The 111300-nt window shown below is 72.4% G+C and carries 116 protein-coding genes (2 of these 116 only partly in view); 50 read left to right on the plus strand and 66 right to left on the minus strand.

Annotated features, from left to right (window positions below; all coding sequences use genetic code 11):
* The 3 genes in view from OG472_RS23450 to OG472_RS23460 are tightly spaced (at most 7 nt apart) and all read left to right on the plus strand, a layout consistent with a single transcriptional unit that may run on beyond the window.
* Nucleotides 1–28, plus strand: the end of a protein-coding gene (locus OG472_RS23450; protein WP_405941993.1) for a 3-hydroxyacyl-CoA dehydrogenase. It extends 1484 nt beyond the left edge of the window; only the last 28 of its 1512 coding nucleotides appear in the window; its start codon lies off the left edge, out of view; its stop codon occupies nt 26–28.
* Complete coding sequence (locus tag OG472_RS23455) at nt 25–612, plus strand: TetR/AcrR family transcriptional regulator (RefSeq protein WP_383565180.1); 588 nt, start codon at nt 25–27, stop codon at nt 610–612. Before OG472_RS23450 ends, OG472_RS23455 begins: the two co-directional genes overlap by 4 nt.
* Before the next feature lie 7 nt (nt 613–619).
* Entirely contained in the window at nt 620–781 is a 162-nt protein-coding gene (locus tag OG472_RS23460; protein ID WP_401609934.1) for a hypothetical protein, read from the plus strand.
* Between the two features lie 89 nt (nt 782–870).
* Here OG472_RS23460 and OG472_RS23465 read toward each other — a convergent pair whose 3' ends face one another.
* Nucleotides 871–1452: an Lrp/AsnC family transcriptional regulator gene (locus OG472_RS23465; RefSeq protein WP_405941994.1), complete on the minus strand. Its 582-nt coding sequence runs from the start codon at nt 1450–1452 to the stop codon at nt 871–873.
* Nucleotides 1453–1657: 205 nt separating this feature from the next.
* Between OG472_RS23465 and pdhA (OG472_RS23470) the strand changes: the two genes are divergently transcribed.
* Genes pdhA (OG472_RS23470) through OG472_RS23480 form a run of 3 tightly spaced genes read left to right on the plus strand, consistent with a single transcriptional unit; the run spans nt 1658 to nt 5138 of the window.
* Nucleotides 1658–2794, plus strand: coding sequence for a pyruvate dehydrogenase (acetyl-transferring) E1 component subunit alpha (pdhA, locus tag OG472_RS23470; RefSeq protein ID WP_383565186.1), 1137 nt, complete (start codon nt 1658–1660; stop codon nt 2792–2794).
* A 50-nt stretch (nt 2795–2844) separates the two neighbouring features.
* Entirely contained in the window at nt 2845–3813 is a 969-nt protein-coding gene (locus OG472_RS23475) for an alpha-ketoacid dehydrogenase subunit beta (RefSeq protein WP_327419339.1), read from the plus strand.
* The gene (locus OG472_RS23480; RefSeq protein WP_405831096.1) at nt 3813–5138 is read left to right on the plus strand and encodes a dihydrolipoamide acetyltransferase family protein; all 1326 of its coding nucleotides are present in this window, start codon (nt 3813–3815) and stop codon (nt 5136–5138) included. The genes OG472_RS23475 and OG472_RS23480 overlap by 1 nt, the downstream gene beginning before the upstream one ends.
* 61 nt (nt 5139–5199) lie before the next feature.
* Here the strand turns inward: OG472_RS23480 and OG472_RS23485 are convergent, their stop codons facing one another.
* The 10 genes from OG472_RS23485 to OG472_RS23530 all read right to left on the minus strand — a co-directional run bounded on the left by OG472_RS23485 (nt 5200) and on the right by OG472_RS23530 (nt 16997).
* Nucleotides 5200–6177 (minus strand): NAD(P)H-quinone oxidoreductase, encoded by a 978-nt coding sequence (locus tag OG472_RS23485; protein ID WP_383565190.1) that lies wholly within the window; start codon nt 6175–6177, stop codon nt 5200–5202.
* 27 nt (nt 6178–6204) lie between these two features.
* A complete protein-coding gene (locus OG472_RS23490) occupies nt 6205–7305 on the minus strand; it encodes a potassium channel family protein (protein WP_405941995.1) in 1101 nt (366 codons plus the stop codon).
* Entirely contained in the window at nt 7293–8588 is a 1296-nt protein-coding gene (locus OG472_RS23495; RefSeq protein WP_401609921.1) for a molybdopterin molybdotransferase MoeA, read from the minus strand. The genes OG472_RS23490 and OG472_RS23495 overlap by 13 nt, the downstream gene beginning before the upstream one ends.
* Nucleotides 8585–9475: an NTP transferase domain-containing protein gene (locus OG472_RS23500; protein ID WP_405941996.1), complete on the minus strand. Its 891-nt coding sequence runs from the start codon at nt 9473–9475 to the stop codon at nt 8585–8587. Before OG472_RS23500 ends, OG472_RS23495 begins: the two co-directional genes overlap by 4 nt.
* A 167-nt stretch (nt 9476–9642) precedes the next feature.
* Nucleotides 9643–10182: a bacterial proteasome activator family protein gene (locus tag OG472_RS23505; protein WP_319731183.1), complete on the minus strand. Its 540-nt coding sequence runs from the start codon at nt 10180–10182 to the stop codon at nt 9643–9645.
* An 82-nt stretch (nt 10183–10264) separates the two neighbouring features.
* Nucleotides 10265–13117: an FtsX-like permease family protein gene (locus tag OG472_RS23510; protein ID WP_405834913.1), complete on the minus strand. Its 2853-nt coding sequence runs from the start codon at nt 13115–13117 to the stop codon at nt 10265–10267.
* Between the two features lie 8 nt (nt 13118–13125).
* Entirely contained in the window at nt 13126–13872 is a 747-nt protein-coding gene (locus tag OG472_RS23515) for an ABC transporter ATP-binding protein (RefSeq protein WP_401609917.1), read from the minus strand.
* A 25-nt stretch (nt 13873–13897) separates the two neighbouring features.
* Nucleotides 13898–14545 (minus strand): PadR family transcriptional regulator, encoded by a 648-nt coding sequence (locus OG472_RS23520; RefSeq protein ID WP_401609914.1) that lies wholly within the window; start codon nt 14543–14545, stop codon nt 13898–13900.
* 84 nt (nt 14546–14629) lie between these two features.
* The gene (locus OG472_RS23525) at nt 14630–15124 is read right to left on the minus strand and encodes a hypothetical protein (protein ID WP_405941997.1); all 495 of its coding nucleotides are present in this window, start codon (nt 15122–15124) and stop codon (nt 14630–14632) included.
* Nucleotides 15125–15332: 208 nt separating this feature from the next.
* Nucleotides 15333–16997 (minus strand): protein kinase domain-containing protein, encoded by a 1665-nt coding sequence (locus OG472_RS23530; RefSeq protein WP_401609909.1) that lies wholly within the window; start codon nt 16995–16997, stop codon nt 15333–15335.
* 230 nt (nt 16998–17227) lie between these two features.
* Here OG472_RS23530 and OG472_RS23535 point away from each other — a divergent pair, with 230 nt between their 5' ends.
* On the plus strand, nt 17228–18817 hold the full coding sequence (locus tag OG472_RS23535; RefSeq protein ID WP_405941998.1) for a protein kinase domain-containing protein: 1590 nt from the start codon (nt 17228–17230) through the stop codon (nt 18815–18817).
* Between the two features lie 98 nt (nt 18818–18915).
* Here the strand turns inward: OG472_RS23535 and OG472_RS23540 are convergent, their stop codons facing one another.
* Nucleotides 18916–19332 (minus strand): pyridoxamine 5'-phosphate oxidase family protein, encoded by a 417-nt coding sequence (locus tag OG472_RS23540; protein WP_405941999.1) that lies wholly within the window; start codon nt 19330–19332, stop codon nt 18916–18918.
* 173 nt (nt 19333–19505) lie between these two features.
* The gene (locus OG472_RS23545) at nt 19506–20165 is read right to left on the minus strand and encodes a response regulator (protein WP_401609901.1); all 660 of its coding nucleotides are present in this window, start codon (nt 20163–20165) and stop codon (nt 19506–19508) included.
* 326 nt (nt 20166–20491) lie between these two features.
* On the opposite strand from OG472_RS23545, the gene pdhA (OG472_RS23550) reads away from it, so the two are divergent.
* The 8 genes from pdhA (OG472_RS23550) (at nt 20492) to OG472_RS23585 (ending at nt 28192) form a co-directional block, all read left to right on the plus strand.
* A complete protein-coding gene (pdhA, locus tag OG472_RS23550) occupies nt 20492–21703 on the plus strand; it encodes a pyruvate dehydrogenase (acetyl-transferring) E1 component subunit alpha (RefSeq protein ID WP_405942000.1) in 1212 nt (403 codons plus the stop codon).
* A complete protein-coding gene (locus OG472_RS23555) occupies nt 21703–22683 on the plus strand; it encodes an alpha-ketoacid dehydrogenase subunit beta (RefSeq protein WP_383567387.1) in 981 nt (326 codons plus the stop codon). Before pdhA (OG472_RS23550) ends, OG472_RS23555 begins: the two co-directional genes overlap by 1 nt.
* A gap of 12 nt (nt 22684–22695) precedes the next feature.
* Nucleotides 22696–24105, plus strand: a complete 1410-nt coding sequence (locus OG472_RS23560; RefSeq protein ID WP_405942001.1) for a dihydrolipoamide acetyltransferase family protein — start codon at nt 22696–22698, stop codon at nt 24103–24105.
* A gap of 108 nt (nt 24106–24213) precedes the next feature.
* A complete protein-coding gene (locus OG472_RS23565) occupies nt 24214–24843 on the plus strand; it encodes a hypothetical protein (protein ID WP_405942002.1) in 630 nt (209 codons plus the stop codon).
* A 56-nt stretch (nt 24844–24899) separates the two neighbouring features.
* Complete coding sequence (locus OG472_RS23570; protein ID WP_405942003.1) at nt 24900–25838, plus strand: GNAT family N-acetyltransferase; 939 nt, start codon at nt 24900–24902, stop codon at nt 25836–25838.
* A gap of 108 nt (nt 25839–25946) precedes the next feature.
* A complete protein-coding gene (locus tag OG472_RS23575) occupies nt 25947–26708 on the plus strand; it encodes a hypothetical protein (protein ID WP_405942004.1) in 762 nt (253 codons plus the stop codon).
* A 93-nt stretch (nt 26709–26801) separates the two neighbouring features.
* Nucleotides 26802–27566: a hypothetical protein gene (locus OG472_RS23580; protein ID WP_401609886.1), complete on the plus strand. Its 765-nt coding sequence runs from the start codon at nt 26802–26804 to the stop codon at nt 27564–27566.
* Nucleotides 27567–27625: 59 nt separating this feature from the next.
* Nucleotides 27626–28192: a hypothetical protein gene (locus tag OG472_RS23585; RefSeq protein WP_405942005.1), complete on the plus strand. Its 567-nt coding sequence runs from the start codon at nt 27626–27628 to the stop codon at nt 28190–28192.
* Nucleotides 28193–28204: 12 nt separating this feature from the next.
* On the opposite strand, the gene OG472_RS23590 is transcribed toward OG472_RS23585, so the two are convergent.
* Both OG472_RS23590 and OG472_RS23595 read right to left on the minus strand, forming a co-directional pair.
* The gene (locus OG472_RS23590; protein ID WP_401609881.1) at nt 28205–28624 is read right to left on the minus strand and encodes a PPOX class F420-dependent oxidoreductase; all 420 of its coding nucleotides are present in this window, start codon (nt 28622–28624) and stop codon (nt 28205–28207) included.
* 75 nt (nt 28625–28699) lie between these two features.
* Nucleotides 28700–29905 carry a DUF1266 domain-containing protein gene (locus OG472_RS23595; protein ID WP_405942006.1) on the minus strand — a complete coding sequence of 402 codons (1206 nt, stop codon included), beginning with the start codon at nt 29903–29905 and terminating at the stop codon, nt 28700–28702.
* Nucleotides 29906–30008: 103 nt separating this feature from the next.
* Here OG472_RS23595 and OG472_RS23600 point away from each other — a divergent pair, with 103 nt between their 5' ends.
* Nucleotides 30009–30323, plus strand: a complete 315-nt coding sequence (locus OG472_RS23600) for a glutaredoxin domain-containing protein (RefSeq protein ID WP_405831116.1) — start codon at nt 30009–30011, stop codon at nt 30321–30323.
* A 32-nt stretch (nt 30324–30355) separates the two neighbouring features.
* Here OG472_RS23600 and OG472_RS23605 read toward each other — a convergent pair whose 3' ends face one another.
* Nucleotides 30356–30607, minus strand: a complete 252-nt coding sequence (locus OG472_RS23605; protein WP_401609874.1) for a hypothetical protein — start codon at nt 30605–30607, stop codon at nt 30356–30358.
* 218 nt (nt 30608–30825) lie between these two features.
* Between OG472_RS23605 and OG472_RS23610 the strand changes: the two genes are divergently transcribed.
* Nucleotides 30826–32748 (plus strand): C1 family peptidase, encoded by a 1923-nt coding sequence (locus OG472_RS23610; protein ID WP_405942007.1) that lies wholly within the window; start codon nt 30826–30828, stop codon nt 32746–32748.
* 29 nt (nt 32749–32777) lie between these two features.
* A complete protein-coding gene (locus OG472_RS23615) occupies nt 32778–33119 on the plus strand; it encodes a protease inhibitor I42 family protein (RefSeq protein ID WP_405831120.1) in 342 nt (113 codons plus the stop codon).
* Here OG472_RS23615 and OG472_RS23620 read toward each other — a convergent pair.
* A complete protein-coding gene (locus OG472_RS23620; protein WP_405942008.1) occupies nt 33091–34281 on the minus strand; it encodes a DUF418 domain-containing protein in 1191 nt (396 codons plus the stop codon). The two genes, OG472_RS23615 and OG472_RS23620, sit on opposite strands and share 29 nt — an antisense overlap.
* Nucleotides 34282–34442: 161 nt before the next feature.
* Here OG472_RS23620 and OG472_RS23625 point away from each other — a divergent pair, with 161 nt between their 5' ends.
* Genes OG472_RS23625 through OG472_RS23635 form a run of 3 tightly spaced genes read left to right on the plus strand, consistent with a single transcriptional unit; the run spans nt 34443 to nt 37657 of the window.
* Nucleotides 34443–35114 (plus strand): GntR family transcriptional regulator, encoded by a 672-nt coding sequence (locus OG472_RS23625; RefSeq protein WP_405942009.1) that lies wholly within the window; start codon nt 34443–34445, stop codon nt 35112–35114.
* Complete coding sequence (locus tag OG472_RS23630; RefSeq protein WP_405942010.1) at nt 35111–36586, plus strand: nitrate/nitrite transporter; 1476 nt, start codon at nt 35111–35113, stop codon at nt 36584–36586. The genes OG472_RS23625 and OG472_RS23630 overlap by 4 nt, the downstream gene beginning before the upstream one ends.
* A gap of 48 nt (nt 36587–36634) precedes the next feature.
* On the plus strand, nt 36635–37657 hold the full coding sequence (locus OG472_RS23635; RefSeq protein WP_401609863.1) for a helix-turn-helix domain-containing protein: 1023 nt from the start codon (nt 36635–36637) through the stop codon (nt 37655–37657).
* Here OG472_RS23635 and OG472_RS23640 read toward each other — a convergent pair.
* Nucleotides 37654–38478: a maleylpyruvate isomerase family mycothiol-dependent enzyme gene (locus tag OG472_RS23640; protein ID WP_401609860.1), complete on the minus strand. Its 825-nt coding sequence runs from the start codon at nt 38476–38478 to the stop codon at nt 37654–37656. The genes OG472_RS23635 and OG472_RS23640 overlap by 4 nt on opposite strands.
* A 150-nt stretch (nt 38479–38628) precedes the next feature.
* On the opposite strand from OG472_RS23640, the gene OG472_RS23645 reads away from it, so the two are divergent.
* A complete protein-coding gene (locus OG472_RS23645; protein ID WP_401609857.1) occupies nt 38629–39408 on the plus strand; it encodes a carbon-nitrogen family hydrolase in 780 nt (259 codons plus the stop codon).
* A 5-nt stretch (nt 39409–39413) separates the two neighbouring features.
* Here OG472_RS23645 and OG472_RS23650 read toward each other — a convergent pair whose 3' ends face one another.
* The gene (locus tag OG472_RS23650; RefSeq protein ID WP_405942011.1) at nt 39414–39779 is read right to left on the minus strand and encodes a hypothetical protein; all 366 of its coding nucleotides are present in this window, start codon (nt 39777–39779) and stop codon (nt 39414–39416) included.
* Nucleotides 39780–39922: 143 nt separating this feature from the next.
* Nucleotides 39923–40420, minus strand: coding sequence for an LURP-one-related/scramblase family protein (locus OG472_RS23655; protein WP_405831128.1), 498 nt, complete (start codon nt 40418–40420; stop codon nt 39923–39925).
* 32 nt (nt 40421–40452) lie between these two features.
* Between OG472_RS23655 and OG472_RS23660 the strand changes: the two genes are divergently transcribed.
* A complete protein-coding gene (locus OG472_RS23660) occupies nt 40453–41256 on the plus strand; it encodes a hypothetical protein (protein WP_401609849.1) in 804 nt (267 codons plus the stop codon).
* Nucleotides 41257–41284: 28 nt separating this feature from the next.
* Nucleotides 41285–41812 carry a DUF4240 domain-containing protein gene (locus tag OG472_RS23665; protein ID WP_383567317.1) on the plus strand — a complete coding sequence of 176 codons (528 nt, stop codon included), beginning with the start codon at nt 41285–41287 and terminating at the stop codon, nt 41810–41812.
* Here OG472_RS23665 and OG472_RS23670 read toward each other — a convergent pair.
* On the minus strand, nt 41803–42444 hold the full coding sequence (locus OG472_RS23670) for an MSMEG_1061 family FMN-dependent PPOX-type flavoprotein (RefSeq protein WP_401609847.1): 642 nt from the start codon (nt 42442–42444) through the stop codon (nt 41803–41805). The genes OG472_RS23665 and OG472_RS23670 overlap by 10 nt on opposite strands.
* A gap of 142 nt (nt 42445–42586) precedes the next feature.
* On the opposite strand from OG472_RS23670, the gene OG472_RS23675 reads away from it, so the two are divergent.
* Nucleotides 42587–44428: an NHL domain-containing thioredoxin family protein gene (locus OG472_RS23675; protein ID WP_401609844.1), complete on the plus strand. Its 1842-nt coding sequence runs from the start codon at nt 42587–42589 to the stop codon at nt 44426–44428.
* A gap of 25 nt (nt 44429–44453) precedes the next feature.
* Here OG472_RS23675 and OG472_RS23680 read toward each other — a convergent pair whose 3' ends face one another.
* The 3 genes from OG472_RS23680 to OG472_RS23690 form a co-directional block, all read right to left on the minus strand.
* On the minus strand, nt 44454–45746 hold the full coding sequence (locus tag OG472_RS23680; RefSeq protein ID WP_405942012.1) for a M18 family aminopeptidase: 1293 nt from the start codon (nt 45744–45746) through the stop codon (nt 44454–44456).
* Between the two features lie 101 nt (nt 45747–45847).
* Nucleotides 45848–46576 (minus strand): hypothetical protein, encoded by a 729-nt coding sequence (locus tag OG472_RS23685; RefSeq protein ID WP_362799031.1) that lies wholly within the window; start codon nt 46574–46576, stop codon nt 45848–45850.
* Nucleotides 46577–46745: 169 nt separating this feature from the next.
* Nucleotides 46746–48572 carry an acyl-CoA dehydrogenase gene (locus tag OG472_RS23690; RefSeq protein ID WP_401610413.1) on the minus strand — a complete coding sequence of 609 codons (1827 nt, stop codon included), beginning with the start codon at nt 48570–48572 and terminating at the stop codon, nt 46746–46748.
* A 172-nt stretch (nt 48573–48744) separates the two neighbouring features.
* Between OG472_RS23690 and OG472_RS23695 the strand changes: the two genes are divergently transcribed.
* From OG472_RS23695 to OG472_RS23710, 4 genes are all read left to right on the plus strand, one after another.
* On the plus strand, nt 48745–49203 hold the full coding sequence (locus OG472_RS23695) for an SseB family protein (protein WP_030302361.1): 459 nt from the start codon (nt 48745–48747) through the stop codon (nt 49201–49203).
* Between the two features lie 76 nt (nt 49204–49279).
* Complete coding sequence (locus OG472_RS23700) at nt 49280–50248, plus strand: DUF5937 family protein (RefSeq protein ID WP_401609840.1); 969 nt, start codon at nt 49280–49282, stop codon at nt 50246–50248.
* Between the two features lie 100 nt (nt 50249–50348).
* Nucleotides 50349–50732, plus strand: a complete 384-nt coding sequence (locus tag OG472_RS23705; RefSeq protein ID WP_401609837.1) for a hypothetical protein — start codon at nt 50349–50351, stop codon at nt 50730–50732.
* A gap of 117 nt (nt 50733–50849) precedes the next feature.
* Entirely contained in the window at nt 50850–51842 is a 993-nt protein-coding gene (locus tag OG472_RS23710) for a pirin family protein (RefSeq protein ID WP_383567300.1), read from the plus strand.
* Nucleotides 51843–51853: 11 nt separating this feature from the next.
* Here OG472_RS23710 and OG472_RS23715 read toward each other — a convergent pair whose 3' ends face one another.
* Together OG472_RS23715 and OG472_RS23720 are read right to left on the minus strand one after the other, a co-directional pair.
* On the minus strand, nt 51854–52936 hold the full coding sequence (locus tag OG472_RS23715) for an AI-2E family transporter (protein ID WP_405831132.1): 1083 nt from the start codon (nt 52934–52936) through the stop codon (nt 51854–51856).
* 38 nt (nt 52937–52974) lie between these two features.
* A complete protein-coding gene (locus OG472_RS23720; protein WP_401609832.1) occupies nt 52975–55221 on the minus strand; it encodes a SpoIIE family protein phosphatase in 2247 nt (748 codons plus the stop codon).
* Nucleotides 55222–55379: 158 nt separating this feature from the next.
* Here OG472_RS23720 and aspS point away from each other — a divergent pair, with 158 nt between their 5' ends.
* Nucleotides 55380–57203: an aspartate--tRNA ligase gene (aspS, locus tag OG472_RS23725; RefSeq protein ID WP_405942013.1), complete on the plus strand. Its 1824-nt coding sequence runs from the start codon at nt 55380–55382 to the stop codon at nt 57201–57203.
* Between the two features lie 90 nt (nt 57204–57293).
* On the opposite strand, the gene OG472_RS23730 is transcribed toward aspS, so the two are convergent.
* On the minus strand, nt 57294–59024 hold the full coding sequence (locus OG472_RS23730) for a VWA domain-containing protein (protein ID WP_405942014.1): 1731 nt from the start codon (nt 59022–59024) through the stop codon (nt 57294–57296).
* A gap of 411 nt (nt 59025–59435) precedes the next feature.
* Between OG472_RS23730 and OG472_RS23735 the strand changes: the two genes are divergently transcribed.
* Nucleotides 59436–61523 carry a PhoX family protein gene (locus OG472_RS23735; protein ID WP_401609824.1) on the plus strand — a complete coding sequence of 696 codons (2088 nt, stop codon included), beginning with the start codon at nt 59436–59438 and terminating at the stop codon, nt 61521–61523.
* Nucleotides 61524–61597: 74 nt separating this feature from the next.
* Here OG472_RS23735 and OG472_RS23740 read toward each other — a convergent pair whose 3' ends face one another.
* The 4 genes from OG472_RS23740 to OG472_RS23755 all read right to left on the minus strand — a co-directional run bounded on the left by OG472_RS23740 (nt 61598) and on the right by OG472_RS23755 (nt 66562).
* The gene (locus OG472_RS23740) at nt 61598–62866 is read right to left on the minus strand and encodes a sensor histidine kinase (protein WP_401609821.1); all 1269 of its coding nucleotides are present in this window, start codon (nt 62864–62866) and stop codon (nt 61598–61600) included.
* On the minus strand, nt 62854–63555 hold the full coding sequence (locus tag OG472_RS23745; protein WP_401609818.1) for a hypothetical protein: 702 nt from the start codon (nt 63553–63555) through the stop codon (nt 62854–62856). The genes OG472_RS23740 and OG472_RS23745 overlap by 13 nt, the downstream gene beginning before the upstream one ends.
* 104 nt (nt 63556–63659) lie before the next feature.
* On the minus strand, nt 63660–65654 hold the full coding sequence (locus OG472_RS23750) for an FUSC family protein (RefSeq protein WP_405831139.1): 1995 nt from the start codon (nt 65652–65654) through the stop codon (nt 63660–63662).
* 80 nt (nt 65655–65734) lie between these two features.
* On the minus strand, nt 65735–66562 hold the full coding sequence (locus tag OG472_RS23755; protein WP_401609812.1) for a hypothetical protein: 828 nt from the start codon (nt 66560–66562) through the stop codon (nt 65735–65737).
* A gap of 125 nt (nt 66563–66687) precedes the next feature.
* Between OG472_RS23755 and OG472_RS23760 the strand changes: the two genes are divergently transcribed.
* The 3 genes from OG472_RS23760 (at nt 66688) to OG472_RS23770 (ending at nt 68117) form a co-directional block, all read left to right on the plus strand.
* Nucleotides 66688–67161: an RrF2 family transcriptional regulator gene (locus OG472_RS23760; RefSeq protein WP_405943203.1), complete on the plus strand. Its 474-nt coding sequence runs from the start codon at nt 66688–66690 to the stop codon at nt 67159–67161.
* Nucleotides 67162–67244: 83 nt separating this feature from the next.
* The gene (locus tag OG472_RS23765; RefSeq protein ID WP_405831141.1) at nt 67245–67643 is read left to right on the plus strand and encodes a RidA family protein; all 399 of its coding nucleotides are present in this window, start codon (nt 67245–67247) and stop codon (nt 67641–67643) included.
* 66 nt (nt 67644–67709) lie between these two features.
* Complete coding sequence (locus tag OG472_RS23770; protein ID WP_401609807.1) at nt 67710–68117, plus strand: hypothetical protein; 408 nt, start codon at nt 67710–67712, stop codon at nt 68115–68117.
* 73 nt (nt 68118–68190) lie between these two features.
* Here the strand turns inward: OG472_RS23770 and OG472_RS23775 are convergent, their stop codons facing one another.
* The 6 genes from OG472_RS23775 to OG472_RS23800 form a co-directional block, all read right to left on the minus strand.
* On the minus strand, nt 68191–68364 hold the full coding sequence (locus OG472_RS23775; protein ID WP_405942015.1) for a hypothetical protein: 174 nt from the start codon (nt 68362–68364) through the stop codon (nt 68191–68193).
* A gap of 100 nt (nt 68365–68464) precedes the next feature.
* On the minus strand, nt 68465–68824 hold the full coding sequence (locus OG472_RS23780; protein WP_405942016.1) for a hypothetical protein: 360 nt from the start codon (nt 68822–68824) through the stop codon (nt 68465–68467).
* Between the two features lie 158 nt (nt 68825–68982).
* The gene (locus OG472_RS23785; RefSeq protein ID WP_405831146.1) at nt 68983–69582 is read right to left on the minus strand and encodes a hypothetical protein; all 600 of its coding nucleotides are present in this window, start codon (nt 69580–69582) and stop codon (nt 68983–68985) included.
* Nucleotides 69583–69824: 242 nt separating this feature from the next.
* On the minus strand, nt 69825–70067 hold the full coding sequence (locus OG472_RS23790; protein ID WP_319721555.1) for a hypothetical protein: 243 nt from the start codon (nt 70065–70067) through the stop codon (nt 69825–69827).
* 21 nt (nt 70068–70088) lie between these two features.
* Nucleotides 70089–70838 (minus strand): CbtA family protein, encoded by a 750-nt coding sequence (locus OG472_RS23795; protein ID WP_405942017.1) that lies wholly within the window; start codon nt 70836–70838, stop codon nt 70089–70091.
* Nucleotides 70839–70880: 42 nt separating this feature from the next.
* A complete protein-coding gene (locus OG472_RS23800) occupies nt 70881–71096 on the minus strand; it encodes a CbtB-domain containing protein (protein WP_401609793.1) in 216 nt (71 codons plus the stop codon).
* Nucleotides 71097–71284: 188 nt separating this feature from the next.
* On the opposite strand from OG472_RS23800, the gene OG472_RS23805 reads away from it, so the two are divergent.
* Nucleotides 71285–71803, plus strand: a complete 519-nt coding sequence (locus OG472_RS23805) for a histidine phosphatase family protein (protein ID WP_401609790.1) — start codon at nt 71285–71287, stop codon at nt 71801–71803.
* Between the two features lie 6 nt (nt 71804–71809).
* Here OG472_RS23805 and pucL read toward each other — a convergent pair whose 3' ends face one another.
* The 5 genes from pucL to OG472_RS23830 form a co-directional block, all read right to left on the minus strand.
* A complete protein-coding gene (gene pucL / locus OG472_RS23810; protein WP_319721559.1) occupies nt 71810–72727 on the minus strand; it encodes a factor-independent urate hydroxylase in 918 nt (305 codons plus the stop codon).
* 231 nt (nt 72728–72958) lie between these two features.
* Nucleotides 72959–74308: an aspartate aminotransferase family protein gene (locus OG472_RS23815; protein ID WP_401609788.1), complete on the minus strand. Its 1350-nt coding sequence runs from the start codon at nt 74306–74308 to the stop codon at nt 72959–72961.
* Between the two features lie 86 nt (nt 74309–74394).
* On the minus strand, nt 74395–74952 hold the full coding sequence (locus tag OG472_RS23820) for a PaaX family transcriptional regulator C-terminal domain-containing protein (RefSeq protein ID WP_405943204.1): 558 nt from the start codon (nt 74950–74952) through the stop codon (nt 74395–74397).
* Nucleotides 74862–75221, minus strand: coding sequence for a hypothetical protein (locus tag OG472_RS23825; protein ID WP_405943262.1), 360 nt, complete (start codon nt 75219–75221; stop codon nt 74862–74864). The genes OG472_RS23820 and OG472_RS23825 overlap by 91 nt, the downstream gene beginning before the upstream one ends.
* A gap of 328 nt (nt 75222–75549) precedes the next feature.
* Complete coding sequence (locus tag OG472_RS23830) at nt 75550–78849, minus strand: AfsR/SARP family transcriptional regulator (protein ID WP_405942018.1); 3300 nt, start codon at nt 78847–78849, stop codon at nt 75550–75552.
* A 245-nt stretch (nt 78850–79094) separates the two neighbouring features.
* Here OG472_RS23830 and OG472_RS23835 point away from each other — a divergent pair, with 245 nt between their 5' ends.
* Nucleotides 79095–79604 (plus strand): hypothetical protein, encoded by a 510-nt coding sequence (locus OG472_RS23835; protein WP_401609783.1) that lies wholly within the window; start codon nt 79095–79097, stop codon nt 79602–79604.
* Between the two features lie 88 nt (nt 79605–79692).
* Here the strand turns inward: OG472_RS23835 and OG472_RS23840 are convergent, their stop codons facing one another.
* From OG472_RS23840 to OG472_RS23855, 4 genes are all read right to left on the minus strand, one after another.
* Nucleotides 79693–80064, minus strand: a complete 372-nt coding sequence (locus OG472_RS23840) for a hypothetical protein (RefSeq protein ID WP_383567241.1) — start codon at nt 80062–80064, stop codon at nt 79693–79695.
* A gap of 24 nt (nt 80065–80088) precedes the next feature.
* Nucleotides 80089–80397 (minus strand): SCO5918 family protein, encoded by a 309-nt coding sequence (locus OG472_RS23845; protein WP_362798940.1) that lies wholly within the window; start codon nt 80395–80397, stop codon nt 80089–80091.
* 63 nt (nt 80398–80460) lie between these two features.
* Nucleotides 80461–81978: a DEAD/DEAH box helicase gene (locus OG472_RS23850; RefSeq protein WP_405942019.1), complete on the minus strand. Its 1518-nt coding sequence runs from the start codon at nt 81976–81978 to the stop codon at nt 80461–80463.
* A 366-nt stretch (nt 81979–82344) separates the two neighbouring features.
* The gene (locus tag OG472_RS23855) at nt 82345–82548 is read right to left on the minus strand and encodes a cold-shock protein (protein WP_030011983.1); all 204 of its coding nucleotides are present in this window, start codon (nt 82546–82548) and stop codon (nt 82345–82347) included.
* Between the two features lie 407 nt (nt 82549–82955).
* On the opposite strand from OG472_RS23855, the gene OG472_RS23860 reads away from it, so the two are divergent.
* Nucleotides 82956–83477 (plus strand): RNA polymerase sigma factor, encoded by a 522-nt coding sequence (locus OG472_RS23860; RefSeq protein ID WP_405831154.1) that lies wholly within the window; start codon nt 82956–82958, stop codon nt 83475–83477.
* The gene (locus OG472_RS23865) at nt 83465–83953 is read left to right on the plus strand and encodes a hypothetical protein (RefSeq protein ID WP_401609773.1); all 489 of its coding nucleotides are present in this window, start codon (nt 83465–83467) and stop codon (nt 83951–83953) included. Before OG472_RS23860 ends, OG472_RS23865 begins: the two co-directional genes overlap by 13 nt.
* 30 nt (nt 83954–83983) lie before the next feature.
* On the opposite strand, the gene OG472_RS23870 is transcribed toward OG472_RS23865, so the two are convergent.
* On the minus strand, nt 83984–84724 hold the full coding sequence (locus tag OG472_RS23870) for a PP2C family protein-serine/threonine phosphatase (protein ID WP_405942020.1): 741 nt from the start codon (nt 84722–84724) through the stop codon (nt 83984–83986).
* Nucleotides 84725–84932: 208 nt separating this feature from the next.
* Between OG472_RS23870 and OG472_RS23875 the strand changes: the two genes are divergently transcribed.
* From OG472_RS23875 to OG472_RS23885, 3 genes are all read left to right on the plus strand, one after another.
* Complete coding sequence (locus tag OG472_RS23875; RefSeq protein ID WP_383567223.1) at nt 84933–85178, plus strand: hypothetical protein; 246 nt, start codon at nt 84933–84935, stop codon at nt 85176–85178.
* 68 nt (nt 85179–85246) lie between these two features.
* Entirely contained in the window at nt 85247–86617 is a 1371-nt protein-coding gene (locus tag OG472_RS23880; RefSeq protein ID WP_405831158.1) for an FAD-binding oxidoreductase, read from the plus strand.
* A 112-nt stretch (nt 86618–86729) separates the two neighbouring features.
* Nucleotides 86730–87155, plus strand: a complete 426-nt coding sequence (locus OG472_RS23885; RefSeq protein WP_401609765.1) for a hypothetical protein — start codon at nt 86730–86732, stop codon at nt 87153–87155.
* Nucleotides 87156–87256: 101 nt separating this feature from the next.
* On the opposite strand, the gene OG472_RS23890 is transcribed toward OG472_RS23885, so the two are convergent.
* A complete protein-coding gene (locus OG472_RS23890; RefSeq protein WP_405942021.1) occupies nt 87257–87862 on the minus strand; it encodes a potassium channel family protein in 606 nt (201 codons plus the stop codon).
* Complete coding sequence (locus tag OG472_RS23895) at nt 87859–89058, minus strand: DUF2254 family protein (protein ID WP_405942022.1); 1200 nt, start codon at nt 89056–89058, stop codon at nt 87859–87861. Before OG472_RS23895 ends, OG472_RS23890 begins: the two co-directional genes overlap by 4 nt.
* A gap of 164 nt (nt 89059–89222) precedes the next feature.
* Between OG472_RS23895 and OG472_RS23900 the strand changes: the two genes are divergently transcribed.
* Nucleotides 89223–90110, plus strand: coding sequence for a YhjD/YihY/BrkB family envelope integrity protein (locus tag OG472_RS23900; protein WP_405942023.1), 888 nt, complete (start codon nt 89223–89225; stop codon nt 90108–90110).
* Here the strand turns inward: OG472_RS23900 and OG472_RS23905 are convergent.
* Nucleotides 90094–90924 (minus strand): alpha/beta fold hydrolase, encoded by an 831-nt coding sequence (locus OG472_RS23905; RefSeq protein WP_405942024.1) that lies wholly within the window; start codon nt 90922–90924, stop codon nt 90094–90096. The two genes, OG472_RS23900 and OG472_RS23905, sit on opposite strands and share 17 nt — an antisense overlap.
* A 174-nt stretch (nt 90925–91098) precedes the next feature.
* On the opposite strand from OG472_RS23905, the gene OG472_RS23910 reads away from it, so the two are divergent.
* On the plus strand, nt 91099–91959 hold the full coding sequence (locus tag OG472_RS23910; protein WP_405942025.1) for a helix-turn-helix transcriptional regulator: 861 nt from the start codon (nt 91099–91101) through the stop codon (nt 91957–91959).
* A gap of 50 nt (nt 91960–92009) precedes the next feature.
* Here the strand turns inward: OG472_RS23910 and OG472_RS23915 are convergent, their stop codons facing one another.
* Nucleotides 92010–92768, minus strand: a complete 759-nt coding sequence (locus OG472_RS23915) for a VOC family protein (protein ID WP_405943205.1) — start codon at nt 92766–92768, stop codon at nt 92010–92012.
* A 265-nt stretch (nt 92769–93033) separates the two neighbouring features.
* On the minus strand, nt 93034–93972 hold the full coding sequence (locus OG472_RS23920) for an alpha/beta fold hydrolase (protein ID WP_405942026.1): 939 nt from the start codon (nt 93970–93972) through the stop codon (nt 93034–93036).
* 126 nt (nt 93973–94098) lie between these two features.
* Between OG472_RS23920 and OG472_RS23925 the strand changes: the two genes are divergently transcribed.
* Nucleotides 94099–94722 (plus strand): TetR/AcrR family transcriptional regulator, encoded by a 624-nt coding sequence (locus tag OG472_RS23925; protein ID WP_401609746.1) that lies wholly within the window; start codon nt 94099–94101, stop codon nt 94720–94722.
* 150 nt (nt 94723–94872) lie between these two features.
* Nucleotides 94873–96081 carry an NAD(P)/FAD-dependent oxidoreductase gene (locus OG472_RS23930; protein ID WP_401609743.1) on the plus strand — a complete coding sequence of 403 codons (1209 nt, stop codon included), beginning with the start codon at nt 94873–94875 and terminating at the stop codon, nt 96079–96081.
* 60 nt (nt 96082–96141) lie between these two features.
* Here the strand turns inward: OG472_RS23930 and OG472_RS23935 are convergent, their stop codons facing one another.
* From OG472_RS23935 to OG472_RS23950, 4 genes are all read right to left on the minus strand, one after another.
* On the minus strand, nt 96142–96408 hold the full coding sequence (locus tag OG472_RS23935; protein ID WP_401609740.1) for a hypothetical protein: 267 nt from the start codon (nt 96406–96408) through the stop codon (nt 96142–96144).
* Nucleotides 96405–96776 carry a DUF5994 family protein gene (locus OG472_RS23940; protein ID WP_405942027.1) on the minus strand — a complete coding sequence of 124 codons (372 nt, stop codon included), beginning with the start codon at nt 96774–96776 and terminating at the stop codon, nt 96405–96407. Before OG472_RS23940 ends, OG472_RS23935 begins: the two co-directional genes overlap by 4 nt.
* 233 nt (nt 96777–97009) lie before the next feature.
* The gene (locus OG472_RS23945; protein WP_401609738.1) at nt 97010–97210 is read right to left on the minus strand and encodes a hypothetical protein; all 201 of its coding nucleotides are present in this window, start codon (nt 97208–97210) and stop codon (nt 97010–97012) included.
* Nucleotides 97211–97349: 139 nt separating this feature from the next.
* Entirely contained in the window at nt 97350–98003 is a 654-nt protein-coding gene (locus OG472_RS23950) for a maleylpyruvate isomerase family mycothiol-dependent enzyme (protein WP_405942028.1), read from the minus strand.
* Between the two features lie 71 nt (nt 98004–98074).
* On the opposite strand from OG472_RS23950, the gene OG472_RS23955 reads away from it, so the two are divergent.
* The 3 genes from OG472_RS23955 (at nt 98075) to OG472_RS23965 (ending at nt 101097) form a co-directional block, all read left to right on the plus strand.
* The gene (locus OG472_RS23955; RefSeq protein ID WP_405942029.1) at nt 98075–99001 is read left to right on the plus strand and encodes a LysR family transcriptional regulator; all 927 of its coding nucleotides are present in this window, start codon (nt 98075–98077) and stop codon (nt 98999–99001) included.
* A 203-nt stretch (nt 99002–99204) separates the two neighbouring features.
* The gene (locus tag OG472_RS23960; RefSeq protein WP_401609729.1) at nt 99205–99699 is read left to right on the plus strand and encodes a hypothetical protein; all 495 of its coding nucleotides are present in this window, start codon (nt 99205–99207) and stop codon (nt 99697–99699) included.
* 129 nt (nt 99700–99828) lie between these two features.
* The gene (locus tag OG472_RS23965) at nt 99829–101097 is read left to right on the plus strand and encodes an ATP-binding protein (RefSeq protein ID WP_401609726.1); all 1269 of its coding nucleotides are present in this window, start codon (nt 99829–99831) and stop codon (nt 101095–101097) included.
* Between the two features lie 27 nt (nt 101098–101124).
* On the opposite strand, the gene OG472_RS23970 is transcribed toward OG472_RS23965, so the two are convergent.
* From OG472_RS23970 to sigJ, 6 genes are all read right to left on the minus strand, one after another.
* Nucleotides 101125–101412, minus strand: a complete 288-nt coding sequence (locus OG472_RS23970; RefSeq protein ID WP_401609723.1) for a hypothetical protein — start codon at nt 101410–101412, stop codon at nt 101125–101127.
* A gap of 54 nt (nt 101413–101466) precedes the next feature.
* Nucleotides 101467–101733, minus strand: coding sequence for a hypothetical protein (locus tag OG472_RS23975; protein WP_401609720.1), 267 nt, complete (start codon nt 101731–101733; stop codon nt 101467–101469).
* A 94-nt stretch (nt 101734–101827) separates the two neighbouring features.
* Nucleotides 101828–102016, minus strand: a complete 189-nt coding sequence (locus OG472_RS23980) for a hypothetical protein (protein ID WP_401609717.1) — start codon at nt 102014–102016, stop codon at nt 101828–101830.
* Between the two features lie 5 nt (nt 102017–102021).
* The gene (locus tag OG472_RS23985) at nt 102022–102597 is read right to left on the minus strand and encodes a DUF5994 family protein (protein WP_405942030.1); all 576 of its coding nucleotides are present in this window, start codon (nt 102595–102597) and stop codon (nt 102022–102024) included.
* Between the two features lie 249 nt (nt 102598–102846).
* On the minus strand, nt 102847–103338 hold the full coding sequence (locus OG472_RS23990) for an anthrone oxygenase family protein (RefSeq protein WP_401609711.1): 492 nt from the start codon (nt 103336–103338) through the stop codon (nt 102847–102849).
* 55 nt (nt 103339–103393) lie between these two features.
* Nucleotides 103394–104359 (minus strand): RNA polymerase sigma factor SigJ, encoded by a 966-nt coding sequence (gene sigJ, locus OG472_RS23995; RefSeq protein WP_405831178.1) that lies wholly within the window; start codon nt 104357–104359, stop codon nt 103394–103396.
* 171 nt (nt 104360–104530) lie between these two features.
* Between sigJ and OG472_RS24000 the strand changes: the two genes are divergently transcribed.
* Together OG472_RS24000 and OG472_RS24005 are read left to right on the plus strand one after the other, a co-directional pair.
* Nucleotides 104531–104935, plus strand: coding sequence for a hypothetical protein (locus OG472_RS24000; protein WP_401611147.1), 405 nt, complete (start codon nt 104531–104533; stop codon nt 104933–104935).
* Between the two features lie 178 nt (nt 104936–105113).
* A complete protein-coding gene (locus tag OG472_RS24005; RefSeq protein WP_405942031.1) occupies nt 105114–105557 on the plus strand; it encodes a hypothetical protein in 444 nt (147 codons plus the stop codon).
* Between the two features lie 77 nt (nt 105558–105634).
* Here OG472_RS24005 and OG472_RS24010 read toward each other — a convergent pair whose 3' ends face one another.
* The 4 genes from OG472_RS24010 to OG472_RS24025 all read right to left on the minus strand — a co-directional run.
* Nucleotides 105635–107386: a prolyl oligopeptidase family serine peptidase gene (locus OG472_RS24010; RefSeq protein ID WP_405942032.1), complete on the minus strand. Its 1752-nt coding sequence runs from the start codon at nt 107384–107386 to the stop codon at nt 105635–105637.
* Nucleotides 107373–108593: an MFS transporter gene (locus tag OG472_RS24015; RefSeq protein ID WP_405942033.1), complete on the minus strand. Its 1221-nt coding sequence runs from the start codon at nt 108591–108593 to the stop codon at nt 107373–107375. The genes OG472_RS24010 and OG472_RS24015 overlap by 14 nt, the downstream gene beginning before the upstream one ends.
* Nucleotides 108594–108647: 54 nt before the next feature.
* The gene (locus OG472_RS24020; RefSeq protein ID WP_405942034.1) at nt 108648–110138 is read right to left on the minus strand and encodes a tetratricopeptide repeat protein; all 1491 of its coding nucleotides are present in this window, start codon (nt 110136–110138) and stop codon (nt 108648–108650) included.
* A 474-nt stretch (nt 110139–110612) separates the two neighbouring features.
* Nucleotides 110613–111300, minus strand: the 3' portion of a protein-coding gene (locus OG472_RS24025) for an ABC transporter permease subunit (RefSeq protein WP_405942035.1). It continues 167 nt past the right edge of the window; only the last 688 of its 855 coding nucleotides appear in the window; its start codon lies beyond the right edge, outside the window; its stop codon occupies nt 110613–110615.

Raw genomic sequence — 111300 nt, forward strand, 5'->3', positions numbered from 1 at the left:
GGCGGGCGACGAGGAGGAGGCCGAATGACCACGGCCAAGCGGGACACGTACACCCCCGAGACGCTGCTGTCCGTGGCCGTCCAGGTCTTCAACGAGCGCGGCTACGACGGCACCTCGATGGAGCACCTCTCCAAGGCCGCGGGCATCTCGAAGTCCTCGATCTACCACCACGTCACGGGCAAGGAGGAGCTGCTGCGGCGCGCCGTCAGCCGGGCCCTCGACGGGCTCTTCGCGGTGCTGGAGGAGCCGGGCGCGGTCCGCGGCCGGGCGGTCGAGCGCGTCGAGTACGTCACGCGCCGCACGGTCGAGGTGCTGGTCTCCGAGCTGCCGTACGTGACGCTGCTGCTGCGGGTGCGCGGCAACACCCGGACCGAGCGCTGGGCGCTGGAACGCCGCCGCGAGTTCGACCACCAGGTGGCCGACCTGCTCAAGGCCGCCGCGGCGGACGGAGACCTCCGGGCGGACGTGGACATCCGGCTGGCCACCCGCCTGCTCTTCGGCATGGTGAACTCCCTCGTCGAGTGGTACCGCCCGCATCCGGGAACCGGCCAGGACCAACTCGCCGACGCAGTGGTCAGCATGGCCCTGGACGGCCTGCGCACCACCCGCTGACCCGCGGGTGCCACCCCCTGGGCGAACGCTGAACTGGACGAAGGGCGAGACCGTCGCGAACCTGGTCCGGGCCGACACGGGCAGGCACGGCGTCGTCGACTTCTGGAACCAGGGCTGGGAGGGCACCGACCTCGTGGTCGACCTGTCCGGCTTCTACGACACCCGGTGATCCACCGGTAGGCGTCCGGCAGACACCGCGCACAGCGCCCCGGGAACGGCCCTCACGGCCCATTCCCGGGGCGCTGTCGCGCGTACGGCCTACTCCTCGGAGATCGCCTGGGCCCCGGCGCCCGGTCCCCGCCCCGAGTCCAGGAGATCCGTTTCCTCGAAGACCAGCAGGGTGCGCGTGGAGAGGACCTCGGGAATGGCCTGGAGGCGGGTCAGGACCAGCTCGCGCAGCGTCCGGTTGTCCGGCGTGTGCACCAGCAGCAGGACGTCGAAGTCACCGCTGACCAGGGCGATGTGGGCAGCCCCCGGAAGCTCGCGCAGCTGCTCGCGGACCGTCCGCCAGGAGTTCTGGACGATCTTCAGGGTGATGTAGGCGGATGCGCCCTGGCCCGCGCGTTCGTGGTTGACGCGGGCCGTGAAACCGCGGATCACTCCGTCGTCGATGAGCCGGTTGATGCGGGCGTAGGCGTTCGCGCGCGAGACGTGCACCTGCTCCGCCACCGACCGTATCGACGCGCGGCCGTCCGCCTGCAGCAGCCGCATGATCGACCGGTCGATCGGGTCCAGGGGACGGGGTGCGACCGGAGGGACCCCCGGGGCACCGGGTGCGCCCGGGGCGCCCCCCGGTGGAACCGGTGCGGAACCAGCTCCGGCCATTTGTTCATCCGGCATTGCCCGATGCCTCCCTCTCCTGGACGTCCTGCATCCATCCCAGGGCCCCGGCGCCCGTTTGTCCACAGCCTGGAGCCGCCTGTAGCCAAATTGCGCGGACAACCGAACAATCGGTAGGTGAGGCGCCTCACACCCGAGCCGTCGCTTCCCCCAGCCACCGCTGGGGGTGCCCCAGCCCGCTTCCCACGAGGAGGTGTACGCCGCCATGACGGTCCAAGAGCTGCCCGGTGCCGGTGCGTCCCACCGTCCCACCCCGCCGCCCGCCTGGAGGCCCCGTACGGACGCCGCTCCGCTGCTCCCGGACCCCGAGCCCTACCGGGTCCTGGGCACCGAGGCGGCCGACCGGCTGGACCCCGCGCTGATGCGGCGCTGCTACGCCGAGCTGGTGCGCGGCCGCCGCTACAACGCCCAGGCCACGGCGCTCACCAAGCAGGGCCGGCTCGCCGTCTACCCCTCCACCGTCGGCCAGGAGGCTTGCGAGATCGCGGCCGCGATGGTCCTGGAGGACCAGGACTGGCTGTTCCCGAGCTACCGCGACACCCTGGCGGCCGTGGCGCGCGGGCTGGACCCCGTACAGGCGCTGACCCTGCTGCGCGGCGACTGGCACACCGGCTACGACCCGCGCGAGCACCGCATAGCCCCGCTGTCCACCCCGCTCGCCACCCAGCTGCCGCACGCGGTGGGCCTGGCGCACGCGGCCCGGCTGCGCGGGGACGACGTCGTCGCCCTCGCCATGGTCGGCGACGGCGGCACCAGCGAGGGCGACTTCCACGAGGCGCTGAACTTCGCCGCCGTCTGGCAGGCCCCCGTGGTCTTCCTCGTGCAGAACAACGGCTTCGCGATCTCCGTGCCGCTCGCCAAGCAGACCGCCGCCCCGACGCTGGCCCACAAGGCCGTGGGGTACGGGATGCCCGGCCGGCTGGTCGACGGCAACGACATCGCGGCGATGCACGAGGTGCTGACCGAGGCGGTCCGCAGGGCCCGGGCCGGCGGTGGTCCGACGCTGATCGAGGCGGTCACGTACCGGATGGAGGCCCACACGAACGCCGACGACGCGACCCGCTACCGCGGTGACGCCGAGGTCGAGGCCTGGAAGGCGCACGACCCGATCGTGCTCCTGGAGCGCGAGCTGACCGCGCGCGGGATCATCGACGAGGCGGGCATCCAGGCGGCGCGCGACGAGGCCGAGGTGATGGCCGCGGCGCTCCGCGACGGGATGAACGCGGACCCGGTGGTGGACCCGATGGACCTGTTCGCGCACGTGTACGCGGAGCAGACGGACCGGCTGCGCGAGCAGGCGGCCATGCTCCGTGCAGAGCTGGAAGCCGAGGACCAGGCGTGACGACGGTGGCGGCGGCAAAGTCCGCGAAGCCGGGGGCCAAGCCCTCGACGATGGCGCAGGCCCTGACCCGGGCCATGCGCGACGCGATGGCCGAGGACCCGACGGTCCACGTCATGGGCGAGGACGTCGGCACCCTCGGCGGGGTCTTCCGGATCACGGACGGGCTCGCCAAGGAGTTCGGCGAGGACCGCTGCACGGACACCCCGCTCGCGGAGGCCGGGATCCTGGGTGCGGCGGTCGGCATGGCCATGTACGGGCTGCGGCCGGTGGTGGAGATGCAGTTCGACGCCTTCGCGTACCCGGCGTTCGAGCAGCTGATCTCGCACGTGGCGAAGATGCGCAACCGGACGCGCGGCGCGATGCCGCTGCCGATCACCATCCGCGTGCCGTACGGCGGCGGGATCGGCGGCGTGGAGCACCACTGCGACTCCTCCGAGGCGTACTACGTGGCGACGCCCGGCCTGCACGTGGTGACCCCGGCGACGGTCGAGGACGCGTACGGGCTGCTGCGCGCCTCGATCGCGAGCGACGACCCGGTGGTCTTCCTGGAGCCGAAGCGGCTCTACTGGTCGAAGGCCGACTGGTCCCCCGAGGCGCCGGCGGCCGTGCCGGGCATCGGCAAGGCCCTGGTCCGCCGGACGGGTACGAGCGCGACGCTGATCACCTACGGGCCCTCGCTGCCGCTCTGCCTGGAGGCCGCCGAGGCGGCCCGCGAGGAGGGCTGGGACCTGGAGGTCGTGGACCTGCGCTCGCTGGTCCCCTTCGACGAGGAGACGGTCGTGCAGTCCGTGCGCCGCACCGGGCGCGCGGTGGTCGTCCACGAGGCGAACGGCTTCGGCGGACCGGGCGCGGAGATCGCCGCCCGCGTCACGGAGCGCTGCTTCCACCACCTGGAGGCGCCGGTGCTGCGGGTGACGGGCTTCGACATCCCGTATCCGCCGCCGATGCTGGAGAAGCACCACCTGCCCGGAGTCGACCGGATCCTGGACACCGTGGCACGCCTGCAGTGGGAGAACTGATGCCGCAGGTCATGGAATTCAAGCTGCCGGACCTCGGTGAGGGCCTCACCGAGGCCGAGATCGTGCGCTGGCTGGTGGCGGTGGGCGACGTCGTCGCCATCGACCAGCCGGTCGTCGAGGTCGAGACGGCGAAGGCGATGGTGGAGGTGCCCTGCCCGTACGGCGGAGTGGTCACCGCCCGTTTCGGCGAGGAGGGGCAGGAACTGCCGGTCGGGGCTCCGCTGATCACCGTTGCGGTGGGTGCGCAGACGCTCCCGGAGGTCCCGGCGGCCGAAGCGGAAGGCTCCGGCAGCGCGCCGCGGCCCCTGATCGGTTACGGCTCGGACCACTCGCGCCCGGCGCGTCGGCGACGGGTGCGACCCGTCACCGCCGAGGTCACGGCGCCTGCCGTCCCTGCCGTCCCTGCCGTACCCGCCGCGACCGCCGTCACGGCTGCGACCGCCGTCGCCGCCGTGGCCGCCGGGCCCGTCGCGGTGATCTCGCCGCTGGTGCGGAAGCTGGCCAAGGACAACGGCGTCGACCTGCGTGCACTGCGCGGGTCGGGCCCGGAGGGGCTGATCCTGCGGGCGGACGTCGAGGCGGCGCTGGCCGCGCTGCGGGCGCCGGCTCCGGCCCCCGTCGCGGCCGTGGCGGTGCAGGGCGAGCGGATCCCGCTCAAGGGCGTGCGCGGTGCGGTCGCCGAGAAGCTGTCGCGCAGCCGCCGGGAGATCCCGGACGCCACCTGCTGGGTCGACGCGGACGCCACCGAGCTGATGGCGGCCCGCGCCGCGATGAACGCGGTGGGCGGCCCCAAGATCTCGGTGCTGGCGCTGCTGGCCCGGATCTGCACGGCGGCGCTGGCCCGCTATCCGGAGCTCAACTCCATGGTGGACCTCGAGGCGAAGGAGATCGTCCGCCTCCCGGCCGTGCACCTGGGCTTCGCCGCACAGACCGAGCGGGGCCTGATGGTCCCGGTGGTCCGGGACGCGCAGAACCGGAACCCGGAGTCCCTGTCGGCGGAGTTCGCCCGTCTGACGGAGCTGGCACGGGCCGGGAAGCTGGCCCCTGCCGACCTGACGGGCGGGACCTTCACCCTGAACAACTACGGGGTGTTCGGGGTCGACGGCTCCACGCCGATCATCAACCACCCGGAGGCGGCGATGCTCGGGGTGGGCCGGATCATGCCGAAGCCGTGGGTGCACAAGGGTGAGCTGGCGGTCCGCCAGGTCGTCCAGCTGTCCCTGACGTTCGACCACCGGGTCTGCGACGGTGGCACGGCGGGCGGCTTCCTCCGCTACGTCGCCGACTGCGTGGAATCCCCGGCGGTCCTGCTGCGCAGCCTGTAGCAGCACCCGGTCCGGGAAGAGCGAAAGGGCGGGGCTCCGCGCAGCGGAACCCCGCCCGGCCTCAGACCGTGAGCAGGAGTTTGCCCACGTGGCTGCTCGACTCCAGGACCCGGTGGGCCTCGGCCGCATCCTGCATCGGGTAGGCCGCGTGGACCACCGGGCGGATCCGGCCGGCCGAGACCAGGGGCCACACGTGCTCCCGTACGGCCGCGACGATGGCCGCCTTCTCCTCCAGCGGGCGGGCCCGCAGCGTGGTGGCGGTGATCGCCGCACGCTTGGAGAGCAGCGCTCCGAGGTTCAGTTCGGCCTTCACGCCGCCCTGCAGCCCGATCACCGCGAGGCGGCCGTTCACGGCCAGGGCGTCCACGTTCCGGGAGAGGTACTTCGCGCCCATGATGTCCAGGATCACGTCCGCGCCGGCCCCGCCCGTCGCCGCCTTGAGCTCCGCCACGAAGTCCTGCTCGCGGTAGTCGATCAGGATGTCCGCGCCCAGCTCCTTGCAGCGCGCCAGCTTCTCCGGGCCGCCCGCCGTCACGGCGACCGTCGCGCCCACCGCCTTCGCCAGCTGGATCGCCATCGTCCCGATCCCGCTGGACCCGCCGTGCACGAGCAGGGTCTCGCCGGGGCGCAGTCCGGCCACCATGAACACGTTGGACCACACCGTCGTGACGGCCTCGGGCAGCGCGGCCGCCGTCACCAGGTCCACGCCCGCCGGGACCGGCAGCAGCTGGCCCGCCGGAACGGCCACCCGCTGCGCGTACCCGCCGCCCGCCAGCAGGGCGCACACTTCGTCGCCCACCGACCAGCCGGACACCCCCGGCCCGATCGAGGCGATCCGCCCGGAGCACTCCAGTCCCGGATAGGGCGAGGTGCCGGGCGGCGGGTCGTAGTACCCCTGCCGCTGGAGGAGGTCGGCGCGGTTCACGGCGCTCGCCGTGACCTCGACGAGGACCTCGCCCTCGCCTGCCACCGGATCGGGTACGTCGGTCCAGACGAGGGCCTCGGGGCCGCCGGGCTGCTCGATGGTGATCGCATGCATGGCCCGGAGGCTACGCCACAGTCGCCCCTACTCGGCAGAGCCCCGTGTGATGGGCGGCGAGGACGGCGGTGTCGCCCGGACGATGGTGATGAGACGGTCCGTCAGCTGGATCGGGCTCGCGTGCGGATCGTCGTACGCGAGCAGCCGGTGCCCGCGCAGGACGTTCACCACCAGGTCGTCGGTGTCCCGTACCGACTTGCCGACCTCGGACTTGCGGGCGGGCCGTTCGATGAGGTCGAGGCCGCTGCCCTGCTGGATCAGGTCCTCCATCACGGCACCCGCGCTCGGGCTGAGCACCGAGAGGCCCAGCAGCCGGCCGGCCGCGCTCGCGCTCGTGATGACGGCGTCGGCGCCGGACTGGCGCAGCAGCGGGGCGTTCTCCTCCTCGCGCACCGCCGCGACGATCTTCGCCCCGCGGTTGAGCTGCCGGGCCGTCAGCGTGACCAGGACCGCCGTGTCGTCCCGCTGGGTGGCGATGACGATCTGACGGGCCTTCTGCAACTCGGCGCGCAGCAGCACCTCGGAGCGGGTGGCATCGCCGACCACACCGGTGAAGCCCTCCGCGTTGGCCGTGTCGATCACCTTGGCGCTCGGGTCGACGATGACGACCTGCTCCCTGGAAAGGCCGGTGGCCAGCAGCGTCAGCAGGGCCGAGCGGCCCTTGGTGCCGAAGCCGACAACGACCGTGTGCTCACGCAAGTTCTTCCTCCAGCGCTTCAGCCGCCACTCTTCCCGCGTCCGTTCCGTCAGGACTTCCAGGGTGGTACCGACCAGGATGATCAGGAACAGCACGCGCAGCGGCGTGATCAGCAGGATGTTGATCAGCCGCGCGCTGTCGCTGTACGGGACGATGTCGCCGTAGCCGGTCGTCGACAGCGTCACGGTGGCGTAGTAGAAGCAGTCGAGGAGGTCGACCTGCTCGTTGGCGTTGTCGTGGTAGCCGTCGCGGTCCAGCCACACGATGAAGACCGTCAGGAAGAGCACGAACAGGGCCATCAGCAGGCGCTTGGTGACCTGCCTCAGCGGCTGTTCGACGATGCGATTGGGCAGTTTGATGCGCCGGGAGACGAGCTTCTCGTCGGCTTCGCGGGCCATCGCGTCCTGACCGTGAAGTTTCACGTGAAACATCCTCCGGAAGCCCACGGCAGATCGAGGATCTCCAGGTCCTGCCCGGAGCGGGCGCCCTTCGGCGGTACGACGGCCAGCGCGTCGGCGGCGGCCACCCCGCGCAGCATCGCGGGGCCGTGGTAGCGCAGCGGCACCGCGTGCTCCTCGCTCAGCAGGACCGGGACCAGCCGTGTGTCGTACGGGTGGCCAGGTACGTCGCCCTGGACCGGCGCCGTGTAGCGGGGGCGGTTGCGGCGGCCGGCGAGGGCGCGCAGCAGGGGCTCGGCGAGGGTCAGCAGCCCGGAGACGGCTGCCAGGGGGTTCCCGGGCAGCCCGACCAGGTGCCGCCCGTCGGCCCGGTCGCCGATGCGGGCCAGCAGCATCGGGTGCCCGGGGCGTACCGCCACCCCGTCGACCAGCAGCTCGGCGCCCGCCTTCCGCAGGACGGGGTGGACGTGGTCGACGGGCCCGGAAGCGGTGCCGCCGGTGGTCACCAGCACGTCGGCGGTGGAGGTGGTGACGGCTTCCAGCAGGGCTGCGGCCCCCGCGGGATCGTCGCCGAGCCTTCGGGTGCCGATGACCTCGGCGCCCAGCCGCGCGAGCCAGGGGCCGAGCATCGGGCTGAGGGCGTCGCGGATCAGCCCGTCGTGCGGGCGGCCCTCGGTGAGCAGCTCGTCGCCGAGGACCAGGACCTCCACACGGGGCCGGGGCCGGGTGGTCAGCTCGTCGTACCCGGCGGCCGCGGCGAGCCCGAGCACGGCCGGGGTGACCAGGGAGCCGGCGGGCAGCAGCAGGTCTCCGGATCGGCACTCCTGGCCGCGCGGGCGGATGTCCTGGCCGGTGAGGACGGGCCGGTCGGCGAAGAGCTGGGTGCCGGCCTCGCGGCAGTGCTCGCTGCGGATGACGGCGGTGGTGTCGGTGGGGATCCGGGCGCCCGTGGCGATCCGTACGGCCTCGCCGTCCGCGAGGGGCTCGGGCCGGTCGGCACCGGCCAGGACCCCGGCGCCGGTACGGACGCTCCAGGGGCCGGGACCGGCGACGGCCCAGCCGTCCATGGCGGAGGTGTCGAAGGACGGCAGGTCGGTCAGCGCGTCCAGGGGCGCGTCCAGGACCTCGCCGAGGGCGTCGGCGAGCGGAACCCGGTGCGTACGGGCCCGCACCCCGGCCCCGGCGCGGACGGCGGCCTCCCGGGCGCGCGGCCAGGAGACCGCCCGGTGGCCGCCCGCCCCGCCGCCCCCGGGGGCGCGGCTGACCAGGGCCAGGGCCTGGTCGAGGGCCTCCTCGGCGGAGTTCGCGGGGGTCATCCGGAGCCGTTCTGTTCGGCGGCGGCGTCGCCCTCTGCGCCGGTACCCGCGTCGGCCTCGGCCTCGGCCGCCCAGCGCAGCGCCAGGTCGGCGGCCTTGCGGGAGGCTTCGGCGACGGCCTGGGCGGGGTCGGCGCCGGTGGCGGCGGCTTGGGCGGCCGCGTAACCGACCAGGAAGGTGGTCAGCGGGGCGGCGGGCCGGGCGACGCCGTGGGCGGCGTCCCGGGCGAGATCGAGCAGGGTCTTGACGTCGACGTCGAGGTCGAGGCCCAGCTCGTTCTTGGCGGCGGTGATCCATTGGTCCAGCACGGTTCCATGCTCCCTGATCCGGGCGCGGGCGGCGGCGAGATCGTCCCAGGTGTCGCAGTCGAAGGAGGCGAGTGGCTGTGCCGTGACGCGCGCGAGGTCCAGTTCGGAGGTGAGCGCGCGCAGCGGGAGCCCGGTCAGGTTGCCGTGCTCGGCGGCCAGCAGGGCGATCTCGCGGCGCAGGGGCTCGGCGCGGTAGGCGGCGACCAGCGGCTGGTCCCGGCCGTCGGGGTCGCGCAGCATCGCGCCGTCCGGGCCGGGCGCGTCGAGCAGGGCCCGTACGGTCTCGCGGTCCAGGAACGGCAGGTCCGCGGAGAGTACGAGGACCAGCTCGGCGGTGGTCCCGCGCAGCCCTGCGTCCAGCGCGGCCACGGGGCCGCCGCCGGGCGGGTCCTCCCGGGTCCAGTGCACCGGGCGCGCGGTGGGGCGGCGGCCGCCGACCACGACCGTGGTCCGGGCATCGGGGCAGGCGTCGAGGACGCGGTCGAGGAGGGCGCGGCCGCCGACGCTCAGCGCGGGCTTGTCCGCCCCGCCGAGTCGCTGCGCGGCGCCGCCGGCCAGCACGATCGCGTCGTAGCTCATGCCCCAGAGTATGCGTCGGCCATGTCCCCTGCGGGGAGCCGCACTTATCGGAGCCTCGGGCGGGGGCCGGTGCGGCTCAGGGGTCGGGGCTCCAGGATCGGGGATCCGCCCGCCCCCGCGCCTCAAAACGCCGGCGGGGCTGGAAGATCCAGCCCCGCCGGGTCGCGCTACAGGTACGGGCCCGAGCGGATCGCGCCGTGGCCGCCGTCATCGTCGTCGTCGTGGGGGCCGCCCGGCGGGAGGGCGCGCCGCATCTGTTCCAGCTGGGCCCGCGCGGCCATCTGCTGCGCGAACAGGGCCGTCTGGATGCCGTGGAAGAGGCCCTCCAGCCAGCCCACCAACTGGGCCTGCGCGATGCGCAGTTCGGCCTCGGAGGGAATGGCCTCCTCGGTGAACGGGAGGGACAGGCGCTCCAGTTCCTCCACGAGCTCCGGGGCCAGACCGTCCTCCAGCTCCTTCACCGAGGCGGCATGGATGTCCTTGAGCCGGACCCGGCTCGCCTCGTCGAGAGGCGCGGCACGTACCTCTTCCAGGAGTTGCTTGATCATGCTGCCGATCCGCATGACCTTGGCGGGCTGTTCGACCATCTCCGTCACCGGGACCTCGCGCGACTCGTCATCGGCGTCGCCGACCGCCGTCCCGTCCTGTCCCACGATCAGGACGTGCGGGGGGCTGTCCTGCGACCGTTCACTCCTCGGCATCTCCATGCCGTCATTCTCTCGCACACCTTCGTTCTCACACGGTGTGCCCCCGTACAGTCGTGATCCACCCTGTACGGGGGCACCAGGATTACCCCGCGGTCCGGCGGGCCAGGGCGCCGGTGGAGCGGGTGACCAGCGCCGCGAGCAGGGCCGCGCCCAGCGGGACGACGACGATCAGCTGGGCGAGGGTCTCCCACGGCACGGAGATCGGTACGTAGGGCACGGCCTCCTGCGCCGAAACGTAGCCGTTGTTGAGTTGGTGCTCGTAGAGCGCGTCCAGTTCCCGCCGCTGCACCATGCGCAGACCGACCGCGGGCAGGATCCCGGCCGCCGAGCCCAGGACGACGCCCATCAGGGCGACCACCCCGCACTGGAAGCCGCTCAGCGTCCGCCGCACCCGCGGCGCCGCGCCCACGGCCGCCAGGGTCTTCAGATCGGCCTCGGCGTCGGCCTGGGCGAGCCCGGTGGCGATGCCGGCCGCGCCGATGGTGACCAGGCCCGCGAAGACGGTCAGGGCGAGCAGCCCCAGGCTGTCGTTGCCCTGGTAGCCCGCTTCGATGCGCATGGTGGCCTCCACGCCCATCCGGTCGATCTCCCCGGCCATCCGCTGCCGCTGTTCGCTGCTCGCCGTCCCGTCGAGGGTGAAGTACGAACCGGACGCCGCCGTGGTCAGCCCGGCGGCCTTGGCCGCAGCGGGGGGCAGGACCAGTTCGATGCCCCAGCCGTCGGCGGTCTCGGGCGCCAGGTGGACGGGGAGGATCTTGTCCTCACCGGCCGGATCCTCGCCGATGGGGGCATGGGAGCTGACGCCCTCCTTGGCGATGACCAGCCGCAGGTTGATCTTGCCGTCCTTGACCTGGCGCTTGTCGAAGGAGACGGCGCGGCCCTCCTTGAGAGCCGCCACGGAACCCGGGTCGGTGACCGCCAGCACGCTCAGCAGTTTCTCGTCGGCGACGACCACCGAGTTCTGGATGCCGAACCTGCCCTCCACGCAGCGCCAGTCCTGGCGCAGTTCCCGGGCTTGCGCCTCAGGGAAGGCGGAGGGTCCCCCGGGGGTGTCGTAGAGCGGGCAGCGCTGCTCCTTGGGCTTGATGATCTCGACGCGGCCGCAGCCGGGTTCCCGGGAGTACGGCTCGCAGCTCGGCATGCCGACGACCAGCCGGTCGAAGTCCGCCCGCACCGCCACCGGGAGCTCCTTGGAGAGGGCCTGGCGCAGGGCCGGCACCTCCTTGTGGGCGCTGTTCTCCCTTGCTGCCAGCAGCCCGGTGCCGTGCGGCAGGTCGGCGACGTACTCGTGCCGCATCTGCAGGTCCCGGCTGTGCTCGTACGTGGCCACCGCGACGGTGCCGGCGACGGCGGCCAGGACCGCGGCCACGGCGGGCGCCGTACGCCCCCGGTTGCGCACGGCGTCGCGCAGCGCGAGCCGCGGCGACAGCGGCAGCCAGCGTCCGAGCCGGCCGAACAGGCCGACCAGGACCGGGGTGAGGGCGACGATGCCGAGTTCGGCGATGGCGCTGCCGCCCGCGACGACGGTGGCGCCCATCTTCGACGCGGTGCCGTACAGGGCGATCACGGCGCCGCCGGCGACGGCGAGCAGGCCGAGGACCGGCAGCACCCGGTTGGCGCGGCGCACTCCGCGGCGGCCGGTCAGCGAGGCCAGCACGGTCTGCCGGGACGCGGTGACGGCGGGGACGATCGCGGACAGCAGGCCGGTCACCACGGCGAGCAGGGCGATGGCGGCCAGTTCCAGCGGGCGGAAGTCGAGGCCGCCGAAGCGGACGCCGAGCTGGTCCTCCAGTACGGGGCGGAGCGCGATGGTGAGCACCACGCCGACGACGGTGCCGATGACGGCGGACACGGCTCCGATGACCAGGCCGCCGGAGAGCACGATGGAGCGGATGTGGCGCCGGTCGCCGCCGTTGGCGCCGACCAGGCCGAGCTGGCGGCGCGAGCGCCGGGCGCCGACCGCGAAGGCCGGTCCGGCGAGCAGGCAGATCTCCAGCATGGCGAGACCCACGACGGTGGCCACGACGGCCATGTCGGAGGTGCTGGCCGCGTCCAGCTGGTACTGCTCCTTGGATTCCTGCTGGTAGAGCGGCACGTCGGCATCGGCGGGCGGGTTCAGGCGGACGGCGCGGGAGACGACCACCAGGGACTTGGCGTTGGCCGCCTTGACCATGTTCCACGTGAAACCGTCGCCGCCGACCTTGACCAGGTAGCTGACGTTGGGCCGGAGTCCGGCGGCTCCGGAGGCCTCGAGCGCCCGGTCGAGCGGGGCGATCAGGGTTCCCGGCGGGGCGAGGATCTCGTCCTTGGCGAGCTTGCTGGGAAGCTCGTACGCGCCGACGATCTGGTACGAGGCCGTCGCGCCGCGCGGGGTGACCGTGGAGCCGACGAAGAGGCCGGAGTGCTCCAGGAACCTGGTGGTGGCGGCGACCTCGCCGGCGCGCTCGGGAAGCCGGCCGCGGTCGAGCGTGAACATGCCGTCCACCAGCGGGCTCTGCGTGTCGAGTTCGTGCAGATCGGTGTCCAGCAGACCGTGCTTGGTGCGGACCTTGCCGAAGCCCACGGAGTCCTTGACGACCTGGGTCCCGGCCGGGAGCGCGGACGTGTCCAGCTCCTGCGGGGCCTTCTCCGGCACCGACGCGCCGTCGAGCTTCTCGTAACCGCCGACGGGCGCGTAACTGGATCCGTCCGGCAGCTGGTAGACGGCCACGCCCAGGCGCGAGTGGTTCACCCGGGCGTCGGCGGTCCCGATCTGGCGCGAGAGGGTCTGCTCGGGGGAGAGTTCGGCACTGCGCAGGGTGAGATCGGCGGCGCTCACGCCGACGATCGGCAGGGCGATCATCGCGAGGACCAGGGCGCTGCGGCCCTTGGAGCGCCAGGCGTCGCGGCGGGCGATGCGCAGGGCCGCGACCCAGGAGTGGTACCAGCCTTGGATCGAGAAGGTCACTGGCCGGCCGCCTGCCCGGAGAGGAGCGAGTCGGGCCGGCTGCGCAGGGTCTCGTCGACCACGGTGCCGTCGCGCAGGAAGACCACGCGGTCGGCCCATGCGGCGAACCGCGGCTCGTGCGTGACGAGGATCCCGGCCGCGCCCGCGTCGCAGCGGGAGCGCAGCAGGGAGAGGACCGACTCGCCGGTCTCGGAGTCGAGGGCGCCGGTGGGCTCGTCGGCGAGGACCAGGCGGCGGTCGCCCACGAGGGCGCGGGCGATGGCCACGCGCTGCTGCTGGCCGCCGGACATCTCGTCGGGGAAGCGGTCGGCGAGTGCGGCGAGGCCTATCTCCTCCAGCGCGGCGAGCGCGGACACCCGCGCCTTGCGGGCGGAGGTCCCGTCGAGTTCCCGGGGCAGGGCCACGTTCTCGGCGGCGGTGAGGGCCGGGATCAGGTTGTAGTCCTGGAAGACGTAGCCGATGCTGCGGCGGCGCAGGGCGGCCAGTTGCTTGCGGCTCGCCGTGGTGATGTCGGTGCCCTCGACGACGACCCGCCCGCTGCTCGGGATGTCGAGGCCGCCCGCGAGGGTCAGCAGCGTGGACTTGCCGGAGCCGGACGGCCCCATGACGGCCACGAGTTCGCCCGGGTAGACGGAGAGGTTGATCCCGCGCAGGGCGTGCACCTCGGTGGCGCCGCTGCCGTGGGTGCGGACGAGCTGGTCCAACTGCAGTACGGGTTGCTGGGGCTGGGGCTGATCAGGCATGAGGGGTCCCCCCTGGGACGGTGGTTCAGCCTCGCCGCGGGGCGGTACGGGGCCGGGTGGTGGTCGGGGCCGGGGTCTCGGCAGCGGCGGCCTGGGGCGGTTCGGGTTCGCCGGCTCTCCGGTCGGCCGGCAGGGAGAGCCGTACGAGCCGGGCTTCGCAGTGGTCGAGCCAGCGGGCTTCGGCCTCGGTCTGGAAGATCAGCTGCTCCAGGACGAGCAGCCAGGCCACGTCGTCGCGTTCGCGGGACTGCCCGCTCTCGACCGCGGCGAGTGCCGTGGCCTTGAGCCGGGTGTAGTCCTGCATCGCCTTGATCGTGGCGTGGCGCTGGGACTGGATGACGGCGCGGATGTCCACTCCGGGCGCGCCCACGGCCATCGCGAGCTTGATGGAGAGCTCGTCGCGGGGCGGGTTGGCCCGGTCGACGGGACGCTCGTACCACTGGCGCAGCTCGGTGCGCCCGGTGTCGGTGATGGCGTACAGGGTGTGCCCGGCGGTGTCCTCGCCGTCGGGGGCGACGAGACCGTCGCGTTCGAGGCGGGCAAGGGTGGTGTAGACCTGCCCGACGTTGAGCGGCCAGGTGGAGCCGGTGCGGGATTCGAACTCGGTGCGCAGCTGGGAGCCGTACCGAGGACCCCGTTCCAGCAGGGCGAGAAGCCCGTGACGGATCGACATACTGAGTATGTATACCGAGTATGTTCACTCTCGGCAACCATCCTCAGGCGTACGCCGGAAGGGGGACCCCGGTGCTCCGCCGGGCTAGATGCTCCGGCGCAGGCGTACGCCCAGGTAGCCCAGACCCAGTCCCATCAGGGCGAATCCGGTACCGAGGGGCAGTATGTGCGCGGCCAGGTCGGCGGCCCGGTCGTTCGGTTCGGTGCCGAGGGCGGTGACCTGCCCGGGCGGGCTCGGCGCCACGGCCGGCGGTGGCGGAGTCGGCGGCGGAGCCGGGTGTGTGGGCCGGGCCTGCGGGCGGACCGGCAGGGGCCGGGCGGCCACGACCAGCTCCGGGTTGGCGGGCTCGCCGGCCGGGCGGCCGGGCCGCTCCCGCCCGACTCCGGCGGCGCTGCCGGCGAGCTCCCGGTAGCCGTCGTCCGACGGGGCGGGCGAGGGGGGTGCGGCGGGTGAGGTGCGCGGGGCGGAGCCGAAGGCCAGGGTGAAGGGGCCCGCGGAGGCGGAGGCGGCGGGGGCGAGCGCGGCGGTGACCAGTGCGGCACAGGCCAGCCAGCGGGACGGGCGGAATCCTTGGATCACGGGGAGCCCCTCCCGTCCCGAGCGGCCGAGACGCTCGCTCAGCGTCAGAGATATGCGCTCAGATTTACATAACGGGGCAAAACCGGCATCCCGGGCGCCCCATCAGGGTGCCCGGGATGCCGGTGTGTCGTGATGCGCCTCTGCTGCGGACCTCTCCGAAGCACTCGGAAGCGCTCCGGATTGCGCCGAATCGCCGAATCGCCGGGGGTTACTCCGGATTGCCGGTCGACACGGTCAGCGTGTACTCCGTGCCTTCCTTGTCGATCTTGTCGCCCGCGGCCGGCGACTGGATCAGCACCGTGTCCTTGCCGTAGACCGCCTCGTCCTTGTATTCGATCTTGTACTTGCCGCGCGAGGCCTGGATGCACTCCTTCACGGAGAGCAGGTTCTTGTACTTGAGGTCCGGCGCGGAGTACTTGCCGGCCTCGCTGTAGTGCTTCACCGGCTCCGAGCACTTCTTCGGGTCGATCGTGCGCGTGGTGTCGGGCCCCTTGAACCCGGCCTTGGCCGAGGCCGAGGCGGAGGCGCCCGTGGAGCTCCCCGGGTTCGCCGTGGGGCCCCCCTTGTCCTCGTCCCCGTTCATCGCGATCGCCGCGATCAGACCGCCGACGGCCAGCAGCGCCACCGCGATCGCGCCCGCGACCACCGGCATGTTCCGCTTGTCGCCGGACGGCCCGGACTGGCTCGCCGCGCTCGCCGGGGAGATCGTGTACGGCGGCGGGGTCTGCGGCGCGTACTGCTGCGGCGGGGGCGTGTGCGGGTAGGCGTAGCCGCCCTGGGCGTGCGCCTGGGGGGCCGGCGTCGGCGCGTACGGGGCCGGCGTCGGGGCGTGCGGAGCCTGGTACGGCTGCTGCACCGACTGCGGGGGCGCCTGGAAGCCGGAGTCCACCGGCGGGAACACGGCCGAGGCCACGCCCGCACCGCTGCTCAGGGGCCCCTGGCCCTGCACGATGACCGGCGCCCCGGTCTGCCCGGAGCCCAGCACGCGCGCCACCTCGTCGCCCATGGCGGCGGCCGTGGGGAAACGCTCGTTCGGGTTCTTCTTGAGGGCCCGCGCCACCAGCGCGTCCATCGCCGGCGTGAGCGAACGGTTGACGGAGGACGGGGCGACCGGCTCCTCCTGCACGTGGGCGTACGCGATGGCAAGCGGCGAGTCGGCGTCGAAGGGGATCCGCCCGGTCAGCAGCTGGAACAGCATGATGCCGACGGAGTAGAGGTCGGAGCGGGCGTCGACCCCGCGCCCCAGCGCCTGCTCGGGCGAGAGGTACTGCGGGGTGCCGACGACCATGCCGGTCTGCGTCATCGAGGTGACGCCCGACTGCATGGCGCGGGCGATGCCGAAGTCCATCACCTTGACCACGCCGCGCTTGTTCACCATGACGTTGCCGGGCTTGATGTCGCGGTGGACGAGCCCCATCTCGTGGCTGGTCTCCAGGGCGGCCAGCACATCGGCCGTCACCTTCAGGGCCTTGTCCGCCGGCATGGCCCCGTACTGGCGGATGTCCGCCTCCAGCACCGAGCCGAGGGGCTGCCCTTCCACGTATTCCATGACGATGTAGGGCATCACGGCGCCGTCGCCCGCGCCGGAGCCGCTGAACGTCACTTCGCCTTCACCGGTGTCGAACACCGAGACGATGTTCGTGTGCGACAGTTTCGCTACAGCCTGGGCCTCGCGGCGGAACCGCTCGCGGAAGGACTGCTCCCGGCCGAGGTCGCTGTGCAGGGTCTTGATGGCGACCTGCCGGTCGAGGGCCGAGTCGTACGCCAGGTACACCGAGGCCATGCCGCCCGCGCCCAGCAAGTCCCTTAGCTGGTAACGGCCACCGGCCAGAGAGCCGCCCGCGTACTGGCCCTGAGTGCCGTCCTGGCTCATGACTGTTGCTTCCCCTCGGGATGTGTCCCCACGCCGCTGGCCGGGCGCATATGGCGCCCAGTCTGCCCGAGGGCAAGCACACGTCAAGCCAGGTACCCGTTCCGTGACCACATGGGCACAGGGCGGCCTTGTCCGAACGGTGACCGGTTCCGAGGCTGTAGCGTTCGTCGGAGCACCATGGAAGAGGACTACCGCTGAGCGGCGGCCGAGAGAGACGACGGCGAGGACTGATGGCACCCGAACCCGAGGGAAACGGCGCCGGGATGACCGATGGTCCTGAGCACTGGGGCGCAGGCGGCCTGGTGGGAGACGGCCGTTACCGGCTGACGCACCGGCTGGGCCGGGGCGGCATGGCCGAGGTCTTCGCGGCCGAGGACGTACGGCTGGGCCGCACCGTCGCCGTGAAGCTGCTGCGCGCCGACCTGGCCGAGGACCCGGTGTCCAAGGCCCGCTTCACCCGCGAGGCACAGTCCGTCGCCGGGCTCAACCACCACGCCGTCGTCGCCGTGTACGACTCGGGCGAGGACCGGGTCGGCCCCAACACCGTCCCGTACATCGTGATGGAGCTGGTCGAGGGCCGCACCATCCGCGACCTGCTGGTCAGCGCCGAGGCGCCGGGCCCCGAGCAGGCGCTCATCATCACCTCGGGCGTGCTCGAGGCCCTCGCGTACTCGCACCAGCACGGCATCGTGCACCGCGACATCAAGCCGGCGAACGTCATCATCACCGACGCCGGCGCGGTGAAGGTGATGGACTTCGGCATCGCCCGCGCCCTGCACGGCGTCCAGTCGACGATGACCCAGACCGGCATGGTCATGGGCACCCCGCAGTACCTGTCGCCCGAGCAGGCCCTCGGCAAGGCCGTGGACCACCGCTCCGACCTGTACGCGACCGGCTGTCTCATCTACGAACTGCTCGCGCTGCGGCCCCCGTTCACCGGCGAGACCCCGCTGTCGGTGGTCTACCAGCACGTCCAGGACGCGCCGGTGCCGCCCTCGCAGCTGCCGGAGGGCCGCCACCTCCCGCAGGAGCTCGACGGACTCGTCATGCGCGCCCTCGCCAAGGACCCGGACGACCGGTTCCAGAGCGCCGAGGAGATGCGCGGGCTGGTCCAGTACGCACTGCAGATGCTGCACGACCAGGGGCCGAACACCGGCACCTGGAACACCGGTCCGGTCAGCATGAGCCTGCCGCACGGCCGGGGCGGGGCCGGCGCCACCACGGTCATGCCGGTGGCCGGGAACGGCGGTCCGCAGCAGTACCCCTCGCACGCCTCGACCTCGCAGTTCCAGCAGCCGATGGTGCCGCCGCTGAACCCGGACGACGGCTCGGCGTTCCCCGGCGGCCGCGGCCCCGGCGGCAACGGCGGCGGCTACGACGGCTATGACGACCGCGGCGGCAGCGGCAGCCGCTGGAAGATGTGGCTGTTCGCGGTGCTCGCGATCGTCGCGATCGCGGGCGGCGTGGCCTTCGCCGTCAACAGCGTGGGCGGCAAGAGCGACGGGAAGCAGACGCCGGGCACCAAGCCGAGCTCCAGCGTCGCGCCGAGCGCGTCCAAGTCCCCGGACTCCCAGCCTTCGCACCAGACCGCGGAGACCACGCCCTCGAACAACGACAACCAGCCCGTGCCGACCCGCAGTCGGACGCAGAGCTTCAGCCCCACGAACTCGCCGACCGCCTCGCACTCGCCGACCGGTTCGACCTCGCCGTCCAGTTCGCCGTCGACGAAGCCCTCGACGACCCCGCCGACGAAGCCCCCGACGACTGCGCCGACGAAGCCCACGGAGACGGGCGGCGCCGGCGGCCTGTTCGACGAGTGACGGACCACACGGCTGTACGGGAACGGGCCCGGCGGATCAATTCCGCCGGGCCCGTTCCCGTATTCGCGTCATGCCTGGTCAGAGGTGCACAGAAGGGTTCAGAGCGCGTGCTGGTACTGCCGTTCCGGATTCCCGGCGAGCGCGTGCACGGTGATGAACTGGGGTTCGATACGCAGATAGACGGGGTCGAAGAGGGCGCCGTCCACGAAATGCGGACCCGGACCGAATAGTTCCAGTTCCGCGGTGGCCGGCTCGACGAGCTGCGCCGTTCCGGTGAACTGCACCGACCAGAGCCGGGGCTCCCCGGAATTGAAGTTGTCCGCCCCGTAGGCCACCACGCTGCCGTTGCACGCCTGGTGGTGGCCGAAGCCGGAGTGCATTCTCAGGACGACCCTGCCGTCCACCACGATGTGGCGGGCGAGGGCGAGGAAGGGAAGCGCGCGCATGCTGGTGGCCACTCGGCCGTACGGCACCCGCCGCAGCAGTTCGATGGCGTGGAGTTCCTCGGAGGACATGCCGTCCACTGTCCGCCGGCGCCGTCCCGCCGGGAAAGAGGAGCCCGCCCCGACGATCGGGGACGTTGGTCCCGAATGACACGGCGCGCACCGGGGAACAGCGCGGCCACCGGGCGTCACGGCACGTGACGGAGGGTCCCGGCGGGAGCCCGAGCCCGGGCCGGCGGGGCCGTCTAGCGCTGCTCGGCCTGCAGGCGGGCCACGTAGGCGGCGGCCTGGGAGCGGCGCTCCATGCCCAGCTTCGACAGCAGGCTGGAGACGTAGTTCTTGATGGTCTTCTCGGCCAGGTGCAGCCGCTCGCCGATGACGCGGTTGGTCAGGCCCTCGCCGATCAGGTCGAGGATCTTCCGCTCCTGCTCGGTGAGGTGGGAGAGCCGGTCGTCGCGCCTGCCGTTCTTGCCGTCGCGCAGCCGCTCCAGCACGCGGGCGGTGGCGACCGGGTCCAGCAGGGACTTGCCGGCGGCGACGTCGCGCACCGCGCTGAGCAGCTCATTGCCGCGGATCGCCTTGAGCACGTAGCCCGAGGCGCCGGCCATGATCGCGTCGAACAGTGCCTCGTCGTCGGCGAAGGAGGTCAGCATCAGGCACTTGGTGTCCTCGTTCTGGGAGCGCACCTCGCGGCACACCTCCACTCCGCTGCCGTCGGGCAGCCGGACGTCGAGGACCGCCACGTCGGGACGGGTGGCGGGAATCCGGACCAGGGCGTCCGCGGCCGTACCGGCCTCGCCGACGATCTCGATGTCCTCTTCGACCGACAAGAGCTCGTGGACGCCCCGACGTACCACTTCGTGGTCGTCCAGGAGGAATACCTTGATTTTTCCGTCTTCGCGCACGAAGTCAGTTTCACACACTCACCCCTTCCCTGCCGGAGTTACCCGGGATAACGTGCCGTTGTTCCCGGCCCCTGCAAGGCTGTGACCAGTGGTTGTTCCCGCTGCCGCGGATTTACTTGGAAATCCAAGCAAAAACGCAGGTCAAACGGGGTTTCGCAGTTATGCGGCGCACTGGGTAACGTGCATTGCGCAGGGCACTCGCCGGGGCACCTGTCACGCCTGAATCCCGAACGCGACGCGCACACACCCCGTGCGCTCGTTACGGATGCAGGTGAGCCGCACTGGACCCCGGAGAACCCGGGTGCCGGACCGACGGAGGAGCACACGTGACCGTGGAGAGCACTGCCGCGCGCAAGCCGCGACGCAGCAGCGGCACCAAGCGGGTGGCAGGCGCGGCGAGCGCCGCCAAGCCCGCCGCCGCTGCCACAGCGCAGACGCAGGACGCCGTACCTCAGCTCGTACAGCTGCTGACGCCCGAAGGGGAGCGCACCGACAACGCGGACAACGCGGAGTTCGCCCCCTTCGTCGCGGACATCACCACCGAGGACCTGCGCGGGCTGTACCGCGACATGGTCATGACCCGCCGCTTCGACGGTGAGGCGACCGCCCTGCAGCGTCAGGGGGAGCTGGGCCTGTGGGCCTCGCTCCTCGGCCAGGAGGCCGCGCAGATCGGCTCCGGCCGGGCCCTGAACGACGAGGACTACGTCTTCCCGACCTACCGCGAGCACGGCGTCGCCTGGTGCCGCGGCGTCGACCCGACCAACCTGCTCGGGATGTTCCGCGGTGTGAACCACGGCGGCTGGGACCCGAACACCAACAACTTCCACCTCTACACGATCGTCATCGGCTCGCAGACGCTCCACGCGACCGGTTACGCGATGGGCGTGGCCAAGGACGGCGCGGACGCGGCCGTCATCGCCTACTTCGGCGACGGCGCGTCCAGCCAGGGCGACGTGATGGAGGCGTTCAACTTCTCCGCCGTCTACAACTCCCCCGTGGTGTTCTTCTGCCAGAACAACCAGTGGGCGATCTCCGAGCCGACCGAGCGCCAGATGCGCGTGCCGCTCTACCAGCGCGCGCAGGGCTTCGGCTTCCCGGGCGTCCGCGTCGACGGCAACGACGTGCTGGCCTGTCTGGCCGTGACCCGCTGGGCCCTGGACCGGGCGCGCCGCGGCGAGGGCCCGACGCTGGTCGAGGCGTTCACGTACCGCATGGGTGCGCACACCACCTCCGACGACCCGACGAAGTACCGGCGGGACGAGGAGACGGCGGCCTGGGAGTCCAAGGACCCGATCCTGCGGCTGAAGGCCCACCTGCTGGCCACGGGCGGCGCCGACGAGGCGTACTTCGCCGAGCTGGAGGCCGAGAGCGAGGCCATGGGCAAGCGCGTCCGCGAGGCCGTGCGCTCCATGCCGGACCCGGACACCATGGCGATCTTCGAGAACGTCTACGCGGACGGGCACGCGCTCGTCGACGAGGAGCGCGCGCAGTTCGCCGCCTACCTCGCGTCCTTCGAGTCGGCCGAGGAGGGTCACTGATGGCTGTCGAGAAGATGTCGATCGCGAAGGCGCTCAACGAGTCGCTGCGCAAGGCCCTGGAGCAGGACCCGAAGGTCCTGATCATGGGTGAGGACGTCGGCAAGCTGGGCGGTGTCTTCCGGATCACCGACGGCCTGCAGAAGGACTTCGGCGAGGAGCGGGTCATCGACACCCCGCTCGCCGAGTCGGGCATCGTCGGCACCGCCATCGGCCTGGCCCTGCGCGGGTACCGGCCGGTCGTGGAGATCCAGTTCGACGGTTTCGTCTTCCCCGCGTACGACCAGATCGTCACGCAGCTCGCGAAGATGCACGCGCGGGCCCTGGGCAAGATCAAGATGCCGGTCGTCATCCGCATCCCGTACGCGGGCGGCATCGGCGCGGTCGAGCACCACAGCGAGTCCCCGGAGGCGCTCTTCGCGCACGTCCCGGGCCTCAAGGTGGTCTCCCCGTCGAACGCGAGCGACGCCTACTGGATGCTCCAGCAGGCGATCCTCAGCGACGACCCGGTGATCTTCTTCGAGCCGAAGCGCCGCTACTGGGACAAGGGCGAGGTCGACGTCGACGCCATCCCCGGTGAGCTGCACAAGGCGCGCGTGGCCCGCGAGGGCTCGGACATCACCCTGGCCGCCTACGGTCCGATGGTGAAGGTCTGCCTGGAGGCGGCGGCCGCGGCCGCCGAGGAGGGCAAGTCGGTGGAGGTCGTCGACCTGCGCTCGATGTCCCCGGTCGACTTCGACGGCCTGCAGAACTCGGTCGAGAAGACCCGCCGGCTGGTCGTCGTGCACGAGGCCCCGGTCTTCCTGGGCGTCGGCGCGGAGATCGCCGCTCGCATCACGGAGCGGTGCTTCTACCACCTGGAGGCGCCGGTGCTGCGCGTGGGCGGATTCCACGCCCCGTACCCGCCGGCCCGCCTGGAGGACGAGTACCTGCCGGGCCTGGACCGGGTGCTCGACGCCGTCGACCGCTCGCTGGCGTACTGAGGAGCCACGTTCATGACGATCCGCGAATTCAAGATGCCCGACGTGGGCGAGGGCCTCACCGAGGCCGAGATCCTCAAGTGGTACGTCCAGCCGGGTGACACGGTCACCGACGGTCAGGTCGTCTGCGAGGTCGAGACGGCCAAGGCCGCCGTGGAACTGCCGATCCCGTTCGACGGTGTCGTGCACGCGCTCCTCTTCGAGGAGGGCACCACCGTCGACGTCGGCCAGGTCATCATCTCGGTGCAGACGGAGGCCGGCGCCGCCGAGGCCCCGGTGCAGGAGGCGGCCCCGGCCGCAGCCGTCCCCGCGCCCGTCGCCGCCGAGCCGGAGGAGCCGGCCGCCGCGGCCCGCCAGCCCGTCCTGGTCGGCTACGGCGTCTCCACCGCCTCCACGAAGCGCCGCCCGCGCAAGGCGGCCGTCGGTGCACCCGCGCAGAACGGCACCGCCCCGGCGGCTCCGGCCGCGCCGGTGCTCCCCGCGGTCCCGGCGCAGCCGACCGGCGAGCGGCCGCTGGCCAAGCCGCCGGTGCGCAAGCTCGCCAAGGACCTCGGCATCGACCTGGCCGCGGTGGTTCCCACAGGTGACGGCGGGGTCGTGACCCGGGAGGACGTCCACGCGGCGGCCGCCGCGGCGATCGCCCCGCAGGCCGTGTCCGCCGAGGTCCCGGCAGCGGCTCCGGCGGCGGCTCCGGCCGTCCAGGCGGCCGAGGTGCCGGCCTCCGCGCGGGAGACCCGCATCCCGGTCAAGGGTGTGCGCAAGGTCACGGCCCAGGCCATGGTCGGCTCGGCCTTCACCGCACCGCACGTCACCGAGTTCATCACGCTCGACGTGACCCGCACGATGAAGCTGGTCCAGGAACTCAAGGACGACCCGGACCTCGCGGGGCTGCGCATCAACCCGCTGCTCCTCATCGCGAAGGCCGTCCTGGTCGCCATCCGCCGCAACCCGGACGTCAACGCGTCCTGGGACGAGGCGGCCCAGGAGATCGTGCTCAAGCACTACGTGAACCTGGGCATCGCGGCGGCCACCCCCCGCGGGCTGATCGTCCCGAACATCAAGGACGCCCACGCCAAGACGCTCGGCGAGCTGTCGACGTCCCTGTCCGAGCTGGTCGCCACGGCCCGCGACGGCAAGACGTCCCCGGCCGACATGCAGAACGGCACCATCACCATCACCAACGTCGGCGTCTTCGGCGTCGACACCGGTACGCCCATCCTGAACCCGGGCGAGTCCGCGATCCTCGCGGTCGGCGCGATCAAGCTCCAGCCGTGGGTCCACAAGGGCAAGGTGAAGCCGCGCCAGGTCACGACCCTGGCGCTGTCGTTCGACCACCGTCTCATCGACGGCGAACTCGGCTCCCGCTTCCTGGCCGACATCGCGGCGGTCCTGGAACACCCCCGCCGCCTGATCACCTGGTCGTAGCGGCACGCATCACGCCCCACCCGATGGCCGGTCCTCCCTCGCGGAGACCGGCCATCGGCCGTGGCGCAGCCGTACGGATGTCCGCGGGCCTCTGGAAGGAGCGGTGTGATGAACGACCGGATGGCCGGGGTGCCGGTGGCCTCGGAGACGACGCTCGTACGCGAGGTCTTCGGCCCGCTCGGCGCGCTCGTCGAGTGCGGCGCGGCGCTGGAATCGGTGTCGGTGGGCGAGTTCGTCGCCCGTCACCGCGGCGAGCTGGACCGGGTGCTGGACGTGGTGCGGCGGCTGGGTGCCTTCCATGCCGGGTCGATGGACATCATGGACGGGCTCGGCTACCTGCGGGAGCACGACGTCCCGCCGGTCACCCTGCTGATGTGGTCGGGATGCATCGAGGAGTACACCCCGGACCTCGGCGCACCGGAAGCGGTTCGCCGCATGGCCCGGACGGGCGCCGACCTCCAGCTGGCGCATCTCCTCCAGGCCCTGGTGGGGGTGGCGGCCCTGCGCGGCGGCGACGACGTGGAGTCCCCGGCCCGGGAGATCGCCGAGGTGATCGGCACGGTGTGCGTGTGGGGCGGGGCGGACGGCGGGCGGTCGCCGAACGAGGTGTTCCTGATGTGGCGGGTCGCGTTCCTTCCGGGGCTCCTGATGCCCTCGTCGGGCTCGCCGGAGCCCTTCAAGCGGCGCCTGCGGGAGTACGCGCACGCCCTGGAAGGGATCGTGGAACAGAGGGAGTGACCAGGCCGCGGGGAAACCCCTGGGCGGGGCGGCGAACCCCGTGTGATCATCGCCGGATGATCTACCGCGCTGCCACCGCAGACCCCGCAGACCTCGACCGCGCCGTCGCCTACCCGGCCGACGGCCCCGTCCCCGCCCTCACCGCCGGAAAGGTCCGTGAGGAGCTCGCCGAGAACCAGATCCGCCCCGAGTGGATCTGGTTCGCCGAGGACGAGGACGGCGAGATCCTGGCCCGTGCGCTGTGGTGGGGCCGCAGTGACAGCGAGCAGCCCATCGCGCTCGACTGCCTGCAGGTCCGGGCCTCCGTTGCCGACCCGGCCGGGGTCGCCGCCGGGCTGCTGGAGGCCGGCCACACCGCCTTCGGCAGGCTGCCGGGCTACAACGTCTCCCTGCCCCGCGGCTGGCGGGCCGACCCGGAGCTGGCCGCGGCGGTCGCCTGGCGCCAGGAGGCCGCGTACAAGTCGGGCCTGACGCGCGAGATCGAGCGGCTGCGCTACGAGTGGACGCCGGCCGCCGGGACGGCCGAGCCCACCGGCCGGCTCGTCTTCCGCGACGGCACCGACGAGGAGTTCCTGGACGCCTTCGTCCGGCTGTCCGCCGGCAGCCTCGACCTGCACACGCAGACCGAGCTCCAGTCGATGGAGGCGGAACAACTGGCCCGCGAGGACATCGAGTTCTACCTCGACTGCCCCGGCGAGCGCTCCTGGTGGCGGCTCGCCCACCTCCCGGACGGGACCCTCGCGGGCATGGCCATCCCTTCGGCGACCCCGTACCACCGCAACGTCGGCTACCTGGGCGTCGTACCCGAGCAGCGCGGCCAGGGCCTGATCGACGAGATCCTGGGCGAGATCACCCGCTTCCACGCGGCCGAGGGCGCGCAGCGCATCACCGCGACCACGGACACCGTCAACCTCCCGATGGCCGCCGCCTTCGACCGGGCCGGCTACGAGGTCACCGAGATCCGGCTGGTGCTGGAGGAACCGTCCGGGGCCTGAGGGGCGTTTGTCCCTTCGGGCCGCTGCTCGCACGGGAGGGGAACAGCCATGGAACCGACCGGGGAAAACTCCGCCCACCGCGACGGCAGAGGCGAACCAGGCCGCCTGGTGGGTGAGTTCAGTCGTCCGGTGCTGCCGGGCTACCGCGCCGAGCCGTCCTGCGACCCCGGCCGGAGCCGGGTCTTCCCGGCCCCGGTGCCCGCGGAGCTGCGGGCGCTCGGCAACGACGTCCGGGCGGCCGACTGGCCGGTGCGGCTCGCCTTCCGCAGCTCCCGGACCGCGCGGCTCGACACGCTCTGCCGCTGGCAGACCCTGCGCGCGCTGGCGTACGTACACCTGCTGGCCGCCCGCACGGGGGACGAGCGGCTGCCGGCCGACCTGAGGGTGGTTCCCGGCCCGGAGGCGGCCGGCGATCCGGGCCTGCCCGAGCTGCTGGCGAGGCTGGAGCAGGCCGCCGCCGGCCTCCCGGCGGACCTGCTGGACGCGGTCGTCTGCGACAGCGGCGGGCTGCTCGCCGACCATCGGTTCGCGGCATCGGTGCTGGCCGCCGGGCTCACCGCCGATTCCCGGCCGGGGGACCCGGACGAGGCGGTCTCCCGCGCCGTGGTGCTCACCAGCTACTGGTACGAGGTCCCCGGGCTGCGCGGCGCGCTGGCCCTGGCGTGGAGCGCGAACCTGTTCGTCCGCTCCTGGCTGGGGTGGTCGCAGCGGTTCGTGTACGGCGACCCGGCGGGAGGTATCGGCATCGCCTCCGACCCCCGCCCGCCCCGCCCGGCGGCGTCCGTCCTCCCGGCGTGGGCGGCGCCCCTGCTGGACCGCATCGAGCAGGGTCCGGGGGCGGCCTCCCGGCCCGGGCCGGCTTCGTCGTGAACGACAAGCCCTGAGCGCCCTGGTACGACGAGGTGGGCACCGGCGTACAGCGGTCGCCCCGGGCGGTAATCTCCCGCCCGGGGAGGGGGTCGGGTGTCCATCGCCGAATTGCAGGTGTACTCCGTCGAGGAGGCCGATGTCACGGGCGGCGTGTGCGTGGTCCGCTGCGTCGGAGGCGTCGCCCGGGCCGGGCAGGTCTACGCCGTGGGGGAGTCGAGGATCGGCCTGCGCCACATCGAGCGGTACGGGATGCCCGTGGCCTCCTTCGACGCCGGGCACGTCGCGAAGGTCCGCTTCACGGGCGCCATGGTCGCCCTGCTCACCCGCGGGCAGGTGCTGACCTCGGTGCCGCCCGACGGGCACTCGCTGGAGGACCTGGAGGCCTGGCTGGCCACCGGGCCGCCGCTGCGGGACGAGCCCCACCCGCGGACCCTGCGCGTCCTCGCCGGGGTGCGGATGCGGGACGAACGCCTCCCCGACGAGATCCGGTTGCGCTGGGGCCGGGTCGCGCTGGCCGCCGCCCACCGGTGCGCGCAGGCCGAGGGCACGCCCGCCCTGGTCCGGGCCCCCGAACTGGCCTGCGTACAGGCCTATTTGATCCAGCAGTTCGGCCCGGCCCGCGGCGGCGACCCGGCGGCCCTGTGCCGGGAGCTGCTGGCACTGATCGACCTGACCCCGGCGCAGGCCGCGGCGCAGGGCCGCGGCTGGCGCGACCTCCCCCACCACCGCATCCGGCACCTGCGCCGTATCAAGGGCCTGATCCCCTGGCTGACCGCCGTCCGCCCGCACCTGCCGGACGCGGGCCCCCTGGCGGAGGCGGTCGACGCCTGGTCGGCGGTCCGGCCCGTACTGCCGTGACCGGGCCGGTCGTGACGGGCCTGTTGCACCCGGCTGACCTGCGGCTATGCTCCGCTGCCATGAACATGGGCGGGGATCGCGTACAGGAGTCGACCGAGCAGTCGACCGAGCAGGCCGTGTTCGTCTACGAGCCGACACAGGACGACTACACGAAGGCCGTACGGCGCTTCACCTTCGGGACCTGGCCGGGGATCCGGGGCCAGATCGGCCTCGCGGCCTTCACCCTGGGGCTCTCGTGGGTGCTGCCGACGCTCAAGCGGTTCTCGCCCGCCGTGACGGCCTTCGTGATGGCCTGCGCCGTGCTCACCGCGCTGGTGACCCTCCCCCGGGTCCTGGCCCGCATCGCGCGGGAGCAGTACGCGGACATGGAGGACTACGGCGCCTGCCGGACGGTCGTCCGCGAGGACCGGCTGACCACCACGGGCGCAGGCGTGGACGGGGGCGCGGAGCTGTCCAGCGACATCGAATGGCGGGTCTTCCCCTGGTACTTCGAGACGGACGAGTTCTTCGCGGTCAAGACCAGGAACACCCGCGGGGTCTTCGTGCTGCCCAAGCGCGGCGCGCAGGATCCGGCCGATGTGGACCGGGTGCGGGCCCTCCTCGACCGGAACCTGCGCCGGATCTGACCGCCCGGGGTACTAGCCCGCTGCGCGGGCGGCGTTCCCGAGGACCTTGGTCGGGGTGATGCGGACGACCACGCGGACGTTCTCCGCCGGGGCGTCCCGGTACTCCTTGCCGCCACCCGGGCCGAGGTACTCCTCGGCGATGCGCACGGCCACCGCGCGGCCGACGTCCTCGGTGACGGTGGCCGTGCCGCGGATCTCAGCGTAGAGGAAGGGGTTGGCCAGGTCGAAGACGGTCAGGCCGACCCGCCCGTCCCGGACGATGTTGCGCTCCTTGCGGCGTCCCTGCTCCGTGGAGATCAGCAGGTCGCCCCCGTCGCGGGTCACCCAGATCACCGAACTCTGCGGACTGCCGTCGGGGTTGATGGTCGACAGGACGGCCGGGTGCGGGGAGTCGAGCAACCCGCGCACGGTCTCATTCAGCTCAACAGTCATGGCGGCGAGGCTAGCCGGGGGGCGGGCGGCCCGCCGCCGGTTTCCGGCCCGCCTGTGGGGACTAACCGAAGTCGTTCAGTTCCAGGGGATGTTGAGCCACGGGCTGGCCGGGTCGGTGGTCAGCGCGACGTGGGCGGCGAGGGCCGTCGTGTACCAGGTGCCGAACTCCTCCTCGTCGAAGTGCAGGCACCGGCCGAGAACGTACCCGGCGGAGAACTCCTTCCACGAGCGGTACGTCTGGCGGGCGGTGTCCCCGGCGCGCTGCACGGCCTTCTCGGCCTCGTGGAGGGTGCCGTACCGGCAGCCGATGCCCCAGCGGGCCATCTGGGAGGCCCGGCCGAGGTCCCAGGCCTCCACCGAGCGGACCCAGCCGTCCTCGGGGAGCAGTCCGTCGGCGCGGAAGCGCTGCTCGTAGCGGGCGATCCGGCCGATGAGGCGCTTGACGCCGGTGATCTCGCCCTCCACCTCGGCGGTGGGGCGCGGCTGGGCGACGGTGACCCCGTCGGGGGTGAGCTGCGGCTCGGCGGAACGCTCGGCGCTGCGGCGCAGGCTGGCCTCGGCGGCGTGCCGCCAGTGCTCGATGTCGACCGGCCCCGCGAAGTCGGAGGCGAGGACGCGGCGGACGCGGAGCGCGTACTCCCAGACGGGGCTGACCATGTCCGCGGTCAGGAGCTGCTCCAGGGCGGAGAGCCAGCCGACGCGGTCGGTGATGCCCCACCACTTCGCGAGGCGGCGGCGCTCGGCCGTGTAGCCGCTGCCGTGGTGGGCGAGCGCGTTCCAGAACTCGCCGTTCGACACGGCGAGATGGCCGCCGACGGCGAGGCCGTGGGCGATGGGCCCGTGCAGCGGCCCGCCGGTGAAGAGGCCGTGGACCTTCCCCTCGGGCAGGCCGTACGCGGGCGCGGCGTCCGCGTGTGCGCGCCAGCGGGCCAGGTCGGCGGGGGTGGTGGTGAGGTAGGCCTCGGTGGGGGAGCCCGGGTTCACGGCGAGGAAGGCGGGGTCGGTGGGGGCCCAGACCTTGGCGTACCAGCCCAGGCCATGGGACTCGTAGACCCACTCGGGGGTGGGCGCGGGCAGCATGCCGGCGGTGTGGACGACGAGCATGCGGTCCGGGGTGGCGTGGAAGAACACCGACTCGGGGTGCGCGTCCGCCTGGACGCGGGGCTGCGCGAGATAGAGCTGCGCGCGGGCGAGTACGTCGAAGTAAGCGGCCCAGTCGCCGCCGGCCTTGGCCTCGTACAGCTCTCTCTCGATGACGCTCGGCGCGATCCAGGTCCCCATACGGGGACCTTATACGGGCCCTTCCGCGGCCCGTCCGGCCCGTCCGGCCCTCTCCCTGACCGGCGGCTTTCCGGCATAGGCTTCAGGGCATGACCCTGCTCCCGTGCGTGAAGTCCGCCCACTCGGCGGCGCGATGAACGACGGCATGACGGACGACGGCATGACCGACGACGGCATGACGGACGAAGTCACCGTGTACTGGCGGCCGGGGTGCGTGTTCTGCATCAAGCTGCGTACGCAGCTGCGCCTGGCCCGGATCCCGTACCGGAAGGTCGACATCTGGCGGGACCCCGAGGCGGCGGCGTTCGTCCGCAGCGTGGCCGACGGCAACGAGACCGTCCCGACGGTGGTCGTCGGCGACCACCCGGCCATGGTGAACCCGTCCGTACGACGGATCCGTGAGGCCCTGCACGGCTGAACCCGTCCAGGCCCCGGCAGCCGGGGCCGGTCCTACAGGCCCGAGGCCGCCTTCATCCCCGCGAAGACGGTGATCAGGACCGTGGCCAGGACGACGACCTGGTTCCGCTTCCCCTGCAGGCGCTTGCGCTCGGCGGGCGCGATGCCGCTCTTGTCCGCGAGGTTGCGCCAGGGCTTGCTGAGGCGCCAGAGGAACGTGATGGCGAGGGCGGCCACGGCGAAGGTTCCGAAAACCTGCCCGGCGGCATAGCTCTGCGAAGTGGGGTCCACGGACAGGGGGATCATGAACCGCATCGTATGCGTGCCCGAATTGCCCGTGGATCACGATCGGGCATCAGCCGTACCGCCCGCGCGCGTCCGGATCCGGCCGCCGCCCCGGGGAAGGTCCGGGCGGCACGCCCCCCGTGCCACCGCGCGACCGTGCGGACCCCCTTGACGCCCCCTGGTGGTGGCGGGACGCTCGCGGGTCTCGCATCCGAGCGGTTGCACACTGGGGGGCCGGTATGCCGGAGGAGTCTGTCCAGACGGTGGGGGAGCTGCGGGCGCGGCTCGCGGCGCGGGGGGCGCGCTGGTCCGTCCTGGAGCACCTGGCCGACGAGGAGCCGGTGCCGCGGCCCTCGCTCGGTCTGGAGCCCGGGGCGAACCTGACGCCCGCCGCGGACGTGGCGCCCGTCGATCTGCGGGGGATGATCGGGCACGCGAGCGGGAATCCCCACCTGACCCGGCGCCGGGCCGCCCACGGGTTCCTGCCGGGACCGGCGACGACCGGCGCCGCCCGGCCCGCCGCCGTGGACTGGCGCAACCGCTGGGGCCTGCCGTGGATCACCAAGGTGAAGGACCAGAACCCGTGCGGTTCCTGCTGGGCCTTCGGCGCCGCCGGCCTGGTGGAGTCCATGGCCCGCATCGAGCACTGCGTATGGGCGGAGCGTTCCGAGGGGGACGTGCACGACGGTCTGCGCTTCACCTGCGGGCAGGGTTCCAATCCGGAGACCGCGCTCGACTGGGTCAAGGGCAACGGCGGGCTGGCGGACCCGGACTGCTGGCCGTACAGCACCCCGCCCGCCGGTCTGCCCGCCGCCCGGCGCGACGCCTGGCGCGCCGAGTACACGCCCAGCTGGGACCGGTCCGGGCGCACCGTCCGGATCACCGACTACGTGCGGCTCGGCGATGTGGAGCAGCAGAAGGTCTGGCTGGACACGGTCGGCCCGCTGACCGCCTGCTTCGACGTGTACGACGACTTCTTCGGCCTCGGCTCCGGCGTCTACCACCGCACCAGCGACCGGCTCGCGGGCGGCCACTGCGTGCTGATCGTCGGCTACGACGACGCGGCCGGCTGCTGGCTGTTCAAGAACTCCTGGGGGACCGGCTACCACGTCGGCGGCTACGGCCGGATCGCCTACGGCGAGGTCAAGATCGACTACTGGGCCAAGTGCGGCCTGCGCGGCACCAACATCGACCCGTGGACCAAGCGCCGCCTGCACACCGGCAACGTCTACGAGAGCGGCAACGGCCGCGCCCACCGCAACTTCGAGCTCCTCGCCACCACCACCGGCGGCCGTCTCCAGCACTGGTGGCGCGACGGCGATGCCCCCTTCGCGTGGGCCCGCGCGGACGCCTTCGCGAACGACGCCTCCGGCCAGCCCGCCTTCACCGGGACCACCTACAACCGCAACATGGAGTCCCTGCACGTGACCACCGGCGGCCGGCTGCGCCACTGGTACTTCGAGCAGTCCGTGCGCGTCTGGCGCGACGGCGGGGCCTTCGGCCCGGGCGACGCCGCCGTCGGATCGACCCCGGCCTTCATCCAGAGCGACTACGGCAAGCCCGGCAACTTCGAGGTCGTCGTGCGGACCGCCGACGGCCGCCTCAACCACTGGTGGCGCATCAACGGCGCCCCCTGGACCTGGAACGACGGCGGCCGCTTCGCCTCCGGCATCGCCCACTTCGGCCCCGCCCTCGTCCAGACCCGCAGCCGCCACCTCGACCTCGTCGCCGCCCGCACCGACGGCCGCATGCAGCTGTGGTGGCGAGACGACCCGAACGGCTTCGCCTGGCGCCCCGGGGAGGTCTTCGGCAGCGGTACGCCGGCCGTCTCCGCGCCCTGCCTGATCGAGGGCCAGTACGGGGCCGCCGACGAGGACACCGCCGGGAACTACGAGCTGTGCGTGGCCGTCGCCGGCGGGCGCGTGGAGCACTGGTGGCGCGGCAACGCGGGCGGCTCGGCCTGGAGCCGCAGCGCGGTCTTCGGGCACGACGTCGCCGCGGTCACCGGGATGCTCCAGGGCAGTTTCGGGTTCAACCTGGAAGTCGTCGTCCTGCGCACCGACCGCCGCCTCCAGCACTACTGGCGTGGGGGCACCTCCCGGACGGAGTCTGGGGGAGCGGCGGGCTGGCACGAGGGGGCGGTCATCGGCCCCGTCGGCTGAGACGCGACAGCGGAGAGGACCTGGCGGGCGTGGAGGTACGGAGCGTCGTGCTGAGCCCCGGTGAACCGTACGAGCTGCGGCTCACCGGGCGCGGCGCGCGCGGATACGTGTGGACCTGGCAGGTCACGGGGGACGCGGACGTGGTGGCGGTGACGGAGGGGCCGACGGCCTCCGGCGACAGCCTCCCCGGGGCCCCGGTCGAGCGGACGTACGTCGTACGGGGCCTTCCCCCGGGCGGCGGCCGGGCCCGGATCCGCTTCGCCCAGGTCCGGCCGCCCTACCCGCAGGAGGCTCCGTACGACGAGTTCGTGCTGGACGTGGAGGTCACCCCGCGGGCGGGCGTCACCCCGCGGCCGGGCGGCGCGGCCTGAGGACCGCGTGCTGCACGGCCTCCAGGGGGCCGCGCTCGAAGCGCTGCAGCCACAGCCGCGACCCGGCCATCAGGGTCAGGCTCACCCCGGCCCACAGGCCCATCACCCACCAGGGGCCGCTGCCGCCCAGCCGGTCGGCGAGGCCCAGCCCGATGCCGTAGCAGAGCAGCATGCAGAGCAGGTTCTGGCCGACGTAGCAGGACAGGGCGGTGCGGCCGACGGAGCCGAGGGCGGTGGTCACGGAGGCGGGCACCCACAGCCGGTCGAGGGCGATGCCGATCAGGCCTATGTAGCCGAGGGCGAGCAGCGGGGCGGCGCCGTAGCGGCCCAGGGCGAAGAAGTCGTCGCCGCCGACGGCGGTCGCGGCGTTCAGGGGCAGTCCGAGGCCCAGCCCCCAGGCGGCCAGCCGGGCCCGGATGCGGCGGCCCCCGTCGGTGGCGGTGAAGGCGCCGGCTCGGTGGAGCCGCACACCGAGGAGGAAGAGGAAGACCAGCAGGCCGAAGGAGAAGACGGGCTCGATGCGCAGGGCGAGGGGGTTCTCCAGGCGGAAGGCGATCTGCGCTCCGTAGCCGCCGTGCGCGTACAGCTCCACGGCGGCCGGATCCGGTCCGTCCGGCGCGCTGTCCGTCCGGCTCAGCGAGTCGAGGGTCGCCAGGGCGACCAGGGCCAGGTGCAGCCCGCCCGCCGTCCACATGGCCACCCGCCGGACCTTCTCGGAGCGGGCCAGCAGCCGGGCCACCAGCAGCGCGGTGACGGCGTAGCCCATCAGCACGTCCCAGGCGAAGACGAGGACGAAGTGGACCGTGCCCTCGAGGAAGAGGAACGCGGCCCGCCGCGGGTAGCGGCCGGGCCAGGGCTCGCCGCGGCGCGCGGCGGAGTCGTACTGGATGGCCAGGCCCACCCCGAAGAGGATCGTCAGCAGCGCCAGGAACTTGCCGTCGGCGAGGAACCGGAAGACGGCCTCGGCGATGTTCGCGGCGGAGGGGTCCGCGATCGGGTCGGGCGTTCCCAGACCGCCCTGGAGCACGCTCCACTCCGAGCCGGGGGAGGCGAAGATCCAGACGTTGGTCATGAGGGTGCCGAGGATGGCGGCGCCGCGCAGGATGTCCAGCAGGGGGAGCCGGGTGGTCGTGCGGACCACCGGGGCGAGGGTGTCGGCCATGACTCCAGGCTCCCGGCGCGCGGGGCCGCGTACGTCCTGCGGCCGGACGAAGCCGCGGTACATCCTTCGATGCAGGGGGAGCGCGAACGGGTAGGAGGGGCGGCGGTCCACATCCCGGACCGGGCTCCGGCTTGCACCTCTGTTGTATCTATGCTGTGCGCATGTCCGCCACCCCCGCCGCCACCCCCGCCGCCACCAGCACCGCGACCGCCGCCGAACGCGTCTACCAGCACGTCAAGCACGGTGTGCTCGACCGCCGCTACGAAGGCGGCACCCTCCTCACCGAGGGCGAACTCGCCGAGGCCGTCGGAGTGTCCCGCACCCCGGTCCGCGAGGCGCTGCTGCGCCTGGAGACGGAGGGGCTGCTGAAGCTGTACCCGAAGAAGGGCGCGCTGGTGCTGCCGGTCTCCGCGCAGGAGATCACGGACGTGCTCGAAACCCGGCTGCTGGTGGAGGAGTTCACCGTACGCAGAGCCGTACCGGCGCCACCCGGCCTGCTGGACCGGCTCGCCGCCCTGCTGGAGGAACAGCGCCGGCACGCCGCCGCGGGAGACCTCGCCGCGATGATGGCCGCCGACCGGGGCTTCCACGCCGAGATCGTGCGCAGTGCCGGCAATCAGATCCTGTGCCGCCTCTACGACCAACTCCGCGACCGGCAGCTGCGGATGGGCGTGGCCCTGCTGCACGCCCACCCCGACCGGCTGGAGCGCACCCTGGCCGAGCACTCCGAGATCCTGGACGCGCTGCGGGCCGGGGACGCGGACACGGCCGCCGCGGTGGTCCGCGGCCACATCGGGCGGGTCGGGGAACTGGTCCGGGGGCCGGGCCGGTGACGGCCCCGGGGAGCGCGCCGCAGCCGGTCGAGGACCCGCCCGGCGGCGGACGGGCCGTCGCCGTCTGGTCCATCGGCGTCGCCGTCTACTTCGTGGCGGTGATCTTCCGTACCAGCCTGGGCGTGGCCGGTCTCGACGCCGCCGACCGCTTCCACGTCAACGCCTCGGCGCTGGCCGCCTTCTCCCTCCTCCAGCTGCTCGTCTACGCCGGCATGCAGATACCCGTGGGCCTGATGGTCGACCGGCTCGGCACCAAGAAGGTGCTGACGCTGGGCGCGGTGCTCTTCACCGTCGGCCAGCTCGGCTTCGCGCTCTCGCCCTCCTACGGGATGGCGCTCGCCGCGCGGGCGCTGCTCGGCTGCGGCGACGCGATGACCTTCATCTCGGTGCTGCGGCTCGGCACCCGCTGGTTCCCGGCCCGGCGCGGGCCGCTGATGGCGCAGCTCGCCGGGCTGGTCGGCATGGCGGGCAACCTCGTCTCCACGCTCGTCCTCGCCCCCGTCCTGCACGGGGTCGGCTGGACCGCCGCCTTCGCGGGGAGCGCGGTGGCCGGACTGGTGGTGCTGGTCCCGCTGGTGCTGTTCCTGCGGGACCACCCGGAGGGGCACGAGCCGGCGCCGGCGGGCGTCCGGGCCGCGGGACCTGCCGCGGGGGCTCATGCGGGAGCTTCCGGCGGGTTCGTCCGCCGTCAGATACGGGAGTCCTGGAGCGAACCGGGCACTCGCCTCGGCCTGTGGGTGCACTTCACGACGCAGTTCCCGGCGATGGTGTTCCTGCTGCTGTGGGGGATGCCGTTCCTGGTGGAGGCGCAGGGGCTGTCGCGGACCACCGCGGGCGGACTGCTCACGCTGGTGGTCGCCTCCAACATGGCGCTCGGGCTGGTCTACGGCCAGATCGTCGGCCGCCGCCAGTCCGCCCGGATCCCCCTCGCGCTGGGCACGGTCGGCCTCACGGCCCTCCTCTGGGCGGCCGTCCTCGCCTACCCGGGGGACAGGGCGCCGATGGGGCTGCTGATCGCCCTGTGCCTGGTCCTCGGCGGCTGCGGGCCGGCGTCGATGATCGGCTTCGACTTCGCCCGCCCGGCCAACCCGGCGGAGCGCCAGGGCACCGCCTCCGGCATCACGAACATGGGCGGCTTCATCGCGTCGATGACCACGCTGCTGACCGTGGGCGTCCTGCTCGACGCCACCGGCGACGACTACCGCATCGCCTTCTCGACGGTGTTCGTCCTCGAAGCGCTGGGCGTCTCCCAGATCCTCCGGCTGCGCCGTCCCGCGCTGGCCCGGGAGGCGGCGCGGGAGGCGGCCCGGGAGGTGGCCACCCACCGCATCACGATCCCCGCGCCCGCGCCCGTACCCGCAGGTGGGACCGCACGCGGAGGCGCGGAACCGGGTGCGGAACGGAGACCGGAACCGGACCCGGTCTCCCGTGCGTGTCCCCTGCCGGACGCCGCAGGGCGCGAGGGACCGTAGGGCCGCCCTCCCGGGAGGGAGCGGCGGCATCAGGAGGGGGAAGCAGGGATGTGGACGAAGCTGTCCGCCGACACCGTGCCGGAGGCGGAGAGGTTCGACTGGTTCAACGACGTCGTCTCCAACTCGCTCATGCCGCTCGCCCTCGCCAGTGAAAGGTCCGCCGAATTCCAGGCGGACGCGGCCGTGCTGGACCTCGGCGCCGTACAGGTGTCGTCCTTCGAGTACTCGCACGTACGGTCGCGGCGCACGCCCGCACTCATCCGGCGCGGGGACCCCGAGCAGTACCAGCTGTCGCTGCTGACCCGCGGCCGGATGTGGATGTCCCAGTGCGGCGGCGAAGCGGAACTCGCCCCCGGCGACATGATCCTGTGGGACACCTCACACCCCTTCGAGGCCGACTGCCGCCCCGGGAACGGCACGCTCGGGGCGCTGGTCGTCCAGCTCCCGAGGACCGCGCTGCCCCTGCGCGCCGGCCGGATCGACCCGCTGCTCGGCCGCCGCATCGGCGCGGAGAGCGGGATGGCCGCGATCCTGGCGCAGTTCCTCACCTCACTCGGAACGCACGGATCCGAATGCTCGCCGCAGGAGCTCCGGCGGCTCGGCACGGTGGCCGTCGAACTGTCCGCCGCCGTCCTCGCCCAGCGCGCCGACGCCTACGGGGAACTCCCCGCCGAGGCCCGCACCCGCGCCCTGCGCGAGCGGATCGACGTCTTCATCGAGCACCACCTCGGGGACCCCGAACTCACCCCGGGCCTGATCGCCGCCGCGCACGGGATCTCCGTACGCCGCCTGTACCTGCTGTTCCGCGAGGGATCGGAGAGCGTCTCGGCCACCGTCCGGCGCCGCCGCCTGGAACGCTGCCGCGACGATCTGGCCCGCCCGGAGCTGGCCGGCCGGCCCGTCCACGACATCGCCGCCCGCTGGTGCTTCGGCAATGCCGCGGCCTTCAGCCGTGCCTTCCGCGAGGCGTACGGAATCAGTCCTACCGAATTCCGCCGCGCCGCAGCGCGCGCCGAGCAGACCAAGCAGACCCGGCAGACCTCACGGTCTCAGCCCTCTCGGCAGCCCTAGGGCGTCACGGAGAACTGCGTGAGGATGGCCTCCGCCAGCTCCGCGTCGCCCTCCACCTTCACCCGGTCGGCGAGGACGTGCGCGCGCACCCGCCCCGCCGCCAGCCGGACGTACGTCTCCCAGTCCATCGTCAGCGTCACGGCCGGCCCGAGCGACGGCGACTTGTCCACGGTGCCGCGGCCGTCGGCGTCCACCCGTACCGTCCGCATGAACTCCAGCGCACCGTGCACGTCGATCACCACCGCCGAGTTCGCCGGCGCCCCCGCCCGCTTCGCCACCACCTTCGGCAGCCCGGCCAGCAGCAGGTCCCGCGCCACGTACGCACCCGGCGAGTCCCAGTTCCCCGGCACGCCCAGCGCCGCCCGCAGGTCCTGCTCGTGGATCCACACGTCGAACGCGCGCAGCCGCAGCGCGTGCTCCAGCGTCACCTGGTCGCCCAGCGGACCCCGCACCATCGTGTCCGGATCCCGCTTCTCGTTCCGCAGCTGCCGCGAGCGCCGGATGACGGTGTACTCCAGCTCCGAGGTCATCTCCGGCGCGGTGTGGTGGCGCCGCACGTCGACCTGCACCTCCATGTACCGGCTGAACTCGTCCACCACGTGCCGCAGGTCCCGCGCCACGGTGTGAATCGGCCGCGGGTCCCCGAGCTGCTCGCATTCGATGCCGATGATGTGTGACACGACGTCACGGACCGACCAGCCGGGACACGGCGTCGCCCGGTTCCACTCGCCCTCCGTCAGGGGGAGGACCAGCTCGGATATCGCCTCGATGGAGTGGGTCCACGCGTCGGCATAGGGCTGAAGGCTGGGATGGACGGTCAACGGGACCCCTCGCGGTGCTGTTCAGTGGCGCGTTTTCGGAAGCAGTGGACTCAGTTTCCAAAACTACGCTGCCGGTGAGCACCCCGGCAGTGCTTTCGTGTGACGATCGTAGGCCCGAGTTGACGGCTTGAACGCCAGGACGGTGGTAGTGTGCGCGCCTCGCTGATCCAAATCGCAGTGAACGAGGGCGAGTCGGTGACTTCCCGACGTGCCCGCGTGGCCGAGCTCGTACGCGAGCAGGCGGACTCCGACCTCGTCGTGCTGCCGGAACTGTGGCCGGTCGGCGCATTCGCGTACGAGCAGTTCGAGACCGAGGCCGAACCACTGGACGGCCCGACCTACGAGGCCATGTCCAAGGCCGCCCGCGACGCCGGGGTCTGGCTGCACGCCGGCTCGATCGTGGAGCGCGCGGGCGACGGCTCCCTCTACAACACCGCCCTCGTCCTCTCGCCGGCCGGCGAGCTGGCCGCCACCTACCGGAAGATCCACCGCTTCGGCTTCGACCAGGGCGAGGCGGTGCTCATGTCGCCGGGCGACTCCCTGACCACGGTGGTGCTGCCGGAGCAGATCCTCGGCATCGCCACCTGCTACGACCTGCGCTTCCCGGAGCTGTTCCGCGGCCTGGTCGACGCCGGGGCCACCACGATGGTCGTCGCGGCGGGCTGGCCCGCGCGCCGCCGGTCGCACTGGACCCTGCTCAACCGGGCACGCGCCGTCGAGGACCAGTCGTACGTCCTGGCGTGCGGGCTGGCCGGCACCCACGCGGGCGTCGAGCAGGCCGGGCACAGCCTGGTGGTGGACCCGTGGGGCGAGGTCCTGGCGGAGGCCGGCCCCGGCGAGGCGGTCCTCACCGTGGACCTGGACCCGGCCAAGGTCCCCGACACCCGCGCCCAGTTCCCGGCCCTGAAGGACCGCCGCCTGGGCCGCTGAGCCGGTCAGCCGGTGTGGAGCCAGGACCAGATCGCGAGCGCGGTGGGAACCGGGCACGCCAGGGCGCCCAGCAGGAGCAGACGGCTCGACACTGCCAGCCGGCGGATACCGGGGGCGAACGCCAGAGCGGTGAGCGCCGCGGCGGCGCCCACCGGGATCAGGGCGACGCGCAGGACGAGACCTCCGACCGGGGCCCCGGATGCCGCGCTCCAGACGATGACGATGGTGAAGAGACTGGCCAGCCAGGCGACCGAAAGGAGAGTGACCGTCCACAGCAGGGCCGCGAGCACGGCGACGCCGGGCCGCTCCTTGGGGACGGGCCTCGTCGGCTGCCACGGGCCGTACAAGGCCGTGTACGTGCTGGGGTTCACCGTGGGCTCCTTCCGTGGGGACATCCACGATCCTCGCCCCCAGCCCGCCACCACGGCATGAGCACGCATGCTCATTTCCCGCGGGCCGGTACTCACCCGGGCGCGGAGACGGGCACGGGCGCGGGGGCGGGCACCGGCACGGGCTAGAGCCCGTCCTCCCGCTCCTTCTCCGCCATCCGGATCACGCACACCGCGACCGCGACGAGCAGCGCCGCGTCCGCGTCCTCGCGGACCACGTCCACCGCGTACGTCTCGCGGACCCGGTACCACTGCCGTGAGATCAGCGCGAGCAGCTCCCCGTCGTACTCGACCTTGAACTCCCGGTCCAGGATCCGCCCGCTGACGTCGAGCTCGGTGCCCTCGGCCATGGTCACGCGGAAGTGGTTGCGCAGCAGTGAGAGCCGCTTCCTGCGGATCACCGCGAGCCGCCGCTGGTCCCGCTCCAGCGTCATCGCGTCCCGCAGGGTGAACAGCTTCTCCCGCAGGGTGATCAGGATCAGCCCGTCCGGATCCTTCAGCTCCAGCGTGTCCCGGAAGCGCAGCGCCTTCCCGTCGACGAGGAAGGCGTGCCGTCCCTCCTCGTCCTCGATCCAGGAGTCGTCCCCGATGGCCAGCATTTTGTCCCGAACGAGGTATTTCATGCGCTGATCAGTGCCCGCGATAGGTTTCCCCCATGCCACTCCTCTACGTGACCGACCTGGCCTACCCGGCGCGCGGCCGCCGCTACTGCGACGAGGACATATTCCTCACCTCCCGGCTGCGGGCCGACTTCGAGCTGGCCCTGTGCCACCCCGCGGACGCGGAGGCGCTCCTCCCGCTGGGCTTCGACGCGGTCATCGTCCGCAACAGCGGCCCGGTCCTGCACTACCAGGAGGCCTACGACTCCTTCCGCGCCGCCGCCCTCGCCGCAGGCACGCCGGTCTACAACCCCCTCACCGGCCGCGCCGACATGGCGGGCAAGCAGTACCTCCTCGACCTGACGGCCGCCGGCTACCCGGTCATCCCGACGATCGACGACCCGGCCCGGCTGGCGGAGCTGCCGCAGGTGCCGCAGTACGCGGTCAAGCCGAAGCAGGGCGCCGACTCCATCGGCCTCACCTTCACCGCGACACCGGACGGCCCGGCCGGGGCCGTGCTGATCCAGCCGCGCATCGACTTCACGTACGAGGTGTCCTTCTACTTCGTCGACGACGCCTTCCAGTACGCGCTGTACGCCCCGGACCCGGCCCGCCGCTGGGAGCTGCAGCCCTACGCCCCGACCGAGGCGGACCTGGACTTCGCCCGCGCCTTCATCGCGTGGAACACCCTCGACCACGGCATCCAGCGCGTCGACGCCTGCCGGGCCCCCTCGGGCGAACTGCTCCTCGTCGAGCTGGAGGACCTGAACCCCTACCTCTCCCTGGACCTCCTCCCGGCGGAGGTCCAGAACACCTTCATCACATCGCTCACAGGATCTCTCCAGTCCTTCCTCGGCTGATGTCAGTGCCGGGTGCCAGGCTTTTCCCATGGACAAGCAGACGTTCTGGCAGTTGATCGAGACGGCCCGTGCGGGCACGGTGGCGGACGAGGTGGCGGGGCGGGCGGCGCAGCTGCTGGCCGCCCGTCCGGCGGCGGAGATAGCCGCGGCCCAGCAGGTGCTCTGGGACCTGCTGGCGGAGTCCTACCGCAGCCCGCTCTGGGCCGCGGCCTACGTGATCAACGGCGGCTGCTCGGACGACGGCTTCGACTACTTCCGCGGCTGGCTCCTCACCCAGGGCCGGGACGCCTTCGAGGCGGCCCTGGCCGACCCGGACTCCCTGGCGGCCCACCCGGCGGTCCGCGAGGCCGCGGCCGACGGCCACGAACTGTGGGACGAGGAGGCCCTCTCGATCGCCTGGACCGCCTACGAGTCCGCCACCGGCCGCGAACTCCCGGCGGACTCCTTCACGATCAGCTACCCGCCCCTGGACCCGTCCTGGGACTTCGACTTCGACGACACGGCCGAACTCACGCCCCGCCTGCCGCGCCTGAGCGCCCTCTTCGATCACTCGTAGCGGTGGAGCAGTGACTCGCGCTCCTGCCGGCGGATGTCCTCGATCGTCAGACCGGGCAGGTCCAGGTGGGAGAGGGTGACCTCGGCGGAGCTCGGGGCGGCGTCCTCGGCGAGCCACTGCGCCGGCTTCCACGCGTTGCTGCGCAGGAACGCCTTCGGGCAGTGCTGGTAGGCCTCCTCGACCGCCACGACGATCGCGCTGCGCGGGGGCTTGCCGACGGCCGTCAGCTGCTCCAGCAGCCGCGGATCGGCGGAGACGCAGGCGCGTCCGTTCACGCGCAGCGTGGTGGCCCGGCCGGGGATGACGAAGATCAGTCCGGCCCGGCCCGTCTCCACGATGTTGTGGGCGGTGTCGAGCCGCTTATTGCCGGTGGCGTCGGGGACGGCGAGGGTGAACTCGTCGAGGACGGCCACGAATCCGGGCGGCCCGCCCCGGGGCGTCACGTCACAGCTCCCGTCGGCGCCGGCACTGGCGACGAACACCAGCGAGGACCGCCCGATGACCGCCCGGGCGGTCTCGTGGATCCGGTCCACGGCCTTGCGCCGGGCCATCTCACCCGGCTCCTCGTACAGCTCGCGCAACTGCTCGGTGCTCCGGACGGCGGTGGCGTTCACGGCGTCGAATATCGTCACGCCCCGGCACGCTACCGGGCGATCATCGACTAGAGCCCACTGGTGTCGAGCTCGACCCCGAACGGCTCGGGCAGCCGCACCGGCGTCCGGGTGCACCGGAACCCGTGACCCGGTGTTCACACCCGGATGGCAAGCTTGAAGCATGAACGATGTCGCCCCGGCGCACACCCCCGCGCCCGCGCCCCGCCGTGCCCGTGTCCGTGCCCCCGAGCTGATCGGCAAGGGTGGCTGGCTGAACACCGGAGGGAAGGAGCTGACCCTCGCCGACCTGCGGGGACGTATTGCGATCCTGGATTTCTGGACCTTCTGCTGCATCAACTGCCTGCATGTCCTCGACGAGCTGCGCGAGCTGGAGGAGAAGCACCGCGACACCGTCGTGATCATCGGCGTGCACTCGCCGAAGTTCGTGCACGAGGCCGAGCACGCCGCCGTCGTCGACGCCGTCGAGCGGTACGAGGTGCACCACCCCGTGCTGGACGACCCCGAGCTGGCGACCTGGAAGCAGTACGCCGTACGCGCCTGGCCCACGCTCGTCGTGATCGACCCCGAGGGCTACATCGTCGCCCAGCACGCCGGTGAGGGGCACGCGCACGCCATCGCGAAGCTGGTCGAGGACCTGGAGGCCGAGCACGAGGCCAAGGGCACGCTGCGGCGCGGGGACGGGCCGTACGTGGCGCCCGAGCCGGTCGCGAGCGACCTTCGGTTCCCCGGGAAGGCGCTGCTGCTGCCGAGCGGGAACCTGCTGGTGTCGGACACCACGCGGCACCAGCTCGTCGAGCTGGAGGCGGACGGGGAGAGCGTCGTCCGCCGCATCGGCAGCGGCGAGCGCGGCTTCGGCGGCGACGCCTTCAGCGAGCCGCAGGGGCTGGCGCTGCTGCCCGACGGGAGGGTCGTGGTCGCCGACACCGTCAACCACGCCCTGCGGACCTACGACCCGGCCACCGGGCACCTGGAGACCGTCGCCGGGACCGGGCGCCAGTGGTGGCAGGGCTCGCCCACCTCGGGGCCCGCCCTGGAGGTGGACCTGTCCTCGCCGTGGGACGTGGCCTGGTGGCAGGGCAGGGTGTGGATCGCCATGGCCGGTGTGCACCAGCTGTGGACCTGGGATCCGGAGAGCGGCACCGTCGCCGTGGCCGCCGGTACCACCAACGAGGGGCTGCTCGACGGGCCGGCCGCCGAGGCCTGGTTCGCCCAGCCGTCGGGGCTCGCGGCCGCCGGGGACCGGCTGTGGATCGCCGACTCGGAGACCAGCGCCCTCAGGTACGTCCACCCCACCGACACCGGCTACGCCGTCGCGTCCGCCGTCGGGACCGGCCTGTTCGACTTCGGGCACCGGGACGGGGACGCGGGCCAGGCCCTGCTCCAGCACCCGCTCGGGGTGACCGCCCTGCCCGACGGCTCGGTCGCGGTGTCCGACACGTACAACCACGCGCTGCGGCGCTACGACCCCGCCACCGGGCAGGTGTCCACGCTCGCCACCGATCTGCGCGAGCCCAGCGACGCCGTGCTGGTCGGCGACGACATCGTGGTCGTGGAGTCGGCCCGGCACCGGCTGACCCGGCTGCGGCTCCCGGAGGAGGCTGTACGGGTCGAGTCCGTGGCCCACCGTACGCAGCGGGCCGCCACCGAGGTGGCGCCCGGCACGCTCCGGCTCGACGTGGTGTTCCAGGCGCCGGGCGGCCAGAAGCTCGACACCCGCTACGGTCCGTCCACCCGGCTGCTCGTCTCCTCGACCCCGCCCGAGCTCCTCGCCGGGGGCGAGGGAGCCGGGACCGACCTGTTCCGGGAGCTTGCGCTGAACCCGGAGGTCACCGAGGGCGTGCTGCACGTCTCCGCGATGGCGGCGTCGTGCGACGACGACCCCGCCAACGAGTACCCGGCCTGCCACGTCCACCAGCAGGACTGGGGGGTGCCCGTCCGCGTCACCGCCGACGGCGCCTCCCGGCTGCCGCTCGTCCTCGCCGGGATGGACGAGGAGGGGTGACACCCCGCTGAGGCCTTCCTGGGGGTCAGCCCTCCAGGAAGGCCACCAGGGCGTTGGCGAGGAGGTACGGGTCGTCCGCGCCGCACAGTTCGCGCGCGCTGTGCATCGACAGGATCGCGACGCCGATGTCCACGGTCTGGATGCCGTGGCGGGCGGCCGTGATCGGGCCGATCGTCGTGCCGCACGGCATGGAGTTGTTGGAGACGAAGGTCTGCCACGGCACGCCGGCCCGCTCGCACGCGCTCGCGAACACCGCGCGCCCGCTGCCGTCCGTCGCGTACCGCTGGTTGACGTTGACCTTCAGGATCGGGCCGCCGTTGGCGCGCGGGTGGTGCGTCGGGTCGTGCCGTTCCCCGTAGTTGGGGTGCACGGCGTGCCCGGTGTCCGAGGACAGACAGATGGTGCCCGCGAAGGCCCGCGCGCGGTCCTCGTACGAGCCTCCGCGTGCGAAGACTGAACGTTCCAGCACGTTCCCCAGCAGCGGGCCGTCCGCGCCCGTGTCCGACTGCGAGCCGTTCTCCTCGTGGTCGAAGGCGGCCAGCACCGGGATGTGGTCGAGCTTCTCGGCGCCCGACACCGCCGCCAGCGCCGCGACGCCCGCGTGCACCGACAGCAGGTTGTCCATGCGCGGGCCGGCCACCAGCTCGCGGTCGCGGCCCAGGTAGGCGGGCGGCTCGATGGAGTGGACCATCAGGTCCCAGCCGGCCACCGAGCCCTGCTCCAGGCCCTCTTCCTCCTCCAGGAAGGCGATCAGGTCGCCCTCGTGCACGTCGCCCAGGCCCCAGATCGGCTGCATGTGCCGCTGCTTGTCGAGCTTGAGGCCGTCGGTGTTCACCGACCGGTCCAGATGCACGGCCAGTTGGGGCACGCGCAGCAGTGCGCGGTCCACGTTGACCAGGCGCTCGCTGCCGTCGCGCAGGGTCAGCCGGCCGGCGAGGCCGAGGTCCCGGTCCAGCCAGGTGTTGAGCAGGGTGCCGCCGTAGATCTCGACGGCGATCTGCCGCCAGCCCTGGGAGCCCGTGTCCGGCTGCGGCTTGACCCGCAGGTTCGGGGAGTCGGTGTGTGCGCCGACGATCCTGAACGGGGTGTGTGCGGCCGCGCCTTCGGGGACGTACCAGGCGATGAGCGCACCGCCGCGGAGCACGAACTTGCCCCCGGCGCCCGCATCCCAGGCGTCCGTTTCCGACAACTGCCTGAAGCCTGCCTTCTCCAGCCGCTCGGCCGCGTTGGCCACGGCGTGGTACGGCGACGGACTGGCCGTCAGGAAGGTCATCAGATCGTCGGTGTGGCCGCGGTCGAAGCGGGCGGGAGAGCTCATGTGGTTCACCTTAACGACGGTCGTGTTCGCCATGGCCGGACTGCGACGGATGGCCGGAGGTCGGGGTCCGCAGGGTGGGTGGTCTGCGGTCCCGTCGGTTCTCAGCCCGGCGGTCGCTCGAATCGGCGCTGCAGTTGTCTGCGCTCGCCCCGGCGGATGCGCGGGAGCATCTCCGGGGTCTGCGGGGAGCGCTGCGCGCGTCTCTTGCGTCCGGCGCAGAAGATACAGGCCTCACCGGGGGGTGCGTCGGGGTCGATGGGCGCACCGGGGTGCTCGGAGCAGCCGGAGGCGTTGCGCGGCCGGGACAGCTCGCGGGCGACGATGAAGGCGCGGTGGAGGTCGTCGGCGATGCGGACGAAGTCCTCGGCGGGGGAGGACAGGCCCAGGTGGAACCGCTGGTCCTCGACGGTGCGCACGCACGCGCGCAGTGCCTGGAGGGTGTACGGGCCCTCCGGTACGGGGTACCCGAGGCGGCGCTGTTCCCCGGCGGGGGCGGCGGCCGGGCCGCCGTGCCGGCGCTGTCCGAGGCGTCGCCGGTCGTTGCAGATGAGGCAGCGGCCCCAGCCGTCGGGCGCCTCGGGGTCGAGGGCGCCGTTGGGGTGCTCGGAGCAGCCGGTGTAGCTCTTGGCGGGGGCGAGTCCGGCGGCGGTCTGGAAGGCCACGTACAGCGCGTCGGCGATGGTGTCGTACTCGGCGGGGTGGGCGCCGTCGTACAGCTCGCGCAGGTGGTCGCCGAGACTGCCCAGGCTCGCCTGCAGCTCCTTGAGGGCGTACGGGCGCCCGGTGGGGACGGAGTACCCCCTGCTGCCGTGCTGATCCTGTGGACTCATGCGTACGAGCGTCCCATGAACGACTGACATCGGGGGAAAGCTGCAGGACAGGGCCCCGGGGCGGACCAGGCGGCGCATGCGCCAGCGGCCGGGTCCCCTGTGCGGAGGACCCGGCCGCTGTGCGTACACGGCGTACTGGTGTGGCGGGCCGGCGCGGCCCGCGAGCAGCCTAGAAGGCGGCTTCGTCGAGCTCCATGAGGGAGTTGTCGACGGCCTCGGCCAGCGCGCGCTGGACGGAGACGCCCGGGAGGACCTCGGCCGCGAAGAACTTCGCGGCGGCGATCTTGCCGGTGTAGAAGGGGACGTCCTTCGGGGAGGCCGTCGCCAGCTTCTCGGCGGCCACGGCGGCGCCCCTGAGCAGCAGGTATCCGACGACCACGTCGCCGGAGGCCATCAGCAGGCGGGTGGTGTTCTGGCCGACCTTGTAGATGTTCTTGACGTCCTCGCCGGTGGCGGTGAGGTCGACGATCATCTGGCCGACGATGGCCTCCAGGTCCACGGCGGCCTTGGCGAGCGCGTCGCGGGCGCCGGCCAGCTCCTCGCCGCCGACGGCCTCGGCCAGGAACTTCTTGATCGTCTCGGAGAGGAGGTTCAGCGAGGCGCCCTGGTCGCGGACGATCTTCCGGAAGAAGAAGTCCTGGCCCTGGATGGCCGTGGTGCCCTCGTAGAGGGTGTCGATCTTGGCGTCGCGGATGTACTGCTCGATCGGGTACTCCTGCAGGTACCCGGAGCCGCCGAAGGTCTGCAGGGACTGCGCGAGCTGCTCGTACGACTTCTCCGAGCCGTAGCCCTTGACGATCGGCAGGAGCAGGTCGTTCAGGCCGATGAGGGCGGAGGCGTCCTCGCCCGCTGCCTGCTTGACCTGGATCTCGTCCTGGACGGTCGCGGTGTGCAGGACGAGGGCGCGCATGCCCTCGGCGTACGCCTTCTGCGTCATGAGCGAGCGGCGCACGTCGGGGTGGTGCGTGATGGTGACCTTGGGCGCGGTCTTGTCCATGAAGTTCGCCAGGTCCGGGCCCTGCACGCGCTCCTTGGCGTACTCCAGCGCGTTCAGGTAGCCCGTCGACAGGGTCGCGATGGCCTTCGTGCCGACCATCATGCGGGCGAACTCGATGATCATGAACATCTGGCGGATGCCGTCGTGCTTGTCACCGATCAGCCAGCCCTTGGCGGGGTGCTGGTCGCCGAAGGTCATCTCGCACGTGTTGGAGGCCTTGAGGCCCATCTTGTGCTCGACGTTCGTGGCGTAGACGCCGTTGCGCTCGCCCAGCTCGCCGGTCTCCCAGTCGAAGTGGAACTTCGGGACGAGGAAGAGCGACAGGCCCTTGGTGCCCGGGCCGTGGCCCTCGGGGCGCGCGAGGACGTAGTGGAGGATGTTCTCCTCCATGTCGTGCTCACCCGAGGTGATGAAGCGCTTCACGCCCTCGATGTGCCAGGAGCCGTCCTCCTGCTGGACGGCCTTGGTGCGGCCGGCGCCCACGTCCGAGCCGGCGTCCGGCTCGGTGAGGACCATGGTGGAGCCCCAGCGCTTCTCGACGGCTATCTGGGCGACCTTCTTCTGCGCCTCGTTGCCCTCTTCGAAGAGGATGCCGGCGAACGCCGGGCCGGAGGAGTACATCCAGATGGCCGGGTTCGAGCCGAGCAGCAGCTCCGCGTAGGCCCAGATCAGGGAGCGGGGCGAGGTGGTGCCGCCGATCTCCTCGGGCAGGCCCAGGCGCCAGTACTCCGAGTCCATGAAGGCTTCGTAGCTCTTCTTGAAGGAGGCCGGGACCGGCGCGGTGTTGGTGGCCGGGTCGAAGACCGGCGGGTTGCGGTCGGCGTCCGCGAAGGACTCGGCCAGCTCGTTCTCCGCGAGGCGGGCGAGCTCGGACAGGACGCTCTTGGCGGTCTCGGTGTCCATCTCCTCGAACGGACCGGTGCCGTACTGCTTGTCGCGGCCGAGCACCTCGAAGAGGTTGAACTCGATGTCGCGGAGATTCGACTTGTAGTGCCCCATGGCGACGGCTCCGTTAAGGCTCGGGGAGAGAGGTTCCTCGTACATACCAATCGGTAACGTAATGATGCTACCCGTCGGTAATAAGGCGCAACCCCTGACGACTGTGACCAGCGTCAAGCCTGGCGGGAAATGCGTGTCCGAGCGCGACGGGCCGGTCGGTAGTCTTCCCCCCATGTACGGCTACGACCAGAACGTGAGCGCAGGGCAGCAGTACGCCGCCCCGCAGCAGATGGCCGGCGGGTACGGCGAGCAGCCGCTCTACCCCGAGCCCTCGCCGCCGTCGCTCGCCGACGCGGTGCGGGCCTTCACCACCGGCTCCCTCTCCGCGGAGGACTTCCAGCAGATCTTCGCCACCTCGAAGGTCTACTGCCCGCGCGGCGAGACCCCCGGATTCCTGGCGCTGCACAACACGCAGCAGCCGGTCATCCCCATGTTCACCACGCTCAAGGAGCTCCGCCGGTACGCCGGCAAGGAGTCCAAGTACTTCGTGATCACCGGCGCCGAGGTGATCGACCTGCTGCCGACCGGGTACGGCTTCGTCCTCGACATGGAGGGCGACCACCGGATGGTCTTCGACGCCAAGGCGGTCGAGCAGATGGTCGACTTCGCCATGCGCCGCATGTATGGCTAGACGCCATTGCTGCGCAGATGGCTAGGGCTGTGCAGGCGGTCGGCGTACCGGCTGAAGCCTGACGGGGGGCGGGGCGATGCTGCGGGTGCACTTCACGGCCGAGGACCTGTTCAACGTCACCTTCGCGAGCGAGCCGCTGCCGATGGTGGAGCTGGCCATGGCACTGGTCGCCTGGCAGCGCACCGACGAACCGGCGGTTTTCGGCCGCTGGCGGGGCAGGACCGGCCGGGAGCTGCCGGGCCGGGTGCGCCCGCTGCTGGACCTGCTGCGCCCGGACGGTGACAACCCCCAGTTCGTCGAGCCGTACACGCGCACGCTGGAGGAGGGGCTGGCCGCCGTACGGGAGGCCGCGCCGGCGCTGACCGGCGCGCAGCTCGCCCGCGCCGCGGCCCGGGCGCCCGGGCCGGACTCCTGGCTGCGGGCGCTGTGGGACCGGGACCGGGACGCGTGGGACCAGCTGGGCGGGGCGCTGAGGGCCGGCCACGAGGCCGTGGTGGCCCCGCAGTGGGCCCGGATCCGGCAGTCCTACCAGGCGGACGTCGCCTGGCGCACGCGGCTGCTGGCCACCCACGGCATCAAGGCGTGCCTGGCGAGTACGCACCCGCGGGCCGAGTGGGCGGGCACCGTCCTGGAGGTCGACCGGCCGCCGCACTACGAGGTCCGTCTCGGCGGGCGCGGGCTGCTGCTGATGCCCTCGCCGTTCTGGACCGGGCGCCCGCTGGTCGCGGAGGGCCCGGGCGGGCCCCAGGGGCCGCCCCTGCTGATGTACCCGGCGATGACCCCGCTGCCCCTGGTCGGCGCCGGTCCCGCGGAGCGAGCGCTGGACGCGCTGCTGGGCCGGACCCGGGCCGCGGTGCTCCAGCAGCTGGTCCAGCGGCGCACGACCAGCGAACTGGCCCGGGACCTCGACATCAGCCTGCCCTCGGTCTCCGAGCACACCCGCACCCTGCGCGCGGCCGGGCTGATCACCACCGAGCGCGACGGCAAGGCGGTGCTGCACTCGGTGACGGGCCTGGGCGCGGACCTGCTGCGCAGCGGCGGCTGACGCACCCTTCGGCCCTGCCCGAAACCATCGCGGCCGTGGCCGCGGCTCCCGAGTATCGGTGCTGCGGGGGACGCCCGCTCCTACGGACAGGGAGACTGCGATGTCACGAACGTCGTTTCGCACGAAGCTCGCGGCCGTGGCGGCCACGGGGGTGATGGCGCTGGGTACGGGGGTCCTGGCGGCGTCACCCGCGCAGGCCGCCGGGTGCGGGGTGAGCGGGGGGACGCTGTACTGCGGCAACACCCCGAACATCGACATGTACCGGTGGGCGGGCTTCGGCGCGCCGTACGCCGACACGCTGAAGACCAACCCGAGCCGGTTCGACTGCTGGACCACGGGTGACTGGCACGGTGGCGGCAACAACACCTGGTACGGCGCCCGCGGGGACGTACGGGGCGCGTTCGGGTTCGTTCCGGCCCAGTACGTGAACACGTCCTCGGCCTTCGACGCGCACCCGGACTGGTACGGGCTCGACCACTGCTGACCTGCGCCTGAGCACACGGCGGCCCCGGGGGAATTCCCCCGGGGCCGCTTCTGTTCTGTGGAGTGTGGCAGAAAGTTCGAGTTTCAACTAAACTCGAAGCAGAAGGAGGTCCTGACCATGCCCGCAGTGACTGTTGAGAACCCGTTGACGCTTCCGCGAGTGGCCGAGCCGCAGGCCGCCGTCCCGCGCAAGGTGCTGGCCGTCGTCACCGCTCCCGGTGGGTTCGAGGGTGAGGGATTCCCGGTGCGCCGCGCGTTCGCCGGGATCAACTACCAGTACCTCGACCCGTTCATCATGATGGACCAGATGGGCGAGGTGGAGTACGCGCCGGGCGAGCCCAAGGGCACGCCCTGGCACCCGCACCGAGGCTTCGAGACCGTCACGTACCTGATCGACGGAACCTTCGTCCACCAGGACAGCAACGGCGGCGGCGGAGTCATCAACGGCGGTGACACGCAGTGGATGACCGCCGGGTCCGGACTGCTGCACATCGAGGCCCCGCCGGAGTCCCTCGTCGTCAGCGGCGGGCTCTTCCACGGCCTCCAGCTGTGGGTGAACCTCCCCGCCTCCGACAAGATGATGCCCCCGCGCTACCAGGACATCGGCGGCGGCCAGGTCCAGCTGCTGACCACCCCGGACGGCGGCGCCCTGCTCCGCGTGATCGCCGGCGAGCTCGACGGCCACCAGGGCCCGGGCATCACCCACACCCCGATCACGATGATCCACGCGACCGTCACGCCGGGCGCGCAGATCACCCTGCCGTGGCGCGAGGACTTCAACGCGCTGGCGTACGTGCTGGCCGGACGCGGGTCCGTCGGCGAGGACCGCCGGCCCGTCCAGACCGGGCAGACGGCCGTCTTCGGCGAGGGCGGCTCGCTCACGGTGCGGGCGGACGAGTCCCAGGACTCCAACGCCCCGGACCTGGAGGTCGTGCTCCTCGGCGGCCGCCCGATCCGGGAGCCGATGGCGCACTACGGTCCGTTCGTCATGAACAGCAAGCACGAACTCCAGCAGGCCTTCGACGACTTCCAGGCCGGCCGGCTGGGCCGCATCCCCACCACCGCGCGCACCGGGCTCGGCCACCGCGGCGCCGGCGACGCGGAGGACTGACCCGCCCCGCGCTACGCGGCGTCCACCGGATCCACGGGTCCGGGGGGCGCCGCGTCCGCGTACCGGGCCCGCAGCTCCGAGATCACCCCGAAGAGGGCCGCGGTCACCGGCACCGCGAGGAGCATTCCGAGGATTCCGGCGACGCTCGCCCCGGCGGTGATGGCCAGCATCACGACGGCCGGATGCATCTGCACCGTGCGGCTCTGCACCACGGGCTGCAGCACGTACCCCTCGATCATCTGGACCAGCAGCACCAGGCCCAGCGCCCACAGCCCGATCACCCAGCCCCGGTCGGCGAAGGCGACGAGGACCGCGACCGCGCCCGAGAGGATCGCGCCGAGGTACGGGATGTAGGCGGTCACGAAGACCAGCGCGGCCAGCCCCAGCGCCCCCGGCACGTCGAGGACCATCAGACCCACGCCGATCAGCACGGCGTCGACCAGGGCCACGAAGGTGGTCCCGCGCATGAAGCCCTCGACCGCCTCGAAGGCGCGCCGCCCCATGGCCTCCATCAGATCGCCCGAGTGGCTCGGCACCAGTGAGCGCAGCGTGCCCACGGCCCGGTCGGAGTCGCGCAGGAAGAAGAAGATCAGCACCATCGCGAGCAGCGCCATCGCGATCACCGAGCCGACCACGCTGAGGCCGGCGACCAGGCCCGAGGCGGCCGTGCCGCCGAACTTCTCCAGCAGCTCCTTGGAGTTCTCGGTGATGTCCTCCACGGAGGTCCCCACCGCCCCGAAGTGCTCGGAAAGCGTCCGGCCGGCCCGCCGCAGCGCGTCGACGATCTCGTCGCCCGTCTCGACGAGCGCGAGGACGAGCACGTACGCGGCCCCGCCGGCGACGGCGATCACCGCGAGGCAGGTCAGGGCGGCGGCGAGGGAGCGGTTCATCTTCATGCGGACCAGGCGCCGGTGCATCGGCCCGAGCAGGGCCGTCCCGAGCACGGCCAGCAGGACGGGCGTGACGGCGGTCTGGAAGACCATGCACAGCCAGACGCCGACGGCGAGGACCGCCGTGACGAGCAGGAGGACCCCGCACCAGGCGGCGAGCCGCCGAACGGGCTCCGGCAGAAGGGGAACGGGGGCATTGGGCACGGTGCATCCAACCACGGCGCGCTCCGCCCGCCCGGAGCTCACACCACGGGGTCGGCGTCCGCCTTCGACTGCTCGTGCAGTTCGAACCAGATCGACTTGCCCTCGCCCTGCGGGTCCACGCCCCAGCTGTCGGCGAGCATCTCCATCAGCAGCACCCCGCGACCGCTGGAGGACATCTCGCCCGGGTGCCGCTTGTGCGGGAGCTCGTCGCTCCCGTCCGCGACCTCCACGCGCAGCCGGCGGGCGCCCAGTTCGCCGACCGCCTCCGCCACCAGCAGCGCGTCGCCGTCGGTGTGCATCAGTACGTTCGTCACCATCTCGGAGACCATCAGCACGGCCGAGTCCACCTGGTCGGCGTCCGCCCAGTCGTGCAGCAGGTCGCGGACCTGGCGGCGGGCGCCGGCGATCCGCTCCGGTTCGGCCTGGGCCACCGTCAGCACCGTACGGCGCGCCGGGCGGGCCGGGTGCGTCAGCGGGGTGCCGCAGCTGCATTCCTCGCCCTCGCGGGACAGCAGCACCACGGCTATGTCGTCCTCGCGGCGGTCGGCCAGCGGACCCGTGGTGTGGTGCGAGGACGGCCCGTGCACGGCCTGGACCAGCAGGTCGGCCAGCCTTTCGAGGTGCGGCGGCCGGAAGTGTCCGGCCCCCGCGCCCTCCGGCTCGGGCGCGCCCCCGGACCCGTGCGTGTCGGACTCCAGGACCGCGCGCAGCCGCGCCCAGCCCGTGTCCAGGTCGTGCCCGCCGGTCTCGATGAGCCCGTCGGTGCACAGCATCATCGTCTCGCCGGGCTCCAGGGTGAACCGGGTGGTGGGGTAGTCGGTGTCGGGGACGATGCCGAGGGGGAGCCCACCCGCGGTGGGGCGCATCAGGACGGTGCCGTCGGTCATCCGGATCGCGGGGTCGGGGTGGCCGGCGCGGGCCACCTCCAGCATTCCGGTCTTCGGGTCGCACTCCACGTACAGGCAGGTCGCGAACCGCGGGCTCTGGAAGTCCGCGTCCAGGTCGGCGCCCGGCCCCGGGCCCATGCCGGTGCCCGCGTCCTCGTACGGGTCGGAATCCTGCGAGGTGCACAGCCCGGCCAGGAACCGGGAGGCCCGCGACAGCACCGCGTCGGGCCGGTGGCCCTCGGACGCGTACGCCCGTACGGCGATCCGCAGCTGGCCCATCAGCCCGGCCGCCCGGACGTCGTGGCCCTGCACGTCGCCGATGACCAGCGCGAACCTGCCCGAGGGCAGCGGGATCATGTCGTACCAGTCGCCGCCCACCTGGAGCCCGCCACCGGTCGGGACGTACCGCGCCGCGATCTGCATGCCGGGGATCTCCGGGCCGAGCTGCGGCATCATCGACCGCTGCAGGCCGGTGGTGAGTTCCCGCTCGGATTCGGCCACCCCGGCGCGCTGGAGCGCCTGGGCCAGCATCCGGGCCACGGTCGTCAGGACGGACCGCTCGTCGGGGGAGAAGGACGCCGGGTGCTTGAAGGCCGCCATCCAGGCGCCCATGGTCCGCCCGGCCACGGTCAGCGGCAGGAAGGCCCAGGACACCCGGTCGAAGCGCCGGGCGAGCGGCCAGGTGGCCGGGAACCGCCGTTTGTAGTCCTCCGGGGTGGCCAGGTAGATCGCCCGGCCGGTGCGGACGACCTCTGCGGCCGGGTAGTCCGTCTCCAGCAGCATGTCCGTGAAGGGCTCCTCGTCCCCCGGATCGTGCCCGTGGTGCCCGATGATCGACAGCCGCTCCCCGGCCACGCCGAAGACGGCCAGCCCGTCCGGGCTGAAGCCCGGCATGGACAGCGAGGCCGCGACCCGCAGCACCTCGGCCGTGGACCGGGCCTCCGCCAGCGCGCGGCCCGCGTCCAGCAGGAAGGCCTCGCGGGAGCGCCGCCAGTCGCCGGTGATGGGGGTGTGGGCGGCCGTGGTGCCGGGCTGCGGCTCGGCGATCTCCTGGATGGTGCCGATCAGCTCGTAGTCCACGCGGCCGTCGGCCGACCGGCTCTCCAGCGGTTTGGAGCGGCTGCGCACGGTCCGCAGGACCCGCCCGTCCACGTCCATGATCCGCAGCCGGGCCTCGGCGAGGGTGCCCTCGGCGACGGCCAGGTTCACGATCCCGTTGATCTCGTTCCAGTCCACCGGGTGGAACCGGGACCGTACGGAGACCTCCGGCAGCACCACGGGCTCCGCGGGCAGCCCGAGGAGCCGGGCGGCCTCACCGTCGAGGGTGACCGTCCCGGAGGCGTTGTCCCACCGCCACAGGCCCGTCGCGATGGCGGCCAGGACGTCCTCGGTGCGCACCCGGCCATCTTTACAGGTCATATCCGTCAGGTGCCTGTTAGGAGGGACCGACGGACGCATTTGCGCAGGCTGGAGGGAGTGCCCGACCCGTCACCCTCCCGGACGGTAACCTTGGGACGGTTGAATCCACCCTGGTATCGCGTAGAACTGGATGACTGATGCATCGGTACAGGTCCCACACCTGCGGCGAGCTCCGCGCTTCTGACGTCGCCGCCGACGTCCGGCTGAGCGGCTGGCTGCACAACCGTCGAGACCTGGGCGGCATCCTCTTCATCGATCTGCGGGACCACTACGGCATCACGCAGCTCGTCGCCCGGCCCGGCACCGCCGCGAACGAGGCGCTCAGCAGCGTCACCAAGGAGACCGTCGTCCGCATCGACGGCAAGGTCGTCTCCCGCGGCGCGGACAACGTCAACCCGGAGCTGCCGACCGGCGAGATCGAGATCGAGGTCGCCGAGGTCGAGGTGCTCGGTGCATCCGCCCCGCTGCCCTTCACGATCAACACCGACGACGGTGTGAACGAGGAGCGGCGCCTGGAGTACCGCTTCCTCGACCTGCGCCGCGAGCGCATGCACCGCAACATCATGCTGCGCTCGGCGGTCATCGCCTCCATCCGCTCCAAGATGGTGGCCCTCGGCTTCAACGAGATGGCGACCCCGATCCTCACCGCGACCTCCCCCGAGGGCGCCCGTGACTTCGTGGTGCCGTCCCGCCTGAACCCGGGCAAGTTCTACGCCCTGCCGCAGGCCCCGCAGCAGTTCAAGCAGCTGCTGATGATCTCCGGCTTCGACCGGTACTTCCAGATCGCGCCCTGCTTCCGCGACGAGGACGCCCGCGCCGACCGCTCGCCGGGCGAGTTCTACCAGCTCGACGTGGAGATGTCCTTCGTCGAGCAGGAGGACGTCTTCCAGCCGATCGAGCGCCTGATGACCGAGCTCTTCACCGAGTTCGGCAACGGCCGCGAGGTCACCTCGCCGTTCCCGCGGATCCCGTTCCGCGAGTCGATGCTGAAGTACGGCAACGACAAGCCCGACCTGCGCGCCAAGCTGGAGCTCGTCGACATCACCGACGTCTTCGAGGGCTCGGAGTTCAAGGCGTTCGCCGGCAAGCACGTGCGCGCGCTGGCCGTCCCGGACACCGCCGCGCAGCCGCGCAAGTTCTTCGACGGCCTCGGCGAGTACGCGATCTCGCTGGGCGCCAAGGGCCTGGCCTGGGTGCGCGTGGGCGAGGACGGTGCCCTGACCGGCCCGATCGCCAAGTTCCTCACCGAGGAGAACGTCAAGGTCCTCACCGAGCGCCTGGGCCTGGTCCCCGGCCACGCGGTGTTCTTCGGTGCGGGCGACTTCGACGAGGTCTCCAAGATCATGTCCGGCGTTCGCGTCGAGGCGGCCAAGCGCGCGGGCCAGTTCGAGGAGAACGTCTTCCGCTTCTGCTGGATCGTCGACTTCCCGATGTACGAGAAGGACGAGGAGACCGGGAAGATCGACTTCTCGCACAACCCCTTCTCCATGCCCCAGGGCGGCATGAAGGACCTGGAGGAGAAGGACCCGCTCGACATCCTGGCGTGGCAGTACGACATCGTCTGCAACGGCATCGAGCTGTCCTCCGGCGCCATCCGCAACCACGAGCCCGAGGTCATGCTGAAGGCCTTCGAGATCGCCGGTTACGACGCGGAGACCGTCGAGCGCGAGTTCGCCGGCATGCTGCGCGCGTTCCGCCTCGGCGCCCCGCCGCACGGCGGCATCGCCCCGGGCGTGGACCGCATCGTGATGCTGCTGGCCGACGAGCCGAACATCCGCGAGACGATCGCCTTCCCGCTGAACGGCAACGCGCAGGACCTGATGATGGGCGCGCCGACGGTCCTGGAGGAGGCCCGTCTGCGCGAGCTGAACATCGCGCTGCGCAAGCCGGTCGAGACGAAGGCGGCGGAGCGGCCGGTCTCCGACGCGGTCGTCCCGGACGCCGGTTCCCCGCGGGGCTGAACCCGCTGACACGCAGAAGGCGGCGCCCCCTCTCCTTGCGGGAGGGGGCGCCGCCTTCTGCGTATGCGTGTACCGGGCGGGCCGGGGGGCCTAGAACCGGTCGAGGACGCCCTTGAGCAGGGCGGCGGAGGTCAGCTCCGTGGGGGCCGGGCCGGCGTGGAAGAAGCCGGCGTTCTCGGCGTCCAGCTTGCGCAGGAAGTCGAAGGCCTTGTTCTCGTGGTCGCCGAACGCGACGAACTGCCAGTGGATGCCGGGCGCGCTGGCGGCGGCGTCGGTGATCGCCTGACGGGCGGGCTGACGGTTGTCGGGGGCGCCGTCGGTCTGGAAGACGACCAGGGCCGGGCCCTCGCCGCCGTCCTTGCGGTAGCGCTCGACGACGGCCTCGACGGCCACGTGGTAGCTGGTGCGGCCCATCCGGCCGAGCTCGGCGTGGCGAGCCTCGACCCAGGCCGCGTCGTGGGTGTCGAGGGCCAGGTCGGCGGTGCCGTCCACCTCCGTGGAGAAGAACACGGTGTGCACGGTCGCCTCGTCGTCGAGGTGCGCGGCGAGGGCGAGGGCGTGGTCGGCGAGGTACTGCGCGCTGCCGTCCTTGTAGAAGCCGCGCATCGACCCGGACCGGTCCAGGACCAGGTACACCTTGGCCCGCGCCCCGGCCTTCCCCCTGGCGCGGAGCACCTGGCCGGCGGCCTTGTACGCACCGACGACCTCGGGCGCGCGACGCCGTACGGCGGCCAGCGCGTGCGCGGCCCCCTCCGGCTCCGCGGCGGCGGTGTCCGCCTCCGGCGCGGGTACGTCGGCCTCTGCAGCCGTCGGCTCGGCTTCGGCCTCGGGCTCGGCCTCCGGGGCGGTGGCTTCGGCTGCCGCCGGCTCCGCCTCGGGCTCGGTGTCGGCTGCCGCCGGCTCCGCCTCGGGCTCGGTGTCGGCCGCGGGCTGCTCCGCCTCCGGCGCGGTGGCCTCCGCGGCAGCCGGCTCGTCCTGCGCCACCGGCGCGGTGTCGGGCTCCGCCGCGACCTCGTCCTCGGCCTGCTCCGCAACCGCGGAGGGGGCCGTCTCGGCCTCCGGCGTGGTGGTCTCGGCGGCCAGGGGCTCGTCCTGCGCCACCGGCGCGGCTTCGGGCTCCGCGGCGACCTCGGCCAGGGGCTCCGCCTCCGGCGTGGCCGCGTCGGCCTCTGCCGCCGGCGGCTCGGCTTCGGCTTCGGCCTCGGCCTCCGGGGCGGTGGCTTCGGCTGCCGCCGGCTCTGCCTCCGGCGCGGTGTCGGGCTCCGCCGCCACCTCGGCCAGGGGCTCCGCCTGCTCCGCCGCGACCTCGGCCAGGGGCTCCGCCTCAGGGGCGGGCTCGGCGGCCTGCGGCTCGTCCTGCGCCTCGGGCGCGGTCACCTCGGCTTCGGCAGCCGGCGGCTCGGCTTCGGCGGTGGTGTCTGCCTCCGGGGCGGCTTCGGCGATCTGCGGCTCCGGCTCGGCTGCCGGTACGGCCGCCGCCTCCGGCTCCGCAGCGGCGGCGGTGTCGGCCTCCGGCGCGGCTGCGTCGGACGCAGCGGCGGCCGGCTCGGCCTCGGCGGTGGTCGGCTCGGGCTCGGCAGTGGCGGCCGGGGGCTCCGCCTCCGGGGCGGGGGCCCCGGGCTGCTCCGCTGCGGGCGGGGTGGATTCCGGGCCGGGCGTCGCCGCAGGCGAGGCGGCGGGCGCGCGGCGCGCTTCGGGGACCGTGGGGTCCGCGGCCGGGGCAGGGGCCGTGAGGACCGTGCCGGGCTCGCGGTCCCGCGGGGCGGACTGCGGGGGAACAGTGGGGTTGTCGAAGGACGCCGCCACCAGATCGGCGGCCACGTCCAGGGGCGTACGTTCCGCCTGGTTGGGGACAGCGGCCGAGGGGGCGTCCGTAGTCTCCGGAACGGGTTCTTCAGTCCGTCCGAACACCTTGCGCAACAAGCTCCGAATACCCATGGGCCAGGCCTTTCGCATGAGTGCGTGCGTCATTTGTCCGTGCTGCGCGGATGATCCCTGCCCAGAGTGGACACGTAAGGTTATCGGCCGCCCGGCTGGATCTTCGGCAGGGTCGCCTTTCGTGGCGTCCGGCTTCCAAACACCCTCAGACCGCTCTCGAACTGCCGCTCCGACGTGCCGGGTTCACCGACCGTTCATCCCCGCGCCGCCGCTTCGGCGCAACCCGGGCCTAGCGTCACGGCTGGATTGTTCCGACACGTTGTCGGCGCCCACGCAGCTACTCGGAGGACACTCGTGCGCAAGCTTCTGCCGCTCATCGGCAACCCGCATGGGAGCGGCCGGTCCGCTCTCACCTGTCGTTACCGCTGTGGCGACGCCTGCTTCCACGAGGTGCCGAACACCAGCGACAACGAGTACGCCGGCGATGTCATAGCCCGTGCGTACTCCCGCCGCTCGATGCTGCGTTCCGCCGCCGTCGTGACGGTCGCCACCGCCGCCGGTACCGCCGTGGCCCTCAGCGGCCCCGGGCAGACCGCGAACGCCAGCCCGTCCGGTGAGGCCGCGGCCGCCGGCGCCGGCAAGGGCGGCGAGGCCGCCCGCGGCCTCCGCTTCAAGGCCGTCGCGCCCAACACCGACGACAAGGTCACCGTCCCCGAGGGCCACGAGCAGAACGTGGTCATCCGCTGGGGCGAGCCGATCATCAAGGGCGCTCCGGGCTTCAACCCCGACAAGCAGACCGCCGCCGCGCAGGCCGGTCAGTTCGGCTACAACAACGACTTCCTGAGCCTCCTCCCGCTCGGCGGCGACTACGAGCGCCAGCAGCTGCTCGTGGCCAACCACGAGTACACGGACGAGATCCTCATGTTCAAGGGCTACGACCCGGCCAAGCCGACCCGCGAGCAGGTCGAGATCGCCTGGGCCGCGCACGGCCTGTCCGTGGTCGTCGTCCAGGAGGACCACCGCAGCGGCAAGCTGACCGCGGTCACCCGCCACCAGCTCAACCGCCGCCTGACCGCCACCAGCGAGTTCAGGCTGACCGGCCCGGCCGCGGGCAGCGCCCTGCTGAAGACCTCCGTCGACGCCACCGGCACCAAGGTGCTCGGCACCCTCAACAACTGCGCCGGCGGCACCACCCCGTGGGGCACCACCCTCCACGGCGAGGAGAACTTCAACCAGTACTTCGGCAACGCAGGCCAGGTCACCGACCCGACCGCGGCCGCCCGCCTGAAGCGCTACGGCGTGACCGCCGGCGCCACCGAGCGCAAGTGGGAGCTGTTCGACAAGCGCTTCGACGTGGCGCAGGAGCCCAACGAGTCGCACCGCTTCGGCTGGGTCGTCGAGCTGGACCCGTACGACCCGAATTCCGTCCCGCGCAAGCGCACCGCGCTGGGCCGCTTCAAGCACGAGGCCGCGCAGCCCCGCCTGACCGAGGACGGCCGCCCGGTCGTCTACATGGGCGACGACGAGCGCTTCGACTACTTCTACAAGTTCGTCTCGTCGAAGCAGATGAAGAAGGGCAATTCGCGCGCGGCGAAGGAGCACAACCTCACGCTGCTCGACGAGGGCACCCTCTACGTCGCCAAGCTCACCGGCGACTCCCCGGCCGCCGAGCTCGACGGCACCGGCAAGCACCCCTCCGACGGCGAGTTCGACGGCTCCGGCGTCTGGATCAAGCTGGCCACCGGCAACGTCTCGCACGTCGAGGGCATGACCGCCGAGGAGGTGTACGTCTTCACGCGCCAGGCCGCCGACAAGGTGGGCGCCACCAAGATGGACCGCCCCGAGGACGTCGAGCCCTCCCCGCGCACCGGCCGCGTCTACATCGCGCTGACCAACAACACCGACCGTGGCAAGCCGGGCAAGGAGGGCGCGACCGAGGCCAACCCGCGCAATCTGAACAAGCACGGCCAGATCCTGGAGCTCGCCGAGAACTTCGACGACCCGGCCGGCGACGGCTTCGCCTGGCGGCTCTTCCTGGTCGCCGGTGACCCGAACGACCCGGCCACGTACTTCGCGGGCTTCCCGAAGGACAAGGTCAGCCCGATCTCCTGCCCGGACAACGTGGCCTTCGACCCGCACGGCAACCTGTGGATCTCCACGGACGGCAACCAGCTCGGCTCCCACGACGGCCTGTTCGGCGTCGCGACGGCCGGTGAGCGCCGCGGTGAGCTGAAGCAGTTCCTGACCGTTCCGCGCGGCGCCGAGACCTGCGGCCCGCTCATCCAGGACAAGCGCGTCCTGGTGTCCGTCCAGCACCCGGGCGAGATCGACGGCGCGTCCGTCGAGAAGCCGCAGTCGGTGTGGCCCGACGGTCCCGGCAAGATCGTCCGCCCGGCCGTCGTCTCGGTCTGGCGCAAGGACGGCAGGAACATCGGCGTCTGATCCGGCTGTTGGGCCGACGTTTCACGTGAAACACAGCTCACGTGAAGCGTCGGCCCGACGTCAGGGCGTCGCCGTCAACTTCCCTCCGGCAGCCGCCCGACCGGAAGTCTGAGTGTCGTCAGCGCGCCCCCGTCGGGCGCGTTGGCGAAGCTCAGCTCGATCTCCAGCACCGCCGACTGCCCCGCCACGATCGTGAGCCCCAGCCCGTGGCCGCGTCCGCGGCCCGGGTCTCCCGTGCGGAACCGCTGGGGGCCCTGCTCGATCAGCTCGGGCGGATAGCCGGGTCCGTGGTCGCGGACCGTCACCACCGGGCCCTCCACGCTCACCTCGATCGGCGGCCGGCCGTGCTTGTGGGCGTTGACCAGCAGGTTCGCCAGGATCCGGTCGAGGCGCCGCCGGTCGGTGAGGACCACCGCGTCCCGGACCACTCGCACCGAGGCGGCCGGCCCGGCCCCGGCGACGGCCCGCTCCACGGCCCGGCCGAGTTCCACGCGGGCCAGATCGGCGCGCTCCACGCCCGAGTCCAGCCGGGAGATCTCCAGCAGGTCCTCGGTCAGCAGGTGCAGGGCCTTGAGCCGGTCGTTGATCATCTCCTTGGGGCGGCCCTCGGGCAGCAGCGCCGCGGCGGCCAGTGAGCCCGTGAGCGGGGTCCGCAGCTCGTGTGCGACGTCCGCCGTGAAGCGCTTCTCCGCCTCCAGCCGTTCCTGGAGGGACCCGGCCATCGAGTCGAGTGCGTGCGCCACGTCCCGTACCTCGTCCCGGTCCCGGGAGCGGCGGCCCGGCCGCCGGTCGTTCGCGCGGGAGGGAAAGCCCACCCGGGCGTCCAGGTCCCCGGCGCTGATCCTGCGGGCCACGGCGGCGGTGGTCGCGAGCCGCCGGCTGATCCGGTCGGCGAGGAAGAGGCCGGCCAGCGCCACCACACCGGCGGCGAGCGCAGCGGACGCGAGGATCGCGGTGTCGATGTCCCGCAGTCGGCTGCGGGTGCCCTGGAACGGGATCCAGACGGCGAGTGCCTGTTCGTCGGCGGGGGCGGCAGCCCACATGACGGGCTTGCCGTCGTACGAGCCGACCATGCTGCCGGTGTCGCCGCGGGCGACGAGTTCACGCAGCAGGCGGGGCAGCTGGGGCGGGTCGAGGACGATGTTCACGTCGCCGTGCGTGGTGCCGTACTCGTAGTGGCTCAGGGCGTGCTCCAGTGCCGTGTCCGCGTCCTTGCGGACCTGGCCGACGATCTGCTCGGCGACCACGTTGTGCACCAGGATCCCGAGCACGCAGGCGACCATGCAGCACACCGCCGTGGTGGTCAGGGCGATCTTCCAGCGGAGGCTGCTCAGCGCGTGCATCGCTGTGCGTCCGGGCTGAGCGGGGCGCCGGTGAGGGACGGGCAGTCGTCCAGCGTGAGCTGGGTGAGGTTCATGGTTGCGGCCTTCGGGTCCCACACGTAGTCGGAGACGGCGACGTACGTGGGGTTCGACGTCGGTTCGCGGACCGCCAGGTGTTCGGCGGCCACTTCCACGCCCTCCAGCACCGCCCGCCGGGACAGGATCCTCGCGATCTTCCCGTCGTCCTGGACGGTGTAGACGCGCAGTTCGCTGAGCCGGCCGTCGAGGTCCAGTGCGGTGATCAGCTCCTCCCGGCCGTTGCCCGTCAGGTCGTGCAGGACCGCGGGGCGCACCGGGCAGTCGGGCCCGCCGTCCACAGCCTGTGTGCAGAGCGCGAGCCGTTGCACGGCCCGGGGGTCGACGAGCCGGCCCGTCCCGCCGTCCTGCTGCGTCGCCGAGGTGATGTCGGCCCGTACGACGGACAGCGCGTTCACCCCGCGCATGCTCAGGCCCGCCACCTTGGGGAGCCCGGGGACCACGGCGGCCGTGCCCGGCTTCTGGTCCGGTTCGGGCAGGGCGGGGCGGATGTCCTTCCACAGGCTCTGCGGGGCGTGGACCGTGCCGAGGTTGCCCTCGTTCTGCAGTCCCTCCACGTCGGCGCACCCCGCCAGGAGGACGGCGAGGACGATCACGGCCGGGGCGCGGTGCATGCTCCGATGCTCTCCCGCCGGGCGGCTCCCGGCCCGGACTCAGGCCCATCCGGGCGACTCCGCGGGACTCCGGGCGGCTCCGGCCGACTGGGCGGGACCGGGCGTCAGGGCTCCGGCTGGGCGATGGCGCGGGCCGCCGCGACCTCCTGGTGGACGGGGGCCAGGACGCTCGACGGGTCGCCCGGGGGCTCCGCCCCGACGCGTACCGGGACGGTGCTGCTGCGGACCCTCCCGGCCAGTTCGCGCAGCTGGCGTGCGATCCCCTCCACCTCGTCCGCGTCCGGCGGCGCCGCGCCGTGGTTGACCCGGACCCGCGCGGCGGTGGTCGCGTCCACGATCCGCTCGACGGCGACCACCAGCGGCCACCAGGCCGCGGCCCGTGCCCCGGTGGGCGGCGGCTCGGTCAGTGCCCGCTGGAACTCGCTGCGTACGCCCGACAGGTCGCGGTAGATGCGCCGCCGGGCCTGGAGGCGGGCGGTGCGCGCCGCCGCGTGCGCGGCCTCGTCGGCGACGGGCGCGAAGGCCCGTTCCACGTAGCGGGCGGCGTCGTACACGGTGTCGGCGAGCCGGTCCCCGATCCGGGCGTGCCAGCTCTCGGGCCACAGCAGGTATCCGGCGACGAGGGTGATGGCGCAGCCGATCAGGCTGTCCAGCAGCCGGGGCCGGATCAGGTCGAAGCCCTGGTGGTTGAGCATGTCCGAGAGCAGCAGGATCACCGGGGTGATCGCGGCGGTCTGGAAGGCGTACCCCTTGACCGAGAAGGCCGGGATCAGGCCGGCGAGCACCATCATCACCGGCACGACCGCCCAGCCGCGCGGTACCTCGGCGAGTACGGCCGCCGCGATGACCAGCCCTCCGGCGGTGCCGAGCGCGCGCAGTACCGCCCGCGAGAACACCGAGCCGAAGTCGGGCTTGAGGACGAAGGTGACGGTCAGCGCGACCCAGTAGGACCGCTCGAACTCGATCACCGATACGAGCACCTGCGCGAGCCCGATGCACAGCGCGAGCCGCAGCCCGTACCGCCAGGAGGCCCTGGACAGCATCATGTCGCGCACGGCCCGCCGGGCCCGCACGCGCAGCGCGGCGGGCCGGCCGAGGCGGTCGTCCACGTTGTACGGGTCCGGTTCGGCGAGGTGGACGATCCTGGCCGCATGGCGCAGGGCCCCGTCGACGGCCCGCTCGGCCGGGGTGTGCGCGGCGGGCAGCTCCAGTACGGGGGTCCCGGTGCGGCCTTCCTCGACGGCGGTGGCGAGGGACCGTACGGCCGCCGGGATCTCGGGCGGCAGCGGCCTGCCGCGCAGGTGCGCGGCGGGCGCGGCCTCCACGAGCGGGATCACCACGTTGAGCTGGGCCAGCATCCGCACCAGCGAGGGGCTGCGCCCGTGCACCCGGGCCCGGCGGCCGAGCACAAGGTCGTAGGCCTGGTTGAGGCTCTGGGTGACCTCCAGGCGGCGCTCGTCGTAGGCGGAGCCGGGGCGCCCGGCGGCCTCCAGGGCGTCGGCCAGGGCCCGGTAGGTGGCGGCGACCGCGGCCCGCTCGGGCTGCCTGCCGCGCAGCGGCCAGGCCAGCAGGCTGAGTGCCAGCACGAACAGTCCGCCCGCGCTCAGCAGCAGCGGGGCCGTCCACCAGGGCTCCGGCATCGGGATGCCGGCGCCGATCACGGCGTTGAGCAGGAGCAGCAGCCCGGACACGGAGGCGACCGTGCCGATGGAGGAGATCATCCCGGAGACCAGGGCGATGAGCGTGAGCACGCCGACGGCCAGCCAGCCGTGGCCGTAGACCAGGGTGCCCAGGGCCACGCCGACGGCGCCGAAGAACTGCGGGACGGCGATGTTGAGGACCCGCATCCGGTAGGCGTCGGCGGTGTCGCCGATGACCCCGGAGAGGGCGCCCATGGAGACGAGCGCGCCGTACTCGGGCTCGTCCAGGGCGAAGCCCACGGCGAGCGGGGCGGACAGGGCGACCGCCGCCCGGGCCACGGCGGCCCAGGGGATCGGTGCGGTGCTCGGCTTCAGCCCCTGGAGGAGCCAGGCGGGGGGAGCCAGCGGAAGGTGCCGGCCCCGCCGCGACGGTATGTGTTCGGTGCGTTCGGTGCTCATCCCGCTTCTGTGCCGCCGCTCGCGAATCGGTTCTTCTCGGTCTTCTGCGTCGTTCTGCGCGTGATTGGTACCTTCCGAGCTTATGGGGTGCGGCGTACTCGGCCCATCACCCATGCGGCCAGTGCGGCGGTGAGTCCGATCACCAGCACCACCCAGGCGGTGGTGCGCAGGAATGCGGTGAGGGCGTCGTACACGGCTCCGGCGGCGGGCCGGTCGATGTCGGCGGGCAGGTCGTCCAGGGTGAGTCGGCGGCACACCTCCACCGTGAGCCACAGCAGCCCCGCCCCGACCGCGAGTCCGAGTCCGGTGGCCATCACGGCGCGCCGCCGGTGGACGGCGATCGCGATGGCCGCGGCGGCCAGGACCAGGGTCAGCACGGGGAGCCAGACGCCGGCGATCTGGAGCATGTGGAAACCCTCCCGGAGAGCGCCGAGGTTGTCGTACTCCATGACCTTCACGGACAGGTGCGTCACCGGGATGCGGTCGGCGAAGGGCACGCCGCCCTCGACGAGTTCGCCCTTGACCTGGGCTATGACGGGCTCGAGGTCGATGGTGAGGGCGTCGCCGTGGCCGGTGGTGAGCGCGTCGAGGAAGGCGGCGTGGGCGGCACGGTTGGCCGCGTCCCAGGCCGTCTGGTAGGCGGGGGTGCCGGCGAAGGAGTGCAGGGCCTCGCCCAGCAGCGCGTCCACGCCCATCTGGAAGGGGCCCGCGTCGATCTGCCCGGCGAGGGCGCGGGTGACCTGGGTGACGACGACTTCCCGCACGTGGGGGTTCGCGGCGAGGGGGGACATGGCGGCGGTGTACCGGTCGGCGTTGCCGAGCTCGTCGTCCGCCCAGTACGCGATGGCGCTCGCGGGCACCAGGAGGGCCACGAGCGCGATGAGTACCGCCGACAGGATGGTGCGCACGTCACCAGGGAATGCGGGCGCGGGTCCGGGCGCGAGCGGTGTTGCTGCGGTTGGGGGGTGGACCGTCCGGCGGCGAGGCGTCCTTGCCTTCCTTATCCTGGATATTTAATATCCAGATTATGAAGATGGGCGAAGGCGTCGAGTGGGCGCTGCACAGCTGCGTCAACCTGGCCTGGAGCGGCCCGGACCGGGCCGTGTCGGCGGCGCGGCTGGCCGCGTGGCACGACCTGCCCGCCGCCTACCTCAACAAGCAGCTGCAGGCGCTGGCCCGGGCGGGCATCGTCACCTCCGCCCCCGGCCCCCGGGGCGGCTTCAGGCTGGCCCGCCCGCTCGCCGCCATCTCGCTCATGGACGTGGTCGCCGCCGTCGAAGGGCCCGAGGAGGCCTTCCGGTGCGCGGAGATCCGCCGGCAGGGCCCGGGCGCCGGCGAACCGGCGGCCGATGCCGCCGACTGCGCCATCGCGCACGCCATGACCCGGGCCGAACTGGCCTGGCGCAGGGAGCTGGCGGCCCAGAACCTCGACGAGATCCGGCAGCGGGCCGAACGGCAGGCCCCCGAGGCCCCGGCGCGGCTCCGCGCCTGGCTCGCCACGCGTTAGCACCCGCGGCGGCAGCACGGCATCACGGCACGTACGGAATCGGCAACGGCAACGGCAACGTGAACGGAAACAGGGAGCTCGGCATGACGCGCAGCATCATCAACCCGGCAGGACTCCACACCCCGACCGACTACGGCTACAGCCACATCGTCTCCGCCCCCGGCGAGCAGGTCTTCATAGCCGGCCAGTACGGCTCCGACGAGAGCGGCCACGTCGTCTCCGAGGACTTCGCCGACCAGGTGGAGCGGGCCTTCGCCAACCTCCGGACCGCCCTCGCTGCCGTCGGCCTCGGTCCCGCCGACGTCGTCCGCATCGGCACCTACATCGTCGGCCACGACCATCAGAAGCTGGAGGTCCTCCTCAAGCAGCTGCATGCCACCTGGGGCACCGAACTGCCCGCCCAGACCCTGATCGGGGTGGCCGCACTCGCCCTGCCCGGCATGCTCTTCGAGATCGACGCCGTGGCGGTGCGCACGCCCTGACCGTTGATCCACTTGCCGGTCATGGGCGGCGGGTGTGCTCTGGATGATGGACGAGAGGAGCCCGTCATGGCACATGCGGCACCCACCGCCCATCGGCGGCCCACCTGGCAGTCGGCGGACAAGGCCCACCTGAGCACGGGCGCCTACGTGCGACCCCTGCTCGCCGGACTCGTGTACGGCGTATGGGCCGCCGACCTCGAGCGTCAGAAGGGTCCGGTCGACGCGGGCAACGTCTTCTACGGGATCCTGTGCGGCGTGCTCTTCGCCGGGATCATGTTCGCCCTGGCCCGGGTCGGCCCCCGCCTCATGCGGGAGCTCCACGCCACCTTGTACGGCGTCTTCACCGGCATCGCCGCGGGCTACCTGCACAGCCTCACCGACGCGTCCGTGCTCAGTTCGACCGTCATCGGCCTCTCCGTCGGCGCGGGCGTGGGCCTGGCCGCCTTCTACCGCTACTACACGCGCGAGGACTGACGCGCGGGACGAGAGGGACGGTGCCCGAGGCGCCCGCAGGGCCACACGGCCCTGCGGGCGCCTCGGGGCGCTCCTACGCGGCCGGGTCGGCGGCCTTCTGCTGCGGTTCACTGTCGGACTCGCCGGCGACGGCCACGGCCTGGGCCTTCGGTGGCTCGGCCGGCTCGGTCTGGCGGACCGGCGGGGTGAACCGCGTGACCTCGGCGCGGAGCATGGCGTTCAGTGCGGCGTACGGGTCGATGGGCATGGCGGAACCTCACGGTGCTCAGGGGGTGTGGGGGCTGCGCTGTCACTGGGGGTGTCGCGGGGATGTCCTGCCGGTGGGGCCGGACAGCTCCTCGGTCCGCTCAGCAGCGCAGGACCACACTCCGCACCGTCCGCAGGGACAGGGCCGGTCCGGCCGTCTCCTCGACAGGCCCGCACGGCGGCGCATCCGGGTGTTTCACGTGAAACACCACGAGCGGTGTCCGCCGTACGCCGGGCAGCCCGCGCGTGATGGTCCGTACGGCCGCCCGTGCCTCGGGGTCGGAGGCCGGATCGGACTGGCCCTCGCCGGGCTCGGAGGGCTCGGAGGGCGCGGTGGAGGCGGGACGGGGCTCCGCGGCCGCGGCGCCGGCCGGACCGGCGCCGAACACGCACAGCAGCACGACACAGGCCGCCGTCAGGGCCCGGGTCAGTGCCGAACGTGCGCGTCGCCTCCCACTCATGCGAGGGGTGTGCCCCGACACGCCGGGCGACTCCCGGACCGGCCCCAAGAAGCCCCCGACCGGGGGACGAAGACACCCCCCACGGCTGACAGACGGCCGTAGGGGGCGGGTTGGGGCTGCGGGCCGGGTGCGGGGAAGAGGGCCCGCACCCGGCCGGGTCAGCGGGTGCGGCGCTGCCCGGTCAGCCGGGCCAGCACGGCGGTCTCGCCGCCGAGCAGCCGCAGTTGGGGCCGGCCGGCCGGATCCTCGCGGGCGGAGGTCCCGCCGGGGGAGACCCGCACGACGGTGAACACGGCCGTACGGCTGTCCGCGCGGGGGATCTCGATGGTCCGGCCCCGCCGCAGCTCGCCGAGACGCAGCCCCTCTCCGGTGACCACGGCGGTTCCGGCCGCCCCGGGCGCGGGACCGTCGGCGTCCCAGGAGACCTCGTCGCGGTCACCGGTCAACGGCACGTCGACGCCCAGGCTCGGGATCCGCAACCGCAGCGGCTGCGCGGCCCGCAGGGGTCCCGTGACCGTTCGCAGCGGCCCGGCGGCGGTCCTCGGCGACCGCTCCCCCCGGCCGGGGACGTGCTCCCCGGACTGCTCCAGCTCCCGCACGAGCCGGCGGTGTCCGGAGAGCCCCAGCGCCCGTGAGGGCAGCGCGTCGTCGGTGGTCACGGCTGCGGGCTTGGCGCCCTCGGTCCGTTGCAACACCACGATTCCGGTGGACAGCAGAGCCACCGTCAGCGAGGCGACGACCCACTGGGCGCGGGGCATGGGAATCCCTCCTGTCCGGCACGTGCGGCCGGGTCATGTGAGCAGTGGACACCTCCTCTGCCCGTCGGCACCCGGTGAAACACGGGGGACTGACGATGCGTCACTGGCGTGTCGTCCCGAGATCCGCGCGTTTCCGCAGCTCGCGACGGATGCGCCCGCCCCGCGCGGGGAGCGGGAGGGATGCCCCCGAACGGGTGAGACGGCAAGCGCCGGTCCCGCGGCCGGCGCCGCCGGCCGCGGCCTCACATGACGACGGCGGCCGTGCCCGCGCCCATCAGGACGGCGGCGAGGTGCACGGCCGGGTGGCCGTAGTCGCCGTACCAGAGGTGGCGGGCCAGGCCGCCGAGGGCGGCCAGCGCGGCGATGATGCCGATCTGGCCGAACAGCGTGACCGCGCAGCAGGGGGCCAGGAGCAGCAGGAACGAGTTGAGCCAGAACGGGGCGGCGCCCGTCCAGCCTCGCCATTCCCTGATCGCCGTCGGCATGTACTACCGGCCCCCTCGTGGTCAACTCGTCGGCTGCACAGCCTCCTTGGGTGGGGAGGCGGGCGCAAGGGCCCGTTCGGCTAGATAGCCGAAGGCCAGGCCGAAAGTCGTCCACAGTGCGGTCTGGATGGCCAGGGACGCGAGGCGGAAGTCCCAGAGCAGCGCGGCCGGGAAGCCCGCCGGGACCTCGTCGATCCCGGGCAGGACGGCGTACGAGACGCCGATGACCAGGACGAAGGCGGAACCGGCGACGAGCGACGCGTTCCAGTTGCCGAGCTTCGGCGCGAGCCGGCGGCCGAGGATGAGCGCGCCCGCCGCCAGCAGCGCGCTCAGGGCGATCATCAGGAGGTAGAGGGCGGTCCGCCGCCCGGCGGTCTCCGGGTCGCCGACGGCGGGGGGATTGGCGGGGTACTTGAGGAACGGCACCAGGGTCACGGTGACGAACAGGGCCGCGGTGACCAGCGCGGCCGTGGCCCGCGGGCCGAAGCGGCCGATGCGGCCCAGCGCGTAGCAGCAGACGAGCGCGGCGATGCCGCCGAGCGCGACTGCGTACAGCACGACGCCTGTGCCGAGGCCGGCCGTGGCCTGGAGGGCCCGGCTGACCGGGGCCTCCTCGCCGTGGTCGTGTCCGGCCGCGGCGGCCTCTTCGATCGCGATCGCCGCGTCCACCTTGGATTCACCGAGGAGGTACGCGACGAGGAAGGCGGCCACACCGGCGAGCAGGCCGGCGATCATGCCCCTGACGAGCAGCGTGCGGGGGGAAACGGTCATGGTTCGGTTCCCTTGCGGAGACGTAGGTCGGTGGCAGGGGAATCAGTGGCAGGGGAAACCGAGGAGGTGGCGGCCGTCGTGCAGCCACTCGTGGATCGTCTCGCCTTCGAAGACGGCGGTGGCGCCCTGCTCGGCGCCGACGAAGTAGAGCAGGACCAGCATCAGGATCCCGACGAACACGGCCCAGGGGGCCAGCGCGGAGAGCGAGATCGGGGCAATGGCGGGGGCGTTCGTCGTGGGCACGGCGGAGTGGGCCATGGCAGAACCTCCAGAGGGAACACGCGTCCCGGTCAGTGGTGCTCGCGACGACGGTGACGGGTCTGACTTGCCTCCCCCTCCGGGAGGTTTCACAGTGGCGCGACCGTGCCGGATTCTCACCGGTGCTTCCGTCGTTCCGTCGTCATGCAGTTGTCTCGTTCGGACCGTACCGCGCTTACGCTCCCCTTATGAAGACCCCGTTGATACGTGTCCGTCTTTCCAGGCTCCCACTGGACACGGCCGCCCGCCAGGGCCGCTTCGGTCACGCGCGACCGTGCCCCGGGTACGAGGGCCTGCGCGGCCTGGACGCGGGGGAGTGGGCGGGACGCACCCTGGACGAGGTGGCGGCCGAGGACCCGGCGGCCCTGCAGGCGTGGATGACGGACCCCGGATACGCGCCGCCGGGCGGCGAGTCCGTGGACGCGCTGATCGCCCGCGTCGGGGCGGAGCTGGCCGGGCTGGCCGCGGGCACCCACCGGATGGCGGTCGAACAGGCCGTCGTGCGGGCGGCCGTGGTGTACGCCCTGGAACTGCCCGCGGCCGCCTTCTGGCGGCTGGACGTGCGGCCGGAATCGGTGACCACCCTCACCGGGCGGGCGGGGCGCTGGAACCTCCTGGTCGGCCAGCCGGAGGACGCCGGTCAGGGGCTGCCGCAGCACTTCGGCCCGGACCCCGCGACGCGGTCCGGGCCGAGCGCGGCTTCCTGACGGGAGTTACGCGACGATCCAGTCGGACGTGGCGATCACCGGCTGCACGCCGTCGCGGTGCACGGTGCCCTCGATCAGGCCGTACATCCGGTCCGCCGCGAAGTAGACCTCGTTGTCGTTCTTGAGGCCGAAGGGCTCCAGGTCGACGAGGAAGTGGTGCTTGTTGGGGAGGTTGAGGCGCACCTCGTTGACCTTGGGGCAGTTGTCGAGCACGCGCTCGGCCATCTGGTTCAGGGTCTGCTGCAGCGAGTACGAGTACGTCTCCGCGAAGGCTTCCAGCATGTTCTTGCGGACCTTCTTGTACGCCTGGTCCCAGTCGTACGAGGAGTCGTCGGCGGCCAGCGCCGAGTGCGCCCAGCGCGCGGTGACCTTGGTCGCCAGGATGCGGTCGTACGCCTCCTGGAGGGTCGTGTACTTGTCCTTGATGTAGCCGTGGAACTCGGAGTTGGTCGAGTTCATCACCGTGAGGTCCTTCAGACCCGAGATGACCTGCAGGCCCGTCGTCTCGCTGTAGGTGATCTGCGCGGTGCGCACCTCCTGGCCCTTGCGGACGAAGGAGTGCTGCTCCTTGCGCGTCGGGACCGGGATGCGGTCCCACACGTACTCCTCGATGCGGATCTGCGCTTCGCGGATCGGCTGCTGCGAGGAGACGAAGTGCTTGGCGAGCAGGATGCCGAAGGCCTCGGGGGAGTCGATGCCGTGTTCCTTGCCGAAGGCGTACACCGTGTTCTTGGTGGTGTCGGTGGGCAGGCAGTTGGCGTTGTTGCCCGTGAGGTGGACGTCGCGGAACTCACCGCGGAGCGCGACCGAGACGTTGAGGTCGCGGATCTCGTGCCAGGAACCGTCGCCGCCCTTGCGGGTGACCTTCACGATGCGGTTCTCGGCCTTGCCGTACTGGTTCTGTGCCAGGACGTGCTTGCTCATGGCTGTCTTCCTTCGGGTACACGGAGTCCGGCTGACTGGATCCCGTACGCCCGGCGTCCAGCGGAAGGCCCGCTCCCCGCCGTTCGGTCACGGAGGACCGCCCCGGGACTGACGTGCATCCCGGTCCGTAGGTGCTCTGTTCGGATTTCAGCACGTTCACGTGGTGTTCGTAATGGCGCGGAACGTCCAAGACAGGCACCCACGGATTGGGCGACCGTATGTTTCGGCAGGTCAGACCGTGTGCGCGTCGGCCACCGAGAGGGCCTGGTCGAGGATCTCCAGTCCCTTGGCCACGTCCTGCGGCGAGATGTTGCAGGCCGGCGCGACATGGATGCGGTTGCCGGCGACGAGCGGCCAGAGCCCGCCCTTCTTGCACGCGGCGGCGAACTCGGCCATCGGCGCGTTGTCCGCCCCGGCGGCGTTGTACGGGACCAGCGGCTCGCGCGTCTCCCGGCTGCGTACGAGCTCCAGGGCCCAGAAGGTGCCGAGGCCGCGGACCTCGCCGACCGACGGGTGCCGCTCGGCCAGCGCGCGCAGGCCGGGGCCGAGCAGGTCCGCGCCGGTGCGGGCGGACTGCTCGACGGTGCCTTCCTCCTCCATGACGTTGATCGTCGCGACGGCGGCGGCGCAGGCCAGCACGTGCCCGGAGTAGGTCAGCCCGCCCGGGTAGGGCCGGCGGGCGAAGGTCTCGGCGATGGCGGCCGAGATGGCGACGCCGCCGAGCGGTACGTAGCCGCTGGTCACGCCCTTGGCGAAGCAGATCAGGTCGGGGGTGACGTCCCAGTGCTCGGAGGCGAACCACCGGCCGGTGCGCCCGAAGCCGACCATGATCTCGTCGAGGATGAAGACGATGCCGAAGCGGTCGCAGAGCGCGCGCACGCCGGCCAGGTAGCCGTCGGGGTGCACGAGGACGCCCGGGGCGCCGCCGACGGTCTCCAGGATGATCGCGGCGATGGACTGCGGGCCCTCGAAGACGATGGTGTCCTCCAGGTGCCGCAGGGCCCGCTCGCACTCCTCGGCCTCGGTGGCCGCGTAGAAGGGCGAGCGGTAGGCGAAGGGCCCCCAGAAGTGCACGACGCCGGCGGTCGCGGAGTCGTTGCCGAAGCGGCGGGCGTCGCCGGTCAGGTTGATCGCGGTGGAGGTGGCACCGTGGTACGAGCGGTACGCGGACAGCACCTTGGGCCGGCCGGTGTGCAGCCGGGCCATGCGGACGGCGTTCTCCACGGCCTCGGCGCCCGCGTTGGTGAAGAAGATCTTGTCGAGGTCGCCCGGGGTGCGCTCGGCGATCAGCCGGGCCGCCTCGGAGCGCACGTCGACGGCGAAGCCGGGCGCGACGGTGCACAGCCTGGCCGCCTGCTCCTGGATGGCCGCGGTGACCTTGGGGTGCTGGTAGCCGATGTTGGTGTAGACGAGGGCGCTGGAGAAGTCGAGGTAGCGGTTGCCCTGGTAGTCCCAGAAGTACGACCCCTCGGCACCGGCGACGGCGAGCGGGTCGATGAGCTCCTGCGCAGACCAGGAGTGGAAGACGTGCTTCCGGTCAGCGTCTTTCACGGTGGCGAGGGCGTCGGCTTCTGCGTTCATGAAACGAGCGTAGTTGTCCAGGATGTGGACACGGCGGGGGTCGCCCACCGTGTCCACCGCGTGGCGCTCGGCGAAGGGCCCGGGCGTCAGGCCAGGGCCTCGCCGTACAGGCGGAACAGGCGGGGGCCTCCGGCCGGAGCGCCGGCGGCGAGCCGGTCCCAGGCCGCGGCGGCCGCCGCCCGGGCCGTCGCCCCCGCCCACGGCCGCGGCAGCAGCTCCGGCGGGAGAGGCGGATCCGGGACCATCGCCGCGGAAAAGGCCGCCGCCAGGGCAACGGCCTGCGCCGGCCCTGCGACCGGCCCTTCGGCCGCCCCCGCCCCGCTGCGCGCCAGGGCGTGCAGGGCCTCGTAGCGGGCGGCGATCTCGGGCAGGGGCCACAGGCGGGCCGCCAGGGCCCGCGGATCCGTGGCGGCGCCCACCGCCAGATCGCGCGTGCTCAGGCAGGTCAGCGCCTCCGGGAGGCCCAGCTCCGCCGCCCGGGCCCGCACGTACGGGCCGATGGCGTTGGGTGTGACGTACAGGCCGCCCTGCACCGCCGCCGCCCCCAGGCCGGTCAGCGCGTCCCGCAGGGCGTCCCGCGCGGCCCGCGCGGATTCCGGTACGGCGAAGGCGAAGGCGTGCCAGACCCCGTCCCACGGCTCCAGGCCCCGGTCCTGCCGGTACGGTGCCGGACGAACTCCACCTCCGGTACGAGCGGCAGTCCCGGCCCCGCCGCACCCGCCAGGCCCGCGGCCCCCGCGAGGTGCAGCACGGCCCGCCGGCCGCGCCCCGCCACCGTGAACCGCCCCTCGGCCACCAGCCGCTTCACGCACAGCCGCACCTGCTGGTCGGTCATCCCGAGCAGCCCGGCGACCTCGTACAGCTCGCCGCCCTCGACCGTCCCGTCCTCCCGGACCAGCGCGTGCACGACCATCCGCGTGGGGATCCCGGCCGCCTCGCTGCCCGGCCCGGCCGCCGCGCCCCGCCCGTACCGCTCACCGCGAGGCCGCGTACCGGAGCCTGCTCGAGCCCGGCACGCTCACGGTTCGCCGCTATCCGGGGGCGGCCCACTCCCTGCTCCGGACCACGGTCGAGCGCTCCTCCTGGCGGCTGGCCCTGACCGCCGTGTTCGCCCCGCGCGCCCTCTTCCCGCCCGGCCTCCTCGCCGACCAGGAGCGCTTCCTCAGGGAACTGCCGGGGAACTGACGGCGCTCACCCGCCTGCCCCCGGCCGCGCCCCTCCGCCGCCCGCCCCCTCAGCCGTCAGCCGTCCAACGCGGCCTGCGCGAGCCTGCGTACGGTCTCCAGGTCCGCGACGCCGGCCCCCTCCCCGCGCTCCTCCTCGTGCCGATCACCGAGCGCGGCGCGCACCGCGCTCTCCACGTGCCCCGCGTCGGCGCGCGAGTGGTCCGGCCCGCCGCGCACCGCCAGGGCCGCCGCCAGCAGCCGTGCCGCCTCCCGCGGCCGGTCCAGCCGCACCGCCTGGTCCGCGATGCCGACCAGCACCTGGGCGACCGTGGGCGCGTGCAGGGAGGCCACCGCCAGTTCGAACGCCTCCGCCCGGTGTGCCCGGGCGGCGGCCAACTCGCCGTCCGCGGCGTCCAGATAGCCGAGCGAGTCGAGGACCGCCACCTGGTACACCGGGTGGACGGCCAGGCCGCGGACCGCCGCACGGGCGCGTGCCAGCTCGGCCCGGGCCAGGGCCGGTTCACCGCTCCAGCGGGCCAGGTCCGCTTTGCCCTGCGCCATCATGGCCAGGGTCTCGGGCCAGCCGGCCGCCTCCGCGTCCCGCTCCGCCCGCGCCATGGCCGCCGCGCTGCCCGCCGGATCCCCGGCCAGCAGGCACGACTGCGCCTGCCTGACCCAGGCGTACAGCCGGTCCTCGATGCCGCCCAGTTCGCCGATGACCGCGACGGCCTCCTCGTAGTGCGCCACCGCCGTACGGTGATCGCCGCGCCGGGCCTCCAGGTCGGCCAGCAGGGTCAGCGCGAAGGAGATCCCCCAGCGTTCCCCGAGCCTGCGGAACCCGGCCAGGGCCGCCCCGATCGCGGCCTCCGCCTCCGCCGGCCGGCCGCCGGTCCCCAGCAGGGTCTTGGCTCCCTCCAGCCGGCCCTGCGCCCGTACCCACGGGTCCTCGTCGTCCAGCAGTCCGGCCCAGGCGTCCACCGGCGCCTCGCCGGAGCCCGCGCCGCGCAGCAGCCGGTCCAGTGGCCCCAGGAAGCGGACCACCGGATGACGGCTCCCCGTCCGCCCGGCGAGCTCCACCCCCTCGCGGAGCAGCTCCCCGGTCTGCCGGTCGTCGCCGAGTCCTGCCGTCGCGAACAGCACCGCCAGCGCGCAGGCCACGGCGCGGGCCTCCTCGTCGGGCCCGTCCTGCGGCCCGCCGTGCGCGGGGTTCGGCAGCGCGAGTGCCTGCGCGGCGAGTTCGGCGCCGTCCGCCTTGTGCCCGCTCAGCCACCAGTACCAGCCGGCCGCCGCCACCAGCCGTACGGCCGCCGGCGCATCGCCCGCCGCGATCGCACCGCGCAGCGCCGCGGACAGGTTGTCGTGCTCCGCGGTGAGCCGGGCCAGCCACTCCAGCTGTTCCGCCCGGCGCAGGTACGGGTCCGCGGTGCGGGCCAGTTCGGTGAAGTACGCGGCGTGCGCGCGCCGGAGCGCCTCCTGCTCGCCGGCCTCGGACAGCTTCTGCAGCCCGTACGCCCTGATGGTCTCCAGCATCCGGTAGCGCCCGTCGCCCGCCGTCACCAGCAGGGACTTGTCGGCCAGCGACGTGACCAGGTCGAGGACCTCGTCCGCCTCGACCGGGCCGCCCGCGCAGACCCCCTCGGCCGCCTCGACCGTGGCGCCGCCGGGGAAGGCCGCGAGCCGCCGCAGCAGGGCCCGTTCCGCCTCCGTCAGCAGCTCCCAGCTCCAGTCGACGACCGCCCGCAGGGTCTGGTGCTGGCGCGGAGCCGTCCGCGCGCCGACCGTCAGCAGCCGGAACCGGTCGTCCAGCCGCGCGGCGAGCTGCTCGGGGCTCATCGTGCGCAGCCGGGCCGCCGCCAGCTCGATGGCCAGCGGCATCCCGTCCAGGGCCCGGCAGATCCGGGTCACCGCCGGGGCCGTCTCGGCGGTGACCGCGAAGCCGGAACGGGCCGCCGCCGCACGGTCGTTCAGCAGCCGGACCGCCGGGGAGGCCATGGCCTGTGCCGCGTCCGCGTCCTGCGGCGGCAGGGCCAGCGGATGCACCGGCCACAGCGCCTCGCCGGTCAGGCCGAGCGGCTCCCGGCTGGTCGCCAGGATCCGCAGCCCGGGGCATTCGCCGAGCAGCCGGTCGGCGGTCGCCGCGGCCGCCTCGATCAGGTGCTCGCAGTTGTCCAGGACCAGCAGGGCGGTCCGGGTGCGCAGCGCGGCGACGAGCCGGTCCAGGGGGTCGCCCGCCGCCGGTGCGTGCTCCCGCAGGGCGAGCGCGTTCAGGACGGCCGACGGTACGTCGCCCCCCGCGCTCAGCGGCGCGAGCTCCACCAGCCAGACCCCGTCGGGGAACCGGTCGAGCAGGGGGCGGGCGCTCTGGACGGCCAGCCGGGTCTTGCCGGCGCCGCCGGGCCCGGTGAGCGTGGTGAGCCGGAACCGGTCCACGAGGGCGTCCACCTGCGCGAGGTCCTCGTCCCGGCCCACGAAACTGGCCAGTGCGGCCCGCAGGTTGGTCGGCGGAGAGGGGTGCGGGGCCTGTGGTCCGCCCTCGGCCCGCGGTGTGGTGGCTCCGGCCGGTGCGGGGGGTACGGCCGGTGACGACGGTGTCCGAGGGGCGGGAGCGGCCTCGGGCGGTCCTGCCGGCGGCCCGGCCGGGACCTCCCCGCGCAGGACGGCGGTGTGCAGCGCGGACAGTTCCGGCGAGGGGTCCGCGCCGAGCTCCTCGGCCAGGACCTCGCGCGCGTTCCCGTAGGCCGTGAGGGCCTCGGCGGGCCGTCCGGCCGCGACGAGCGCCCGCATCAGGGCCGCGACGAGCCCTTCCCGCAAGGGGTGTTCGGCGACGAGGGCGGTGAGCTCGCCGGTCAGCTCGCGGCCGAGGCCCCTGCGCAGGTCCGCCTCGATCCGGTCCTCCAGGACCGTCATCCGCAGTTCCGTGAGGCGGGTCACCGGCGCCCGGAAGAAATCGGCGGCGGCGACGTCCAACAGCGCCGGCCCGCGCCACAGTTCCAGTGCCTCGCGCAGGATCCGGGCGGCGGTGTCCGGGTCCAGGGCCAGCACACCGCGGCCGGTGGAGGCCAGCCGTTCGAAGCGGACCACGTCCACGGCATCGGGTTCGACCGCCAGCCGGTACCCGGCCGGATGCGATTCCACGTCCACGCCGGCGGCGCGCAGGGCCCGCCGCAGCCGTGAGACCAGTGCCTGCAGGGCGTTCGCGGCACCGGACGGCGGCTCGTCCCGCCAGATCCCGTCGATCAGCAGCTCGGAGGCGACCACCCGCCCCGGTTCGAGCGCCAGCAGTATCAGCAGTGCGCGCAGTCGCGGTCCCCCGACCCAGACGCCGCTCCCGTCCTCGCCCCGTACGTCCAGGGCCCCCAGCATCGAGATCCGCATGCCGACATTGTGCGACTGGGCGGACGGATATTGCCATTTCGTTATCCGCGACTGTCGGATAGGCCCGAAATGACGGCAGTTGGTGATGATCTACTGGATGTCGCTTCGGCCCGACACGACCAAATCAGGGTGAAGTGCGGCCGCTTTAGCGGCACTTTAGTCCGCGCGGATCCCGCAGTGCAATGGGGGATCGCGCAATCAGGTATCTGGGGGAGAACATGTCTTTCGTTTCCAAGAAATCCGCCATGCGCGTGACCGTCGCCGCGGTCGCCATGGCGTCCTTCGCCCTGACGGCGCCGCAGGCCTCCGCCGTGGAGGCGGTACCGGCCGCCGGCAGCGTGAAGATCTCCGCCGCGGCCGATGACACCACGCGCGCCGTCGCCAAGGCCCAGCCGATGGCGGCCGCCGCGACGGCCAACCTGTGCGGCGCCGGCTACGAGCTGACCTTCGCCGAGCAGCTTCCGGACTCCCGCCGTTTCGGCACCCTCTTCACCTACCGCAAGGAGGGTGTGGGGTCCTGTGCCGTGTTCGACAACAACCTCGGCACGGCGAAGTACATGAAGCTCAAGATCTGTGAGACCTCCAAGCCGCGCCCCGCGGGCACGCCGCGCCCGTGCCAGACGGACGAGGGGAACTTCAGCCAGTACGCCGGCCCGGTGCGCGTCAACGACGTGTGCGGAGAGGTCACCGCGGTCATGAAGAGCAACAACATCGCGATCATCGACCGCGTGCGCCTCGTGCCGCCCTGCAAGTAGCGCATGCACCGGAAGACGGCCCCCGCGAACGAACGCGAGGGCCGTCTTCCGGCGTTCCGGCGCGTGCCGGCACGCGCCGTGACAGGGCTTACTTGTCGGAGTAGCTGAAGTCTCCGACGGTCCACGCGCTGACGTCCTTCACCGCGATCCGGTACATCCCGCCCGTCTCGGGGATGCCCAGGGTGCCCTGGAGGATGCGCGCCACGTGGAAGTGCAGGTGCGAGGGGGCTGCCGCGGCCTGTCTGTCACCGCGGCGGGCGGAACTGAAGATCTCGGCGAACGGGCCCAGCTGGTCGGAGTCCCGCAGGACCTCGGCCACCCGCTGACGCCAGACGCTCTCGGGGGCGAGCCGGCCCGTGATGACGGCACCGTGGACCACGACGGTCAGGGACATCTGATTGGTCTGCTCCGACTCGACCATGGCGGCGAGATCGAGGAGCAGGTCGTCAGGGATCGACATGGAAACCGACTCTAGCAAGCGACGTCAGGCATCGGCCGGGCTTCCGAGCAGTGCCGAGGCCTCCTGGAGCGGGGTGAGCGCGGGCGCCGGCACGGGGGCCGAAAGGTCGCGGCAGGTGAAGCCGAGGCGGGTGAGCGCCCGGGTCACCTCGGCCGCCGTGAAGTCGCGCCGGTCCTGCCGGGTGATGACCTCACCGACCTGCTTGACGGGGTAGGTGCGTCGGCTGATGATCACGGACGCTCCCGTGACGGGCTCGGCCTTGACGCCCTTCATCTTCTCCTCCACCTCGCTCTTCTCGAGGTCGAAGGGGTATCGGGCGATGACGAAGCGCATGATGCCTCACAGACGTGACGGAACGGAGCGGAGCGGGGGGACGGGGGCGGCACGGGGCCTGGGTCAGGCGGCCATGCCCATGGAACGGCGGCGCTCCTGGGCGGGGCGGCTGCGCCGTCCGCGGGAGGAACGCGGGCTGCGTCCGGTCCGCTCCGCCTGCGGAGCGGTGATGGTGACCGGGATGCCGGAGGGGGCCTGGGCGCCGGTGATCCGGCTCAGCGCCTCCTCGCCCGAACGGACCTGGGTGGTCTGCGGGACGATACCCGCGGCGGCCATCAGGCGGGTCATCTCGCGGCGCTGGTTCGGAGTGACCAGGGTGACGACGCTGCCGGACTCGCCGGCGCGCGCGGTACGGCCGCCCCGGTGCAGGTAGTCCTTGGGGTCGGTGGGCGGGTCCACGTTCACGACGAGGTCGAGGTTGTCGACGTGGATCCCGCGCGCCGCGACGTTGGTCGCCACCAGCACGGTCACGTGCCCGGTCTTGAACTGGGCGAGGGTGCGGGTGCGCTGCGGCTGCGACTTCCCGCCGTGCAGCGCCGCGGCCCGTACGCCGCTGTTCAGCAGGTGGCTGGTGAGCTGGTCGACGGCGTGCTTGGTGTCCAGGAACATGATCACCCGGCCCTCGCGCGCCGCGATCTCGGTGGTCGTCGCGTGCTTGTCGGTGCCGTGCACGTGCAGCACGTGGTGCTCCATCGTGGTGACCGCGCCGGCCGAGGGGTCGACGGAGTGCACGACGGGATCGGTCAGGTAGCGGCGCACGAGCCGGTCGACGTTGCGGTCGAGGGTGGCGGAGAAGAGCATCCGCTGGCCCTCGGGGCGCACCTGGTCGAGCAGGGCGGTGACCTGCGGCATGAAGCCCATGTCGGCCATCTGGTCGGCTTCGTCCAGGACGGTGATCGCGACCTGGTTCAGCCGGCAGTCGCCGCGGTCGATGAGGTCCTTGAGCCGTCCGGGCGTCGCGACGACGACCTCGGCGCCGCCGCGCAGCGCGCTGGCCTGCCGCCCGATGGGCATGCCGCCCACGACGGTGGCCGTACGCAGCTTCATGGCGCGGGCGTAGGGGGCGAGGGCGTCCGTGACCTGCTGGGCCAGCTCGCGCGTCGGTACGAGGACCAGGGCCAGCGGCTGGCGGGCCTCGGCGCGCTGTCCGGCCGTACGGGCCAGCAGCGCGAGGCCGAAGGCGAGGGTCTTGCCGGAGCCGGTGCGCCCGCGGCCCAGTACGTCGCGGCCCGCGAGGGAGTTCGGCAGGGTGGCGGCCTGGATCGGGAACGGCACGCTCACGCCCTCGGAGCCGAGCGCGGCCAGCAGCTGCTCGGGCATGTCGAGATCGGCGAAGGCCTCGACGGCGGGGAGCGCCGGAGTGATCGTCTCGGGGAGGGCGAATTCGCCCTGGAGGGCAACGGGGCGGCGGCTGCCGCCGCCGTAGCCGGAGCGGCCGGAGCCGCCGTATCCGGAGCCACCGGAGCGGGTGGGGGCGGAGGAGCCGAAACGGCTGCCGCGGCCGGAGCCGCCGGAGCCGCCGTAGCCGCCGTTGCGGGGGGCGCGGGAGGAGCGGTCGTTCGTGCGAGTGGTGCGGTTCATGCAGAACCTTCCTCGATGCGGCGCGTATCGAGGAATTCCCGGGCAGGGGGATTCGCGAGAACGAGCCGAAGAAAAGACGGGACGGGGCCGTGCCGCGCCGGAAAGGGCGGGCCGGTTCGTCGTGGAGAGGGTGCCGCGCTGCGCGTCGTGGAGCCGGGGTACGGCGGACGGTGTGCGGGGCGGGGGCGGGACGGTGCGTCGTGGGAGACACTGCCGCCCGGCCGGACGTGAGGCGGGCCGGCGCGGAGCGCCGTCACCCGCCGCTCAGTGGGCCGTCGGGGACCGACAGGGCGTGAGCGGGGAAAAAGCAACGCGCCGAGGCCCGCACCCCAAGGTGCGGGCCTCAGCTGCGTGTACGCGTCAGCGTCAGGCGGGAACGATGTTCTCGGCCTGCGGGCCCTTCTGGCCCTGCGTGACGTCGAAGGTAACCTTCTGGCCTTCCTGAAGCTCACGGAAGCCAGAAGAGGCGATGTTCGAGTAGTGAGCGAAGACGTCAGCGCCGCCGCCCTCCTGCTCGATGAAGCCGAAGCCCTTTTCCGCGTTGAACCACTTCACGGTGCCAGATGCCATATGAATTCTCCTTTGGGGCAGTGCCCGGGTCCGCACTGTGCGAGCCCGGCGTCGCCGCGATGATTGCCCCGACCGGAATGTGCAAATCTCACTGCATGCACCGGAAATAAAAAGTGCGCCCACCGAAAATCAGGTGAGAGCACTTGTAAGTTTTTGGGAACCACAACTGCAACTGACATCACAGTAGCACGGGGGATGCCATCGGGGGCGTAAATTTTTTCCCGTAGCAGGTCTGTCGAAATTCCGCACCTGCAGGAACAGAAATCCACGCCTGAAAATCATATAAACACGTGTCTCCCGGGCCGGAGCCGTGCGCGATGTGACGCAGGTCATGGGGAATGTTCGGCCGTCCGGCCCCCTCTACCCTCCCGAAGCGCCGTCGAGGAGGAGGAAGCCGTGAGAATCCCGTGGACCAGGCCCGGCGCGCCGTGACGGCGGCCGAGCTGGCCGCCCTCGTGCGCTCGGCCCAGCGCGGGGACCGGATGGCCACCCAGGGGCTGCTGGACCTGCTGGCCCCCTACGTCGGGCGGCTGTGCGGCCCCATCGCCCTGCAGGACGGGCCGGACGCCGCGCAGGAGGCGCTGATCGTGATCTTCCGCAGCATCGGCCAACTCCGGGAGCCCGCGGCCCTGTTCGGGTGGGCCCGGGTGATCGCCGTACGGGAGGCGGTCCGCATCGCCCGGGCGGCGGCCCGGGTGGTCCCGGACCCGCTGGAGGACGTGCCCGCGCGCGACGATCCGCAGCTCGCCGCCGACGTGCGCGACGTGCTGGAGCGGCTCTCCCCGGCGCACCGCGCCGTCCTGGTCCTGCGGGACCTGGAAGGGCTGGACGAGCACTCGGTCAGCGCGCTCCTCGGCGTGCCCGAACCCACTGTGCGGACCCGACTCTTCCGGGCCCGCCGCAACTTCCGGAAGGCGTGGGAACGTTGAAGGACTCCTGGCCGCTCGCCGAACTCGACGCCGTCCGGAGGCTGCGCGTCATCGCGCGCAGCACACCGGGTACGAGCTTCGCGGAGCAACTGATCGAAGCCCCCTTCGATCAGGTCTGGGCGCTCGCCTCCGACCTGGAGAACCAGCTGCCCGTCATGATCACCGACATCGGCTCCTTCACCGTGACCTCGGCGGCCGGCGAGCGCCTCGAAGCCCGGGCCCGCAGCCCGCTGGGCCTGCGGGCGCGCTTCGACGTGGTGCTGAGGCCGGGCTGGTGCCTCATGCAGAGCCGGTTCGTGCTGGGCGGCATGGCCGCGGTGGCGGAGGGGGACGGCACCCGCTTCGCCTTCTTCGGCGGGCTGCGGCTGCCGGGCGCCCGGCTGGCCGACCGCGCGCTGCAGCCGCTGATGTCCCCGCTGGGCGCCAGGGCGCTCCGGCGGTTCACGGACCAGCTGGCCGCCCCGGGGGGCGGGTGACACGTACGCGGGCCCGCACGGTGGCGGGTCCTACGCGCTGATGCGGACCAGCGCGAGCGTGATGTTGTCGGGGCCGCCGGCGTCGATGGCGGCCCGCCACAGCTCGAAGGCGGCCCTGCCGTCGTCGTGCACCCGCAGCAGGTCCTCGATCTCCTCGTCGGGCACCGGGTCGGTCAGCCCGTCGCTGCACACCAGGTAGCGGTCTCCCTCGGTCAGCTCGAAGGCCGCCATGTGGGGCTCGATCGAGTGGTAGCCGCGGCTGCCGCCGAGGGTCTGGGTCACGGCCGACGTGGTGCGGTGCCCGGGGGCCGGCGGCGGGCTGTCGTCCACGCTGACCTGGTGCAGGCCGTCCGGCGCCGCGCGGAACACCTTGCTGTCGCCGACGTTGAACACCACCAGCGACTCCGCCAGGACGAGTGCCCCGGCGATCGTGGTCCCCATGGAGGTCAGGTCCGGCCGGCCGTCGGTGGCCGAGTGCACGGCGTGGTTGCAGCGGCGCAGCGCGTCACCGAGGGCGTCCTCGCCGTCCAGTTCGGAACCGAGCGAGGAGAGGTGGCGCACGACCAGCTCGCTGGCCACTTCGCCGGCCGGCTGCCCGCCGAGCCCGTCGGCGACGGCGACGACGAGCGGTCTGCCGAAGGGGAACAGCAGGGTCTGGGGGTTCTGGGTCACGGTCCCGCACAGCGTCCACGGGCCGACGACGAGGCTGTCCTCGTTGCGTTCGCGCACCAGCCCGACATGACTCAGGGCGGTCACAGCTATGTAGGGCACGTCGATGACCCGCCTCTCCGCAACGGCAACGGCGGACGTGTACCTCGTCACCATTGTCGCGCCGTCCCGGCATGCGGGGCGCGTCATGCCGGAGCACCCTGGTCGTGGAGCCGCCTGTTCCCCGACCGGTGGCCCGGTCAGGAAGGACTGGAAGATGTTCGCGAGGCTGAGCACCTACCAGGGATCACCGGTCCCCGCGGGGGGAGACGTGACCGCGAGTTCGGAGGCGGTCGTCCGGCAGGTCAAGGACGTGCCCGGCTTCCGGGGCGTCTACTACCTCGTCGACCGGGCCACGGGGGAGGCCAAGTCGCTGACCTTGTGGGAGGACGAGCGGACGATGCGGGACAGCGAGGAGCAGGCCGCCCGCATCCGCGAGGAGTCGGCGCAGCGGGAGGGCCAGCGGATCGTTTCCGTCGAACACTTCGAGGTGGGCTTCAGCCACCTCCAGCCGTAGCGCGGACCGGTCATGGGGACCGGCTACGGGGACCAGCTTCAAGCCACCAGGTACGAGGAGCGATGGCCATGGGCAAGCTCTCGATCGACCAGTTGCGCGAAAGGGTCCGCGGGGCGGTCGTCACGCCCGACGACGCGGCCTACGACGAGGCCCGCACGGTCCACAACGCCATGATCGACCGGAGGCCGGCCGCCGTCGTGCGCTGCGCCAACGCGGGCGACGTCATGGCCACGGTCGACTTCGCCCGCGAGAACGAGCTCGACCTGGCGGTGCGCGGCGGCGGACACAGCGTGCCCGGCTTCGGCACCTGCGACGACGGCGTGGTCGCCGACCTGTCCGGGATGCGCGGGGTCCGCGTGGACGCGGCGAAGCGGACGGCGCGCGCGGAGGGCGGCGCGACCTGGGGCGACTTCAACGCGGCGACGTACCCCTTCGGGCTGGCCACGACCGGCGGGATCATCTCGACCACCGGGATCGGCGGGCTCACCCTCGGCGGCGGCATCGGCTACCTGTGCCGCGGAATGGGCCTGAGCTGCGACAACCTGATCTCGGCCGATGTGGTGACCGCGGACGGCCGGCTGCTCGTGGCGAGCGAGGAGGAGAACGCCGACCTCTTCTGGGCGCTGCGCGGCGGCAGCGGCAACTTCGGCGCGGTGACCTCCTTCGAGTACCGGCTCGGCCCGGTCAAGGACATCTACGGCGGGCCGATGCTCTTCGAGCTGGAGGACGCCGCCACCGTCCTGCGTTCCTTCGCCGATCACATCGCCGACGCCCCGGAGGAGCTGGGCGGGTTCCCGGCCTTCCAGATCGCCCCGCCGCTCCCGTTCATCCCGGAGGACCGGCACGGCGACGTCTTCGCGCTCATCGTGGCGTGCTGGTCCGGGCCGCTCGACGAGGGGCCGCGCGCCCTGCAGGCCTTCCACGACTTCGCGCCGGTGGTCGCGGAGCACGTGGGCCCCATGCCGTACCCGGCGCTCAACAGCGCCTTCGACGCCCTCGTACCGCCCGGCCTCCAGCACTACTGGAAGGCCAACTTCGTGACCGAGCTGACCGACGAGGCGATCGCGGCGCACCTGCAGCACGCCCCGGGCCTGCCCGCCGTGAACTCGACGGTCCACATCTACCCGGTCAACGGCGCCTGCCACCGCGTCGCCCCGGACGCGACGGCCTACGCCTACCGCGACGCCTCGTTCGCCACCGTCATCGCCGGCATGTGGCCCGACCCCGCCGGCAACGACGCCAACATCGCCTGGGTCCGCGACTACTACGAGGCCACCGCCCCGCACTCGGAGGAGGGCGGCTACATCAACTTCATGGCCGACGACGACCAGGACCGCATCCGGGCCAACTACAAGGGGAACTACGACCGGCTGGCCCAGGTCAAGCGGACCTACGACCCGGGGAACCTGTTCCACCTGAACCAGAACATCAAGCCGTAGCGGCGGCAGCGGTCCGCAGTCATGCGGATGCGGAAAGCCGGGGAGTCTGCATATTTTGTCAGGTGTACCGGAAGATCCCGTACATCCGGTTTGTCTGACTGAGGAAGGCCCCATGAAGCGTTTCCCGGTGATCGGTGTGCTCTGCGTCAGCGCGGTTTTCGGTCTCTCCGCCTGCTCCGACGACCCCTCGCCCGAGGAGGAGGCCACCCAGGCCGCAGCCGACCTCTGCACCGATCTGACCGCGTTGAAGGCCGACAACGCCAAGCTGAAGGCCCTGAACCCCGCCACCGCGACCAAGGACCAGGTCAAGGAGGCCTACGACGCCGTCCAGGAGGACTGGAGCGGGGTCAAGGACAACCTGAGCAAGCTGAAGGACGCGGAGCGGGAGGCGGTCAAGTCCGCCGCCGAGAACCTCAAGAAGGCCTACGAGGACCTGCCGGGCGACACGACCGGCAAGGACGCCCGCACCCAGCTGCAGCCGCAGATCGAGCAGCTGGACGCGGCCGCGACGGCGGCCTCCACCGGCCTCCGGTGCTGACGGGATGAACGAACGGGACCCCGGCCGGCTCTCCGGCCGGGGTCCCGCGCCGTACGCTCACGAACCGCTCACGAACCGCTCACGAACCGCTCACGAGCCGCTCAGGAGTCGTTGTCCGGAGCGTCGGGCCCCGGACCCCGCCGGCGGATCCCGATCTCGACCGCCCCGAACAGCGCCTTCGCGATCACGCCCACCAGGAGCAGGTCGGCGACCATCTGCAGGGTGGTCAGCACGCGGCCGGTCTCCGTGACGGGTGTGATGTCCCCGAAGCCCACGGTCGCGAACACCGTGACCGTGAAGTACATGGCGTCCGTCCGGTTCAGCGACTCCGTGAACGTGCCCGGTACCTCCTTGGCGACCAGGAAGTACGTCACGGAGAAGATCACCAGGAACAGCGGTACGGCGGTGGCCAGCGCCTCCATGGCGCGCAGCCGGGGGAACCGCGCACGGGCGACGGCCGTGACCTGCCTGACCACCAGCCAGCCGAAGAGGCCCAGGCCCAGCACGAGCGACACGAGGGTGCGCAGAACGATCTCGCCGTCCAGGGGCGCCAGGTAGTACAGCGCCGTGATCAGGACGACCGAGGCCACCGAGCGCAGTACGCAGCCCAGCAGGACGCGCCGGCGCTCCCGGGGTGTCGCGGCTGCGGTGACGTCCGTGGCGCCCGGGCCGTCGCCGGCGGCAGGGGGCCGGCGCTCGTCGCTCATGAGGACTCCTCGCGCGGGGTCCAGATCAGCGGGTATGCGGCGCTCCCCGTGCGCTCGGCCCATTCGAGCCGCTCCCGTACGACGGCCCGCCGGGCCTCGGGGCTCCGTTCCAGCAGCCGGCCGAGGAGGTCGCGCAGCCGGCCCAGGGCCATCGGGGAGCCCGCGGCGGCGACGGCGATGTCGTCGCAGGCCGTCCGGACGTACTGCTCCCAGTCGGGGACGGGGACCGTCACCCGCATGCGGCCCGCCCCGTCGGCGAACCGGCCGAAGTCCAGCTCCCGGTCGGCGAGCCGGGTGAGCAGGTCCTCCAGGCGGTCCATGCTCTCCACCGCCGTCGCCGGGTCGTGGACGGCGGGGGAGAGGGCGCGCAGCGCGATGTCGACCAGGAGCCTGAACGGCAGTTCGGGATCCTGGTGGAAGGTGCGTTCCACGCCGGTGACCACGGCCTCGCGCAGGACCGCCTCAGGCAGTTCGGCGCCCGTCACCTCGGCCAGGGCCATGCCCCGCGAGACGGTCCGGCCGGGGGTGACGCGGAAGTCGATCGCGCAGTCGTGCCGCTGGGCCACCGCCACCAGGGCGGGTACGTCGATCTGCTGGATCACGGTCGCCGGCCCGGACCAGCGCACGGTGGAGCCGGTGCCGGCCCCCGGGGGCGGCGGCGCCGCGGCCGTGCGGCCGGGATCGTACGGCCGCACGTACAGGCCGTCGTACGACAGGTGTGCGCGGGTGGCGATGGCGGTGAGCGAGTGGGCGAGCTGGATCGAGTCGAACGCCTTCGTCTGCAGCGACCTCATCAGGGCGAGGGCGACCAGCGTGAGGACCATGGCCACGCAGGGGAGCAGGGCCGAGACCTGGTCGCGGGCGCCGATGGCGAGGCCCGCGACGACGCAGAAGACGAAGACCCCGACGGCGAAGGCGAAGGCGCGCCAGACGATCGGTTCGTCGCGGAAGAACGCGAGGCGCGGGGTGAACGTGCTGGCGGAGAACTGCACGACCAGGAACAGCATCGAGTAGATGATGCTCACCAGGCTGATGACGCCGAAGCCCACGGTGAAGAGCATGGTCGCCACGCGCGAGGCCTCCACCGCCGGTCCCACGTCGGCCATGGGGGCCACCAGCCCCAGTGCCAGACCGCCGAGCGCGCAGATCAGCTGGGTCAGATCCCGGCGCATCGCGCGCGTCGGCGGTTGGAACATGCGGCTCGCCCCCTCGCGGTCACGGTCACGTGTTGCGGGTACGGGAGGGATGCAATCACGGGAGTGACGGGGCCGGGCGGCGAAATGCCGGATATGCTCTGTTCGGTGTTTTCTCGTGGAAGGGTGGTCACCGACGTCGGCAACCGTCCCGTGAGGAGTGCACCGTGTCCGAACCGGAGGCCACCGAGCGCAAGCTCCGCCTGCCCACCTGGATGCGCAAGCACACACCGCTGCTGACCCGGCTCCTCGAACAGCTCGCCAGCGTCAAGGTCCTGGACTGCGCGTTCAGGCTGGCCGCGCAGGCCTTCCTCGGCGCGGTGCCGGCCCTCTTCGTCATCGGCGCCCTCGCACCCGACTGGCTCCAGCAGGAGCTGGTCTCGTCCATCCGCGCCACGCTCGGGCTCCAGAACGCCGCCCTGGACCAGGTGCGTCAGGTGTACTCCGCCACCGATTCCACCGCCACCGCGAGCACCGGCGCGGTGGGCGTCGTGGTGACACTCGTGTCGGCCACCGCCTGCAGCCGCGCCCTGCAGATGACGTGCGAGCGCTCCTGGCACCTGCCCAAGGCCAAGGCCCGGCTCGCGGCCTGGCGGTGGCTGGCCTGGCTCCTCGTCTGGCTGGGCGCACTGCTCTTCCAGGGGCCGGTCCAGAGCGCCTTCGGCGCCGGCCCGGTCGGCGGCTTCCTGCTCGCCGTGATCAGCGGCACGCTGCTGTGGTGGTGGACCCAGCACCTGCTGCTCGGCGCCCGGATCCCGTGGCTGCCGCTGCTGCCCGGCGCGGTGCTGGCCGGGACGGGTGAGCAGCTGCTGTCCATGGTGTCGAGGATCTACATGCCGCACGCCGTGGAGCGCAGCATGCGGCAGTTCGGCAGCCTCGGATCGGTCTTCGCCCTGATGTCCTGGCTGATCGTGCTGTTCGTCGTCCTCACCCTCGCCATCGCCGTCGGGTACGTGGTGGCCCGCGAGCCCCTGCCGGCCCGCTGGCTCCACACCCCGCTGCCGGACCGCGGTACCGGGGCGTCCGGGGGAGGCGAGATCACGGGGCGAGGGTGAACTCGTCGACCAGCCCGACGAATTCGTCCTCCTTCTCGAAGAACGCGACGTGTCCGGCGTCGATCTCGGCGTACGTGCTGCGGGCGATGGCGCGGTGCAGGGCGCGGCTGTTCTCCACCGGGACGGTGAGGTCCCGGGTGGCGCCGATGACGAGCGTCTCGGCCTGGATGCGCGGCAGCAGGCCGCGGATGTCGATGCGGGTGTCGAGGTCGACGTGGCGCAGGGTGCCGGGGGTGGCCGGCATGTTGGGGATCAGCAGTTCCACCTGCTCGCGGCCGATCGAGTTGAGGAAGCCGCGGCTGAAGCCGGTCATGGTGACGGAGCGGCCGAAGGCGGCCGGGTCGGAGACGCCGATCTGCTTCCACAGGGCGAAGAGGTTGCGCAGGTACTCGTCGCCCTCGGTGTGGGCCCATCCGGCGACCAGGATCAGGCGGCGGACGAGGTCGGGGCGGAGCGCGGCGACGGCGGCGGACACCGGCGCGCCCATGGAGAAGCCGAGCAGGTCCACCGGGCCGGCGCCCGCGTCCTCGATGACGGCGATGACCTGCGCGGCCAGACCTTCCACGGTCAGCGGGGCCCCGTCGTCCGTGGTGCGGTCGGTGCCGGAGAGGTCGGGGGTGATGACGGTGCGGCCGGTGGTGAAACGGGGCAGGGTCCGGCCCCAGTTCACGGCGGAGCCGCCCGAGCCGGTGCCGTGGACGAGGACGAGCGCGGTGCCGGAGCCGGCACCGGAGCGCTCGTAGTGGACCCGGGCGCCGGCGACGCCCACGGTGGCGGTGAAGGTGACGGCGGGGACGATGGTGGCGGTGGACATGGCTGCTCCTTCTGGCGCGGTGCGCTGCGGCGGGCTGCGGTGCGTTCCGGTGGGTGCCGGGGAAGGTGTTCGCCCCGGCTCCGCCCACACTGCCGCCGCGCTGCCGGGGGCGGCAGAGCCTCGCTGAACCTGGGACCGGCGATCCCTGGTTACGGCGCGGACGCCTCCGGCAGGATGATCCACATGACGATCGACCGCCGTGAACTCGCCGACTTCCTCCGCCGCTCGCGCGACCGGGTGCGCCCGCAGGACGCGGGTCTGGTCGCCGGGCCCCGGCGGCGCACGCCGGGACTGCGGCGCGAGGAGGTCGCCCAGCTCGCGGGCATGTCGGCCGACTACTACATCCGGCTGGAGCAGGCCCGCGGCCCGCAGCCGTCACCGCAGATGCTGTCCGCGCTCGCCCGCGCCCTGCGGCTCGGTGACGACGCGCGCGACCACCTGTACCTGCTCGCCGGGCACCGCCCGCCCGCCGGGCGGGTCGCCGGCGACCAGGTCGGTGCGGGTCTGCTGCACCTGCTGGACCAGCTGCACGGCACTCCCGCGCAGGTTCTCAGCGACCTGGGGGACGTCCTGGCCCAGAACGACATGGCCCGCTCCCTGCTGGGCGGGGTGTGCACGGTGTCCGAGCACGGCCGCAACGTGATCTGGCGCTGGTTCGCCGATCCGGCCGCGCGGGACGCGTACCCGGCCGAGGAACACGAGCGGTACAGCCGGGTGCACGTCGCGGACCTGCGGGCGGCCGTCGGCCGCAGGTCCGCGGACCCGGCCTCCACCCGTCTGGTGGAGCGCCTGCGGGACGCCAGCGAGGAGTTCACCGCCCTGTGGGAGCTGCACGAGGTCGCCGTCCGCCGCCACAGCCGCATGCGTGTGATCCACCCGGTCGTCGGCCCCGTCGACCTCGACTGCCAGGTGCTCCTCGCCCCGGAGGGCGAGCAGCGGCTCGTCCTGCTCACGCCCCCGCCCGGTACGGACACGGCCGACCGCCTCGCCCTCCTCCGGGTCCTCGGTACGGAGCAGTTCACGCCGGCCGGCTGACCCGGCCCGCGGCGGGGGCCGTGCGCGCCGGGCGGTACCGCGGCGGCCGGTCAGGAGCGGCCGCGGCCCGCCGGGCCGACGATCCCGAACAGGGCGCCGTCGGGGTCGCGCAGGGTGATCTCGTGGGGGAAGAGGCCGGAGCCGGTCACGGCGTCGGTCGCGGGGACCGTGCTGCCGCCCAGCCCGGTGGCCGCCTTCACCGCGGTTTCCACGTCGGGCACCCGGAAGTGGACGTGCCAGTGGGGCCGCAGGTGCGGGTCGGGAGCCGCCGCGAGGGCTCCGCCGTGCAGCCGGGCCACCGTCCGGCCCGCGTGGCGGAGCTGGATGCGGTTGCTCTCCTCCACGTAGGCGACCTCGCAGCAGCCGCTCTGCCCACAGGCCCACTCCAGGACCTCGCCGTAGAAGATGGCGGCGTCGAAGGCGTCCCGGGTGCGCAGTTCGAGCCAGGCCGGAGCGGCTTCCGCTCCCATGTCCCAGTCGGGGATGGCCTCCCCCTGCCAGATCCCGAAGACGGCGCCGTCGCGGTCGGAGGCGAGCGCCGCCCGTCCGGTGCCGAAGGCCAGGGGGCCGACGGCGACGGTTCCGCTGCGTTCGAGGATGCGGGCGGCCGTGACGTCGGCGTCGTCCACGGCGAAGTACGGGGTCCAGGCGACGGGGGCCGTGACCGTCGGGGGCAGGGCGCCGATGCCGGCCACCGGGACCCCGTCGCTGAAGCCGACGGTGAACCCCTCCCCGAGCCGGGCCGATCCGAACTGCCAGCCGAGGACCGCACCGTAGAAGGCCTGCGAGGCGCCGGGGTCGCGGGCCATCAGGCTGACCCAGCAGGGCGCGCCGAACGATTCGTGACTCGATGTCGACACGTCCACCCCATCCGCTGGTGCGCCCCCAGGAGCCCCTCCCACGGTAGGCGTGGCCGCCCCGGAGACGGTGCGTAGGTGCGGGGGCGCATTCCGTCGGGCTACATCCTCGTACCGTCTCCCGCCGCCCCCGGGGCGACACGGCGTACGGGCACCCGGACGGCCCCCGCCCCGGCCGGACCCCGGCCGACTGTCCGGACGGCGTGATCTGCTTGTTCTAGCCCTGCGCCTCGGCCGGGTCGAGGGAGTCGACGTCCTCCATGAAGCTCAGCATCCGGGCGTTGACCACGTCGGGGTGGTCGATCTGCGGGCCGTGCCCCGTCGCGGCGATGATCTCGGCGCGGGCCCCCGGGACCAGCCGCGGTACGCGCTCCAGCTGCCGCTGCGGGTGTACGAGGAGGCTGCGCTTGCCCATGATCAGGTAGAGCGGGGTGCGGAGGGAGCGCAGCGCGTCCTCGGCGAGGGGCAGTGGTGCGGGACGGCGGATCCGGAAGGCCCGGGCGCCCGCATGGATCCACGTCCGCAGTTCGGGAACGGCGATGACCGGCTGTTCCAGCCAGGAGGCGAGGCGCGGGCGCAGCGCCTTGGGGGCGAAGCTGGCGAAGAGGCTGACGAAGACCCAGGCGAAGAAGCGCAGGCCCACCTTCTCCAGGCCGCCGGGGTCGAGGGCGGTGACCGACGCGAGCCGTCCGGGCCGGCGGTGCGCCATGTTCAGGACCAGCCAGCCGCCGTAGGAGGAGCCGACGAGGTGGACCCGGTCGAGGCCGAGGCCGTCGAGCGCCTCGTCGAGCCACTGGGCGGCACGCTCCGGCTGCCACATGGGCTCGCGGTGGACGCTGCGGCCGGCGTCGCCGGGGGTGTCGAGCGCGTAGACGGGGCGTTCGGCGCTGAGCGCGGGGGTGTTGGGGTACCACATGGCGGAGCAGTAGCCGGCGCCGTGGATCAGCACGACGGGCGTGCGGGACTCGGCCGCCGGGTCGGTGGGGCCGTACCGGTAGACGTGCGTGGTGCCGTAGTTGGTCTCGACGTCCGTCTCGGAGCGGGCGGGCGCACCCATGGCGTAGACGGCGTCGCTCGCGGCGAAGTAGCGGTCGCGCAGCTCGTCGTTCACGTAGCGGCCGACGTCACGGCGCACGTGGGTCGTGTTCTCGGGCACGGGGCACCTCCGGGAAGAATCCTTCTTCGTGGTACGACCGTACCACGATCATGGTGCGGCGGTACCATGAAGGCGTCCGGGGAGCCCGGACCGCGAATTCGACCGACGGGGCGGAGACACCGGCAGATGCCGAAGCGCGTGGATCACGAGGAACGGCGCGCCCAGATCGCCGAGGCGCTCATCCAGGTCGCGGGGCGGCGGGGGCTGCATGCGGTCGGCATGCGGGACGTGGCCGCGGAGGCCGGGGTGTCCCTCCGCCTCGTCCAGTACTACTTCGAGACCAAGGAGAAGCTGCTCTTCTACGGACTCCAGCACCTGACCGACCGCTTCACCGCGCGGGTGGGCGCCCGCCTGGCCGCCGCGGGCCCGGACCCGGGCCCGCGCGCGACGATCGAGGCGCTGCTGCTGGCCTCCCTGCCGACCGACGAGGAGAGCCGCACCTTCCACCTCCTCTACAGCTCCTACTCGATCCTGTCCGTGACCGACGAGGCGCTGGCCGCCCAGCCCTTCATCGACAACCCCGACGCCGCCGAGAACGCCCTGACCGGCCTGCTCGAACAGGCCGTGGCGTCGGGCCTGGCCGACCCCGGCATCGACGCGCGCACGGAGGCGATCAGCCTGCTCGCGATGACGGCGACCATGGGCACCAGCATCCTCGTGGGCCAGCGGGGCCCGGAGTCGGCCCTCGCCGTACTCCGCCACCACCTGGACCGGATCTTCACGCCCGCCCCGAGCCGGCCGGCCCCCTGAACGCGGGCCGGGGGTTCACCCGTTGGAGCCGAACCGGGGGAGGACCTCACGGGCGGCGCAGGCGCGTGAAGTGACCTGCCTCACATGCTGTCACAGCGGCCGGGCAGCCGGTGTCTTGAGGTCGAAGCCCCAAGAAGCGGAGGACACACCATGGCCGAGAACTTCGATGTCGTCGTCATCGGTGGCGGTTACGCAGGCGTGATGGCGGCCAACCGCCTGACGCAGCGCGGCGACGTGCGAGTGACGCTCATCAACCCGCGGGCGACCTTCGTCCACCGGATCCGCCTGCACCAGCTGGTGGGCGGGTCGGACAACGCGGTCGTCGACTACCGGGAGGTCCTGGCCGACGGCGTGCGGCTCGTGGTCGACACCGCGACACGGATCGACGCGGCCGGGCGCCGCGTGGCGCTGGCGTCGGGCGGGGCGGTCGGCTACGACTACCTGCTGTACGCGGTGGGCAGCGGCAGCGCCGACCCGCGCGTGCCCGGGGCCGCGGAGTTCGCCTACCCGATCGGCACGTTCGAGGAGGCGCAGCGGCTGCGGCCGGTCCTCGACGCCGCTCCCGCGTCGGCCGCGGTGACGGTGGTCGGAGCCGGTCCGACGGGCATCGAGACCGCCGCGGAACTGGCCGAGCAGGGGCGCGCCGTGACCCTGGTCTGCGGTGGGGTGCTCGGCCCGTACCTGCACCCGCGCGGCCGGCGCTCGGTGGCCGGGCGGCTGGCCCGGCTCGGGGTGACCGTGCTCGACGGCCCCGGCACGAAGGTGACGGCCGTGACCAGCGACGCCGTACGGCTCGCCAACGGCCGCGAGGTCCGGAGCGAGGTGACCATCTGGACCGCCGGCTTCGCGGTCCCGGACCTGGCCGTGCGCAGTGGGCTGGCCACCGATGCCGAGGGCCGTCTGCTCACGGACGAGACGCTGACCAGCGTGGACGACGTACGCATCATCGCGGCCGGGGACTCGGCTGCTCCGTCGGACCTGCCACTGCGGATGAGCTGCCAGGCCGCGATGCCCATGGGCGCGCGGGCCGCCGACACGGTGCTCAGCCGGATCGCGGGCGAGCAGCCCGAGACCCTCAACCAGGCGTTCGGCGCCCAGTGCATCAGCCTGGGCCGGGCGGACGGCATCTTCCAGTTCGCCAACCGTGCGGACGTCGCGGTGTGGTTCAAGATCGACGGGCGCCTGGGCGCGAAGCTCAAGGAGACCGTGTGCAAGGGCGTCGTCGAACACCTGGCCGGAGAGGCGCAGAAGCCCGGCGGGTACCGGCTGCACCGCATCTCGGGCGGCCCCGGCCGCCGGCAGCGGCTGGAGGCCAGGCGCGCCGCCGAGGCCCCGGCCACCGCCGACCAGGCGGCCTAGACCTGCGTTCGTCGAACGGGACAGGGCCGGGCGGCGGTCAGATCGCCCGCTCTTCGGCCGTCAGATCTCGTCGGAGTGCGGGCCGCTGCCGGCGGGGGTCCTGCTCGCTGCCAGCCAGGAGCGGACAGGACCGGCGGGTGTTGCCGTGTCCACGGTGAGGTGGAGGCGGGTGTTGCCGTCGAGGGCGGGGTAGCTGCGCTGTTCCGTCCCTGCGAAGCAGCGGCGGAGCGCCTCCGCGACCGCTCGGGCGGCTTCCGGAGTGTGCGCGATGATCCGGACCTCGGCGTGCCCGAGCGAGGGCAGTATCTGGGTCTCGATGTACTTCACGCTGGCGTGTTCCCTTCGTAGGGGGCAGAGAATCGGCGGGTGGGCGCGGGGGCCCGGCCCGTGTGGGGCATGCGCCCGGCCTCGGGCACCGAGCGCGGTACGACCGGCCGGCGGTTGGCGTTCACGGAGACGCGGGGGGTGATGCAGGTGATGCAGGTGATGCGGGGGATGCGTCCCCAGGGTTCGTCCAGGGCGGCAGCCAGGGCCGGGAGCTCGGATGCGAGGTCACGGGAGCGGGGCCGCGGGAGCGGGGCCACCGGGCACCGTCCGGCAGGCCGACGAGAGCGGTCTGCGGTGTGAGGGGCAGGCGCGCCGGAACACAAGGGAAGGACCACGCCGGACTCGGCGCGGTCAAGGTTCGTGGTCATGTCGCGGACCCGTCCCCGGACCGTGTGTGAACGGCCCGGTGCAGTGATCGCCGGAAACGACGTCCGCGTGGGAGCGGGTGTGCGACATACTCCCGGTTGCCCCACCGTACTCCGGTTCGGGGTCCTGGAAGCCGCTTCCGACCACTACATATGCGGCGGGGGCGCGACAGAGCCCGGCCGGGGTGGCTGTGGACCGGACGGGCTCTGCGTGTGGGGGGCGAACGGTTCGCTGGTCAGAACCCCTCGTCGTGCAGGTCCTCTTCGCGCAGCAGGTCGTCCTCGCGGCGCCGCGAGGTCTCCTTCTGGCCGGGCTTGTGTCCCTTCTCACGGGACGACTTGCCCGGCTGCGGCTGCGCGGGGTCTCCGGGGCGATGGTGTTCGTGCGCCTCGCGCCCCTTGCCCGGTTCCTGGCGCTTGTCCTGCCTACCGTCCATGACGGCGACTCCTCTTGGTGCGGGGTACGGATTCCTCACGCATCACGCTGACACGCGCACGGTCGGTCTGCACCATTTCGGCGGCGGGACGAGGCGCACGGGTGAGCCGACCCCGGCGGGGCAGGGCGCATGGCCGCCGTCACTGCCTCCCGGCGAGGAAGCGGTCGCTCGACGCGCCGCGGAGGTGCCCTGCGGGGAGCCGCCGGCCGTAGGCGAGCAGGAGGAGGTCCTGTGCGGCGCCGGACAGCGGCGTTCCCGTACCGAAGGACCAGTCGAGGTCGTCGGCGCGGAGTTCGATGCCGCCCAGGTCGGCTCCGAAGAACGTGACGGTCCGGGCGTTGACGGTCCCCAGGAGGATGCGCACGCGATCTTCGGGCACCCGCCGGCCGAGGCCCAGCGCGACTGTGATGTCCAGGCCGTGGATCACATCGTGGCCCAACGCCGCCTCGATCCCGCCGACCGGCGGCTTCCAGGGGTGATCCGCGTTGTCGCCGAGGAAGGCGGCCAGTTCGCGCGTCGAATGGGCGGCCGCGTCCTTGTGGGCGCACCGGTCGGTCATCCGGTGGAGGCTGCCCCGCGCTCGGATCAGTTCCCGCACCGTCTTGGAGAGCGAGTACCGGAACCCCATCGTCATGTGGGCCGCGACCTCCCGTACCCGCCACCCCGCGCACAGGGTCGGCGCGTCCCACTCCTCGGCCGACAAGCCGTCCAACATGGCGGCCAGCTCCCGGCGTTCGGCCGCGATCGCGGCTCTGACGTCCGAGGCAGGCATCCGTTCCGTCGTGTTCCCCATGGCTTCAAGGCTCTCGGCCGGCCTGCCATAAGTCCAAGAGTTTGCATGTCTCGCAACTAGAATGATCCGTTATGGACATCCGGCAGCTGCGGTACTTCGTCACGGTCGCCGAGGAAGCCAACTTCACCCGCGCCGCCGCCCGTCTGCACCTGGCACAGCCGGGCTTGAGCGCCCAGGTCCGCCGGCTCGAGAAGGAACTCGGGCACCCGCTCCTCGACCGCTCCGGCCGATCGGTGACCCTGACCGAGGTGGGCGAGGCCGTACTGCCGTACGCGCGGGCCGCGCTCGCAGCCGTCGAGGCGGTACGGCAGACCGCGGACGAGTTCACCGGACTGCTCCGCGGACACGTCACCCTCGGCCACGTGTCGGGCGCTGCCGCGGCAGCCGATGCGTTCGACCTGGCGGCCGTCCTGGCCGGCTTCCACGAGGACCACCCCCGAGTGGAGATCGCCCTGACCGAGGACACCTCGGAGCGGATGCTCGCCGCGCTGCACCGGGGGGAGCTCGACGTCGCCGTGATCGGGCTCGCGGACGAGGAGGCCCCACCCGGGATCTCCGTCCAACTCCTGGTCGACGAACCCCTGGTCGCGGCCGTCGCCCCGGACGACCCCGCCCTCACGTCCCCGGACCGCGCGAGCATCCCGTTGACCGAGCTCCGCGACCGTCCGCTGATCAGCCTGCCGTGCGGCACGGGGCTGCGCGGGGTACTCGACCGCGCGTGCGCGCAGGCGGGGTTCCGGCCCCGCATCGCCTTCGAGGCGGCCGCTCCGCCGTTCCTGGCACAGCTCGCCGCCCGCGGTCTGGGCGTGGCGGTGGTTCCGGCCCCCGCCGCCGGAGCGGCTGCGGCCCTCGGCCTGCGGACGCTGGAGATCACCGAGCCGCGCCTGCGCGGCCGGGTCGCCCTGGCCTGGCGGACGAACGGCCCCTCCGGCCCCGCGGCCACCGCCTTCCTGGACCGGCTGCGTACGGGCCTCACCGTGCCCGGCAACTGCCCGTGAATAACCCGCAGCTGACTGATGGTTACGAATATAGGGTGGTCGGATCCGATCAGATCGCGGTCCCTGGAGGTTGTGCGGTGTCCGAACTCGGCGACTCAGGTCCCTCGCCCGGCTCCGTACCCCCGCCCCCGGCTCACGCGCCTCGCCCCTCGCTTCCGCCGCTGCCGGCCCACGCGCCGAGCCCCGGCCCGAACCGGGGGCCCGTGATCGCCGCGCTGATCACGGCCGCGGCCACCATCGCGGCCGCGGTCATCGCCGCCGTCGCGATGGGCGGCCACGACGGCAAGCCCCCGGCGCAGCCGGGCCCCGTCGCCGTCACCACCGCCCAGCCCCCCGTCGCCCCGCCCACCCCCTCCCCGACGGTCTCGAAGCCGGTCCAGTCCCTGCCGGTCCAGAGCCCGGCACCTAAGGCGTCGAAGAACGCCCGTATCGAGGCGAGCCCGGACAGCGGTTCCAGCGGCACGGTGGTCACCCTCACCGGCTCGGGCTTCGCGGCGGGTGAGCGGGTACGTCTCGTCTTCAACGGCAGCTACGGCAAGGAGTGGGAGCTCCGGGACGTCACGGCCTCGGCCGATGGCGGCTTCGTAGCGGAGATCAAGGTTCCGGCGGAGGGCGCGGACAACCAGCAGAGGTCCGTCGAGGCCAAGGGGCTGGACAGCAAGCGGACCGCGGACACGCCGTTCACCACCACCGAGTGACCCGGTGCGCCCCGCCCGGCCGCGGAGGCCGGGGCACGGCCGGAGCACGTGGCGCGAGCCGCCTCCGCCGCGCGCATCCCGCGCACATCGGCCGATGATGGGAGTACGGCCGAACACGCGGAGCTGATCATGGCGGGTTGGCGTGTCAGGGACTACACCCAGGACGATCTCGAAGCGGTGATCCGAGTCGATGCGGAGAGCAGCAGGGCCGAAGAGCCGCCCCTCTTCCCGCTCTCGGACGCCGTGGCGGCGCTCCAGGCCCTCCACCCGGCGGTGGTGGCCACCGCGGATGAGGTGGTGGTCGGCGCGGCGGTGAGCAGGGTGGAGGGCGACCGGGCGTGGATCCTGCGCATCAGCATGGCGCCTGCCTGGCGGCACCGGGGGCTGGGCAGCGACCTGATCACGGCTCTGGAGCACCGGCTGTTCGCCGGTGGTGTCCGAACGGTGCACGCGGTCCTGCCCGACGGCGAGACCGGTGCCGCCGCCCTGCACAACTGCGGCTTCGGCGCCCGTCCCGGCCTGGTCCTCTTCGAGAAGCGCGGGCGGGTGACCCCTCAGGCGGTCAGCATGCTCTCGTCGCTCGGAGCGGAGCTGCCGCCCGGGGGACTGTGGCAGAAGGTCGTGGGCATGCAGAGGGAGAAGCAACTCATCGAGCGGCGCCTGGTCCTGCCGCTGGCCCATCCCGAACTGGCCGACCAGCACGGAGTGGAGCTGCCGCGGGCGGTGATGCTGTTCGGTCCGCCCGGGACCGGCAAGAGCACCTTCGCGCACGCCGTGGCCAGCCGTCTGGGATGGCCCTTCCTCGAACTGTTCCCCGCCCGGCTGGCCGCGGAGTACGGGCTGGCGAACGGGCTGAACCGGCGCTTCGACGAGATCGCCCGGCTCGACCACGTCCTGGTCTTCATCGACGAGGTCGAGGAGATCGCGGGCACCCGGAGCGGCGCGGACGCGACAGCGGTCGGCGTCGTCAACGAACTGCTCAAGGCGATCGTCCGGTTCCGGAGTCAGGACGGGCGGCTGCTCGTCTGCGCCACGAACGACGTGACCACACTCGACTCCGCGTTCCTGCGGCACGGTCGTTTCGACTACGTGCTGCCGATCGGCCCGCCCGACGACCGTGCGAGGACCGCACTGTGGGAGAGCTACCTGGCCCGAGCGGGCGCGGAGGCCGACAGCGCGGTGCTGGCGACCGCCAGCGAGGGGTTCACCCCCGCCGACATCGCCCATGTGGCGCGTACCGTCTCCCAGGTCCAGTTCGAGCGCACCTTCGACACCGGGACCCGGGCCCGTCCCACCACCGAGGACTACCTGGGCACCATCGGCGAGACCAAGCCCACGGTCAGCGCGGCCATGGCGCAGGAGTTCGCCCACCAGACCGAGAAGTTCGCCCGCATCTAGGGCCTGGCTCAGGGCCTGTCTTTCGCATCAGCCCCGGCCGTCCGTGGCCGTCCCTTCCTCCTCGGCCTCCATGCGCCGTATTCCCTCGTGGGTGAGGGTGACCATCGCGGGGGTGTTGCCGGGCTCCCAGTCGACGGTGACCAGCCCTTCGCCCGCCAGGTAGGTGCAGGCGGCGGCCAGATCCTGTTCCGGTACGTGGAGGTCGCGCCGCAGCTGTGCTCCGGTGACGCCGAGGAGACGGTTGCCCTCGACGGCTTCGTACAGGACCCGGAGCACCTGATCGCGGTAGGTCTTGCGTTCGCGCAGTGTGGCCATGACCGCGTCCTTTCGTGTGCGGGGTGGATGGGCTCCGGGGCCGGTAGGGGCTCCTCAGATCTCGTCGGAGTGGGCGCCGGTGCCGGCGTGGGTCCTGCTGGCGGCCAGCCAGGAGCGGGCGGGGCCGGCGGGTGTTGCCGTGTCCACGGTGAGGTGGAGGCGGGTGTTGCCGTCGAGGGCGGGGTAGCTGCGCTGTTCCGTGCCTGCGAAGCAGCGGCGGAGCGCCTCTGCGACCGCTCGGGCGGCTTCCGGAGTGTGCGCGATGATCCGGACCTCGGCGTGCTCGAGCGAGGGCAATGTCTGGGTCTCGATGTACTTCACGCTGGCGTGTTCCCTTCGTGGTGGGCGAGAGACCGGCCGGTCGGGGCGCCGTGGCGCCCCGACCGCTGCCCCCGGTCGGAGGAAGGTCTGTTCCTCACCGGTCGGCACCCGTGTGGTGGGCTCGACGACCGGTGTCGTCCGGCAGGCCGGGAGGCCTCGGCAGGGGGTCGCTGAAGTGGTAGGCCTCGATCCGCGCGTCGTGCTGGGCGTTCAGCAGGTGGATCCAGCGCATTCCGATGCCGATCATGAGGATGATCACCGCGATGAGGACGATGGTCTCCACGGAGCTCACCTCCAGCCGATTCCGGGCAGCGGCAGGGTGCTTCGGTCCATCGGGTTCCCGAAGGGGGACATGCAGGACCCGCCTTCGCCCTCCCAGGTGGCTTCCCGGCGGCGGGCGTCGCGGATGCCGCGCCCGATGACGGCCTCGTTGGCCATCAGGACGCCTGCCGTCAGGGCGCTGCCCGGGATCGCGGCGGCGGCCATCAGCCGGGCCGCGGCTGCGGGCTCGGTCTCGGGCGGGATCACCAGGAGGTCCCAGCGGCCGACGGTGTAGGAGAGCAGGATCAGCTTGTCGGGGTCCTGCTCGGTGAACCAGCCCACGTGCAGCAAGCGTCCGGCCATGGGAACCGTGTGCGGGATGACGTGCCAGCAGGCGGGGTTCACGGTGACGCGGGTGATGCGCCCCCAGGGCTCGTCCAGAGCGGCGGCCAGGGCCGGGAGCTCGGCTTCGAGGTCACGGGAGCGGGGCCACCAGGCACCGTCCAGCTGACCTGCGAGGGTGGTCTTCGGGGTGAGGGACAGGCGTGCCGGGGACTCTGCGGCGAGGTCGCGGGGCGCGGTCCGGTCGAGGGTGGTGGTCATGGTGTGGACCTGCCCCCGGACTGCCCGTCGGCAGCCCGGTTTTTAGGCGATCGCCGGAAACGACACCCGCGTGAAAGCCGGTGCGCGAAGTACTCCCGGTATTTCCACTGTACGCCTGTTCAGTGGGCTATAGCCGTTCTGGCCAGGTATTTTCCGGCAGGTGGTGGAGCGGGTGGCGGCGACCTCCCCAGGGCACCGCCGGGGGCACGCCACTCATGGCGGCGCCCGGTCTCGGCGCCCCGATCGTCTTCAGGCCGGGGTGGTCTGCGGCTGCTTCCGGCCGGCCGGCGGCTGTCTCAGGGCGAGGGTGATCAGCAGGGCGAACGCGGTGAGGGCGGTGAGTGTGCGCAGGTTGTTGAAGAGTTCCCAGCGCTGCAGGATCTCCGCGTGATCTGCCGGTGCGGAGGTGAGTGCCCATTCCTTGATCCGCCCGTTGATCGGCACGTTGCCGAGCCGGGTGATCAGGAAGGAGGCGAGGGTCAGCAGGGCTGCGGCGGCCGCGAGCAGCCGGGCGCGGCCGCGTGTCAGGGCCGCGAGGGTGAGGGAGCTCAGCGCCGAGACCGCCATGGCGGCCTGCATGGTGATGCCGTTCATCTTCATCAGCTCGGCGTGGAACGACAGCCGCATGTCGAGGGGTACTGCGTTGAAGGTGGGGACGAGGTTGGCCGCGCCGTAGCCGAATGCCCCGGCGAGGAGGCCGGTGGCGAGCAGGGCGAGTCCCTGAAGGAGTCGGATGCGCATGTTCGTGGGCTCCAGTACGTGGGTGCGGGATGGCCGGAGCCGGACCTGTGGTGCGTCACCGGCCGTCGTCGTGTGCTCGGTCTGGTCCGTGCTCGGTCCAGGGGCGGAGTTTTTCCGGGTTGCGGACGGCCCAGATGCGGGTGATGCGGGTGTCGGTGAGGCTGAAGGCGGCCACGGTGACGGTGGTGCCGCGGTGCTGGGCGACGAGGCCGGGCCGGCCGTTGACCGTCCGTTCCAGGAGGGTCAGTCCGGGTGCCTTGTCGGCGATGTGGATCAGGTACTGGGCGATGTTCGTGCTGCCTTCGACGGGGCGCAGGACGGTGCCGACCAGGCCGCCGCCGTCGGCGGTCATGGTGGCGTCGGGGTCGAGGAGGTCGACGAGTGCCTTGATGTCCTTGGCCTCCCAGGCTGCTTTGAAGTCCCGTACCAGGCCGGCCTGTCCGGGTGCGGGGGCGGCGGGGGTCCGGGAGGCGTGGATGCGCCGGCGGGCGGAGGTGGCGAGTTGGCGGCAGGCGGCGGGTGTCCGGCCGACGATCTCGGCGACTTCGGGGAAGGGGTAGCGGAAGACGTCGTGCAGGATGAAGGCCACGCGTTCGGCGGGTGTCATGGATTCCAGTACGACGAGGAAGGCCATGTTGACGGATTCGTCGAGGGTGATCCGGTCGGCGGGGTCGGCCGGTTCGGTGGTGCCGGCGCCTGTCCGTCCGCTGATCCATTCGGTGCGGTCGGGCAGTGGTTCGGGTATCCATGCGCCGACGTAGCGTTCGCGGCGGGCTCGTGCGGAGCCGAGTACGTCGAGGCAGATGCGGCTGGCGACGGTCGTCAGCCAGGCGCCGGGTGACTCGATGGCCTGCTGTTGTTGCCGCGACATGGCGTACCAGCGGGTGTAGGTCTCCTGGACGGCGTCCTCGGCCTCGGCCAGTGAACCGAGCAGCCGGTAGGCGAGGTTGATCAGCTGCCGCCGCTCGTCGACGACCGCACTCAGGCCCGGTTCCGGCGGGGTGTCTGCGGGGGTGTTCATGGTCGCGACCGCTCCCTGGTTCTTCTCGTCCGCTTCGGCTCTCGGTACTCCGACGAAACACCGCACCGGATTGTGAGTCCTGCGCTTCGCCTCACATTTCGCGGCCCTGTGTCGTCGGACCATCGAGACACTGACGATCCACCGCCGCGAGGCAGAAGAGGGGGCCGCGCCATGGCCACGCAGACGACGGCAGTACAGGGCAGGATCACCTTCGAGCAGGTCGCGATAGCCCTGCAGACCTTGTCCATCTTCTTCCAGGCGGCAACCGCCGGACTCCTGCTGTCCACGTCGTACGGCGAGACACTGCACGGCGTCGGAGCACGCGTGATGTACGGCGCGACGATGCTGTACGTGCTCGCCGCGGTCCTGGCCTGGCGCCCGGGCGGCGGCTCGCCCCGCCCCATCCTGTACGCGTCCGGCTTCCTCGTCCTCGCCTCGGTCCAGGTGGTACTGGGCATCGCACGCGTACCGTCGGTCCATGTCCCCCTGGGCGTCCTGATGTTCGGCCTGAGCCTGCTGGACCTGGGCCGGGTCCTGTCCACCCGCCTGCCGGCACGCACCGCCAGACCGGCTTAGCCGCTAGGGCGATCCGCGTCCGAAAATGCGGATCGCCGTAGCGTCTGACTTCCCGTGCATGGTTCGCGGAGACGGGCCGGAGCCTGTCCCCTCCACCGGGGAGAAGGGGCGGCCCGCCCTGGGACTTCCGGCGTGCCACGTTTGCCTGACCTGCACCCCCACGCCGTAGGAGATGCAATTGGACCCGTCCGACCTGGTCGAGCTCCGGACCATGTACGTGTTCAGCCCGGCCGAGGGGGAAACCTGGGGGCTCGCTTTCGACGGGTTCGGATCTCACCTGCTCGCACGAAACCCGGACGAGTTCCTTCGGCTCGATGAAGGCCGGACGGGGGCGGTCCGCAGAGCCTCGCTGCACTTCGGGATCACGTGCGATGACGAGGCGCTGGAGGGCTTCGCGGTTCTGATGCCTACGGGGGTGGCCATCAAGGACTGCACGGCCCGCGCGGCGGCCGATTTCGTCGAATGGCTCCGTGACGCGGTGGTGCCGCAGGACAAGACCATCACCTTCAACACCGAGTGGGGGATCGAAGGGCAGATCCCGGACTCCCCGGTCCCCGAGGGCCCGCGTCCCCGGCTCGTCGCGTCCTTCCTCGCCCACCTCGAGAGCCTCGGCCTGGACTGAGCCCGAGGGGGGCCACAACAGGCGCCCCCTGGACAACGAAGCCCCAGGTCGTTGACCTGGGGCTTCGTGGTTGCTCCTCAGGGGAGGGGGTGTCCGAGGACCTCTGACAGGGCGGATTTGACGTGGCCGTAGCGGAGGATCACCTCGTCGACGTCGCCGGGCACATGCCCGAGCCCTGGTTCCGTCAGCAGTTTCCAGTCGAGGCCGTGGCGTACGGCCAGGTCCACGGCATCGCGGCTGTCGCGCCACTCCGTCACCTCGTCCTGGTCACCGTGGATCAGGACCGCGCGTGGTCCGGGCGGCGCAGCGGAGAGGTGCACGGGGTCGAAGACGCGTTGCGCGGGACTCGTCGACGCTCCGAGCTCGAAGCGTTCCCCGAACCAGTCCTCGTATGAGGTGTCCGCGTCGGCGGCGCGCTGCGCATGGGCACGGATGTCGATGAGGGGGGCACTGCACACGGCCCCGGAGAGGCCACCGTGAAGGCCGCAGCCCAGCAGGGCGAGCCCTCCCCCGAAGCTGCCGCCCAGGAGGGCGATGTCGGAATCGTCGAGACCCCAGGTGCGCGCTGTCGCGATGCACGCCCGGAGGTCTTCCTCGAAGGCGCGGGTCCAGTTCTTCCAGGCGCGCCGGGTGTGGTCGGTTCCGTAGCCCAGAGAGCCGGAGTAGTTCAGCCCCATGACGGCGATGCGGGCCTTGAGCAGGTCCCGGTAGAGGCCGTCCCATCTCAGCTCGTCCCGCTCGACCGACTCGGGACCGCCGTGGAGCGAGATGACCAGGGCGACCGGTGGCTCCTCGGGCAGGTACTCGAGCACCGGGGTTCTGCCGTACGTGACGTGCCTCAGTCCGGCACCGCCGTCGTGTGCGGGGATGTCGCCGCGGCTTCGGTGCAACGCGCCCGCCTCGTCCAGCCAGAGCCATGCCGAACCGGCGAGCGTGCCCGCGCTGTAGAGGCCGATTCCGCGCGGACCGGCCACCCGGAAGCGCAGTCGGCCGGCGGGCGCGAGGGGCAGGGGTTCGGCCTCGCCGGTCTCGTCGGACCAGAGGTGCAGGACGTCGGCTCCGTCGATCGTCGTGATGACGAGGAGGCGGCCGGTCCCGTCGCGCAGGATGCGGGCATCGTCGACGTGCCCTCGCGTACCTGTGACCGGCCGGAGCGAGGAGCTGCCCAGATCCCATGCGACGAGGCGGGGCCCGTCTTCCGCGTCCTGGACGATGAGGCCGCGGCCGTCCCAGCCGTCCCGCCAGTGGCCCGGCACCGAGACCGGCGTCGTGCCCGTGACGGGACGCTCCAGGTGCAGGACGGGTTCCCGGGGACCTTGGTCCTGGCGGACGACCGCCGTGTCGTACCGCAGGTCCCAGTGGACGAGCTGGCCGCCGGCCCGGGGTGTGTGCACGGTGACGGGGCCGCCCGCGGACACCTGGTGGAACTCGGTCGCCCCCCGTGCGTCCTGGACCGTGAGGACGAGCACGCTCGCGCCGCTCTCGTCCCGTCCCTCCAGAACGTCGTGGATGGTCCACGGGCCGTTCGCCGTCGCGGGCAGGGCCGCCTGCCAGTGCTCCTGTGTCCCGTCGAGTCCTGTCTCGACGACGGCGAGGCGGGGCCCGCCGTCGAGGGTCACGGACGTGAAGACCTCACGGGATTCGGCGTAGAGGATGGCGTCCCCGTCGAGGGCCATGCTCACGACGCCGGCTCCGCTCTTTCCGGAGACGGCGTCCTGATCGCCGATGTGGAGGGTTCCGTCCTCGCCCACCTCGCCGAGTACGGGACGGTCCCCCCAGGAGAGGAGGTGCCGCTGACGCTCTGTGAAGAAGGTTTCAGGGAGCCGCATGACCGGCCTCTTTCTCGGGGACGTCCGCCGTGGTCCTGCGGAGGTATGCGTAGAAGGCCGGCACGAGCAGGGCGTTGGCGAGGGTCAGCCCGGTCGCGATCAGCACCGTGTGCGAGCTGCCCAGCTCCTTGTAGAACCAGCCGCCGAACGCTCCCCCCAGGGAGTCTCCGGCGAGGAACGCACTCTGCACGAGGCCGAAGAGGATCCCGGCGATCCCGGCGGGGAAGGCGTTGAGCTGGAGCAGTTCCTGCGAGATCGCGGCCCCCAGCAGGAAGGCCCCCCGAAGGGCGAGGGCACAGGCGGCCACCCAGGGGCTGACCGACATCGCGAGCACCAGCGTGGCAGCGGCGCAGCTCGCCTCCGACACCAGGAAGACGAGCATGGGCGGCCGCTCGCGCAGGAACTTCCCGGCGAGCGCGGCGGTGGTGAGGCGCACCACGCTGGCCACGGCGAGCACGAGACCCACCCAGGCCACCGGAACCCCGCGATCGGCCAGGAGCAGCGGCAGGTAGGGGCTGAGGACACTGGCGTACAAGCCCATGAGCAGGCCGAGTCCGACCACTCCCAGGGCCAGGACCTTGTGCTCCTTGGCCACCGCACGGAATCCCCGGGCCTTCTTGCCCGAGGTGTCCTCGGCAGGCCCTTGGGGAGGGTCGTGCGGCCGGCTCGGTGGGATGCACAGCAGTCCGGTCAGTACGCAGCCTGCTCCCAGGAGAAGGACCGCGACGTACCCCCGGTCCCCCTGGCCGATGAACACGGCGAGCGCACCGGCGGAACCCATGCCGAGAGCCATGCCGGCCTGGTTCATGAACTCTCGCCGCGAGACGATCCCCGCTCGTTCTGCCTCGGGCACGTTGAGCAGCGTCCAGGTCCGCAGGGCGATGAACACGGCGGAGGCGCCCAGGCCCGCGACGAGTCCCGAGAGGATCGCCACGGGCGGGCTCGCATGGAAGACGCGCAGGGCCATGCCCGCGGCGTAGAGGACCGTTCCCCAGGCGAAGACGGGCCGAGGCCCGGTACGGTCCGCGATCCGGCCGATGAAGACGGACGCGGTCCCGGCGATGGCCATCGCGGTGTAGGAGAGACCGAAGGCCACGAGATGGTCGTGCGCGTCGAAGTACAGCGGGTGCACCGTCTTGGACAGCCACATGCCCGTGAAGAACAGGAACGTGAAGGCCGCGATGCGACGGGCACCGGGTATTCGCAAGGAGCCTTCTTCAGCCGCGGGTTGGAGTTTGGACACCGAGAGCCTTCGCTTGGGTCAAGCCGGGACAGCCATCACTTGGTCGAGATTGGCGCGCGCTTCGGGGTTGTCCGGAGCGAGGACGAGGACCTGCTCCAGCGCGGTACGAGCGGCGGCGAGGTTACCGAGTACCGCATGCTGCTCGGCCTTCAGCGTCAGGAGTCTGACCGCTTCGCCGGTCCTCAGCGGCGCGTGATCGCGGCCCACGACAAGTTCCAGCGCTGCTTCCGGCTGGTCCGTCTCGGCCAGGACGTACGCGTAGTCGTACAGGGCTTCGAAGTCCTGCGTATCCAGCTCGTAGGCGGCGCGGTAGCTCGCGAGTGCCGCGGTGTGGTCGCCGAGTTGGAGGTAGGTGAAGCCGAGGAGGGAGTGGGCTTCCTGGATGGAGGGGCCGAGCCTCCTCGCTTCCAGGAGGCTGCTCAGGGCTGCGTCGAAGTCCTCGGTGCTCAGGTGGCAGTGGGCGAGCTCCATGTGGTACTCCGGCATCCTGCCGTCCACTTCGAGCAGGTCGGTGAAGGTGGCGATGGCTTCGTCGAGCCTGCCGATCCGCCGGTAGCACTGCCCCAGGTTGTAGATCAGCACGGTCTGGTGCATGTGGTGGACGGCCGAGCCGTTGCGCAGTTGCGCGATGCCCTCGGTCAGATGGCCGATCGCTTCCTCGATGTGGCCACGGCGGAACTCGACGAGGGCGTAGCCGTTCCGGTTGAACACCCTGTGGAAGGTGAGGTCTCTGGTGTCGTCGGCGGGAACCTGGTCGAGCACCGCATACCCGTGTTCCAAGTGCTGGGCGGTTCGGTCGAGCGACCGGAGCACCGGAGGGTGGTGGCGGGCGTAGAGCATCGACAGCCCGTAGTCGGCCCCGGCCACGCCCAGGGGGTCGGAGTCCTCGCGCCAGCGGAGGTAGCAGAATTCCGCCTCCAGCGTCCTGCCGAGCATGGTGTAGGCCAGGCCGAGCCGGCCCCAGATGGCAGGTGTGTCGCGCTGCGTCTGGACGGCCCTCAGGATCCGCTCTGCGGTCCAGCTGTCGCCGACGCTCAGGTACTCCATTGCCTGCTCGTACAGGAAGTCGACTTCGGATTCCGAAAGTCCCTCTTCTGCGCGAAGAACAAGCTTTTCGATACGTTGTTCACGGTCGTCGTGCGGGGCCTTGAGCGCCGATTCCGCAGCGTCCCGCCCTACGGCGAAATTGACCTCTATTTGGTCCGACGGGAAGTTGGCCAGCGTTTCGAGGAAGAGGCGGCTTCCGTCGTCGAGAAACTCTGCGTGCGCAATGTTGATGACGCAGGGGCCGACATCGGAAAGCCAGGCGCGGCCCACGTCGCGGAAATTCCGGACCAGGCGGTCCTTGAGGAAGAATCGGATGCGGTCCTGGGCCTGTGCCCCGTCGGTCAGGCTCAGATCGCCGCTCACGGTCGAGCAAGCCGGATGGGCGGGGGAGATGAGCTTGAGCCCCACCAGCGCGTCCCGGGACCAGTGCGCGACATCCACCGCGCTGACCAGGTCTTTCACCGGAGAGAAGCCTATGACGCCACGGCTGGCAGAAACTGTGAATTGACGCATTCCATCCCCGCTGTATCCGCACTGTTGGAAATCTGTCCCGCGCAAGCTTCCGGGGCGGAGATTGTCCGCCCCGGAGGCTTCTGCCCGCAGATTAGAACGGGGAGTTGTACATCACAGAGAAGGTGACCTTCTTGGCGGTCGGCGCAGCCTTGATGAGCTTCACGACATTCTCCTTTCATTCTCCGGCGGTTGCCGGATGGCTTAACGATCACGCAGTTGCGAACGGTTCGCAACAGGATTTTTGTGGAGCTCCCGTGAAGTGGCTCACAGGAATCTGCAATTCCTTGAACTGGTGAGTAGTATTCGGCCATGTTCCGAATGCTTTCGGCAAGATCCACTCCCGCAGGGAACCATCCGGATCCGGATCAGGCCCCCGGGCCGCGCCTTTGAGGCGGGTGCCCCGTCCGGACTGCCGGAGCACGTTCAGACGTCGCGCCGCCGCACGACGACCAGGGTGAGTGCCACCGAGAGCAGGGCCCACAGCGCGAAGCCCGTCCATGCCTCGGCCGCCGAGGGCAGGGCGGCGGCCTCCCGGGGGTGCAGTTGGGACAGGCAGCTGCGCCAGCCGTAGTAGGGGAAGTAGCCGAACAGCTCGTTCGCCCACTGATGGACGGTCGGTTTGAAGAAGCCCGGCAGTACGACGAGCACGCCGCAGGCCGAGACGACGGACAGGGCGGTGTGCCGCAGGAGCGCGCCGACGCCCATGCCCACCAGGGCGGAAACGGGCGCGAGTGCCGCGTTCGCCGCGAGGACGCCCGGGACGCCGGGCTCACCGAGCGAGATGCCGATGCCGCGGCCCGACAGGATGGCCTGGCTCACGACGAACGTGCTGAACGACACGGCCGTGCCGACGGCCAGCATGACGGCCGCGACGACGGCGGCCTTGGCCAGCACCACCCGGCTGCGGGCCGGTACCGCGGTGAACGTGGTGCGGATGAGACCGGAGGCGTACTCACCGACGATCGTCAGGGCACCGACCGTGCCCGCGCCGATCATGAGGAGGGCGACGCCGGCGCCGCTGAGCGCCTCGCTCATCGGGTCGTAGTGGGATCTCTCCTGGGGGCCGAAGTCCGGCCAGTTGTCGTACGTGTCGAGGCTGCTCTGCACGGCG

It is taken from the genome of Streptomyces sp. NBC_00207 (genome assembly GCF_045160965.1).
Classification (GTDB): domain Bacteria; phylum Actinomycetota; class Actinomycetes; order Streptomycetales; family Streptomycetaceae; genus Streptomyces.

Excerpts from the sequence above, each read along its gene's own strand:
- OG472_RS23455 (WP_383565180.1), top strand. The coding sequence starts at position 25 with ATGACCACGGCCAAGCGGGACACGTACACCCCCGAGACGCTGCTGTCC.
- OG472_RS23465 (WP_405941994.1), bottom strand. The coding sequence starts at position 1,452 with ATGCCGGATGAACAAATGGCCGGAGCTGGTTCCGCACCGGTTCCACCG.
- pdhA (WP_383565186.1), top strand. The coding sequence starts at position 1,658 with ATGACGGTCCAAGAGCTGCCCGGTGCCGGTGCGTCCCACCGTCCCACC.
- OG472_RS23475 (WP_327419339.1), top strand. The coding sequence starts at position 2,845 with ATGGCGCAGGCCCTGACCCGGGCCATGCGCGACGCGATGGCCGAGGAC.
- OG472_RS23480 (WP_405831096.1), top strand. The coding sequence starts at position 3,813 with ATGCCGCAGGTCATGGAATTCAAGCTGCCGGACCTCGGTGAGGGCCTC.
- OG472_RS23485 (WP_383565190.1), bottom strand. The coding sequence starts at position 6,177 with ATGCATGCGATCACCATCGAGCAGCCCGGCGGCCCCGAGGCCCTCGTC.
- OG472_RS23490 (WP_405941995.1), bottom strand. The coding sequence starts at position 7,305 with ATGTTTCACGTGAAACTTCACGGTCAGGACGCGATGGCCCGCGAAGCC.
- OG472_RS23495 (WP_401609921.1), bottom strand. The coding sequence starts at position 8,588 with ATGACCCCCGCGAACTCCGCCGAGGAGGCCCTCGACCAGGCCCTGGCC.
- OG472_RS23500 (WP_405941996.1), bottom strand. The coding sequence starts at position 9,475 with ATGAGCTACGACGCGATCGTGCTGGCCGGCGGCGCCGCGCAGCGACTC.
- OG472_RS23505 (WP_319731183.1), bottom strand. The coding sequence starts at position 10,182 with ATGGAGATGCCGAGGAGTGAACGGTCGCAGGACAGCCCCCCGCACGTC.
- OG472_RS23515 (WP_401609917.1), bottom strand. The coding sequence starts at position 13,872 with ATGCCTGATCAGCCCCAGCCCCAGCAACCCGTACTGCAGTTGGACCAG.
- OG472_RS23520 (WP_401609914.1), bottom strand. The coding sequence starts at position 14,545 with ATGTCGATCCGTCACGGGCTTCTCGCCCTGCTGGAACGGGGTCCTCGG.
- OG472_RS23530 (WP_401609909.1), bottom strand. The coding sequence starts at position 16,997 with ATGAGCCAGGACGGCACTCAGGGCCAGTACGCGGGCGGCTCTCTGGCC.
- OG472_RS23535 (WP_405941998.1), top strand. The coding sequence starts at position 17,228 with ATGGCACCCGAACCCGAGGGAAACGGCGCCGGGATGACCGATGGTCCT.
- OG472_RS23540 (WP_405941999.1), bottom strand. The coding sequence starts at position 19,332 with ATGTCCTCCGAGGAACTCCACGCCATCGAACTGCTGCGGCGGGTGCCG.
- OG472_RS23555 (WP_383567387.1), top strand. The coding sequence starts at position 21,703 with ATGGCTGTCGAGAAGATGTCGATCGCGAAGGCGCTCAACGAGTCGCTG.
- OG472_RS23560 (WP_405942001.1), top strand. The coding sequence starts at position 22,696 with ATGACGATCCGCGAATTCAAGATGCCCGACGTGGGCGAGGGCCTCACC.
- OG472_RS23565 (WP_405942002.1), top strand. The coding sequence starts at position 24,214 with ATGAACGACCGGATGGCCGGGGTGCCGGTGGCCTCGGAGACGACGCTC.
- OG472_RS23570 (WP_405942003.1), top strand. The coding sequence starts at position 24,900 with ATGATCTACCGCGCTGCCACCGCAGACCCCGCAGACCTCGACCGCGCC.
- OG472_RS23585 (WP_405942005.1), top strand. The coding sequence starts at position 27,626 with ATGAACATGGGCGGGGATCGCGTACAGGAGTCGACCGAGCAGTCGACC.
- OG472_RS23590 (WP_401609881.1), bottom strand. The coding sequence starts at position 28,624 with ATGACTGTTGAGCTGAATGAGACCGTGCGCGGGTTGCTCGACTCCCCG.
- OG472_RS23595 (WP_405942006.1), bottom strand. The coding sequence starts at position 29,905 with ATGGGGACCTGGATCGCGCCGAGCGTCATCGAGAGAGAGCTGTACGAG.
- OG472_RS23605 (WP_401609874.1), bottom strand. The coding sequence starts at position 30,607 with ATGATCCCCCTGTCCGTGGACCCCACTTCGCAGAGCTATGCCGCCGGG.
- OG472_RS23610 (WP_405942007.1), top strand. The coding sequence starts at position 30,826 with ATGCCGGAGGAGTCTGTCCAGACGGTGGGGGAGCTGCGGGCGCGGCTC.
- OG472_RS23620 (WP_405942008.1), bottom strand. The coding sequence starts at position 34,281 with ATGGCCGACACCCTCGCCCCGGTGGTCCGCACGACCACCCGGCTCCCC.
- OG472_RS23625 (WP_405942009.1), top strand. The coding sequence starts at position 34,443 with ATGTCCGCCACCCCCGCCGCCACCCCCGCCGCCACCAGCACCGCGACC.
- OG472_RS23635 (WP_401609863.1), top strand. The coding sequence starts at position 36,635 with ATGTGGACGAAGCTGTCCGCCGACACCGTGCCGGAGGCGGAGAGGTTC.
- OG472_RS23655 (WP_405831128.1), bottom strand. The coding sequence starts at position 40,420 with ATGAAATACCTCGTTCGGGACAAAATGCTGGCCATCGGGGACGACTCC.
- OG472_RS23660 (WP_401609849.1), top strand. The coding sequence starts at position 40,453 with ATGCCACTCCTCTACGTGACCGACCTGGCCTACCCGGCGCGCGGCCGC.
- OG472_RS23665 (WP_383567317.1), top strand. The coding sequence starts at position 41,285 with ATGGACAAGCAGACGTTCTGGCAGTTGATCGAGACGGCCCGTGCGGGC.
- OG472_RS23675 (WP_401609844.1), top strand. The coding sequence starts at position 42,587 with ATGAACGATGTCGCCCCGGCGCACACCCCCGCGCCCGCGCCCCGCCGT.
- OG472_RS23680 (WP_405942012.1), bottom strand. The coding sequence starts at position 45,746 with ATGAGCTCTCCCGCCCGCTTCGACCGCGGCCACACCGACGATCTGATG.
- OG472_RS23685 (WP_362799031.1), bottom strand. The coding sequence starts at position 46,576 with ATGAGTCCACAGGATCAGCACGGCAGCAGGGGGTACTCCGTCCCCACC.
- OG472_RS23690 (WP_401610413.1), bottom strand. The coding sequence starts at position 48,572 with ATGGGGCACTACAAGTCGAATCTCCGCGACATCGAGTTCAACCTCTTC.
- OG472_RS23695 (WP_030302361.1), top strand. The coding sequence starts at position 48,745 with ATGTACGGCTACGACCAGAACGTGAGCGCAGGGCAGCAGTACGCCGCC.
- OG472_RS23700 (WP_401609840.1), top strand. The coding sequence starts at position 49,280 with ATGCTGCGGGTGCACTTCACGGCCGAGGACCTGTTCAACGTCACCTTC.
- OG472_RS23705 (WP_401609837.1), top strand. The coding sequence starts at position 50,349 with ATGTCACGAACGTCGTTTCGCACGAAGCTCGCGGCCGTGGCGGCCACG.
- OG472_RS23710 (WP_383567300.1), top strand. The coding sequence starts at position 50,850 with ATGCCCGCAGTGACTGTTGAGAACCCGTTGACGCTTCCGCGAGTGGCC.
- aspS (WP_405942013.1), top strand. The coding sequence starts at position 55,380 with ATGCATCGGTACAGGTCCCACACCTGCGGCGAGCTCCGCGCTTCTGAC.
- OG472_RS23740 (WP_401609821.1), bottom strand. The coding sequence starts at position 62,866 with ATGCACGCGCTGAGCAGCCTCCGCTGGAAGATCGCCCTGACCACCACG.
- OG472_RS23745 (WP_401609818.1), bottom strand. The coding sequence starts at position 63,555 with ATGCACCGCGCCCCGGCCGTGATCGTCCTCGCCGTCCTCCTGGCGGGG.
- OG472_RS23750 (WP_405831139.1), bottom strand. The coding sequence starts at position 65,654 with ATGAGCACCGAACGCACCGAACACATACCGTCGCGGCGGGGCCGGCAC.
- OG472_RS23760 (WP_405943203.1), top strand. The coding sequence starts at position 66,688 with ATGGGCGAAGGCGTCGAGTGGGCGCTGCACAGCTGCGTCAACCTGGCC.
- OG472_RS23765 (WP_405831141.1), top strand. The coding sequence starts at position 67,245 with ATGACGCGCAGCATCATCAACCCGGCAGGACTCCACACCCCGACCGAC.
- OG472_RS23770 (WP_401609807.1), top strand. The coding sequence starts at position 67,710 with ATGGCACATGCGGCACCCACCGCCCATCGGCGGCCCACCTGGCAGTCG.
- OG472_RS23775 (WP_405942015.1), bottom strand. The coding sequence starts at position 68,364 with ATGCCCATCGACCCGTACGCCGCACTGAACGCCATGCTCCGCGCCGAG.
- OG472_RS23780 (WP_405942016.1), bottom strand. The coding sequence starts at position 68,824 with ATGAGTGGGAGGCGACGCGCACGTTCGGCACTGACCCGGGCCCTGACG.
- OG472_RS23785 (WP_405831146.1), bottom strand. The coding sequence starts at position 69,582 with ATGCCCCGCGCCCAGTGGGTCGTCGCCTCGCTGACGGTGGCTCTGCTG.
- OG472_RS23790 (WP_319721555.1), bottom strand. The coding sequence starts at position 70,067 with ATGCCGACGGCGATCAGGGAATGGCGAGGCTGGACGGGCGCCGCCCCG.
- OG472_RS23795 (WP_405942017.1), bottom strand. The coding sequence starts at position 70,838 with ATGACCGTTTCCCCCCGCACGCTGCTCGTCAGGGGCATGATCGCCGGC.
- OG472_RS23800 (WP_401609793.1), bottom strand. The coding sequence starts at position 71,096 with ATGGCCCACTCCGCCGTGCCCACGACGAACGCCCCCGCCATTGCCCCG.
- OG472_RS23805 (WP_401609790.1), top strand. The coding sequence starts at position 71,285 with ATGAAGACCCCGTTGATACGTGTCCGTCTTTCCAGGCTCCCACTGGAC.
- pucL (WP_319721559.1), bottom strand. The coding sequence starts at position 72,727 with ATGAGCAAGCACGTCCTGGCACAGAACCAGTACGGCAAGGCCGAGAAC.
- OG472_RS23815 (WP_401609788.1), bottom strand. The coding sequence starts at position 74,308 with ATGAACGCAGAAGCCGACGCCCTCGCCACCGTGAAAGACGCTGACCGG.
- OG472_RS23825 (WP_405943262.1), bottom strand. The coding sequence starts at position 75,221 with ATGGTCGTGCACGCGCTGGTCCGGGAGGACGGGACGGTCGAGGGCGGC.
- OG472_RS23830 (WP_405942018.1), bottom strand. The coding sequence starts at position 78,849 with ATGCGGATCTCGATGCTGGGGGCCCTGGACGTACGGGGCGAGGACGGG.
- OG472_RS23835 (WP_401609783.1), top strand. The coding sequence starts at position 79,095 with ATGCGCGTGACCGTCGCCGCGGTCGCCATGGCGTCCTTCGCCCTGACG.
- OG472_RS23840 (WP_383567241.1), bottom strand. The coding sequence starts at position 80,064 with ATGTCGATCCCTGACGACCTGCTCCTCGATCTCGCCGCCATGGTCGAG.
- OG472_RS23845 (WP_362798940.1), bottom strand. The coding sequence starts at position 80,397 with ATGCGCTTCGTCATCGCCCGATACCCCTTCGACCTCGAGAAGAGCGAG.
- OG472_RS23850 (WP_405942019.1), bottom strand. The coding sequence starts at position 81,978 with ATGAACCGCACCACTCGCACGAACGACCGCTCCTCCCGCGCCCCCCGC.
- OG472_RS23855 (WP_030011983.1), bottom strand. The coding sequence starts at position 82,548 with ATGGCATCTGGCACCGTGAAGTGGTTCAACGCGGAAAAGGGCTTCGGC.
- OG472_RS23880 (WP_405831158.1), top strand. The coding sequence starts at position 85,247 with ATGGGCAAGCTCTCGATCGACCAGTTGCGCGAAAGGGTCCGCGGGGCG.
- OG472_RS23885 (WP_401609765.1), top strand. The coding sequence starts at position 86,730 with ATGAAGCGTTTCCCGGTGATCGGTGTGCTCTGCGTCAGCGCGGTTTTC.
- OG472_RS23890 (WP_405942021.1), bottom strand. The coding sequence starts at position 87,862 with ATGAGCGACGAGCGCCGGCCCCCTGCCGCCGGCGACGGCCCGGGCGCC.
- OG472_RS23895 (WP_405942022.1), bottom strand. The coding sequence starts at position 89,058 with ATGTTCCAACCGCCGACGCGCGCGATGCGCCGGGATCTGACCCAGCTG.
- OG472_RS23905 (WP_405942024.1), bottom strand. The coding sequence starts at position 90,924 with ATGTCCACCGCCACCATCGTCCCCGCCGTCACCTTCACCGCCACCGTG.
- OG472_RS23910 (WP_405942025.1), top strand. The coding sequence starts at position 91,099 with ATGATCCACATGACGATCGACCGCCGTGAACTCGCCGACTTCCTCCGC.
- OG472_RS23915 (WP_405943205.1), bottom strand. The coding sequence starts at position 92,768 with ATGGCCCGCGACCCCGGCGCCTCGCAGGCCTTCTACGGTGCGGTCCTC.
- OG472_RS23925 (WP_401609746.1), top strand. The coding sequence starts at position 94,099 with ATGCCGAAGCGCGTGGATCACGAGGAACGGCGCGCCCAGATCGCCGAG.
- OG472_RS23930 (WP_401609743.1), top strand. The coding sequence starts at position 94,873 with ATGGCCGAGAACTTCGATGTCGTCGTCATCGGTGGCGGTTACGCAGGC.
- OG472_RS23940 (WP_405942027.1), bottom strand. The coding sequence starts at position 96,776 with ATGACCACGAACCTTGACCGCGCCGAGTCCGGCGTGGTCCTTCCCTTG.
- OG472_RS23945 (WP_401609738.1), bottom strand. The coding sequence starts at position 97,210 with ATGGACGGTAGGCAGGACAAGCGCCAGGAACCGGGCAAGGGGCGCGAG.
- OG472_RS23950 (WP_405942028.1), bottom strand. The coding sequence starts at position 98,003 with ATGGGGAACACGACGGAACGGATGCCTGCCTCGGACGTCAGAGCCGCG.
- OG472_RS23955 (WP_405942029.1), top strand. The coding sequence starts at position 98,075 with ATGGACATCCGGCAGCTGCGGTACTTCGTCACGGTCGCCGAGGAAGCC.
- OG472_RS23965 (WP_401609726.1), top strand. The coding sequence starts at position 99,829 with ATGGCGGGTTGGCGTGTCAGGGACTACACCCAGGACGATCTCGAAGCG.
- OG472_RS23970 (WP_401609723.1), bottom strand. The coding sequence starts at position 101,412 with ATGGCCACACTGCGCGAACGCAAGACCTACCGCGATCAGGTGCTCCGG.
- OG472_RS23985 (WP_405942030.1), bottom strand. The coding sequence starts at position 102,597 with ATGACCACCACCCTCGACCGGACCGCGCCCCGCGACCTCGCCGCAGAG.
- OG472_RS23990 (WP_401609711.1), bottom strand. The coding sequence starts at position 103,338 with ATGCGCATCCGACTCCTTCAGGGACTCGCCCTGCTCGCCACCGGCCTC.
- sigJ (WP_405831178.1), bottom strand. The coding sequence starts at position 104,359 with ATGAACACCCCCGCAGACACCCCGCCGGAACCGGGCCTGAGTGCGGTC.
- OG472_RS24000 (WP_401611147.1), top strand. The coding sequence starts at position 104,531 with ATGGCCACGCAGACGACGGCAGTACAGGGCAGGATCACCTTCGAGCAG.
- OG472_RS24010 (WP_405942032.1), bottom strand. The coding sequence starts at position 107,386 with ATGCGGCTCCCTGAAACCTTCTTCACAGAGCGTCAGCGGCACCTCCTC.